Origin of the sequence: Anaerocolumna sp. AGMB13020, from assembly GCF_033100115.1 — a bacterium.
GTDB lineage: Bacteria > Bacillota > Clostridia > Lachnospirales > Lachnospiraceae > Anaerocolumna.
In genome coordinates, this window is record NZ_CP136910.1 from 4,823,088 (window position 1) to 4,938,430 (window position 115,343).

Annotated in this window: 101 protein-coding genes and 2 tRNA genes (1 of these 103 only partly in view); 87 read left to right on the forward strand and 16 right to left on the reverse strand. The window is 38.4% G+C overall.

Features of this window, described 5'->3' with window-relative positions; all coding sequences use genetic code 11:
- Positions 1 to 83: 83 nt before the first annotated feature.
- The 4 genes from R2R35_RS20290 to R2R35_RS20305 are packed head-to-tail and all read left to right on the forward strand — an operon-like array spanning position 84 to position 2,406.
- Entirely contained in the window at positions 84 to 533 is a 450-nt protein-coding gene (locus R2R35_RS20290; RefSeq protein WP_317731647.1) for a hypothetical protein, read from the forward strand.
- A 2-nt stretch (positions 534 to 535) separates the two neighbouring features.
- Positions 536 to 931, forward strand: coding sequence for a hypothetical protein (locus R2R35_RS20295; RefSeq protein ID WP_317731649.1), 396 nt, complete (start codon positions 536 to 538; stop codon positions 929 to 931).
- Positions 932 to 947: 16 nt separating this feature from the next.
- On the forward strand, positions 948 to 1,463 hold the full coding sequence (locus R2R35_RS20300) for a hypothetical protein (RefSeq protein ID WP_317731651.1): 516 nt from the start codon (positions 948 to 950) through the stop codon (positions 1,461 to 1,463).
- Positions 1,450 to 2,406 carry a hypothetical protein gene (locus tag R2R35_RS20305; protein ID WP_317731652.1) on the forward strand — a complete coding sequence of 319 codons (957 nt, stop codon included), beginning with the start codon at positions 1,450 to 1,452 and terminating at the stop codon, positions 2,404 to 2,406. Before R2R35_RS20300 ends, R2R35_RS20305 begins: the two co-directional genes overlap by 14 nt.
- A gap of 24 nt (positions 2,407 to 2,430) precedes the next feature.
- Here R2R35_RS20305 and R2R35_RS20310 read toward each other — a convergent pair whose 3' ends face one another.
- The gene (locus tag R2R35_RS20310) at positions 2,431 to 3,795 is read right to left on the reverse strand and encodes an HlyC/CorC family transporter (protein ID WP_317731654.1); all 1,365 of its coding nucleotides are present in this window, start codon (positions 3,793 to 3,795) and stop codon (positions 2,431 to 2,433) included.
- A gap of 404 nt (positions 3,796 to 4,199) precedes the next feature.
- Between R2R35_RS20310 and R2R35_RS20315 the strand changes: the two genes are divergently transcribed.
- Positions 4,200 to 4,790: a zinc dependent phospholipase C family protein gene (locus tag R2R35_RS20315; RefSeq protein WP_317731656.1), complete on the forward strand. Its 591-nt coding sequence runs from the start codon at positions 4,200 to 4,202 to the stop codon at positions 4,788 to 4,790.
- 137 nt (positions 4,791 to 4,927) lie between these two features.
- Here the strand turns inward: R2R35_RS20315 and R2R35_RS20320 are convergent, their stop codons facing one another.
- Positions 4,928 to 6,562: an ABC-F family ATP-binding cassette domain-containing protein gene (locus R2R35_RS20320; protein ID WP_317731658.1), complete on the reverse strand. Its 1,635-nt coding sequence runs from the start codon at positions 6,560 to 6,562 to the stop codon at positions 4,928 to 4,930.
- Positions 6,563 to 7,033: 471 nt separating this feature from the next.
- Between R2R35_RS20320 and R2R35_RS20325 the strand changes: the two genes are divergently transcribed.
- The 5 genes from R2R35_RS20325 to R2R35_RS20345 all read left to right on the forward strand — a co-directional run bounded on the left by R2R35_RS20325 (position 7,034) and on the right by R2R35_RS20345 (position 14,806).
- On the forward strand, positions 7,034 to 7,939 hold the full coding sequence (locus R2R35_RS20325) for an ABC transporter ATP-binding protein (RefSeq protein WP_317731659.1): 906 nt from the start codon (positions 7,034 to 7,036) through the stop codon (positions 7,937 to 7,939).
- A complete protein-coding gene (locus R2R35_RS20330) occupies positions 7,939 to 9,153 on the forward strand; it encodes an ABC transporter permease subunit (RefSeq protein WP_317731660.1) in 1,215 nt (404 codons plus the stop codon). Before R2R35_RS20325 ends, R2R35_RS20330 begins: the two co-directional genes overlap by 1 nt.
- Before the next feature lie 937 nt (positions 9,154 to 10,090).
- Positions 10,091 to 11,197: an ArsR/SmtB family transcription factor gene (locus R2R35_RS20335; RefSeq protein ID WP_317731661.1), complete on the forward strand. Its 1,107-nt coding sequence runs from the start codon at positions 10,091 to 10,093 to the stop codon at positions 11,195 to 11,197.
- Entirely contained in the window at positions 11,197 to 13,020 is a 1,824-nt protein-coding gene (locus R2R35_RS20340; protein ID WP_317731662.1) for an ABC transporter ATP-binding protein, read from the forward strand. The genes R2R35_RS20335 and R2R35_RS20340 overlap by 1 nt, the downstream gene beginning before the upstream one ends.
- Positions 13,013 to 14,806: an ABC transporter ATP-binding protein gene (locus R2R35_RS20345; protein WP_317731663.1), complete on the forward strand. Its 1,794-nt coding sequence runs from the start codon at positions 13,013 to 13,015 to the stop codon at positions 14,804 to 14,806. Before R2R35_RS20340 ends, R2R35_RS20345 begins: the two co-directional genes overlap by 8 nt.
- Before the next feature lie 89 nt (positions 14,807 to 14,895).
- Here the strand turns inward: R2R35_RS20345 and R2R35_RS20350 are convergent, their stop codons facing one another.
- Positions 14,896 to 15,189 (reverse strand): hypothetical protein, encoded by a 294-nt coding sequence (locus tag R2R35_RS20350; protein WP_317731664.1) that lies wholly within the window; start codon positions 15,187 to 15,189, stop codon positions 14,896 to 14,898.
- 378 nt (positions 15,190 to 15,567) lie between these two features.
- On the opposite strand from R2R35_RS20350, the gene R2R35_RS20355 reads away from it, so the two are divergent.
- Entirely contained in the window at positions 15,568 to 17,445 is a 1,878-nt protein-coding gene (locus tag R2R35_RS20355) for an alpha-amylase family glycosyl hydrolase (RefSeq protein WP_317731666.1), read from the forward strand.
- Positions 17,446 to 17,634: 189 nt separating this feature from the next.
- Here R2R35_RS20355 and R2R35_RS20360 read toward each other — a convergent pair whose 3' ends face one another.
- On the reverse strand, positions 17,635 to 17,820 hold the full coding sequence (locus R2R35_RS20360; protein ID WP_317731667.1) for a hypothetical protein: 186 nt from the start codon (positions 17,818 to 17,820) through the stop codon (positions 17,635 to 17,637).
- A gap of 132 nt (positions 17,821 to 17,952) precedes the next feature.
- Between R2R35_RS20360 and R2R35_RS20365 the strand changes: the two genes are divergently transcribed.
- The 9 genes from R2R35_RS20365 to R2R35_RS20405 all read left to right on the forward strand — a co-directional run bounded on the left by R2R35_RS20365 (position 17,953) and on the right by R2R35_RS20405 (position 28,156).
- A complete protein-coding gene (locus R2R35_RS20365) occupies positions 17,953 to 18,450 on the forward strand; it encodes a DUF5721 family protein (protein ID WP_317731668.1) in 498 nt (165 codons plus the stop codon).
- Positions 18,451 to 18,564: 114 nt separating this feature from the next.
- Positions 18,565 to 20,637: a molecular chaperone HtpG gene (gene htpG, locus R2R35_RS20370; RefSeq protein ID WP_317731670.1), complete on the forward strand. Its 2,073-nt coding sequence runs from the start codon at positions 18,565 to 18,567 to the stop codon at positions 20,635 to 20,637.
- Positions 20,638 to 21,177: 540 nt separating this feature from the next.
- Entirely contained in the window at positions 21,178 to 22,014 is an 837-nt protein-coding gene (locus R2R35_RS20375) for a DegV family protein (protein WP_317731671.1), read from the forward strand.
- A gap of 284 nt (positions 22,015 to 22,298) precedes the next feature.
- Complete coding sequence (locus tag R2R35_RS20380; RefSeq protein ID WP_317731673.1) at positions 22,299 to 23,990, forward strand: menaquinone biosynthesis decarboxylase; 1,692 nt, start codon at positions 22,299 to 22,301, stop codon at positions 23,988 to 23,990.
- Positions 23,977 to 24,858: a UbiA-like polyprenyltransferase gene (locus R2R35_RS20385; protein WP_317731675.1), complete on the forward strand. Its 882-nt coding sequence runs from the start codon at positions 23,977 to 23,979 to the stop codon at positions 24,856 to 24,858. Before R2R35_RS20380 ends, R2R35_RS20385 begins: the two co-directional genes overlap by 14 nt.
- Before the next feature lie 150 nt (positions 24,859 to 25,008).
- Positions 25,009 to 25,602, forward strand: a complete 594-nt coding sequence (locus tag R2R35_RS20390; RefSeq protein WP_317731676.1) for a UbiX family flavin prenyltransferase — start codon at positions 25,009 to 25,011, stop codon at positions 25,600 to 25,602.
- On the forward strand, positions 25,592 to 26,530 hold the full coding sequence (locus tag R2R35_RS20395; RefSeq protein ID WP_317731677.1) for an ABC transporter substrate-binding protein: 939 nt from the start codon (positions 25,592 to 25,594) through the stop codon (positions 26,528 to 26,530). Before R2R35_RS20390 ends, R2R35_RS20395 begins: the two co-directional genes overlap by 11 nt.
- A 91-nt stretch (positions 26,531 to 26,621) precedes the next feature.
- Positions 26,622 to 27,374 carry an ABC transporter ATP-binding protein gene (locus tag R2R35_RS20400; RefSeq protein ID WP_317731678.1) on the forward strand — a complete coding sequence of 251 codons (753 nt, stop codon included), beginning with the start codon at positions 26,622 to 26,624 and terminating at the stop codon, positions 27,372 to 27,374.
- A gap of 23 nt (positions 27,375 to 27,397) precedes the next feature.
- A complete protein-coding gene (locus R2R35_RS20405; protein WP_317731679.1) occupies positions 27,398 to 28,156 on the forward strand; it encodes an ABC transporter permease in 759 nt (252 codons plus the stop codon).
- On the opposite strand, the gene R2R35_RS20410 is transcribed toward R2R35_RS20405, so the two are convergent.
- The 3 genes from R2R35_RS20410 to R2R35_RS20420 are packed head-to-tail and all read right to left on the reverse strand — an operon-like array spanning position 28,153 to position 30,773.
- Positions 28,153 to 28,965 (reverse strand): ABC transporter permease, encoded by an 813-nt coding sequence (locus R2R35_RS20410; RefSeq protein WP_317731680.1) that lies wholly within the window; start codon positions 28,963 to 28,965, stop codon positions 28,153 to 28,155. The two genes, R2R35_RS20405 and R2R35_RS20410, sit on opposite strands and share 4 nt — an antisense overlap.
- Entirely contained in the window at positions 28,946 to 29,119 is a 174-nt protein-coding gene (locus tag R2R35_RS20415; protein ID WP_317731682.1) for a sulfonate/nitrate/taurine transporter ATP-binding protein, read from the reverse strand. The genes R2R35_RS20410 and R2R35_RS20415 overlap by 20 nt, the downstream gene beginning before the upstream one ends.
- Positions 29,120 to 29,156: 37 nt before the next feature.
- Entirely contained in the window at positions 29,157 to 30,773 is a 1,617-nt protein-coding gene (locus tag R2R35_RS20420; RefSeq protein WP_317731684.1) for a recombinase family protein, read from the reverse strand.
- 330 nt (positions 30,774 to 31,103) lie between these two features.
- Between R2R35_RS20420 and R2R35_RS20425 the strand changes: the two genes are divergently transcribed.
- Complete coding sequence (locus R2R35_RS20425) at positions 31,104 to 31,286, forward strand: hypothetical protein (RefSeq protein WP_317731685.1); 183 nt, start codon at positions 31,104 to 31,106, stop codon at positions 31,284 to 31,286.
- 121 nt (positions 31,287 to 31,407) lie between these two features.
- Here the strand turns inward: R2R35_RS20425 and R2R35_RS20430 are convergent, their stop codons facing one another.
- Both R2R35_RS20430 and R2R35_RS20435 read right to left on the reverse strand, forming a co-directional pair.
- Positions 31,408 to 31,656: a hypothetical protein gene (locus R2R35_RS20430; RefSeq protein ID WP_317731686.1), complete on the reverse strand. Its 249-nt coding sequence runs from the start codon at positions 31,654 to 31,656 to the stop codon at positions 31,408 to 31,410.
- Between the two features lie 3 nt (positions 31,657 to 31,659).
- Positions 31,660 to 32,346 (reverse strand): ABC transporter ATP-binding protein, encoded by a 687-nt coding sequence (locus tag R2R35_RS20435; RefSeq protein WP_317731688.1) that lies wholly within the window; start codon positions 32,344 to 32,346, stop codon positions 31,660 to 31,662.
- Between the two features lie 779 nt (positions 32,347 to 33,125).
- Here R2R35_RS20435 and R2R35_RS20440 point away from each other — a divergent pair.
- Positions 33,126 to 34,070, forward strand: a complete 945-nt coding sequence (locus R2R35_RS20440) for a DegV family protein (protein ID WP_317731689.1) — start codon at positions 33,126 to 33,128, stop codon at positions 34,068 to 34,070.
- Between the two features lie 8 nt (positions 34,071 to 34,078).
- Here the strand turns inward: R2R35_RS20440 and R2R35_RS20445 are convergent, their stop codons facing one another.
- Positions 34,079 to 35,377, reverse strand: coding sequence for a LysM peptidoglycan-binding domain-containing protein (locus R2R35_RS20445; protein ID WP_317731690.1), 1,299 nt, complete (start codon positions 35,375 to 35,377; stop codon positions 34,079 to 34,081).
- Positions 35,378 to 35,537: 160 nt separating this feature from the next.
- Here R2R35_RS20445 and R2R35_RS20450 point away from each other — a divergent pair.
- The 12 genes from R2R35_RS20450 to R2R35_RS20510 all read left to right on the forward strand — a co-directional run bounded on the left by R2R35_RS20450 (position 35,538) and on the right by R2R35_RS20510 (position 47,562).
- Positions 35,538 to 35,611 (forward strand) — tRNA-Pro (locus R2R35_RS20450).
- Between the two features lie 10 nt (positions 35,612 to 35,621).
- Positions 35,622 to 35,694: transfer RNA gene (locus R2R35_RS20455), tRNA-Thr, on the forward strand.
- A gap of 438 nt (positions 35,695 to 36,132) precedes the next feature.
- Complete coding sequence (locus tag R2R35_RS20460) at positions 36,133 to 37,416, forward strand: LysM peptidoglycan-binding domain-containing protein (protein ID WP_317731691.1); 1,284 nt, start codon at positions 36,133 to 36,135, stop codon at positions 37,414 to 37,416.
- A gap of 299 nt (positions 37,417 to 37,715) precedes the next feature.
- Positions 37,716 to 37,925, forward strand: coding sequence for a cold-shock protein (locus R2R35_RS20465; protein ID WP_317731692.1), 210 nt, complete (start codon positions 37,716 to 37,718; stop codon positions 37,923 to 37,925).
- Positions 37,926 to 38,175: 250 nt separating this feature from the next.
- Positions 38,176 to 38,391, forward strand: coding sequence for a group II intron maturase-specific domain-containing protein (locus tag R2R35_RS20470; RefSeq protein WP_317731693.1), 216 nt, complete (start codon positions 38,176 to 38,178; stop codon positions 38,389 to 38,391).
- 230 nt (positions 38,392 to 38,621) lie between these two features.
- Positions 38,622 to 38,819, forward strand: a complete 198-nt coding sequence (locus tag R2R35_RS20475; RefSeq protein ID WP_033167815.1) for a hypothetical protein — start codon at positions 38,622 to 38,624, stop codon at positions 38,817 to 38,819.
- An 830-nt stretch (positions 38,820 to 39,649) separates the two neighbouring features.
- Positions 39,650 to 41,572: an ABC transporter substrate-binding protein gene (locus R2R35_RS20480; RefSeq protein WP_317731696.1), complete on the forward strand. Its 1,923-nt coding sequence runs from the start codon at positions 39,650 to 39,652 to the stop codon at positions 41,570 to 41,572.
- 256 nt (positions 41,573 to 41,828) lie between these two features.
- Positions 41,829 to 42,815, forward strand: a complete 987-nt coding sequence (locus R2R35_RS20485) for an ABC transporter permease (RefSeq protein ID WP_317731697.1) — start codon at positions 41,829 to 41,831, stop codon at positions 42,813 to 42,815.
- Positions 42,816 to 42,829: 14 nt separating this feature from the next.
- On the forward strand, positions 42,830 to 44,656 hold the full coding sequence (locus tag R2R35_RS20490) for an ABC transporter permease subunit (RefSeq protein ID WP_317731698.1): 1,827 nt from the start codon (positions 42,830 to 42,832) through the stop codon (positions 44,654 to 44,656).
- Positions 44,657 to 44,667: 11 nt separating this feature from the next.
- Positions 44,668 to 45,663, forward strand: coding sequence for an ABC transporter ATP-binding protein (locus tag R2R35_RS20495; RefSeq protein ID WP_317731699.1), 996 nt, complete (start codon positions 44,668 to 44,670; stop codon positions 45,661 to 45,663).
- Entirely contained in the window at positions 45,653 to 47,203 is a 1,551-nt protein-coding gene (locus R2R35_RS24505) for an ABC transporter ATP-binding protein (RefSeq protein WP_331670164.1), read from the forward strand. The genes R2R35_RS20495 and R2R35_RS24505 overlap by 11 nt, the downstream gene beginning before the upstream one ends.
- A 17-nt stretch (positions 47,204 to 47,220) precedes the next feature.
- Positions 47,221 to 47,562, forward strand: a complete 342-nt coding sequence (locus tag R2R35_RS20510; protein WP_317731700.1) for a hypothetical protein — start codon at positions 47,221 to 47,223, stop codon at positions 47,560 to 47,562.
- Positions 47,563 to 47,934: 372 nt separating this feature from the next.
- Here the strand turns inward: R2R35_RS20510 and R2R35_RS20515 are convergent, their stop codons facing one another.
- Together R2R35_RS20515 and R2R35_RS20520 are read right to left on the reverse strand one after the other, a co-directional pair.
- Entirely contained in the window at positions 47,935 to 48,558 is a 624-nt protein-coding gene (locus R2R35_RS20515; RefSeq protein WP_317731701.1) for a response regulator transcription factor, read from the reverse strand.
- A gap of 59 nt (positions 48,559 to 48,617) precedes the next feature.
- Complete coding sequence (locus R2R35_RS20520) at positions 48,618 to 49,715, reverse strand: sensor histidine kinase (RefSeq protein ID WP_317731702.1); 1,098 nt, start codon at positions 49,713 to 49,715, stop codon at positions 48,618 to 48,620.
- Positions 49,716 to 49,861: 146 nt separating this feature from the next.
- On the opposite strand from R2R35_RS20520, the gene R2R35_RS20525 reads away from it, so the two are divergent.
- The 6 genes from R2R35_RS20525 (at position 49,862) to R2R35_RS20550 (ending at position 56,391) form a co-directional block, all read left to right on the forward strand.
- A complete protein-coding gene (locus R2R35_RS20525) occupies positions 49,862 to 50,794 on the forward strand; it encodes an ABC transporter ATP-binding protein (RefSeq protein ID WP_317731703.1) in 933 nt (310 codons plus the stop codon).
- A gap of 94 nt (positions 50,795 to 50,888) precedes the next feature.
- A complete protein-coding gene (locus R2R35_RS20530; RefSeq protein ID WP_317731704.1) occupies positions 50,889 to 52,004 on the forward strand; it encodes an ABC transporter permease in 1,116 nt (371 codons plus the stop codon).
- Between the two features lie 25 nt (positions 52,005 to 52,029).
- On the forward strand, positions 52,030 to 53,181 hold the full coding sequence (locus R2R35_RS20535) for a hypothetical protein (RefSeq protein ID WP_317731705.1): 1,152 nt from the start codon (positions 52,030 to 52,032) through the stop codon (positions 53,179 to 53,181).
- Between the two features lie 95 nt (positions 53,182 to 53,276).
- Positions 53,277 to 54,791 (forward strand): putative DNA modification/repair radical SAM protein, encoded by a 1,515-nt coding sequence (locus R2R35_RS20540; RefSeq protein ID WP_442872303.1) that lies wholly within the window; start codon positions 53,277 to 53,279, stop codon positions 54,789 to 54,791.
- Positions 54,792 to 55,071: 280 nt separating this feature from the next.
- Complete coding sequence (locus R2R35_RS20545; RefSeq protein ID WP_317731707.1) at positions 55,072 to 55,845, forward strand: TIGR03915 family putative DNA repair protein; 774 nt, start codon at positions 55,072 to 55,074, stop codon at positions 55,843 to 55,845.
- Between the two features lie 75 nt (positions 55,846 to 55,920).
- The gene (locus R2R35_RS20550) at positions 55,921 to 56,391 is read left to right on the forward strand and encodes a hypothetical protein (protein WP_317731708.1); all 471 of its coding nucleotides are present in this window, start codon (positions 55,921 to 55,923) and stop codon (positions 56,389 to 56,391) included.
- 202 nt (positions 56,392 to 56,593) lie between these two features.
- Here the strand turns inward: R2R35_RS20550 and R2R35_RS20555 are convergent, their stop codons facing one another.
- Positions 56,594 to 57,784 carry a GNAT family N-acetyltransferase gene (locus R2R35_RS20555; protein ID WP_317731710.1) on the reverse strand — a complete coding sequence of 397 codons (1,191 nt, stop codon included), beginning with the start codon at positions 57,782 to 57,784 and terminating at the stop codon, positions 56,594 to 56,596.
- 272 nt (positions 57,785 to 58,056) lie between these two features.
- Between R2R35_RS20555 and R2R35_RS20560 the strand changes: the two genes are divergently transcribed.
- The 9 genes from R2R35_RS20560 (at position 58,057) to mutY (ending at position 69,125) form a co-directional block, all read left to right on the forward strand.
- Entirely contained in the window at positions 58,057 to 59,259 is a 1,203-nt protein-coding gene (locus R2R35_RS20560; protein ID WP_317731711.1) for a class I SAM-dependent rRNA methyltransferase, read from the forward strand.
- Positions 59,260 to 60,771, forward strand: a complete 1,512-nt coding sequence (locus R2R35_RS20565) for a bifunctional folylpolyglutamate synthase/dihydrofolate synthase (RefSeq protein WP_317731712.1) — start codon at positions 59,260 to 59,262, stop codon at positions 60,769 to 60,771.
- 56 nt (positions 60,772 to 60,827) lie between these two features.
- On the forward strand, positions 60,828 to 61,955 hold the full coding sequence (gene pheA / locus R2R35_RS20570) for a prephenate dehydratase (protein ID WP_317731714.1): 1,128 nt from the start codon (positions 60,828 to 60,830) through the stop codon (positions 61,953 to 61,955).
- Positions 61,956 to 62,174: 219 nt separating this feature from the next.
- On the forward strand, positions 62,175 to 63,440 hold the full coding sequence (locus R2R35_RS20575) for a S1C family serine protease (RefSeq protein ID WP_317731716.1): 1,266 nt from the start codon (positions 62,175 to 62,177) through the stop codon (positions 63,438 to 63,440).
- Positions 63,441 to 63,945: 505 nt separating this feature from the next.
- Positions 63,946 to 64,950: a glycosyltransferase gene (locus R2R35_RS20580; RefSeq protein ID WP_317731717.1), complete on the forward strand. Its 1,005-nt coding sequence runs from the start codon at positions 63,946 to 63,948 to the stop codon at positions 64,948 to 64,950.
- A 117-nt stretch (positions 64,951 to 65,067) separates the two neighbouring features.
- Positions 65,068 to 66,030, forward strand: coding sequence for a glycosyltransferase family 2 protein (locus R2R35_RS20585; RefSeq protein WP_317731719.1), 963 nt, complete (start codon positions 65,068 to 65,070; stop codon positions 66,028 to 66,030).
- A gap of 208 nt (positions 66,031 to 66,238) precedes the next feature.
- Entirely contained in the window at positions 66,239 to 66,745 is a 507-nt protein-coding gene (gene ilvN / locus R2R35_RS20590) for an acetolactate synthase small subunit (RefSeq protein WP_033167799.1), read from the forward strand.
- Positions 66,746 to 66,826: 81 nt separating this feature from the next.
- Entirely contained in the window at positions 66,827 to 67,837 is a 1,011-nt protein-coding gene (ilvC, locus tag R2R35_RS20595) for a ketol-acid reductoisomerase (RefSeq protein WP_317731720.1), read from the forward strand.
- 193 nt (positions 67,838 to 68,030) lie between these two features.
- On the forward strand, positions 68,031 to 69,125 hold the full coding sequence (gene mutY / locus R2R35_RS20600) for an A/G-specific adenine glycosylase (protein WP_317734825.1): 1,095 nt from the start codon (positions 68,031 to 68,033) through the stop codon (positions 69,123 to 69,125).
- A gap of 268 nt (positions 69,126 to 69,393) precedes the next feature.
- On the opposite strand, the gene R2R35_RS20605 is transcribed toward mutY, so the two are convergent.
- A complete protein-coding gene (locus R2R35_RS20605; protein WP_317731721.1) occupies positions 69,394 to 69,885 on the reverse strand; it encodes a hypothetical protein in 492 nt (163 codons plus the stop codon).
- A gap of 74 nt (positions 69,886 to 69,959) precedes the next feature.
- The gene (locus R2R35_RS20610) at positions 69,960 to 70,868 is read right to left on the reverse strand and encodes a LysR family transcriptional regulator (protein ID WP_317731723.1); all 909 of its coding nucleotides are present in this window, start codon (positions 70,866 to 70,868) and stop codon (positions 69,960 to 69,962) included.
- Between the two features lie 231 nt (positions 70,869 to 71,099).
- On the opposite strand from R2R35_RS20610, the gene leuB reads away from it, so the two are divergent.
- The 6 genes from leuB to R2R35_RS20640 all read left to right on the forward strand — a co-directional run bounded on the left by leuB (position 71,100) and on the right by R2R35_RS20640 (position 79,412).
- Positions 71,100 to 72,185, forward strand: coding sequence for a 3-isopropylmalate dehydrogenase (leuB, locus tag R2R35_RS20615; RefSeq protein WP_317731724.1), 1,086 nt, complete (start codon positions 71,100 to 71,102; stop codon positions 72,183 to 72,185).
- Between the two features lie 166 nt (positions 72,186 to 72,351).
- Positions 72,352 to 73,617, forward strand: a complete 1,266-nt coding sequence (leuC, locus tag R2R35_RS20620) for a 3-isopropylmalate dehydratase large subunit (protein WP_317731726.1) — start codon at positions 72,352 to 72,354, stop codon at positions 73,615 to 73,617.
- A 56-nt stretch (positions 73,618 to 73,673) separates the two neighbouring features.
- On the forward strand, positions 73,674 to 74,156 hold the full coding sequence (gene leuD / locus R2R35_RS20625) for a 3-isopropylmalate dehydratase small subunit (protein WP_317731727.1): 483 nt from the start codon (positions 73,674 to 73,676) through the stop codon (positions 74,154 to 74,156).
- A gap of 402 nt (positions 74,157 to 74,558) precedes the next feature.
- Positions 74,559 to 76,517, forward strand: coding sequence for an alpha-L-arabinofuranosidase C-terminal domain-containing protein (locus R2R35_RS20630; protein ID WP_317731728.1), 1,959 nt, complete (start codon positions 74,559 to 74,561; stop codon positions 76,515 to 76,517).
- A gap of 286 nt (positions 76,518 to 76,803) precedes the next feature.
- Entirely contained in the window at positions 76,804 to 77,676 is an 873-nt protein-coding gene (locus tag R2R35_RS20635) for a DegV family protein (protein WP_317731729.1), read from the forward strand.
- 134 nt (positions 77,677 to 77,810) lie between these two features.
- Positions 77,811 to 79,412, forward strand: coding sequence for an MBL fold metallo-hydrolase (locus R2R35_RS20640; protein WP_317731731.1), 1,602 nt, complete (start codon positions 77,811 to 77,813; stop codon positions 79,410 to 79,412).
- A gap of 66 nt (positions 79,413 to 79,478) precedes the next feature.
- Here the strand turns inward: R2R35_RS20640 and R2R35_RS20645 are convergent, their stop codons facing one another.
- On the reverse strand, positions 79,479 to 80,258 hold the full coding sequence (locus tag R2R35_RS20645; protein WP_317731732.1) for a shikimate dehydrogenase family protein: 780 nt from the start codon (positions 80,256 to 80,258) through the stop codon (positions 79,479 to 79,481).
- A 237-nt stretch (positions 80,259 to 80,495) separates the two neighbouring features.
- Between R2R35_RS20645 and spoIIIAA the strand changes: the two genes are divergently transcribed.
- The 32 genes from spoIIIAA to rnr form a co-directional block, all read left to right on the forward strand.
- The gene (gene spoIIIAA / locus R2R35_RS20650; RefSeq protein ID WP_317731733.1) at positions 80,496 to 81,461 is read left to right on the forward strand and encodes a stage III sporulation protein AA; all 966 of its coding nucleotides are present in this window, start codon (positions 80,496 to 80,498) and stop codon (positions 81,459 to 81,461) included.
- A 212-nt stretch (positions 81,462 to 81,673) separates the two neighbouring features.
- Positions 81,674 to 82,204 carry a stage III sporulation protein AB gene (locus R2R35_RS20655; RefSeq protein ID WP_317731735.1) on the forward strand — a complete coding sequence of 177 codons (531 nt, stop codon included), beginning with the start codon at positions 81,674 to 81,676 and terminating at the stop codon, positions 82,202 to 82,204.
- Between the two features lie 118 nt (positions 82,205 to 82,322).
- Positions 82,323 to 82,517 (forward strand): stage III sporulation protein AC, encoded by a 195-nt coding sequence (spoIIIAC, locus tag R2R35_RS20660; protein WP_033167787.1) that lies wholly within the window; start codon positions 82,323 to 82,325, stop codon positions 82,515 to 82,517.
- A 15-nt stretch (positions 82,518 to 82,532) separates the two neighbouring features.
- On the forward strand, positions 82,533 to 82,916 hold the full coding sequence (locus tag R2R35_RS20665; protein ID WP_033167786.1) for a SpoIIIAC/SpoIIIAD family protein: 384 nt from the start codon (positions 82,533 to 82,535) through the stop codon (positions 82,914 to 82,916).
- A gap of 33 nt (positions 82,917 to 82,949) precedes the next feature.
- On the forward strand, positions 82,950 to 84,110 hold the full coding sequence (locus tag R2R35_RS20670) for a stage III sporulation protein AE (RefSeq protein ID WP_317731738.1): 1,161 nt from the start codon (positions 82,950 to 82,952) through the stop codon (positions 84,108 to 84,110).
- Positions 84,111 to 84,161: 51 nt separating this feature from the next.
- A complete protein-coding gene (locus R2R35_RS20675) occupies positions 84,162 to 84,800 on the forward strand; it encodes a stage III sporulation protein AF (RefSeq protein WP_317731740.1) in 639 nt (212 codons plus the stop codon).
- A 160-nt stretch (positions 84,801 to 84,960) separates the two neighbouring features.
- Entirely contained in the window at positions 84,961 to 85,560 is a 600-nt protein-coding gene (locus R2R35_RS20680) for a hypothetical protein (RefSeq protein WP_317731741.1), read from the forward strand.
- A gap of 21 nt (positions 85,561 to 85,581) precedes the next feature.
- The gene (locus R2R35_RS20685; RefSeq protein ID WP_317731743.1) at positions 85,582 to 86,409 is read left to right on the forward strand and encodes a SpoIIIAH-like family protein; all 828 of its coding nucleotides are present in this window, start codon (positions 85,582 to 85,584) and stop codon (positions 86,407 to 86,409) included.
- A gap of 228 nt (positions 86,410 to 86,637) precedes the next feature.
- Positions 86,638 to 87,024, forward strand: coding sequence for an Asp23/Gls24 family envelope stress response protein (locus R2R35_RS20690; protein ID WP_317731744.1), 387 nt, complete (start codon positions 86,638 to 86,640; stop codon positions 87,022 to 87,024).
- A 96-nt stretch (positions 87,025 to 87,120) separates the two neighbouring features.
- On the forward strand, positions 87,121 to 87,525 hold the full coding sequence (gene nusB / locus R2R35_RS20695) for a transcription antitermination factor NusB (RefSeq protein ID WP_317731746.1): 405 nt from the start codon (positions 87,121 to 87,123) through the stop codon (positions 87,523 to 87,525).
- Between the two features lie 99 nt (positions 87,526 to 87,624).
- Positions 87,625 to 88,839, forward strand: a complete 1,215-nt coding sequence (xseA, locus tag R2R35_RS20700) for an exodeoxyribonuclease VII large subunit (protein ID WP_317734826.1) — start codon at positions 87,625 to 87,627, stop codon at positions 88,837 to 88,839.
- 147 nt (positions 88,840 to 88,986) lie between these two features.
- Entirely contained in the window at positions 88,987 to 89,265 is a 279-nt protein-coding gene (xseB, locus tag R2R35_RS20705; RefSeq protein WP_317731748.1) for an exodeoxyribonuclease VII small subunit, read from the forward strand.
- Positions 89,266 to 89,308: 43 nt separating this feature from the next.
- Positions 89,309 to 90,223 (forward strand): polyprenyl synthetase family protein, encoded by a 915-nt coding sequence (locus R2R35_RS20710; RefSeq protein ID WP_317731749.1) that lies wholly within the window; start codon positions 89,309 to 89,311, stop codon positions 90,221 to 90,223.
- Positions 90,224 to 90,256: 33 nt separating this feature from the next.
- A complete protein-coding gene (gene dxs, locus R2R35_RS20715; protein WP_317731751.1) occupies positions 90,257 to 92,176 on the forward strand; it encodes a 1-deoxy-D-xylulose-5-phosphate synthase in 1,920 nt (639 codons plus the stop codon).
- A 142-nt stretch (positions 92,177 to 92,318) separates the two neighbouring features.
- On the forward strand, positions 92,319 to 93,134 hold the full coding sequence (locus R2R35_RS20720; protein WP_317731752.1) for a TlyA family RNA methyltransferase: 816 nt from the start codon (positions 92,319 to 92,321) through the stop codon (positions 93,132 to 93,134).
- 73 nt (positions 93,135 to 93,207) lie between these two features.
- Complete coding sequence (locus R2R35_RS20725; protein WP_317731754.1) at positions 93,208 to 94,101, forward strand: NAD(+)/NADH kinase; 894 nt, start codon at positions 93,208 to 93,210, stop codon at positions 94,099 to 94,101.
- Positions 94,098 to 94,559 carry an arginine repressor gene (gene argR, locus R2R35_RS20730; protein WP_317731755.1) on the forward strand — a complete coding sequence of 154 codons (462 nt, stop codon included), beginning with the start codon at positions 94,098 to 94,100 and terminating at the stop codon, positions 94,557 to 94,559. The genes R2R35_RS20725 and argR overlap by 4 nt, the downstream gene beginning before the upstream one ends.
- Before the next feature lie 114 nt (positions 94,560 to 94,673).
- Positions 94,674 to 95,402, forward strand: a complete 729-nt coding sequence (locus tag R2R35_RS20735; RefSeq protein ID WP_317731757.1) for a YebC/PmpR family DNA-binding transcriptional regulator — start codon at positions 94,674 to 94,676, stop codon at positions 95,400 to 95,402.
- A 437-nt stretch (positions 95,403 to 95,839) separates the two neighbouring features.
- A complete protein-coding gene (locus R2R35_RS20740) occupies positions 95,840 to 96,334 on the forward strand; it encodes a YcxB family protein (RefSeq protein ID WP_317731758.1) in 495 nt (164 codons plus the stop codon).
- A gap of 178 nt (positions 96,335 to 96,512) precedes the next feature.
- Positions 96,513 to 100,370: an Ig-like domain-containing protein gene (locus tag R2R35_RS20745; RefSeq protein WP_317731759.1), complete on the forward strand. Its 3,858-nt coding sequence runs from the start codon at positions 96,513 to 96,515 to the stop codon at positions 100,368 to 100,370.
- A gap of 873 nt (positions 100,371 to 101,243) precedes the next feature.
- Positions 101,244 to 102,926: a DNA repair protein RecN gene (gene recN, locus R2R35_RS20750; RefSeq protein ID WP_317731760.1), complete on the forward strand. Its 1,683-nt coding sequence runs from the start codon at positions 101,244 to 101,246 to the stop codon at positions 102,924 to 102,926.
- A 196-nt stretch (positions 102,927 to 103,122) separates the two neighbouring features.
- Positions 103,123 to 104,412: a SpoIVB peptidase gene (spoIVB, locus tag R2R35_RS20755; RefSeq protein WP_317731762.1), complete on the forward strand. Its 1,290-nt coding sequence runs from the start codon at positions 103,123 to 103,125 to the stop codon at positions 104,410 to 104,412.
- Positions 104,413 to 104,893: 481 nt separating this feature from the next.
- Positions 104,894 to 105,697 (forward strand): sporulation transcription factor Spo0A, encoded by an 804-nt coding sequence (spo0A, locus tag R2R35_RS20760; RefSeq protein ID WP_317731764.1) that lies wholly within the window; start codon positions 104,894 to 104,896, stop codon positions 105,695 to 105,697.
- Positions 105,698 to 105,910: 213 nt separating this feature from the next.
- Positions 105,911 to 107,353, forward strand: a complete 1,443-nt coding sequence (gene glgA, locus R2R35_RS20765) for a glycogen synthase GlgA (RefSeq protein ID WP_317731765.1) — start codon at positions 105,911 to 105,913, stop codon at positions 107,351 to 107,353.
- 166 nt (positions 107,354 to 107,519) lie between these two features.
- Positions 107,520 to 107,705, forward strand: a complete 186-nt coding sequence (locus tag R2R35_RS20770; RefSeq protein ID WP_317731767.1) for a hypothetical protein — start codon at positions 107,520 to 107,522, stop codon at positions 107,703 to 107,705.
- A gap of 11 nt (positions 107,706 to 107,716) precedes the next feature.
- Complete coding sequence (locus R2R35_RS20775) at positions 107,717 to 108,007, forward strand: spore coat protein (protein ID WP_317731769.1); 291 nt, start codon at positions 107,717 to 107,719, stop codon at positions 108,005 to 108,007.
- Positions 108,008 to 108,404: 397 nt separating this feature from the next.
- Positions 108,405 to 109,418 carry a type I glyceraldehyde-3-phosphate dehydrogenase gene (gene gap, locus R2R35_RS20780; RefSeq protein WP_317731770.1) on the forward strand — a complete coding sequence of 338 codons (1,014 nt, stop codon included), beginning with the start codon at positions 108,405 to 108,407 and terminating at the stop codon, positions 109,416 to 109,418.
- A gap of 220 nt (positions 109,419 to 109,638) precedes the next feature.
- On the forward strand, positions 109,639 to 110,835 hold the full coding sequence (locus R2R35_RS20785) for a phosphoglycerate kinase (RefSeq protein ID WP_317731772.1): 1,197 nt from the start codon (positions 109,639 to 109,641) through the stop codon (positions 110,833 to 110,835).
- 103 nt (positions 110,836 to 110,938) lie between these two features.
- Entirely contained in the window at positions 110,939 to 111,685 is a 747-nt protein-coding gene (gene tpiA / locus R2R35_RS20790; protein WP_317731774.1) for a triose-phosphate isomerase, read from the forward strand.
- A gap of 200 nt (positions 111,686 to 111,885) precedes the next feature.
- Positions 111,886 to 113,430, forward strand: a complete 1,545-nt coding sequence (gene gpmI, locus R2R35_RS20795; RefSeq protein ID WP_317731776.1) for a 2,3-bisphosphoglycerate-independent phosphoglycerate mutase — start codon at positions 111,886 to 111,888, stop codon at positions 113,428 to 113,430.
- An 88-nt stretch (positions 113,431 to 113,518) separates the two neighbouring features.
- Positions 113,519 to 113,755 (forward strand): preprotein translocase subunit SecG, encoded by a 237-nt coding sequence (gene secG, locus R2R35_RS20800; RefSeq protein ID WP_317731778.1) that lies wholly within the window; start codon positions 113,519 to 113,521, stop codon positions 113,753 to 113,755.
- Positions 113,756 to 114,097: 342 nt separating this feature from the next.
- Positions 114,098 to 115,343: the 5' portion of a ribonuclease R gene (gene rnr / locus R2R35_RS20805; protein ID WP_317731779.1), read on the forward strand. It continues 881 nt past the right edge of the window; the window shows 1,246 of its 2,127 coding nt (coding positions 1-1,246); it begins with the start codon at positions 114,098 to 114,100; its stop codon lies beyond the right edge, outside the window.

Below are 115,343 nucleotides of genomic sequence, written 5' to 3' on the forward strand. Positions count from 1 at the left end.
ATTTGCCTGACATCCTATGGAAATAAGACTTTTGAAAATAAAAAATAGAAGCAAAAATAAAAAATAAAAAAGGAGAAATTAAAATGGAAAATGCATTAAAAGGTTTAATACTGGCGGCAGGAGTGATAATTACATGTTTAGTGGTAGGCTTGGGATTTTACATAAGCAGGGAGGCTAATGCAGCTGCAACAAATGGAACGGGGCAGATCAGCCGTATGAACAAGGAGTTTGCCGAATCAGATAAGGTTATGTATGACGGATTGGATGTTACTGGCAGTGAGGTTATCAATGCAATTAATAAATTTAAAAATGAAGACATTGCTGTTAAGGTTACAACAAAGAAATCGGTTGTTTACTATAATCGTCTGCTGTCTGACACAGACAGTAAAATTGGAGAAGTGAGTTCTGCCTCTGTTAAAGACACACAGACAATTACCAGCAATTTTTACATCAATCAGAAAGCCCAGTTTACAGGTGCTATATTAAGGGATGCGAATTCCACTATTATAGGGATTTCCTTTATACAGAAGTAACCATGGAACAGGTAGATAAATTTCTTACCATGGGAGTAAATGTAATTTTATTCTGTATGGCCGTCAGTTTATTATTGTTAGGTTCTGAGAATTTTAACAGCAGCATTCGGCTGCTAAAAGCTTCTGTGTTTCGGCAGAATGTTATCAGGGAGCAGGAACTTTGGGATACATCGGCAAACAACCGTAAGTTAACAGCTACAAAAGGAGAAATTATCGGGTCTTTGCTTGACGGCATGGAGGTTACTCTGATAATAGACGGAACTGCCTGCACAAAGGATATTTTTCAGCCGGAGGATTTCGATTACACGATAATCAAAGAAGGAGTTTACCTTAAGGAATATAGACTGGATGATAATGGGTACATTACAGAGATAATCTATACCCACATGGAAGAATAGGACAGGAGGCAGTTGAATGGACGCTTTTGGAAAAGTAGCTGCTATATTTGCAGGAGTTATATTATTGTTCATAGCACCGCTGATCTATATGGCTCAGAAACAGGATTCTATCAGTCAGCTGTATGTAACCCAGGAAACCATACGCCTAACAGACAATATAAGAATGTCAGGAGTATTAACACAGAATATGTTTAATGACTACATTAAACGAATAGATAAAACCGGGAATCTGTATGCTGTAGAGATTTTACATGCACATAAAAGAGTTGCACCTGTTTATGATGAAATCACAGACACGGTACTGGAAAATGTTAATAGTTATTTTTATAATACCTATGAAGAAGAAATTTATCAGGCCTTTGATGAAGGAAAAGATTATTATTTCGCACAGGGCGATTACATATCCATTAAGGTTGAAAATCGTAATAAGACCATGGCAGGAAGAGTAACTTCTTATCTTTCCAGAGGAAATAGCAGTGACGTTTCTATAATGGTCACTTATGGGGGAATGATTCGAGATGAAACTGAGTGATCTTTGCCTGGTATTTTTTGTAGTTGAAATAATAGTGTTCACGGTGCTGGATATTCGTTTTGAACAGCTGGAGGCTATGGCTGAGATAACCAATGCTTATAATACGGCTCTGGATAATGCAGTGGATGACGGATGTTTCTATTTGGTAGAAGTAGACAGCAGCCGTAATCTTTATACTAATAAGGAAGCGGCAGTGGAGCAGTTCTTCTCCTCTTTATATGCTAACCTCGGAGTTATGGGGCAGTCTTTTCAGGAAGAAAAGCTTAGCAGGTACATACCTGTAATATTGGTTACAGACAGAGACGGATTTTATATATACTATACTGCAGCTATTTTATCAGGCGGTGAGAAAAGACTTGATAAAAGATGGAGTGAGAAGCTTCATTATGTATATGAGGATGACCGTTATGTTATAAAGTTTACGCTGGGAAATGAGATCATATTGTTTGAGAAAGAATCCATGGAAATATGGGAGGGAGAGTATAGGGATATCAGAGAATTGACTGAATGCAGTTTCTTAGAGGAAGAGGAAGTATTTGAAACAATACGAAGAAAAACTATTATACAGTCAATCAGTAAGAATATGAACCTTTATATCAATTATTACAACAGTATTGCTTCAGATTTTGGCATAACTTATGAATTCTGGCTGCCTGAGATCGATAGAACAGATTGGGACAGAACAATAGATGATGTAAGTCTTTTTGTACTATTTCAGGGTTATCCATATGATGCTGCCGCGCTTGATACCTATAACCGCTATGTTTTTGGCGGAGCAAGGATAGCAAAATCTAAGGTATATTATATTAATGTGAAACTGGAAAAAAAGTTTTATCACAGTGAGAATTGCGAGGAGGTATTAATCGATAAGGGAATACCCTATTATACAAAAGAGGAATGCGCTAAAGAGGGGGCTTTCCCCTGCAATAAGTGCATTCCATAATAGAGAACTATTTATTTATACGCTCTATTCCTGCGTGATATGTTCAAGATTACCCTCTGTTACCGAGACATTATCAGGATTCTCTTGGGGGGTATTATCAGATAGAGCATTTATGCTGTCTGTTGAATCAGAATTCTCCGGTATAAGTACAATATGTACTTTATCGATTCGGTTCTTCATGACGGCATCGACCGTGTAAATAACATTGTCTTCTGTAATAGTCTCTCCGACTTCCGGCAGATGGTCCAAAAGATATATTAAATGTCCTGCTATAGAATCATAGTCATCTGATTCAAGTTCAAGATCCAGAGCATCATTTATCTCATCCAGTTTCGTATTTCCATCTACAATATATTCAGTATCAGATATCTTACGAATACTGTCTTCTTCATCTGCATCATATTCGTCACGAATTTCGCCAACGATTTCTTCCAGAAGATCCTCCAATGTAATAAGGCCGGTTGTGGTGCCGTACTCATCGAGTACGATGGCCAGGGATACATAGTTTTTACGCATTTCCTTTAACAGTTCTGTGGTTTTCTTGTATTCATAAGTAAAGTAAGGCTCTCTCATGATATTTTTTATCTGAAAATCTTCTTTACTGCCCTGGTAAAAGAAAATATCTTTTAAATTCAGGATGCCTATAACATTATCCCGGGATTCACTGTAGACGGGCATTCGTGTGTACTTATCCTTGGAAAAAAGCTCCACTAATTCATCATAGGACAGGGAAACTTCTGCAAATACCATATCCACACGGGGAACCATAACATCCTTTGCCATAGAATCACCGAAATCCACTACATTGGTTATCATCTGTTTCTCGTCCATCTCGATAACACCTTCTTCATGACTTACCTCAACGATGGAACGAAGTTCATCCTCAGTGATAACAGAGGCCTTCTCACGTGTGTTGACATGGAAAATCATAAGGATGAGAGAAGATATTCTTGTGACCAGAAAGGTAAGTGGAGACATAATTCTGATAAAGAGCAAAAGCAACCGGCCAAAACGAAGGACAAACTTCTCGGAATCCATTTCGGCCAGAGTATTCGGAATCATTCTTGCAAATATCAACATAACAAAGATAAGTGCAGCTATTATTATCACAACGCCGACAGGTGTATAATGATCAAGGGCAAGAGAGGTAGCTAATGATGATATGGACAGATTAATAATTACATTGCCTATAAGTATTGTATTCTGCATTCTAGCCGGTTTCTCCAGTAAATCATTCACCAACCTGGCTTTGTTATTACCTTCTTCAGAAAGACTGCGGATACGCAGTTTGTTAACAGTAGTAAAAGCAGTTCTTGCTGACGAAAAAAATATGGATAGCAGTAATAAAACACCTAATATTATCATACGCGTGACTTCACTCGAGTCCAAATAATCATCTCCTATTCTGTAAGGCGGCATTATGCTCAAATCAATTCGTATAATTGAAATTATCTTATCATATATAGAAATTATATAAAATTATACAATAAAAAATGCCGAGTCAATAAAATAAATTGGTTATAAGTTACAATTGGAAAAATAAATAAACAAGGTAAATTTTACATGAAAAGAAGAGGAATGTCAATATAAACACCAGATATGGAAGAGATTACGTGGCAAATAGGACTATTTTCTTAATAAGTGTTAAGATTTTGTTATAATATCAAAATAACTATTGTGCAGAATGAAAATCCGGTGTAAAATCACTTATGGTGTTTAAAGTTCTGTCGAATTGGATCGAATGAAATTTACACCTGGAAGCTTATTAGTCAGTTTTATGACAGGAGACGTTAATGAGAAAAAAATCACATATCTCTTTGGCTGGATATTTATTAGACAGTATGAACATCGATGAGCTTTTTCAACATAGGAAAGCATTTTACTACGGCAGTATATTACCGGATATTAAGCCATCTTTTCTTACCAAAAGGCATACCATAGAAGAAACCTTTGATATACTGACAGAAGAAATTATTAAGATAACCGATGAATTTCAAGTACACAAAGGAATTAACAGGTATTTTACAAGACATTTAGGTGTTGTAACCCATTATATAGCGGATTATTTCACTTATCCCCATAACAGTATATTTACTGGAAGTATCAAAGCGCACTGTGGATATGAGAAAAAACTCATAACGGCATTAAAAGAATATGTTAAGAGCGAAGATGCTGTGAATGCCCGGGCAAAGAATTTTCTATTTGCCACGGTGGAAGAAATATTGAAGTTTATTAAGGAAATGCATGCTGAATATTTAAAGGTAGCTAAGAAAGTTGCTGTAGACTGTTTTTACATTGTAGAATTGTGTCATAAAGTAGTAGATGGAATCCTGCAGATTTTTGAAATGAATTTGAAAGCCCTAACTCAGATAGAAGCGGCATAATAGAAAGATATACAATAAAGTCCCGGAATAAATGTGTTAATACATTTACTCCGGGACTTTTTAAAGCACTTATTTTGTTATTGCCGCCCATACTTATCAAATACAGCCAGTTCAGAGACGTCAATATAAGAAATCTCTTAGTTATTATCGTCCTCGCGGTCAATCTGCATAACCTGTCTTTTTCTCGCAAATTCATCGTTATCCAGATACTCATCATAGGTTGTAACCTTATCGATTAGACCGTTAGGTGTAATTTCAAAGATACGATTAGCTATGGTCTGAACAAACTGATGATCCTGGGAAGTAAAAAGGATAACTCCGGAAAACTTCATAAGACCATTATTTAATGCAGTTATGGACTCCATATCCAAATGGTTGGTAGGTTCATCCATAATAAGCACGTTAGAACCAAGAATCATCATTTTAGAGAGCATTACTCTAACACGTTCTCCACCGGAGAGGACATTAACCTTTTTAACTCCCTCTTCACCTGCAAAGAGCATTCTTCCAAGGAAACCTCTTACGTAGGTAACATCTTTCTCAGGAGAAAAAGGCATAAGCCAGTCAACGATGATATCCTCTGAGGCAAACTCTTTTGTATTATCTTTCGGAAAATAGGACTGGCTGGTGGTAATACCCCACTTATATGTTCCTTCATCAGGCTCCAGTTCCCCAGCTAATATACGGAAAAGTGTTGTAGTTGCAAGAGTATTTGGACCAACAAAAGCAGCTTTATCATCATGGGTAATGGTAAAGGAAAGATTATCCAGAACCTTTACGCCATCAATAGTCTTTGATAGGTTTGTTACGGTCAGAACTTCATTTCCTATTTCACGGAAAGGTCTGAAATCAATATATGGATATTTACGGCTGGAAGGACGTATATCATCCAGTTCAATTTTTTCAAGAGCCTTCTTACGGGAAGTAGCCTGCTTGGACTTGGAGGCATTCGCGCTGAATCTCTGGATAAATTCCTGTAATTCCTTGATCTTATCTTCTTTCTTCTTATTTGCTTCTTTCATCTGCTTAACCATTAACTGGCTGGATTCATACCAAAAATCGTAGTTACCGGCATAAAGCTGAATCTTTGCATAGTCGATATCAGCAGTATGCGTGCAGACTTTATTTAAGAAGTAACGGTCATGGGATACCACAATTACGGTATTTTCAAACTGAATAAGGAATTCCTCCAGCCATCTGATAGCTTCCATGTCCAAATGGTTGGTAGGCTCATCTAACAGAAGGATATCAGGATTTCCGAATAAAGCCTGTGCAAGAAGAACTTTCACCTTCTGGTTACCGTTTAACTCGCTCATCATTTTATAATGAAGTTCTGTATCAATTCCTAAACCGTTTAACAGAGTAGCAGCATCGGATTCAGCTTCCCAACCGTTAAGGGTAGCGAATTCACCCTCCAGTTCACTTGCCTTAATACCATCTTCTTCTGTAAAATCTTCTTTTGCATAGATGGCATCTTTTGCTTTCATGATGTCATACAGAACCTGATTGCCCATAATTACAGTATTTAATACATCATACTGGTCATATTTAAAGTGATCCTGTTGTAAGAAGGAAAGACGCTGTCCGGGAGTGATAATTACATCACCTTTTGTAGGCTCTAACTGTCCCGAAAGAATTTTAAGGAAAGTAGATTTACCGGCTCCGTTGGCACCGATTAAACCATAACAGTTTCCTTCTGTGAATTTGATATTTACATCTTCAAATAAAGCTCTTTTTCCGAGCCTTAAAGTAATGTTACTTGCCTGAATCATTTTTAACCCTCGCATATCCCCAAAGGAACAGGGATATTGCCACAATTTATATTAGTTGAAAGAAGCAGTATGTGGCATCCTTTCTCTGTGAAATATTTCCTTTCAACTGAAGCTTCGGTCACTGTGTTTTGCACATTCATTTCTATTTTATCGTATAATCATTATTTTGCAAGCATTTTCTTACGAGCAGGCATTTTCCTATGTTACCAGCAGGCATTTTTATTCTGGTATTTAAGCTGTACTCGATATCGCTGCACTTCCTTCAGTGGCTTCTGAGATTATTGGTATATGGAGAATCCTTAAAACCTGTTTATCAAAATGTAAGGAAAGTGTAAGATAAAATAAATTGAATAAATCCCATATAATGGATAGAATTAAGAGGATAACCTAGAAGTACAGGTATATTAGAAGTTATCAGGTGTTAGAAATTAATCAGTTGTGTTCAAAACTGATTTTAGATTGGAGGATTATTTGGATACAGTATTAAAAGTAGAGAATCTATATAAACGACTGGGTAAAAGACCTATTATAAAAGGAATCTCTTTTTCGGTCCAGGAGGGAGAAATATTTGGATTTTTAGGTCCCAATGGTTCCGGAAAGACCACGACGATAAAAATGCTGGTAGATTTGATTTCTATGGATACTGGGAGCATTACTATCATGGGAAATAATTTAAAGACTGAAAGAGAAAAAGCCCTGGCATATGTAGGAGCCGTGGTGGAATCACCGGAACTGTACAGCTATCTGTCCGGATATGAGAATCTGGCACAGATAGCACGTATCCGAAAAATCTCAAAGGAACGCATTGCTGAAGTGGTTGAGCTGGTAGGGCTATCAGAACGTATAAAGGATAAGATGAAGAAATATTCTTTAGGAATGAAACAACGCCTTGGGTTGGCAGCGGCACTTTTATCTGAACCAAAGCTTCTTATTCTGGACGAGCCAACAAACGGCCTGGACCCCAACGGGATTATAGAACTCCGTAATATCCTTAAAAGGCTTGCCAGAGACAAAGGAATGGCGGTATTCGTCTCTTCCCATATATTAGGGGAAATTCAACAGCTATGTGATACGGTTGCCTTTATTGAGAGCGGTGTAATAACTTCCGTTGAAAGTATGACAGCCGTTCATCAGACATATGTGTATATCCTGGAAGCGGAGAAAACAGAAGAAACTCATAGCTTGCTTCTTGCCTTAAAAGGAATTAAAAATGTAAAAGAAGTTGAAGAAGGGTACACCATAGAACTGGAAGGAAGAAAACCCGGTGATGTCTTAAAAGAAATGATTAACTCCGGAATTGATGTCCAGACTTTCTCCAGGCATTTAAAAGAATTGGAAGAAAGATATCTGGAATTGATAAAAGGAGGTATCCGTTAATGTTTGGAGGACTTTTTGTTAATGAAGTAATAAAGCTGTTTACCAAGAAAAAGACCTATATTATATGGGGATTGTTCATCATATTGTGTGTCATTCTGGTAGTGGTAAATGAAACTGCTGAAAAGAATTATTTGCGATACAACAGCCCGGAAGCGCAGCTTGAGAATCTTACTGCTGAGCTTAAGAATCAGGAAAGCTATCTTGCAAGCCTGAAAAGTGATACAAGTTTATCAGAAGAGGAAAGGCAACTCTATGAAGTACAAGGCAACAGTTACCTGGAGAGCCTGAAAGAGCAGATTGCTACTGCCAAAGCTTCACTTGCAGCAGCAAAAGGCACCGACTGGCGAGACAATCTTAAGCAGCAGATTGAAGAGCAGAAGAAAAGCCTGAATGAGACAGAGGATACGGCGTCTAAGAAATATCAGGCCAGAGAAATTGAAAAGCTTCAGATGCATCTTGATAATAATATTCCGTTAGATGACTCCAGCTATAATACCGGAATTAATTACTATGTACTCAGTATAACGATGATTGCTGCAAGCTTTTTAGGATTTGGTTTAATTATGTTTAATGGAGATAATGTTTCAAGCGAATATAATCCTGGCACTCTTAAGTTTTTGCTTATACAACCTGTTACCCGTATAAAGGTACTGCTCAGTAAGTTCTTGGTCATGGTACTGAGTTCTGCCTTACTGATAATGATAACGCAGTTTCTGTTTTTTATAGGGGTTGGTCTTGTGAAAGGCTTTGGAGGTTTTAACAGGCCGGTATTAGTAGGTATTAAGTACGAATATATCTTTAGTAACGGTCAGAAGTATTTGACAGAAATAACCGGCAGTGGTTATTATATACCTTTATGGCAGTATTTACTTAAGGCTTTATTGCTGCAGTTTTTGTTTCTGGTCGTAATGGTATCTTTTATACTTTTGGTCTCAACAATATCAAAATCCAGTGTAATAGCCATGACAGTTCTAATCTGTACTATATTAGGCGCGAATATCGTATACGGCTTATCAGCAACCTATCGAAAAATATCACCGTTCGTTTTCTTGCACTATTCAAACATTGACGATGTTATTACAGGGCGAGCGGTGTATAGAACCTCCTCCTTCTTATTTACAGGACAGACGGTTATCATTATGTCCGTTCTATCTGTAATTCTTTTCTTGGGAGCATCACTATGGGTGTTCAAAAAGAGAGATATTCAGATATAGGGTGAGTTAATTCGTTATAGATGTTTTTAGTTTATATGAACAGCATTAGTTATTGAAGCTGAGTCTTACGAAAGACTTTAGCAGTTGAGTATTGATAAACCGGAAACAATAACCGGGGTGATAACCATAAATTTTTTATTTAAAATCTTATTATATTATGGATAGTCCTATATTATCACGGTTGTATAAGTTGAATTGATCTTGAGTGCTTGATTCCTTGCGGATGAATCATGAAGAAAACTTATATGCACACAGGGAGTTATAGGGCTATCGTTGCGTTTTCTGATCATTCAGCCGTAACGCAAGAAAAATGTAAAGGTGTCTTAGATTGCTAAAAGCTTTTTTATAATTAAAAGCAGAGGTAAGGGTATATGTTATTAAATGAGCGGCAAACATATTAGATGAATATCTAATATTCTTGCCGCTGTATTTAGTTATATTTAAAAGGAAGCATAGTGCGAAAGGAAGCATAGTGCGAAAGGAAGCATAGTGCGAAAGGAAGCATAGTACGAAAGAAAGCATAGTGCGAAAGAAAGCATAGTGCGAAAGAAAGTATAGTTCGAAAGAATGCGTAGTTCGAGAGGAAGCATAGTTCCAAAAGAAGCATAATTCAAAAGGAAGTGTAGCCAGGAAGTATAACACAATAGAAAATAAAATTCGAGAGAATGTCTAAGACGAAAGAAAAATAAATCAAAGAAAGTATATTTTAAAGGATTCGTCCTTATTTTCCGTTCTTGTAAATCACTAGCAAATCATAATAGAAGTAAATAAAACCTAATAAAAATTCCAAAATAAGATTTTGAAAATAGTATTAAATAATACTCAAACTTATGATATTAGATAAACATCTATTATTTATATTAGACAATCATCTAATATTATTGACGAATATCTTTTCGTGTGTTAAATTAGTAAAAACAAAGTGGGAGGAAAAACAATGGAAATAAAAGATTATAGATTGATTACTGAACCTAACTGGGACTATGAACTGGTAAATACAATTGTAGATACTCTTGGAAATAAGGAAAAAGAAACAAGTAATTCTCCAATCGCTAAAGAGTTTGCAGTAATTTTAAAAAATGTTTATGAGTACAAGGAAAAGGTGTTGGAAGGGGTTCTGCCTATTCTGGAGAAATATCCTGATATTAGACAGCTCTTTGAAATCACTGCTGTTGAAAAGGATAACAGAGCGAGACCCATTCTAGTTACCCTCACCAGCCAGAAGAAACTCCATGCAGGTATGACAAAAGAAGAGATGGATGTCATCATGTTAGAGGGAGTCCAGGACTGGGCAAAATCAGTTAGTGGTGAATACAGCGAAATCAGGATAACAAATTTATCTGAGTTTATCGAGTTTTTAAAGGACCTGGAAACCGAAGACAGTGTTAAGATGAAAATGATAACAATATACTCTGAACGCTACACATTATTGCCAAGAGCCCAGCAGTTTATAGCAGAGAGCATTAAAATACTGCAGGAGTATTATCCAATTGTGGAAAAAGAGTTTGAAGAAGCAATCGTATCGCTACAGGATAAGTCCTATTTAGAAAGCAATTTTAATGATCTGGGATACATTAAATTTGGTAAATGTAACCGAATTGTTGTGCAGCCCTGCATACTGCCCTATAACCAGATTGCTGTGGACTGGAGAGATGAGGAGGAAAAAGAAGTTGCTGCAGATGTAGGTATTTATGTATTTCAGCTTAGCAACACAAATAAGAAGGTTGCTTTAAGTGATTCCAAGATTCTAAGTGCACTAAAAGCCTTAGGCGATGCCACCAGACTCAAAATAATCCGTATGCTTTCAGGAAAAAAGATGTATATTCAGGAAATTGCAGATGTATTAGGTCTCACACCGGCGACGGTATCCCATCATATTAACCTGCTACTGCAAGAGGGATTTGTATGCGTAACAGTAGACGTGGAAAAAGCAAAAAAAATCTTTTATGAAATCAACCCTGCAAAGTTCCACGAATGGGGAGAGGCCGTGAAGCAGCTTGGGGTGGAAGCCTTGAGCACTGACAGGAAAGGGGAAGGGCAGTAATGGAAGAAAACTTAAAATATCCCATTGGCAGTACCCTCGGGAGAATGTTAGCCAATGTGACTGCAACAAATAAGAAACTCTATCTCTTTTTTTTAATCTATACGCTGGCGGGAGGTATTTATCCTTTTTTTGCAGTATTATTACCTAAATATCTTTTGACGGAAGTAACCGGAGGAGAGGGCACAATAGAAGGTATACTTAAAATTGTTTTATTATTCCTGGGATTAATGGCGGCCTTCGGGTTTATAAGAACTTTCACCAATTCCATTTCTTATCCTGCTATTACCTATTTAAGACTCGATTATTTAAGAGATACCTTCGATAAGCTGGTCAGTGTAGATTATCAGCATATGGAGGATTCCAATTTCTTTGAGAAGAATGAAAGAGCTTTACAGGCGAACAGCTCAAACGATAACGGAGTGGAAGGGGTATACCATAAATTATTTGAAGTAGGTCCGATACTTTTGACTTCTTTAGGATTACTGGTTATTATCGGCAGGCTGAATATATGGATTTTGCTTGGACTTTTGCTGAATATTGCAGTTGGTATCTGGGTTAGAAGGGGTGTTCATAAATATAACTACCGGAGGAAAGAAGAGGTTGCTCATGCCGCGCGTAAGATGCAATATTACTATAATACCACACATGACTTCAGCTATGGAAAAGATATCCGGTTATACCGTTTTCAGAACAGAGTCAATGAAAATTATAGTAAGGAAATCAAAGGCTATTTAAAGCTTCAAAAAAGCATTAAGAACAGAGAGTTTTCACTGGGGTTAATGGAAGTGCTTACTTTCCTGATCAGTAATGGGCTTACCTATGCCATTTTGATCTACAAAACCGCAAACGGTATGCCTATTGCAGATTTTTCCATGTACCTGACAGCAGTTACCTCCCTGACGGTAATGCTTAATCAGGTATCAGAGCAGTTTACATTTATTTTGAATGAAGGTCAGTATGTTCATGATTTTTATACGTTTCTTGATACCGATATGGGGGATAAGGAACTAAAAGAAAAATCGGTAAGCGCAGAAAGACTTAAAGCAGGAGAGACCCTTGAGGTTGTATTTGACGATGTTAGTTTCTGCTATCCGGGAACAGAGAAGTATATCTTCAAACATCTGAACTTTACAATAAATAAAGGTGAGAAATTAGCCATTGTTGGTATTAACGGAGCCGGAAAAACCACCCTTGTAAAGCTGATGACCGGCCTATTTCCGGTAACAGAGGGTGAAATCAGAATAAATGGTATTCCGATTTCCGAGTTTAATAAAAAGGATCTTTATGCTATGTTTTCTGCAGTATTTCAGGATGTTAATGTACTGGCATATACCATTAAGGAGAATATTGCCTGTTCTTCCCTGGATGGAAACGAAGACAGAGTACGTAAGGTGCTGGAAAAGGTAGGACTTAAAAAGAAAATTGACAGCCTGCCAAAAGGGATTGATCAGACAATGTTAAAAGTAATAGAAGAAGACGGTGTGGAATTTTCCGGTGGTGAGAGCCAGAAATTAGCCATTGCAAGAGCGCTGTATAAGGATGCAAGAATGGTTATTATGGATGAACCTACTGCAGCTCTGGATGCACTGGCAGAAGCAGAAATATATGAGAACTTCAGTGATCTGGTGAAAGGAAAAACAGCAGTATACATTTCTCATCGATTAGCCAGTACAAAATTCTGTGACAAAATTGCACTTTTCGATGGTGACGGGCTTAAGGAGTATGGTAACCATGATGAGCTCATGAATGCCAAAGGTGAGTATTATAATATGTTTATGATTCAGGGTAAATATTACAACGAGGAGGTGGCTGTAAGTGAATAATGTTAAGACCTTAAAGAAATTTATCAGCGTTTGCTTTAAGATATCACCTTCTTATATCTTTCTGTTACTGCTTCAGTCTTTAACGGAAACAGGACAGATATTAATAAATGTCATACTTCCTAAATTTCTGGTAGATGAGCTGGTTGGCGGAAGAGACAAAGATAATCTGATACGATATGGAATGTTAATTGTATTGTCAAATGTGCTCTTTTTCTTTTTGAATAAATTAATGAAACGAATCCTGGAAGTTCGCAATATCTACATGAAAGAGAAGCTCAACCAGGCCATGGCTGATAAAATCATGAAAGTTGAATTCGCCTGTCTGGAAGATCCTTATTATCTGGATCTAAAGGAAAGAGCTATGTTTGCCTGCCGTACTATGAGTGCATTGGAGAATCTCATACGAAGCATAACCGAAGTGCTTAAGAATACAGTGACCCTTCTTGGACTCCTTGCAGTTATGTTCACCCTAAGCCCTCTCTTTGTACTGCTATTAGTAATTACAATTGCAATCGCTGTCGTTATGCAGAACTTCTTCTCGAAATACCAGTTGAAATTCTATCAGGACCTTATACCGATCAACAGAAGATATGGCTATTATATGGAGCTGTGTTTTATTGATAAATTACAGAAAGATATACGTATTTATGATATGAATAAAATGCTGACAGACAGGGTGATGGAATTTAACGGAAAGATTTATGACTGGTCCAAGACCTATCAGAAGAAGCAGGGCATATTCCTTGGATTTACCGGAATCATCAATGACCTTCAGGCTGCTATTGCTTATGGTTATGTAGGAATTCGAGTTATCTCCGATACTCTTGGCGGCAAAATAGGCATCGGTTCCTTTACCATGTATGTTTCCGCAGCAATTAATTTTACTACAGCAGCCACAAACCTTGGCAAAAACATTATGACAGTAATCCAGATGCTTGGTTACCTGCAGCCCTTTATGGAATTTATGTCCCTGCCTGACGAAGAGAAGAAAGAAGGCAGCCTGCCGTTTGAGGAGAAGGTAGAAGCTCTGCGTTTTGAAAATGTCAGCTTTCATTATCCAAAGTCAGATAATATGGTATTAAGGAATATCTCCTTTGAGATTAAAAAAGGGGAGAAAATATCCATTGTTGGATTAAATGGTGCCGGTAAGTCAACCATTGTTAAACTCCTTTGTAGACTTTACAAGCCCACCAGCGGTACAATCTATGTTAATGGACACGATATTTACGAATATGAATTCTCCAGTTATATGAAAGGATTAGCAGCGGTATTTCAGGATTATAAACTATTTGCTTTCTCAATTTTTGAGAATGTAAAAGGCGGAGAAGAGAGTGAAGATGGGAAGAAATATCGTGATAAAGTAAGCGAGCTCTTAAAGCAGGTAGGATTAAAAGATAAAATAGCAGAACTTCCCAAAGGAATGGACACTTTATTTGGTAAAGTCTACGATCAGGAGGGCATAGAAATGTCCGGTGGACAGAGTCAAAAGGTTGCTATTGCAAGAGCGCTCTATAAAGATGCCTCAATGATTATATTAGATGAGCCTACCAGTGCATTGGATCCGTTGGCAGAAGCTGAAATCTATGAGAATTTTAACCAGCTGGTGGGTGATAAAACAGCAATTTATATATCACACCGTATGTCCAGCAGTGTATTCTGCGATAAGGTGCTGGTATTGGATGGTGGTCATGTAACAGACTTTGACAGCCATTCAAAATTAATGGAGAAGGAAGAAAGTATGTACTATAAGCTGTTCCGTTCTCAAGCTGTGAATTACCAGGTATAAATAGCATGTAATTATAAATTGAAAAGGGACTGCCGGATTCTAAGTGGTATTTATTGCTTCTAATTCCCGGCAGTCCTTTTATTAAAATATTAACGTTCGGACAGTTGTTCCATTTTGGCTTCCAGAGTCCTTAGCTGTTCTGTTATGTAGTGATTATCGGTAATCAGTTCTTTTACCATCTTCCTGACCATAACCGTCAGGCATATAAAAACAAGTGGTATAGCAGCAGAAAGGAAGCTGCATATATAAAAGAAAGGTTTGAAATCTGTCTGTCGCAGATGCCAGTAATCAAAAAGCATTATAAAGGAAAAGGCTGAACCTCCAAGGCTTAACAAAGAGAAAACCAGGAATAGATTCGATAACTTTCTTAAATCAGAATACAACAGGATTACCTCCTTCATAAAATAATATTTTATTCGTGGATGCAGTAAGCTTCCACACACGACTTATGGAGAGTCAGAACGTCTGGGAAATATAAATATACTTTAGTTTAGCAATATTTATAGATCTGTGCAAGGGGGGATTGGGCTGAAAAAGGAGAATTTGGTAAGCTTGATTTGAAGAAGGGAAAATGCTATAATTAGGCTTAATAGCGGGAAAAACGAAGGTTTTACGTGGCACAGAGGAAGCGTAAATCGTTTAAAAGTATGTACATGGGTTTCAGAAGGGAATACGTGCGCTTAAACAGGAGGAATTGCTTTGAGCTTTGATCAGGGTAATACAGTATAGTGAAGCGGGCAGATGGGGCAGGGAGGTTTTTGATGATAAAAGAGAAGGATGGGAGTACAGCAGCAGGAGTGACAGAAAGACTGGGCGTCACTTTATGGAAGGATGGTATCAATTTCGCACTTTATCTGCCTGATGAGAAGGAATGCAGATTGAATCTGTACAACAGAGTTACCGAAAAGCAGCTATTCTCCCTTCGGTTAACCAATGAGTATAGAAACGGTAATATTTTTTCAGTATTTATTAAACAAAAACAGTTTAAGAAGTTTTTCCCGGAGCAGGAAGACTGGCTTAAGAAGCTGGGCTATCTTTATGAAAGCAGAAGAGGTGAATTTCTGGATCCATGCGCAACGCTGCTTTATGGAAGAGAAGAATTCGGACAGAAGAAGTCTGAGAGAAAGAAACTGCTTGGTGGTATCAGCTGCTCTCTTTTTGACTGGGAAGGGGACAAACCCTTAGAACGGAATTTTAGGGAATCTATAATGTACAAGCTTCATGTTCGTGGCTTTACCATGGATTCAAGTTCAGCGGTTAGCTGCCCCGGTACCTTCTATGGTATCACAGAAAAGATTCCTTATCTAAAAGAACTGGGGATTAACTGCTGCCTGCTGCTGCCGATATATGAATTTGAAGAATCCCTGGAGAGTAAAGGGATTTATGATAAGATAAATTATTGGGGATATACAGAGGATAATATATACTTTGCGCCCAAGGCAGCCTATGCCTTTCAAAAAGAGTCACCGGAGAAAGAGCTAAAATATATGGTAAAGGCTCTCCATAAAAGCGGTATTGAGGTAATACTTGACATGAACTTCGCTCCCGGCACCAATACCATTGTTGTTTTGGAATGCCTGAGGTACTGGGTGAATGAATACCATATAGATGGCTTCAGACTATCCAACAGTTCTGTTCCAGTATCCATAATTTCTTCAGATCCTTTGCTGGGAAAAACAAAGATATTATCGGAAGGCTGGGATTATAGGATTCCGCCTGAGAAAAATAAAACCTTTATCAATTACGGTGAATGCAATCAAAATTTCAGCATTACGGCGAAAAGATTACTAAGAGGTGAGGAAGAGCAGGTAAAAGATTTTGCCACGCAATTTACCTCTCTGTCAGAGGAGGCCGGAACTGTCAAATACCTGACGAATCATGATGGTTTTACCCTGTGGGATGTATTTTCCTATGACAGGAAGCATAATGAAGCCAACGGAGAAAATAACAGGGACGGACAGGATTACAATTACAGCTGGAACTGTGGGAAAGAAGGAAAGGGCGGTAAAAATATACTTGCACTTCGCCGGAAACAAATGAGAAATGCATTTGTTCTGCTGCTTTTATGTCAGGGAACACCCCTTATATTAGCGGGAGATGAATTCTGTAACACCCAGGAGGGAAATAATAACCCTTACTGCCAGGATAACAGCATTTCATGGCTTAACTGGGCAAAGGTATCGGAGGAATATGATATTAACCAATGGGTGAAAATGCTGATAGATATTCGCAGAACACATCCGGTGTTTCAGAGAAAAGACCCCTTTCGGCAAATGGATTATATTGCTTGTGGAATGCCGGATCTTTCTTTTCATGGAACCAGTCCCTGGTATCCTGATTATGATCATTACAGCAGACAATTAGGTATTATGTTATGTGGTGCCTATGCTGCGGTTGACAGTAATCTATACGATGACTCTTTCTATCTTGCTCTTAATTTTCACCAGGATATGCAGGAATTTCATTTGCCAAAAGCCAGAGAGGGAGAAGTATGGATATTGTTACTGTCAACGGCGGAAGGATACTGCAGGGTTTTAGGAGAGCAGGAAGCTGAGATTGAAATCGGCAAAGCGGAGCGCTTTACTTTGGAAGGAAGAAGCATTAAGATATATGTTACACAAAAAGTATTAGAAACATAAGATATGGTCATAATAATGTCCACTGTTCTGACAGCCCTTCTTTGCGGTGGTTTCGTTTAACTATTTAATCGAATCGATTGATTTTAATAAATATATACCGCAAAGAGGACTTTCAGACCAGCATTCGGACATGTTCAAAGAATGGCGGCTGGTAAATGGTTTCAGCTTATGAAAAAATTCGGTATAGTATCAAGAGTACCTGTCCCGTGTGTCATTCTCGGTTGTATCCGATGGATTAAAGTAAAGGTCCGAAAATTGATCCAGAAGCTCAGAGTGTTTGTCCGGAAAGTACATCGGACTATGAGTTTCAAAATCGGTAACGCTGTTTCTGTTTGGAAAACGGTAATAGCTTCGTTTGGAATGGTCAAAATACATACAAATACCCTCCTTACTGAATTATATTTCCGGGTTTGTCAGAAAACTCTGACGGTATACGTTGGATAAAGTGAAAGAATTAATTGGTTGTTCTGTTTGAGACTAGTATCTGTAGGTTAGGAGGAAATATACTTGGTATCATTAAAAATACTGGATGTTAAAAGTTTTATGGGAAGTCTGCTCATCCAAAAGATATTTGACAATTTTATGGTTTCAGAAGCTGAGGTGATAACCTATGCACATTTTTCCATAGATGGTAAGATAAATCAATCTTTTTATACAGAGGAAGAAAAGGAGGAACTGCAGCTAAAAAAATATGCCAAATGGGCAGATATAAAGCCCTATGTTTTTTCGGTTGTGAAAGGAAATAAGCTTCCTTTGTTCATAAAAATAGTAATGCTCTTATCACCGGAGAACACCGAAAAGCTCCTGGCCCAATCCGGTGTTGCTTTAAGCAAAGAGGACATTAACGGATTATTTTTAAATATTCGTTATGAAAAAGAAAACCTGACCATTGTAACGGGAACCTCCATTGGGACCTTTACACTGGACAAGACACTTGATCATTTCTGGGATGAGAACGTGAAGAAGTTCCTAAAAAAAGAAGGTATTGCAGCGGAAGAGGAATAAAATAATTGTCTTGTTAGCACTCACTTTAAATGAGTGCTAATTTTGTCTTGACAAATACATACAAGCGTATTAATATTATGCTTATATGAGAGATAAAGAAAAGGAGCGATTATTATGATGAATGAACATGGAAGTCTGTCAATTAATTCGGAAAATATATTTCCTATTATTAAGAAATGGCTGTATTCTGACCATGATATCTTCTTTCGCGAACTGATATCTAACGGCAGTGATGCTATAACAAAATTAAAGAAGTTAGAACTTATGGGAGAGGCGAAGCTTCCTGAGGACAATAAATTCAAAATAGAAGTAATTGTTAATCCGGAAGAGAAGACCATCAAGTTTATTGATAACGGTGTTGGTATGACCTCTGATGAAGTGAAGGAATATATCAATCAGATAGCTTTTTCAGGAGCGACAGATTTCCTGAACAAATACAAAGACAAAACCAATGAAGAGCAGATCATCGGTCATTTTGGTCTTGGTTTTTATAGTGCATTCATGGTTGCAGATAAGGTTACAATTGATACACTTTCCTGGCAGGAAGGTGTTGAAAGTGTTCATTGGGAATCTGAAGGCGGTACCGAATTTGCCATGGAAGCAGGGGAGAAGGAGAGTAGAGGAACAGAGATTACCTTATACTTAAATGAAGAGAGCTATGAATTCTCCAATGAGTATCGTGCAAAAGAGGTTATCGAGAAATACTGTTCTTTCATGCCTGTTGAGATCTACTTCAAAAATGCCAATGCAAAAGAAGAGCCAGAGGAAGAAATTGAAGAAGAAAACGAAGCAGCAGAAGAGGATGTAATCGATGCTGCAGTGGATGAAGACGGTAATGTAACAGAAGATAAAGCGGAAACAGAAGACAAAGCAGAAACAGAAGAGAAAAAGCAAAAAGGTCCTAAACCTATCAATAATACAACCCCTCTCTGGACCAAGCATCCCAATGATGTGACAGAGGAAGAATACAAAGAGTTCTACCGTACGGTTTTCCATGATTACAAAGAGCCTTTGTTCTGGATTCATTTAAATATGGACTATCCTTTTAACTTAAAGGGAATTCTATATTTCCCTAAATTAAATACCGAATATGATACCTTGGAAGGAACCATCAAATTATTCAGCAATCAGGTATTTATCGCTGATAATATCAAAGAGGTAATACCGGAATTCCTGATGTTGCTAAAAGGTGCTATCGATTGCCCTGATCTTCCTCTTAACGTATCCAGAAGTGCACTTCAGAATGATGGCTTTGTAAAGAAAATTTCAGAGTATATCTCCAAAAAGGTTGCGGATAAATTATCCGGAATGTATAAGGTAGAGCGTGAAAGCTACGAAAAATTCTGGGATGATATCAGTCCTTTCATTAAGTTCGGATGCTTAAAGGATGACAAATTCAGAGATAAGATGAAGGATTTCATTATCTTTAAGAATCTTGAAGGCAAGTATGTTACTCTGCCTGAGTATGTAAAGGCAGCGAAAGGCGAAGCTTCTGATTCCGCTGAGGCTTCAGAGACCACAGAAGAAGTAAAAGCCTCCGAAAATACTGACGGCAGTGAGGGAGCAGATAAAGAAGAAAAGAAAGACATTGTCTACTATGTTACAAACGAACAACAGCAGAGTCAGTACATTAATATGTTCAAGCAGGAAGGCATTGATGCTCTTATCCTTACCCATAACATTGACCAGCCTTTTATCACTCAGTTAGAGCAGACGGAGAAGGATTACAAATTCCAGCGTATAGATGCTGATATCACAGACAGCTTTAAAGAAGAGGGCTCAACGGAAGAGGCTTTAAAAGATGAAAATGAGAAGCTTACAGAGCTGTTCCGAAAAGTATTAAACAAAGAAAAGCTCGAGGTTAAGGTCGTTAAGCTTAAGAATGAGAAGGTTTCTTCTATGATAACATTATCAGAAGAAAGCCGCAGAATGCAGGAAATGATGAAGATGTATAATATGTACGGAATGGATCCTAATATGTTTGGCAGCAGTGAAACCCTGGTGTTAAATGCTGGAAACAAACTGGTTCAATATATCTTCGAAAAGGAAGACAGTCAGTATGTGCCTCTGTTCTGTTCCCAGCTTTATGATCTTGCATTATTAAGCCATAAGCCACTTGATGGTGAAGCAATGACCAATTTTATTTCCAGAAGCAATGAGATAATGGAGATTCTGGCAAAGAATTAATAATATGAATCCAAAAAAGGAATAATTAGAATATATAGTAAATACAAAGGACAGTTTCTGAAATTCAGAAACTGTCTTTTATTTGCGTAATTAAAAGGACTCATATAATTAACAAGACTCAGTTTAGGGTGTGTATGTAAACTCATTGTATACCGTCCTTAAGGCTCTAATTTGAAGTACCCTGCCCTGTATTCTTGGGAGCATAACAACACTACGTCCCTGAATAGCACCATGATTCCCATAAACTGGAACCTCCAAACCGGTACAAGTAGTTTTCAGACATAGACCCAGGCAATCATGCCTTCCAATGTTTACTATAGGATAGCAATCAGAATTTTATAGAAAATTTATAGAAAACCTCTTTAAAATTATTATATTATGTGCTACAATTGGTAGTAATCAAAACTACATTAGGTGGTATTTGTAATAAAGGGATGTGGTTGACATAACCGATATTATGGAAACTAAATTGAAATATTTTTACAGTGAAAATACTGTTTTAATTTTAGAAAGCAACAGAAATTTATGGAGGATGACCATATGTCGTATAAGATAATTGTAGACAGTTGTACAGATTTAACCGAAGAAATGAGAAAAGACAGCCACTTTCATTTCGTACCCTTGGAGTTGCAGGTGGGTGAGACCAGAATCGTGGATGATGAGACCTTTGATCAGGCAAATTTTTTGAAAATGGTGAGAGAATCTCCTACTAGTCCGAAATCCTCCTGTCCTTCTCCAGAAGCCTATATGAAATTGTTTGGAGGAGAAGAGGATATATATGTAGTAACTCTTTCTGCTAATTTAAGCGGATCTTTTAATAGTGCGGAAGTAGGTAAAAATTTGTATTTGGAAGAGAATACATCTAAAAACATAGAAATCTTTAATTCCTGCTCCGCTTCCGTAGGGCAGGCTCTGATAGCTCATAAGATCAGAGAACTGGCTGGTGCAGGCAAGCCCTTTCATGAAGTTGTAGAGGCTGTTCATAAATTCAGGGATGGCTTAAGTACAAAATTTGTACTGGAGAATCTGGACACCTTAAGAAAGAGCGGTAGACTTACAGGTCTTAAAGCGGTTATAACCAGTGTTTTAAATATCAAACCCGTGATGATGGCTACACCGGAAGGTACAATCACCAAGCTGGATCAGGCCAGAGGTATTCAGAAAGCGCTGGGGGTAATGGTTGAAGCGGTGGAAAAAGATGTTAAAACCCCCCAAGACAGGATATTGGGAATTGCGCACTGTAATAATTACGGAAGAGCCCAGTATGTGAAAGAAGAGCTCTTAAAGAGAGTATCCTTTAAAGACTGTATCATCGTGGATACAGCAGGTGTAAGCACCATGTATGCAGGAGATGGCGGTGTAATTGTGTGTTATTAAGAGCTGCTGTTGCAAGACAGTCCATTTACTGACTGGGCATTGAGATTGGCTGACATAGTAGCTTTTAACAGAAAAAATAGTAACATATCATATAAAGACCTGTATAGGGCATAACAGCCGCCCTGTCAGGTCTTTATTTACAAAATACACCCAGACCATAATCTCTGCGTAGGATCCTTACTTAAAAATTCTTGTCATATCAGAAATCTTCTGGTATAGTAGGTGTGTTAGAGCTGTTTAACTGATGCAATGTGAAAAGATTAACGGAATGCAGGTAGAAAAAGATGTCACATAAGGATTTACAAGGATTTATAAAGGCCTTGGAGAAAAAAGGTGAGCTGAAACGTATCAAGGCAGAGGTTTCCTCTGAGCTGGAAATTACAGAAATAGCAGACAGAATTTCCAAAGAATACGGAAGCGCACTTTTATTCGAAAAGGTAAAAGATTCGCCCTATCCATTGCTGATAAATGCCATGGGAACCTTTGAAAGAATGAGTATGGCCTTGGAGGCTGAAACCTTGGATGAAATAGGGGATGAAATTAAAGAGTATCTGGAGCTTCGTAATTACCTTACCATAAAAGGATTGATAAGGAGTGTTCCCAGATTATTCAGGCTTCTCTATGCTCTGCCCCTTAAAAGGCCGGGAAGAGGAAAATGCCAACAGATTATAGAAAAAGAAGTGAATTTATATAATTTGCCGGTGTTAAAATGCTGGCCTTTGGATGCAGGGAGGTTTTTTACCCTGCCTTTAGTTTTTACCAAGGACAGGAATACGAAGCAGCAGAACGTGGGTATGTACCGAATGCAGGTATTAGATGAGAAAACCACGGGGATGCACTGGCATAAACATAAAGACGGTTCGGAAATCTATGGAGGATATAAGGCGAAAGGGGAGCGAATGCCCGTATCCGTAGCCCTTGGCTGTGATCCGGCTATTACCTATGCGGCAACAGCACCTTTGCCGAAAATGCTGGATGAAATGATGCTAGCCGGCTGGCTTCGGAAATCCAATGTAACCATGGTAAAATGTGTTACCAACGATATATATGTACCTGCTAATGCTGAAATTGTGCTGGAGGGTTATGTTGACACCACAGAGGACCTGGTACTTGAGGGACCTTTTGGTGATCATACAGGTTATTATTCCCTGGCAGATTACTATCCGAGATTTCATGTGACCTGTATCACCCACAGAAAGGCAGCAATCTATCCTGCTACTGTAGTGGGAAAGCCTCCCATGGAAGACTGTTATATGGCAAAAGCAACTGAAAGGATCTTTCTGCCTATCCTGAAAATGCAGATTCCAGAGCTTAAGGATATTAATCTTCCTTTAGAAGGTGTATTTCATAATTGCGCTATCCTCTCTGTCCGTTCTGCATACCCAGGTTGTGCCAGAAAGGTCATGAATGCAGTATGGGGAATGGGACAGATGATGTATACCAAGCTTGTGGTTATTGTAAATGAAAATGTGGATGTGCAGAATCTGAAAGAAGTAGGACAGGCAGTTCTTAGAAATGTAGGGAGTCTTCATGACCTCCTCTTATCCGAAGGACCGCTGGATGCACTTGACCACTCCTCTGACAAAGCCTTATATGGCACCAGACTGGGTGTGGATGCAACTACAGTAAGAGAAACAACAGGAAAAGAAAATTTTAAGGTTATTCAGATCAGCAAGAAATACCCCGGTGAAGCAAAGGATTTGTTAATGAAACATCTAAAAGAAAATGATGATAAATTTGTCATTGCGGTAGATGATAGTGTGGACATTTCAAATTTTTCCCTGGTAATGTGGAAATTCTTTAATAATATCGATGCGAAAAGAGATTTGATAGCTTTAGAAAATAAGTTTGGTATTGATGCAACAAAAAAATGGAAAGAGGAAGGACTTACCAGAGACTGGCCGGAAGACATAACCATGTCACAGGAAATTATTGATCTGGTTAGTGAAAGATGGAAAGAATATGGGCTTGATTAAGATTATTCAAAAGGTTGTTGATAAATTAAAGCAATACGGAAAACTGGTTATGTTCTCCCATACGATTTTCTCCCTAAGCTTTGCTGTGGTGGCAATGGTGCTGGCGTCAAAAGGAATACCAGACTTTAAAACCGTATTTTTTATACTGGTCTGCTTCATGGGCGCAAGAACCGGAGCAAATGCCATCAATCGTGTCATAGATGCTGAAATAGATGCCAGGAATCCAAGAACGAAGAGCCGTCAGCTGCCAAAAGGCGAAATTAACAAAAAAGAGGTCATATTACTTACCAGCTTCTGTTTTCTCGTAATGCTATATGGCGCATACCGCTTAAATTTTATATGCCTGCTGCTATCACCCATTGCGCTGATACTATTGATCGGATACTCCTATTGCAAAAGATTTACTTTCCTATGTCATTTTGTACTTGGAGTGACTTGTGCCTGCGCGCCGGTGGGAGCCTGGCTTGCCGTTACAGGCAGCCTTACCTGGGTGCCGTTGTTCTTGGGAGCAGCCAATACCCTATGGGTGGCAGGTTTTGATATTATCTATGGCTGTCAGGATTATGAATTTGATAAAGCAAACAACCTGCATTCGGTTCCGGTTAAGTTTGGTGTGAAATATGCTTTGTGGATATCGGCTTTTCTGCATACGGTAACTCTTTTCTGCTTGATTGCCATCGGTATTCTATCACCTGACCTTTCAGTAATTTATTATACGGGAATCGCAGTGATTGCAGCCTTGTTCCTGGCTGAATACAGGATGGTGTCACCTGATAACCTGGTCAATGTCAATATTGCTTCTTATAGTGTCAACCAGATTGTAAGTATTGTTTTTCTCCTATTTGGCCTGACAGATGCATTTCTGTAAGGGATTAGTCAGAGCAAAGAGCCGAAGTCTTCCACTATAATTGGAATGCGGCAAGGTGCGAATGAGTTATGGTAAGAAATAATCAAATATGTAAATAATAATGAGTTTATGTATACATATACGAAATATCTGACAGGACAGGAGGCTGTTATGAGAAGATTAATCATTGGTATAACCGGAGCCAGCGGCTCCATCTATTTTAAACGTCTGATAGAAGAATTGCTGTCAGGGGAGTATGAACTTCATCTGGTTGCCTCTGAGCACGGAAGTCAGGTCTATGAATATGAAATTGGTAAAAGTCTCCGGGAACAGGTACAGGAATGGCAAAAGGTGAATGAGAATATAATCCTTGAAAATAACGATAATCTATTCTCCCCTATTGCCAGCGGTTCTTATAAATGTGAATCCATGGTGGTAATACCCTGTTCCATGTCTACAGCCGCAGAAATCTCTAATGGTATAACGAAAACCCTGTTAACCAGAGCAGCAGATGTCATGCTAAAGGAAGACAGAAAACTTCTGCTGGTACCAAGAGAAACTCCTTTTTCAACAAATCATTTAAAGAATCTCTATGAATTATCCAAGCTTGGTGCTGCCATATTGCCGGCTATGCCTGGTTTTTATAATCATCCTCTGACCCTTGAGGAGGCAGTGGATTTTGTTGTGGGTAAGGTTCTTGATAATTTAAAGATAGAAAATAATTGTTATAAAAGATGGGAAGGAAGAAACAAAGATGAAAAATAAGCTGCTAATAAGCTTTCTTATAATTGCAATAGCATTAACCGGTTGCGGTAAACAAAAAAATCAGGGAAAGGAGGAAGCAGCGGTAGTACTTAAAGTAGGTATGATGTCTTCTCTGGATGTTATTCCCTTTGAACTGATCTCAGAAAGAGGCTTGGATAAAAAATATGGGTTTGAACTGGATCTGGAAATGTTTACAGCTGCCAAGGACAGGGATGCTGCTTTCACTGCCGGAGAACTGGATGGTGTATTAACGGATTTCATAGGAGTTTGCATGTACCAGAATGCCGGCTTTGATGTACGAATAACAGGTATCACCGATGGTGATTTCAAACTTCTGGCAGGTAAAAATACAGGTATTACCGATATTAATGGAATGAAGGGGAGGAGTATAGCGATTTCACAAAATACGCTTATTGAATATACCCTTGATACTATCCTTAACAACAATCAGTTGTCACCGGAAGACGTAGTGAAAGAAGCAATTCCCAGAATACCAGACAGGTTGGAAATGCTAAGAAACGATAAAATAGACCTGGTGCTGATACCGGAGCCCTTTGCAACCCTTGCTATAAAGGACGGAGCAGTTTATCTGGGAAGTGCTAATTCTTATGGACTCTATCCTGCGGTTTCTGCCTTTACCAAGACAGCCCTGGGAGAGAAGGAAGAAGCAATCAGCAATCTCTATAAAGCTTACAATGAAGCTGTGGATTATATGAACGAAACGGATATCAGGGAATATGAGGATGCGGTTATAAAAGCTGCCGGTTACCCGGAGGAAATGAAAGGTAATATTGAAATCGGCGAATACCGTACCAGTACACTTCCGGTAAAAGAAGATCTGGAAGCTGCCATAGCCTGGGCGTCAGAAAAGGGCTTATGCAGTAAGGACTTAAGCTACGAGCAGTTAGTATATGACGTGTATCAATAAATCATTTTGACTGAAATATTATTAATTAATATAGCGGTAATGGATGAAGGGATATTCAATACCGATTTGAATATCCGGAAAAGAGGAGAAAATGTTATTACTGGAGCATGCCTCTCTTGGTTATAAAACAAAAAAAGAGATGAAAACCGTTGTAAGGGATCTTACCCTGGGAATTGAAGCTGGAGAATGCCTGGCCTTATTGGGACCATCTGGCTGTGGAAAGTCAACGCTTATCAATGCGTTGGCGGGAATTCTACCCTTTATGTCCGGCGGTGCATTTATTGAAGAAGCGGGGAATAGAACGGTTCTGTCTCCGAAAACTCATAGAATCGGTATAATACCACAGGGCAGCGGTTTGCTGCCCTGGAAAACTGTCAGGGAAAATTGCCTTCTGCCGCTAAAGATTAAGAAAGAGACAGAAGTGGAGCAGTACAATAAGGCGTTGGAAGAAATCGGGGAAGCTCTTCATATTAATACTCTTTGGTCTTGTTTTCCGGGTGAAATCAGCGGAGGTCAGGCTCAGAGAACTGCCATTGCCAGAGCATTTTTATTAAAGCCGGAACTGTTATTAATGGACGAACCTTTTTCAAGTCTGGATGCCGTAACTGGAGATGAAGCCAAGGAACTGTTTCTTTCACTTTGGAAGAAATATCGACCTACGGTATTTCTGGTAACACATAATATAGAAGAAGCTCTGTACCTTGGAAATAAGATTGCTGTAATGGATACAGTCAACGGCAATATAAAGCATGTGGAAGACAATCCATATTTTGGGCAGCTTATCAGAGAGCAGACAGAGCTTTCACGAAAAAAAGAAAGTTTCAGACAGCTACTGCAGTTTTAAGCTGAGTATACGGAGGGAAATCCATGAAATCATTAGCAAAACAGTGCCTGACTTTTTTGAAAGGCTTTCTGCTATTAAATGTTATATGGCTGTTTTTTTCATTCTGGTTGAACATGGCAGTCATACCAAATCCCCTGAAGGTATATGCTAATTTTGGCTCTGTTTTTTCAGATGGCATATTTTATCACATATTTTATAGTCTGCGAAGAATATTTACCGGGTTGTTTCTGTCATTGGTGGTTGGGGTTCCAATCGGTATTTTGATGGCTTATTCCAAGAGAGCCAATGAATATCTGTACCCCTTGATCTATTTCAGTTACCCTATACCAAAAACCGCCCTTCTTCCCATTGCAATGCTGCTGTGGGGAATGAGGGACGGTTCAAAGGTAGTTATTATATTCTGTATCATTGTCTTTCAGGTTATAGTCTCTGTCAGGGATAGTGTCTTGCATATTGACAAAGCACTTTACCAGGCAGTTATTTGCTCCGGTGGAAGTCGTCTTCAAATAATAAGGCATATTACAGTGCCGGCAATACTGCCTCAGTTATTCACCAGTATTCGAGTATCTTTGGGAACGGCGGTGTCGATCCTTATTTTTATTGAAGGGTATGGAACAGAATACGGTATGGGATATTATATTCTGGACGCCTGGTCAAGGATTAATTATATTCAGATGTATTTAGGGATTTTGGTAATCTCCTTTGTGGGTTTTTTATTGTTCATTGCAATGGATTTGCTCATTCAAAAAGTGTGCCCCTGGATGAAAGAAGCCAGCCTTTAATTACGGTGGTATCTTTTCTCAAAATAAGAAAGCAACTGATATAGAAAGGTTGCCAGGATACAGAGGATTACGATGGACATAATTACATAATCCAGTTTAAAGACCTGGCTTCCATAAATTATAAGATAACCAAGACCTGCTTTCGCAGCTAAGAATTCACCGATAATAACTCCAACCAGGGATAAGCCGATATTAACTTTCATAATACTGATAATCTGAGGGATATTTCCGGGGATAACCACTTTAAGCAGGATATCCATTTTACTGCCGCCTAAGGTTAAGATAAGTTTTTTCTTATCTTCCTCCGTGTTGATAAAGTTGGTGTATAAAGTGATGATGGTACTAAAGACTGCGACAGAAACGGCTGCTACGATAATTGTTTTCACATTATTACCAAGCCATACAATGAAGACAGGAGCCAATGCGGATTTCGGAAGGCTGTTCAGTACCACCAGATAAGGTTCCAGAACTTTGGCAAGATTTTCATTCCACCATAAGAGAATGGCTATGAAAATACCCAGAATATTTACCAATGCAAAACTTACAAAAGTCTCCAGAAGGGTTATGCCGGTATGGTAGAACACACTTCCATCAGCTGACATAGCAAGAAAAGTCCCTGCCACCCTGGAGGGACTGCTAAATATGAAGGAATCCACCAGTCCGATACGGGTGGCTATCTCCCAGAAAGCCAGAAAAAATACAATAATCAGCAATTGCAGGAAGCGAATAATGCGCTTACGGCGGTGATACTGTCTGAGAAATGCCTGGTGGGAAGAAGAAAAAGCTGGTTTATCTGTTGATTTTGCCATAGCTTAGCTCCTTCCAGATCATATTGAAATATTCCTTGAATTCCGGTGCACTTCTGGCTTTAAAGGGAGTTCGCTCATCAAGTGTAAGCTCCACAGGAATTTCACGTTTTACCGTGCCGGGTCGGCTGCTTAAGATGATTATCCGGTCAGCCATGGAAACAGCTTCACCTGTTGTTACCAAAATGCTGAAATTACACTAAGGTGATAGAAGCCTGCTGGCCATCCCAAGTGATATTTTGAATAAGAGTGTTGATCAATACTTTTTTTTGTGAGAGCTCAGAGGACATAATTATTGTGCGTAAGAATTCCGGAAAGCTTTCTGAGAAGGTGAAATGGTCTGCTCCCTGACCGTTTGGAGCCATAGAGTCCATGGTTATCTGTATTTCTCTAATCCTTAAATCCAATTCTTCTAATTTTGGAAGGAAATATTTCTGTAGAATAGGAGAGGAATCGGTGGCTAGCCGTGTAATAATTGTCTCAATTTCTTTTTTTATATCTTTTTTCTCATTGTTTAATGAATCCAGCCTTTGTTTATATTCTAAGTCATCTTCCTGTAAAACTGTTCTCTTATCCTGTAAGAGCCGAAGTAGTTTGTTATAATTTACAGCTCCAAGAAGTATGGTGCTTATAAGCTCCAGTAGATAGTCATCAAAAAGCTTACCGTTTAAATTCGAAATATTGCAATTCATTTTTTTGGAAAAAATTTTTTGTTCACAGGCATAACTGTAGTAGATCTTATCACCGGCTTTTCGAATATTTTTCACTCTCATGGCAGAGCCGCAATTTGCACAATGTATTTTTCCTGACACAAGTGCATAAGAGGAGGTGTCTTTCCGGGGAGAAGCTTTTTCACTGTTTTCCTTTAATAATTTTTGCGTACGGATAAAGGTATTGCCTGAAACAAGTCCCTTATGTTTACCTAAAGCAACCACCCACTGATCAGGCGGTCGTTTGTTACGGGAAGCTTTATTCTGCTGACTGGTTCTGTTGTAACAGAGGATTCCGCTTCCTCCGTTGAACTTTTCCGGAGGAAAAGTAATACAGCAGCCAAGTGAGGAAAAATAGTCATATGAGGCGGCATCACCAATACAGTATGTAGGATTGGATAAAATATTGGCAATGCTGCTTTTGTAAAAACTGCCTCCTTTTTGTGTGGTAATACCATGTACAAGGCAATAGTTCTCAACTGCAGAAAGGCTTCCTAGTTCCAAATATTTCTCAAATAGTAATGCTACAGTTTTAAGGTCTTTTTCTACAGGAATCAACTGATATAATTTCTTTTCTCTGAATTCGGAATCAAGATAGATAATTTCCTTGGAGGTATAACCCATTGGGGTCAGGCCGCCAAGCCATCTTCCGGTTTTTGATAATGCAAGCATATTGTCACGTACGCGTTCTGCCGTAGTTTCCCGTTCAAGCTGGGCAAATACGGAGGCAATGTATATCATTGCTTTTCCCATGGGAGTTGAGGTATCAAAATTCTCCGTTGCTGAGATAAACCCGACCTTCCTCTGCTCCAGCAATTCCAGGGTTTTAGAGAAATCAGAGACCTTTCTGGTAATACGATCCAGGCGATAGCACAGAAGCATCTGAATCTTATTCGCATTGATATCCTGAAGCAGCTGCTGAAACTTGGGACGCATGGAAGTGGCAGCTGAGAAGCCTTCATCTTCGTAAATAATGTAATTCTTATCTGGAATATGAAGCAGATGAGTATCTCCATAGGTTCTGCAGTATTGCACCTGATTGTCTATGGATTCTCCTTTTTCAGTAAATTTGGATTTTCTGCTGTAAATGGCTATATTCATGATACCCTCCTGTCTATGTATTTGGTGTGTTTAGTAAGCAGAATTGCAAAGTAAATCTGTTTGCAATACTTTTTTATAACTGCAGTATTTATATATCAAAATTCTTATTGATTTAAGCTTGTTATTTCATCCTGTTCTTACTGTATGTATATCCGTTTGACCAAAAATACATGCCTGCTCTTTCGAGACATCATAAAAAAGTGAGGAGATGAATAGCCTGTGATAAGGAGAATAATCTGAGCAGTGTAAATTATTGAAATACATAATTCACATCCTGATTTGTGGCAGTGCCATATCTGCAGGCAGAGACGGCAGGCAATGGGAGCCAGTATGAAAATAAGAGTGAACCATCAGAATGAGGTCTGTAAATTATCAGAGGACACCGTCAATGAACTTATTGCAGAGTTACTTATACGTTGGATTGGGAACAGAGAGAAAATGGAACAGCAGGAGTTGTTTTTTCAGCTTATAAAGTATCTGGAGGAACAGTTAAAGGAAGAGGAAAAAAGTTAGATTATAGATCAAAAGGTAGCTTTCTTGTTCATTTAAATATCCGGTACGAAAGACTGCTTCAAGTAATACATGAACAGCTCTTTGTACCGGATAATTTTTGTAAAGCATTATACAGAAAATACTACCAAGGTCTTCTTCTCGGACCAGGACCCCAAGGACCGGGACCCCAGGGACCTTTTCCAGGACCAGGACCCCAAGGACCGTTGCCCCAAGGACCAGGGCCCCAGGAACCAGCGCCCCAGGGAGGTTTTCCGGGACCAGGACCCCAAGGGCCAGAACGCCAGGGATCTCTGCCCCAGGGATTGTTTGACCAACCGCCGCAGCAGTCTGATTGTTGCACGTCGTTATTCTTATCTCTGTCTGAATTCATTTGCTATTCTCCTTTACTTTTTTTATTAGTATATGCAACATGCAAAATATGGTGAATTATGTAGAAAATAATTGGTAGAATTTCCGTAATCATTGCATCTGATATGTCGTGGGTAATAAGAATGGCAGTTTTATGCTCCTTTCTGATAATTCCCCAGATATCATCTGACACTTCGATGCGGGTTTGATAGTCCAGAGCTGAAAAGGGTTCATCCAAAAGAAGTATATCGGGTTCCAGCAGAAGAGTGCGAATCAAAGCGGCGCGTTGTCTCATTCCGCCGGATAAAGAAGAGGGTTTAGAATTTTTGAAGGTTATTAATCCGTAAGTTGAAAGCATCTCGTTTATCATGACATAACTGTTTTCTGTTAGCTTATTTTGTATTTCGAGTCCAAGAGTAAGATTTTTCTGAGTGGATCTCCATTCCAGTAAATGATCTTTTTGCAGCATATATCCAATATTTTTCCCAGATGCTTTTAAATCTTTTCCATCTATTAAAATTTCACCAGTGTCTGGTGATATAAGTCCTGCAATCAATGAGAGTAAAGTTGATTTACCGCATCCGCTAGGTCCTACAATAGCTAGGAACTCGCCGTCATCAACGTGGAAGGAAATGTCTTTTAAGGCCAGAGTTTCTCCTTCTAAACTATGGTAAGTGTATACGACGTTATTTATTCTTAAGATTTCTCCCATAGGCTCCTCCGGTTTATTTATAATGTATTATATGAAAATATGACGAATGGTGTGAAAATAAAAGGCATTTTCCCACATTTTATTTGCAGGAGGGTGGTGATATTACAAAGGGGACGGTGAAGTGATAGGGTATTTTATTGGAAAAGGGTGGGATATCACAAAGGGGACGGCGAATTACGCAAAACAGAAAGAACTCATGCTTCAATTCCAAGGTACAAGAAGTCCTAATTCTCTGAAGATTTTTTGCTTGACATCAGGTAAAACAGATAACTCGCTACGCTCAAACAATCTGTTTTACCTGATAGCATAAAATTTTCAGAGAAAAGGACTTCTAGTACCTTTCCATAGGCGCATTCGTTCTTTCTGTTTTGCGTAATTCACCTGTTTTTGTAAGATTGCGGAGTTTTTGAAGTGTTTTGAACAGATAAGGCTTGGAATAAGCAGGCCTTGCCTCAGTTCGTAAGCGGATTTTTTAGAAAAAGGCTTTAAGAGTTAAGGATATAGAACTTTATTATTTGTTAATATTACTTTTGCTGGGGGATTAGTTTGTTGATAATTTGCCATATTACTGTACTCTATTAGTTTGTAAGGATATGCTTGGCGTTATATATCCTGTCGTTAAAAGATGGTGCCTTAATTTAAGCTGTTATGTCAAGCAGCAAATAGTTGATGAATAAAGTAGAGGTATTACAGATTCACAATTAAAAGCTGTACAACAGCGTAAGCTATCAGTTATAATGTAGCTATAAGTTTACATAAAAACATAAGGGAGATGAAGGATGAAGGATTTTGTTATAACGACTGACTCAAACAGTGATTTACTACCTGATTACATAAGTGAAAAGGGGATAGTTATCATCCCCCATTATTACGAGTTGAATAATACAGTATACGGTGATGAAGTTAACCTGACGCCAAAAGAATTTTATGATAGTATGCGTGGTGGATTAATGCCTACGACTATGGCAAGTAATCCTGCAGTCATACATTCTACTTTTCTTAAGCTTATAACAGAAGGCAAAGAAGTATTACATATTAGCTTTTCGTCTGCCTTAAGCGGTGGCTGCAGTAATGTGGCAGCAGGTGCCAGAGAATTGTGCGAAGAATATACAGATGCTAAAATTATCGTTGTGGATTCCTTAAATGCTTCCCTGGGACAGGGCTTAATGGTTATGAAAGCGGTGGAGCTAAAGGAAGCCGGAAAAGGAATTGATGAGATAGCAGACTGGCTTTTACAGCATTTAAGTAATTTCTGCGTTCAATTTACAGTAAATGATCTGTTTCATCTCCAGCGTGGAGGCCGAATTTCTAAAGTATCTGCTTTTGTTGGAAGTATGATAAATATCAAGCCGATACTTGTAGTAAATGACGAGGGAAAATTAGTGCCTTCGGGAACTGTAAGAGGTCGTAAAAAGTCCTTATCCACCATAGTTGCAAATATGGTTAAACGAATGGGTGAGGTGGAAAACACCACCACAGCAGTGAACACCGTCGCAGCATTAAATACTGGCATCACAGAAGGTTCTTCCAAAGCAAGTGGCAGCTTGCCCATTTGTGTGGTTCATGGCGATGCAGCGGAAGAAGCTGAGTATGTTGCCCGGTTAATAAAGGATACAGTGAAAGAAGCAAATGTTGTTATTAATGTGATAAGCCCCAGTATTGGGGCACATTCTGGTCCTGGAGCCATTGGAATATGCTTCTGGGGAGAGAATAGAAACAATTAACAGAACAGTTAAAATTCATCATAAGGACCGATGATTTGATATTGGGAATTTATGATAAACCACATCTGTTCGAAAAAGTGCATGATATTCCAAATGGCTGCTCCGGCGAGCATATATTCCTGCGTAAAACCATAGAGGGTTTGTATGCTTCTGGCATCCTTAAACCAGACAATATGATTTACATCCGTGTTATTGTCTCTGCTGGTATAGGTAAAGAACGGAGCCATAGAGGCTGTATCAAATTCTATAATTGCTCCAACATCAGCAGCTAGCATTATAGCAGCATCCGAATTAAGTGCATTTGCTACGGTATAGTTACCATCACTGGATAATTTCCAGTCATATCCGATTATTGGTACACCGATAAAGATTTCTCTGGAGGGAATTACAGAGGTTGCGTAATCAAGATTCTGTGTTACTGTCTCTATGGGTGTGACAGCCGCAGGGGGACCAAAAGTAAAGCCCCAATTATAAGATGCCAGGATAATGTAATCAACTGCCTGCGAAAGGTCTGAATAATCGATGTCTAGATAAGTGGTACCTTGTGGCAGCTGAAAGATTTCCGGAGTAAGTGTAAACATTGTAATAAGTCCTTTTTCCTTCATACGGGATGAAAGGGCTTTTACATTGTCAACAATTAACGGATAGTTCTCCAGTGTTATGTTCTCAAGAAACAGATTTACGCCGGAATATCCGGTTTCTTCTATCTTATCTATTATTGTTGTTATCAGGTAATCTAATACTTCATAGGAAATGCTTCTGGAAAAAAAGGAAGTTGGTTCAGCAGCAATTGTCCTGTCCGTTGTATTTAGAAACATTATTGGTGCCACACCATAAATTTTAGCATTATTAATAAGTTCAGCATCATCATAGCCGGAGAGGAGACCAGTTGAAGACAACTGGTATGTAAATATGGTTAAGAAGCTTAAATAAGGAAGGGTTTCTATAAGCACAGTAAAGTCAATGAAAGGATAGGCGTATCCATTGGTTTTCAGTCGGCCATTGGTATTATTGTATCGAATTACCAATTCTTCTCCCGGATATAAAAGGCGGCGACCTGCCAGTGTAGGATTGTTCCTTAAAAGCGCAAGGGGAGTAACGTTATGAGCTGCGGCTATATCGAATAAAGTGTCGCCTTCCATTACTATATATGTTTCCTCTGGATATACAATTACAATAGTCTGTCCGATTACCAGATTATCGTAGTTGAGTATACCGTTATTTCTTATTAGACTTTCAGGGGATAACTTATATGCTTCTGCTATTGAATAAATGGTATCACCTTGCTTTACCAGATAAATTTCCATAGGCAACCTCATGAAATCACTCTATTAATATATATTCTGTTCGTAAAAACTCATTCATAAAATAATACCAAATATTATATAGAAAAGAATTTTTTTACTTGACTTTTTCCTTTAAAAGTAGCATAATAATTTGGCGAGATTAATTCGTAAATGTTAAAAACGAGGTGTGGCTCAGATTGGTAGAGCGCTGCGTTCGGGACGCAGAGGCCGTGGGTTCGAATCCCGTCACCTCGATTTTTTATGTGCTGGAATAACTCAGTTGGTAGAGTACCTCACTCGTAATGAGGAAGTCGTGGGTTCGAGTCCCATTTCCAGCTTATAAGAAATACTGTAAAATCAATAGTTGTAGAGAATGAATAATGAATTTAAGGCATCCGAAAGGATGCTTTTTTCATGCTATCGTAACTATTTGGTAACTTGATATAAAATGAATGCATTATCAAACTATTATAATAATACTAAAATTGAAAAAAAGTACTGATATACTATAGTGCATTTGTTTTCCTGTTGCTTACATAAAATATATAATTATTACCCAATCATAGTTAAAGATACAAAAGCTGCGTATGTAACAGTTCTGACCTGGAGTGGTTACTGAAAAGAAAAAAGAGCTACTTGATTAACAGAGTGGCTGACCATAACAAGTTAAAAAGTTAGATGTCTTTCGAATATTTATTATTAAACTTTGCAATGAGTAATATGGATTTTATAAAAAGAATAATCATATATTTAAATAAACGATTATTGAGGCTTTTATGGAGATACATGTTGTACAGCAAGGTGAGACGTTACAGTCGATAGCTGGTTATTATGGTATTACAGAAGAAATGTTGATTTTAGATAATGGCTTGGAAAATACGTATAGTTTAGTAGAAGGGCAAGCGCTTGTTATAGCGATTCCAGAGGTTGTTTATACAGTTGAAGAAGGAGACAGCCTGACAGGTATAGCAGAAGCGTTTAATATCTCAACCATGCAACTACTTATGAATAATCCGTTTCTTTCAGATAGAAAATATATTTATCCTGGGGAAACAATTATTATAAGTTATAATAAAAAAGGTAATATTACTTTGCATGGAAATACCACTCCCAGTATTGATAAAAGTGTTCTAACAAAAACTTTACCATACCTTACTTACCTTTCAATCGTAAATTATACAGCAACAAGAGAAGGAGATATAATTTCTTATTCAGATGACTCTCAGATTATTGAAATAATCAAATCATATGGTGTTGTCCCACTTTTGTTACTAACTACTTTAACAATAACAGGTAAGGCGAATATTGTTAATGAAATTGACTTATTATTAAATCCAGATTTTCAAAATAGTTATATACAGAATCTTTTAAGTATCCTAAGGATAAAGGGCTATAGAGGAGTCAATATTTCTTTTCAATATATTAATGTAAGTAATATACAATATTATAATTCGTTTTTTACTCTTATTACCGAACGTTTAAATAGTGAGGGATATTTAGTATTTGTAACCGTTGACCCTAATCTTAGTAATATTGGAGCTGATGCTAGCTTTGAAAGAGTGGATTATTCTATATTAGATCAATTATCACAAAATATTATATTTATGAATTATCAATGGGCAACAAATGTAAACCCACCTACTCCAATAATTTCGATTAATGATTTGGAGGTATTTTTAAATTACATAAATACTATTATTACTCCAGAAAAAATAATTATAGGAATCCCAACGATTGGTTATGACTGGGAGTTGCCTTTTTTACCAGGTTTATCAAATATTAATGTTCTTTCCTACGATGGCGCTATTAATTTGGCTAGTACATATGGTGCAAAGATTGAATTCGACGCATTATCTCAAACACCATTTTTTAGATATACTAGTGGAGATGCGCAGCATATTGTCTGGTTTATAGATGCAAGAAGTATAAATGCAGCTCTAAGTTTAGTAGTTAATTTCAATCTGCATGGCTCGGGAATCTGGAATATAAATATTTATAACCCACAACTGTGGTTGGTTATTAATTCACAGTTTAATATTGTTAAATTACAAGTGGATTAGTAAATTAAGAGTGGTTATTTATAAATGATTACATATGTTTGCCTGTAATAATTAGTGTGATAATTTGGACAAGTCAAAGACAGCCCTGGTAACCGGTAGTTAGAAATCAATCGCAGAATAAATCTATTTAAATAATAATGGTTGACTTTGGGTATTAACTGTGATATTATGTAAAACATAATCAATGAATTTAACAGAGTTGGCCTAATATACATACAAGTCGTTCTTTTAACTGGTTTGTGTATAGGGTCAATTTTTTTATTTACTTTGATACAAATAATATAATGGAGGTATCGTAAATGAATAACGGTATTGTAAAATGGTTTAACGCACAAAAAGGGTTTGGATTTATTACTGATGAAAATGGTGGAGAGGACGTATTCGTACATTTTTCTGCAATCACTTCAAATGGGTTTAAGAGTCTTGAAGAAGGTCAAAGAGTTACTTTTGACATTGAAAAAGATCCTAGTAGTCGAAAGATTAAAGCTGCAAATGTTTGCGTAGCGTAAATCTGAAAAAAAAACAGATTATTAGATGTACTGTTGTTTTATCCATATATAATTTGTATCTATAATAGTAAGTTTTACAGGGCCGAGTAAATCGGCCCTGTTTTTGTTGTGCGCCATGGGTGGGTTCTAACGGGTGAAAGTCGCCTAGGCAACAAGGAAGCACATAGCTGAACAGCAAGGGTGTATTGTGAGGTGAAATCTGAAGGACTCTGCAAGCAAACTCTTGGTCAGTAAGAAGTCATGTAAAAGTTTGAGAGCTAAGATAAAGTACATGGAAATCCTTAAGAAAACAGGATGTAAGATAAAAATGATTGTGGAGAAACTAAATCCGTCTATCAGAGGACAGATTAACTACTTTGGTAAAGTCAACGCCGCTGCTATGAAGTACACCTTGGACTGTGTGGATAGAAGAATTGTAGAATTGGCGATGTGCAAATATATAGATTTTGTGGTAGAAGACGTTTAGCAGAAAACTGGCTCTCTCAAGTTAAGAAAAGAGACCAGCCTTATTTGCCCATTGGAAATATAGGTATGGTCGAAATTTCTCATAATAGAGAAAATTCTCCTACTCGATCGCTATCCTGGAAGTTTTTGTGTTTAATATCCTAAATATTTCGTATAAATGTAATAGCTCCCTTGAAAAATTCATGCTATGATGGTAAGATTTGAATTAGTAAAATTTATGGGGGAAATAAAATGACTGATGCAGAAAAACTTGATCTGATACTTGACAAGATAATGGATTTTGAGAAGACGTTAAAGGAGTTAAAGAGACAGCAGATGAAAGACACGGCGGAACTTAAAGCAATGGATGGTATGATTTTAGATGAAGTTGAACATGTGCATGAAATACTAAATAGAAAGACGGATGCTTTGGAAAAGAGGATAGGATAAAAAGGAGGAGGAGGACTTGCCACCGCTCCTTTGCTTTTGGTGGAGTGGAGAGTATATTCTTGTAAAGAGCTTGTGCCTTATTATATAAATCAGTCTGAGTAGACTGTAAATTCTCATTTTTGCTACCTGTTAGGACCGATTATATCCTTAATCCATTTCCAGCCAGACGATAGCCCATAGAAGCAAAAGTATAAGAAACAAATAGGAGATTAAGCACTGAAATAAGGAGTGCTTTTTTTCATGATAGAAAATAATTTAATTATTACCTATCCGATATATCTAGGAAATATAACATTTTTTACAAAATATCAAACCATAATATAATAAAATTTACAATTGCAAATAACTATAAGACATTATACCTATAAAAAGTTTCGTTATTTTGCCGATTATAAGCTGGGAATTTGTACATAATAACAGGATAGTGTAACTTGTACTTAAAAAGGCTGCATATATAATATTGTAGAAAATAAATAAGTTATCAAATAAATTGTATTTTTTTGCATTTGACAAAGGCGAAAAAGCACTAAATACAATATAAACCCTGCATAATTATAGATAAATTCACTGTTTGTAAAGATTTATTGACAAGAGATTAATTGTATTATATAATACAACTTGTGATGACGGCTTAAAGTCGTTAAGATATTGTCTAATATGAATATTTGCAAGGTTGCTTTTCTAAATCATTGAATGTCAATGAAGAAAGGCTTTTTTTGTATAATAGTTTAATGATTTAATGGTTCACCGCATTAAAGCGGAGAAATACATAGCAAAATTCGAGTGTTTATATCAGACTAATATCAACAATATATTAAGGAGGAAATTTTATGCAAAAAAGAGTGTTAGCATTATTGCTGACCGTTGTCATGGTATTTACGCTTGCAGGATGCAAGGGCAAAAATGACACCGGAATCTCAACAGAGCCTACAGCAACCCCTACTGAATCCACAGAAGAGCCAGCAGCAACAGAGGCTCCTGCAACCCCCACAGAACCTACAGGACAGCTTATCATCGGTAGTACAACTGACTTAAGCGGTGAATTCATTCCTTTCTTCCAGAATGGTGCAGCTGATAATGATATTTATCAGATGACAAATGGATATTCAACTGTTGCAGTAACAAGCGCAGGTGAGTTCATTGTTGATACGACTGTTGTAAAAGACAAAAAAGTTACTGATAATGAAGATGGTTCCAAGACATATACATGGACAATTAACAGCGGACTTGTTTGGAACGATGGAACTCCTATTACAGCAAAAGACTATGTAGCTAACCTGCTTTTATGGTCTTCCAAATTAGTTTCTGATATGGGAGCAAACAATACTATCGTTGGTATGTACTTTAAAGGTTTTGCTGATTATTCAACCGGTAAGACAAAAGAATTTTCCGGTGTTAATTTAATAAGTGATGATACATTTGCTGTAACCATTGATGCAGCTAACCTTCCTTACTACTATGAGTTGGGTCTGGTATCTGTTCAGCCTACAAAGCTTTCTTTCTATACAGATGATCAGGTTACAATCACTGATGACGGAAAAGGTGCATATCTTTCCGATAACTTTACATTAGAAAACTATGAAGCAAAAATCAACGCAGCAAGAACTACAATACCTGCAATTACATGTGGACCTTACAATGCAGTTAGCTTTAATGAGTCTTCTAAAGAAGCTGTTATTGAAGTTAACCCTAGCTATGCAGGTGATGAAGAAGGTTTAAAACCTCTTATCAAAACAATCATCTACAAAAAAGTTACAACTGAAACAGCTCTTGATGAGTTAAAGACTGGTTCTGTTGACCTGTTAAACGGTATGGCAAGTGGTGATGAAATCAATGCTGGTCTTGACTTAGTTGACAAGGGCGGATTTGCTTATACAGCTTATGACCGTAACGGATATGGTAAATTACAGTTTGTTTGTGATTTCGGACCTACACAGTTCGTAGAAGTTCGTCAGGCTGTTGCTCAGCTGTTAGATCGTAATGATTTCGCAAAAGCTTTCACTGGCGGTTTCGGTTCTGTTGTAAACGGACCTTACGGACCTGCTATGTGGATGTACCAGGATACAAAGGATGTAATTGATGAGAAGTTAAATGCTTATGCATACAGTCTTGATAATGCCGTTAAGGTATTAGAAGAAGGCGGCTGGGTATATGACAAAGACGGTAAAGATTATACTTCAGGTGTTCGTTACAAGAAACTTGATGACGGAACCTATATGCCTCTTATCCTTGAGTGGGCTTCTTCCGAGCAGAATGCAGTTTCTGACCTTTTAGTAGTAAAATTACAGAACAACCCTGATGTAGCGGCTGCTGGTATCCAGATTAATCAGACAGTAATGACCTTTACTGAGTTATTAAGCTACTTATACAGAGATGGTTCAACTGATAAGAAATACTCCGTTCCTACTTACAACATGTTCAACTTAGGAACAGGATTTACACCTATCTATGATATGGCAGCAACTTATACAAGTGATCCTGAGCGTATCAAAGCTGGTGATAACACCAACTTCATAACGGATGAAGAATTATCCAAGCTTGCTAAAGATATGGTATTAGTTGATCCTTCTGACAAAACAACTTTCGAAAGCAAATTTGTTTCCTTCATCGAAAGATGGAACTATTTATTACCTGATCTTCCTCTGTATTCCAATACTTACCATGATTTCTATAACGCTAAGTTAAAGAACTATAATCCTAATGGTATCTGGGATATGTCATATGCTCTTATGAAAGCTTATGTTGAAGAATAAGAAAGTTCAAGTGTAATTTATATTGCTGATGAAATAGGGTATGTTTCATACCCTATTTCTCATGAAAAAAGATGATTGCATGGCTCATCAAGGAAGTCTTTCTTTATAAATAGGGTTCTTCACTGGGCTTAGGACTCGCACTGTTATCTAAACTTAGTGAAGAAGCCTATTTAGTCATGATAGGCAAATAATAAGAATTCATAGAAGCGATTTTCGTGTCTTTTTTAGACAAGTTATTAAGTAGGAGGAAATAAGGATGTTAAAGTATATTGGTAAAAGAGTGCTTTACATGGTATTTGTATTTTTTATCATGTCTCTTGTTATGTTCTTTTTATATAATCTGATACCCGGAGATCCGGCAAGAGCAGAGTTGGAGCCCATGAAGAGTAAGTTGAAACCGGAACAGTATCAAATGAGATACGAGCAGCTAAGAGAGCAGATGGGCCTGGATGACCCCATAATCGTGAAATACGGTAAATGGATAGGAGGGGTAGTACAAGGTGATTTCGGTAATTCTGTAAGATATAAGAAACCGGTTATTGAAATAGTGAAAGCTCCTATGGGAAACACCATTTTTATCAATATTTTTGCAGTAGTACTAGCTCTGGGAATATCAATTCCTTTAGGAATTATTTGTGCAGTAAAACGTAATTCTGTTTTTGATAATACAGTACAGGTACTTACCATAGTCGGATACAGTTTGCCTGTATTTATTATAACACTGGTTGGTATCTTTTTATTCTCTGTAACACTGGGGTGGTTCCCTGTCAGTGGTATGAACACACCGAATTTTAAAGGCACAGGTCTGGCATTTCTTTTAGACAGAATGCATTACCTGACATTGCCTCTGATTGTAATGACCATTGGATCATTAGGCGGTATGACAAGATATGTCCGTGCAGCCATGATTGAATCTCTTCGTATGGACTATATCAGAACAGCGAGAGCAAAAGGTCTTAAAGAGAAGGTTGTTATATATTCTCATGCCTGGAGAAATGCCTTGCTGCCGGTTATTACATTAATTATCGGCTGGTTCATCAGCATCTTCTCAGGTTCTTTGGTTATTGAGGAAATGTTTAATCTTAACGGTATGGGTAAGTTTTATATGGATGCTTTGCGTAATCAGGATTATAATGTTGCCCTTGCGGTGCAAATGTTTTATATGGTTGTCGCATTAGTTGGTAACTTAATTATAGATTTAAGTTATGGTTTTGTAGATCCCCGTGTCAGGGTTAATCGATAGAAGGAGGCGCACATATGGAAAATAATAAAACGCCGAAAAAGAGAAGAAGTTTCTTAAAGCTTCTATTCATTAAGGCCTTTGGCACAGGTGAGAAGAAATTATCAATATTAGAAGAAGAACAGATGCAGGGTCCTATTAAGACTATTGTTAAGAATTTTACCAGTAATAAGCTTTCAATGACAGGCTTAATCGTATTCTTTTTAATATTTGCAACTGTTATTATCGGACCTTTTTTTGTAAAACTTGATTTATCCTATACAGAAACCAGTCAGCAGAATGTTGCTCCAGGCAGAGACCTGATGGATATCCCTTCATCATTGCAAGGCAAGGTAGCTGAGATTTCCGTAGGACCCACTTATACAGTAGCTGTATCCACTGAAGGCCAGTTATATATGTGGGGTAAGACCAAGATTACAAATACCCTTAATTTAAAATATGTTCCTACAGGTATGGGAAAGATTAAACGTATATCTGCAGGTTTTGACCATATACTGGCATTGAATGAAGAAGGTCAGGTTTTTGCCTGGGGCAGTGACAGGCAGAAGCAATGTGAGGTGCCTGAAGAAATACAGGGACTGGGTAATGTGGTCGATATTGTAGCCGGATATCAGTGTTCCCTGGTTTTAACAGATGACGGCAAGACTTATTTCTTTGGAAATGATGCGAACAATGATTATAAGAACAGCCATGCCTATCAGGGACAGATCACGAAAATTGCGGCTACCTCTGACGCACTGTTAGGACTTACCAAAGACGGTCAGGCAGTATACCTTGGAAGACAGACAAACAGCTATACAAATCTTCCTGAGAATATGGGTACAGTGGTAGATATTGCAGCAACCGCATCTACAATGGCAGCAGTAAACAGTGACGGTAAAGTATTCGTCTGGGGTAACCTTTCTGAAAGAGGAGAGGGAAAAATACCGGAAGTATCTGAGAAGCTTGTGTCAATAGAAGGCGGAAGATACCACTACACAGCTGTTACTGAAAGTGGCAAGGTGGTAGCTTGGGGCTTTAATAACTTTAAGCAGTCAGAGGTTCCGGCAGCCGTTAACAAGAGCAATATTGTTAAAGTCTATACCGGCTCTTATCAGAATTATGCAATTACAGACAATGGTAAGGTATTAACCTGGGGCTTAAAGGGATATTTCCTGGGCTCTGATGAGTTGGGCAGAGATATCTTAAACAGATTAATCAATGGTGGAAAGATGTCCATGACAATCGGAGCATTATCCGTTGTTATCTCTACAATTATTGGTGTTGCTATCGGTGGAATATCTGGTTTCTTCGGTGGCAGAATTGATATTGTTTTACAGCGTATCGTAGAAATTGTTTCCGGTCTTCCCTTTTTACCATTTGCCATGATACTTTCTGCTTTATTGGGTAATTCCCTTACCTCGACACAGCGAATTTATCTTATGATGGTAATTTTAGGTCTTTTAAATTGGCCAAGCCTTTCACGTCTGGTTCGTGCCCAGGTGCTTTCAGAACGTGAGAAAGAATTCGTTACAGCGGCAAAGGCTGTAGGTGTTAAGCAGTTATCCATCGTATTTAAACATATACTACCCAACGTGGTTTCTGTAATTATTGTTACTGCAACCCTGGATTTTGCTACTTGTATGTTAACAGAAGCAACATTGTCCTATTTAGGATTCGGCGTACCGGCACCTCAACCTACCTGGGGAAATATGCTCTATGGTAGTAACAATAGTATTGTTATACAGAGCTTCTGGTGGAGATGGGTATTTACTTCCATCATACTTGGTATCTGTGTAATTTGTATTAACTTAACCGGTGATGGACTGCGTGATGCAATCGATCCGAAATCTCAGGAACGTTAGGAGGAACTACAATGGCATTACTGGAATTAAGAGATCTACACACATTTTTTAAGACCAAAAAAGGTACAATTAAGGCAGTTAACGGCGTTTCTTATAAGGTTGAAGCTGGAAAGACACTTGGTGTCGTTGGTGAAAGCGGCAGCGGTAAGAGCGTATCAGCCATGAGTATAATAAAGCTGTTGGATGGTAATGGTTACATCGACAGCGGTGAAGTAATTTTCAATGATAAAGACTTAGCAGATGTATCTGTAAAAGATATGGCAAAGATTAGAGGTAATGATATTTCGGTAATTTTTCAGGAGCCTATGACTTCCCTGAATCCGGTATTTACGGTGGAAAAACAGGTTTCTGAACCTTTCATCATCCATCAGGGTATGAATAAAAAGGAAGCTGCTGAAAAAGTGGTAGAAATGCTGAAACAAGTTAATATACCGAATCCCGAGGCGGTAGCAAAGCAATATCCTCATCAGCTATCCGGCGGTATGAGACAGCGTGTTATGATAGCCATGGCACTTGCCTGTAAACCTAAACTTCTTATTGCTGACGAACCTACAACTGCTCTGGATGTTACCATTCAGGCACAGATCTTAAAGCTTATGAATGCTTTAAAGAAAGAAAACGGAACATCCATTCTCTTTATTACCCATGACCTTGGTGTAATTAATGAGATGGCAGATGATGTTGCTGTAATGTATTGCGGTCAGGTTGTTGAGATGGCCCCTGCAAAAGTTATCTTTGGAAAAGATAACAAATATTCACATCCATATACGGAAGGGTTAATGTATTCCATTCCCAGACTGGATACACCTACCGGTGTCCGCTTAGAAGCTATTCCAGGAGCGGTACCTCATCCCTTAGATCTTCCAAAGGGCTGTAAATTTGCCCCCAGATGTAAGTATGCAACGGATAAATGCCGTAATGAAGAACCTGCATTGGTCGATGTGGAAAAAGGGCATCCCGTTCGTTGTTTCTATCCGGAGAAAGGAGTAAGGGCAAATGGAAAATAAGGACAGAAAAGTATTAATCAGAGTACAGAATTTGAAACAGTACTTTCCAATAAAAAAGGGCATGATGCAAAAGGAAAAGCTTTTCGTAAGAGCCAATGATGACATAACCGTTGACATTTATGAAGGTGAAACCTTAGGACTGGTAGGAGAGAGTGGTTGCGGTAAATCTACCCTTGGCCGTACTCTTTTGCAGCTGTATAACCAGACCGATGGCCGTACTATGTACTATGGAAGAGATGTAGATGAAATAGCCCCTCAGTATGTATTGGATATTCTTAAGAGTTTGGTTGACAGAAAAAAAGAGTATTTTGTACTGAATGAAAAGGCTGCTACTGTTAAAAAACAGTATGATGCACTGCCTGACGGTGATGCGAAATATGCTATGAGAACACAGCTTTTAGAAGCAGAGAAAAATGCAAGAGACAGTTTTCTTGACATTGTACAGCTAGTAGGCGGATTCTTTGTAGCAGATGACATGGCTCCTATTTCTGAGGTTCTTGTAAGAGAATACAAAGCCGGTGTTGAATACCGTAAGCTGAATGAAAAGTTAAACGATACCAGAATAGCTTATGAAGGATTACGTTCCACCTTAAAGGAAAAGGGAAAAACGCAAGAGCAGATTGCAGCTGGTACAGAGAATGTATTACTCCAGATAAAGAAACAGGAAGAAATTATAAAGATTAAAGAGAGAGAGCTGGAAGAAATCCGTAATGAGATTTATAAGCTCATGAAAAAATATGAGAGCAATCCCGACTTTGCAAAATATGAAGTTTACAGAGATAAAGGAATTAATTTAGCCAGATTAAGCGAAGAGGAGAGCCGTAAGCTTCGAAAGGATCTTCAGCTTATCTTCCAGGATCCTTATTCCTCCCTTAATCCTCGTATGACAGTAGGACAGATTATTTCTGAGGGTTTACTGGCTCATAAATACTTTGACAGAAACGATGAAAAACTTCAGAATTATGTTATGGAAGTTATGGAGAAATGCGGTCTTGCACCATATTTCATCCATCGTTATCCCCATCAGTTTTCAGGAGGTCAGCGTCAGCGTATTGGTATAGCACGTTCACTAGCCCTAAAGCCAAAATTTGTTGTTTGTGATGAGGCGGTATCAGCCCTTGACGTTTCCATTCAGTCACAGATCATCAACTTGTTACTGGACTTAAAGGAGCAGGAAAACCTGACATACCTTTTCATATCACATGATTTAAGTGTTATCAAATATATCAGTGACCGTGTAGGTGTTATGTATCTTGGAAATATTGTGGAACTTGCTTCTACGGAAGAGTTGTTTGCACATCCCACACACCCCTATACAGAAGCCTTATTATCCGCTATTCCTACAACAGATGTAGATAACAAGAAAGAGGCTATTATTCTTGAGGGTGATATTCCAAGTCCTATTAAACCGCCTACAGGATGTAAGTTCCATACACGTTGCCGTTACGCCACAGATATCTGTAAGAAAGTTGTTCCTGATTTTGAAGAGGTAAGACCTGGTCATTTCGTGGCTTGCCATCATAAAATAGTAAATTCATAAGAAAAGAGGGTGATCTGGTGTTATTTCAGAAAAAAACAGAGAGAGCAATGAACTGGCTGAAAGAGAAGAATGAAAAAACAGCAGGTGATAATTCTTCTGATACACCGGATACACCGGACATTTCTATAGGCAGTGATTCCGGTGAAAAAATAGAAAATACTGCAAATGAGTCTGAATATGAAAACTGGGAAGAAGAAGTATCGGACAAAAAAAATAAAAAGAATGCAGAAAAGAACAAAGGTATGGAGCTGGAGAAATATGATTTTACAGCCATGCTATTGTCCGCATTTCTGATTTTTCTACCGGTAACACTGTTGATTTTAGGGCTGTTCGCATTAATATCCTGGGTTTTCTTTTAAGGTTATTGAAATGGTGTAGGTCATTAATCTTCTGGTTCATGACAATGATATCAACATAGAGAGAAAATTACAGGTTTTACTCAGCAGTCAAAAGAGTGTATTAAATATGCAAAGAAAAGTACAAATAAAAGGGTATACCTGGATCTAATCACCCCGTAAGTTCGTCTTAAAACAAACTTATTGGGGCAAAATCAGAATCCAGGTATACCCTTTTTATTGGTATGTCTTGAAAATTCAATTTCCTTTCCGAATGTCCATGTAGCGGTATTCTACATTGCAATTTTGGGAACAATACACCACTGCGTACCCAAAAATGGCGCCTTGGGCTCCCACAAAGTAAAACTCCCAGCACAAGGAGCTTTCAGGCATATCCTAGTTGTTTTTGTAATAAAATATAGCTATTTGAGTACGGTCCCTTAAGGAAAGCTTTTCGAGAATCAAACTGATATAATTTCTAACAGTACCTTCACTTAAAAATAGTAATTCAGCAATTTCTTTGTTCGATAACCCGTCAGCTATTTTGCAGATGATTTCGAATTCTTTATCTGTTATTCCGTAATTTATATAATTAGCCTTATTATTAGACTGCTGTAATAATTCAGGCAGTTTCGTTATGATTTCATTTCCATATACATTCTGACCTTTATACACTGCATGGAGCGAAGGGAGTATACTTTCAAAATCCTGTTTTAGCATATAGCCTTTTGCTCCTATATTCAGGGCTTTAATGATATAATCATCATCAAGAAAGGTAGTGAGGTATAATATTTTAGCATCTGGGTAGTCTGCCAGTATTCTTTCACCAGCTTCAAGACCTGACATGGGTTCCATACGAATGTCCATAAGCAGAATGTCTGGAATTGTCTCCTGATACAGCAGGATAGCCTCCTCCCCATTGAATCCATTTCCACAGACGGTAATATTGCTGTCAGAGGATAATATGATTTTTAAGGAGGAGCACACAAGTTTGTCATCGTCAATTATTAAGACTTTCATTTAAATAAATACCTCATTTCTTTTTATATCATTGACACAACATTAAAATGTATCAAAAATTATTGCTTTGGAATACTGATAAAAATCTTAAAACCATTCTCAACGGTTACATTCATATTACCCTGGAAGCCTTTCACTCTGTCAGTAATATTTTGCAGTCCCATACCATCATAGTAATTGGGTGATTTTTCATATGCCTTGAACCGATGACGTTTATCCTCCTCAATCTGTCCGTTATCAGATATGATCAGCTGATAAATAGCAGGATGTTCTCTTAAGCTGAGCTGCACTTTCGTAGCACTGGAATGCTTTATAATATTAGACAAGGATTCTTTGATAATTGCTATAAAAGCATATTTTAACTTAATATCAGGATTATTTCGTATATCATAATCGAAATCAACAGCACAGAAAGTAAAATCCTTTAACAGAGTTTCTATAGATGCATATAAATCGATTGACTCGTCATACATATTATGAATACTCAGGCGAATACTGTCCATTCCCTGGGAAAGAGAGGTCTTTAAAGCAGACAGACCTTCTTTCTGTGTGTCATCCTTTGTGATAAGCAGAAGAGCGCCAATCTGAAGAAGAGCGCGGGATAGTATATGACCAACATTATCATGAATTTCTTTTGAAATACGGTTTCTTTCATTTAAGGTAGCCATGGTCACCTCGTAATCCTGATTTTCTAAAAGACTCTGGTTTCTTTCTTCCTGCAGAAGGGCCAATTCCTTTGAAGTATCCCGTTGCTCATTGTAATCTGCCTTCATCAGGCAATATTTCTGAGTCTTGTGTTTCAAAAAGGTGGCCAAGGTAAACAAAAGCAGCAGAAAAGCCAGTCCTTTCATAGTATAATCCTGAAAATTAGTAATCAGTGGAATCAGCAGGAATACGATGAGACCGCTGTATAAGCCATATATAATTTCATAATAAATCACAGGTATTAATAACAGGCTTGGCGGCCAGTACTGACAAAGTCCAAGAGCCAGTAAAAATAAGGCCAGCTTAATGCGTTGGTTATCTGAATAGGTACTTATAGAGGCCAGTATGACAAAGATTATCACATGAGCCGGTGAGTAGGCAGAAGGAAAACATGCCAGATACAAAAACAGGCAGGTTATGGCCAATATTACTTTGTCATAAAGGTATGGCATATCAGTCTTCTCCTTCAGCTGGTTCCTCATAGATAACTAGTTTTCTATATAATAACAAAAGGAGAAATAAAAAGCAATTCATATTGCACCGTCCAATTGATTAACGTATAATGGGGAAAAGAAAAAGAATGGATGCAGGTATTTTTATGGTGATCGAAGTAAAGAATCTGGTGAAAAGATATGATAGAGTTATAGCCTTGGATTATCTTAATTTGTTTGTTGAAGAAGGACAGATTCATGGCATTCTTGGTCCGGCTGGCTGCGGTAAGACAACCCTGGTTGATTGCCTGCTGGGTTTTAAGAAATATGATAAAGGCTCCATTCTCTTATGGGGAAAAGGTCTTGAAAAGGATGCGTATGATATCAAAAGCAACATCGGGGTTGTACTGGAAGAAGCAGCAATATTTGCAGAGCTTACACTTGCTGAGAATATAGAATATTTTTGTGGATTATATTCAGGGGACAGGCAAAAGGTAAAAGAACTGACCAGAGAAACAATTGAATTTCTCGGACTGGAGGATTTTGTAAAGCTTTATCCGAAGAAGTTAAGTCCTGGTCTGCTCAAACGTCTGAATTTTGCCTGTGGTATCGTTCATAAGCCTAAGCTTCTTATTTTGGACGAACCTTTAGAAGGCAGTGACCCCCACAGTAGGAAGAAAATAATGGATTCTATCATAGAACTGAACCGTAAGGGTACGACTATCCTTTATATCTCACAGGATATGGAAGAGGTTGAACAGATCTGTACAGACATTACCATGCTTGACAAAGGCAGGGCAATAGCACATGGAACAAAAGAAGAATTAAAAGATATGATTTCTTTGGGTGAAAAAATAACAGTTGAAGCTTATTCCCTGGAAGAGGAACAGCTTAGGAGTATTCAAAAGCTGCCAAATGTATCAGATGCTGGTTATGATAAGCAATTTTTAACTGTGAAGGCTAAGAAAGGCAGGAATAATCTGATAGCTTTATTGGATTTTCTGCAGGAAGAAAAGATTCCCTTTGGCAGGATATATACTGAAATTCCTACCCTAAATGATGTGTATCTGGAAATAACCGGTAAGGAATTAAAAGATTAAGTATAAGACAGTCCAATGCACCGCAGATGGAGAAACGGCAAAATGCAATAACTATGCTTTACTCCTCGGATAAGTGCAGGAATAAGAGGTAAGAATGAATGTTTTCAGGTATCTGGAGCTATTCAGGTCCAGAATCATATTATTGTGCAGACGGAGGAGAATACCAATCTTCTCGTTTTTATTGCCGCTGCTTTTAATGGGGATTGTTAATCTGACTTTCTCCTCCATACCGGAGGAAAGTAACAAAGAGATAATAAAAATTGGGATAGCAATTCCATATAAAGAACCGATACCGGATTTTTTAAAAAATAATATCACCTTTCATATCACATACGCAGAGAAGGAGAAGCTTGCTATACTGTTACAACAAAAGCAAATAGACAGTTATCTGGTTTTTGATAAAGTCTTAGAGCTGCATGTTAATGAAAAAGGGAGAAAGCAGGCAGCTATAAAAGGATATCTTGATAGTGCCCTGCAATCAGAAGACCTTCAAAACGGCTATGGGTATAAAGAAAATCAACAGACGTTTAGGAGGGAAACAAATGAAAATAATGTAAAGGTTGACTATGTAAATGACTTAACTGGTACTGTTATGGTACAGGATTATAAGTACCTTTCATTCCTTTATATCACTGCAATTGTTTGCCTTATTGGAGCAAGATGGGGATTCGCTGAAATAAGGGAGCTTATGGCTGATGTTTCCCATATCGGTAAGAGGCTGAGACTAAGTCCATTTTCCAGCGGAAGATTGCTTTTAATACATCTGGCAGCTGCATTTATATTGCATACTGTCTGTATAATGGGGTATTCTTTTTTCATTATTCAGACCTGGAGCAATCCATTTAATATAAAGCTAGAGTTATTTATGACTGTAGTTGCAATGGGGTCACTGGCTGGTATTCTTACCGGGGCTTTGATTGGAACGATAAGAATTGTTAACCTAAAAGTGAAAGATGTCTTGCTTAATATCATGCTCTTATTCATGTTCATAGGAACCTTTTGCATTCCGGGTGCCCTTCGTTTTCTTATCAGTCAGAGACTTCCTTACTTAAAACTTATCAATCCGCCTGCATTAGTGACAGAAATGCTCTATGCGCTGGTATCAGGAAAAGGCGTTTTCTTATTCATACAGGATGCTGTCTTACTTGCAATATATATACTCCTAGTTGGATTCTGGCTCTTTATCAGATTCAAAAGATATAAACATTAATGAAATCAGAAAGGAAACAACTGCTGTGTCAAAGGTATATGTAAAGCTTTTGAGAAAATCCATATTGATACCTGTTCTTTTGCTGATTCTATTTATAGCATTTATATTGTATAGAGAGTATAGCAATACGGAAGGCAGAAATACTGCCGGTATAAGGGCTGATATTTTGATTATCAACAGAGATATGGGGAGTGTCATAACTTCAGGATTAATCAAATATTTAAGCAGATATTCGGAGCTGGTTATTTCTAATTCGGATATCTCTTATTTGGATTATCTTTCATCGATACAATATGACTATGTAGTAGATATTCCGGAGGATTATCAAAAGCATTTTATGGAGGGCAGAAATCCGGCTGTTAATATTGCAGGAACCAGTAACGTGGAGTATCTGCCTATAAAGAATTTATTAAATGGTTATCTGACTGCTGCCGGAAAGATATTAAAAGTAAATAAGGATATTTCACCGGTAGAGCTGGTAAAGGAGCTGGATAGCGCTTTGGGAAGGGAAACGGCAGTAATACTAGAAAAAGAGGATCTTCGGTATCAGAACAATCTTTTTCTTAACAGCTATATAAAAGGTGCTGCCTATTTGCTGGTTTTTATAATGTTTTTTGTGATTGGCAGAATCAGTAGTTATTACAGTGAACCGGGCGTCAGGAAAAGACACGATTTAGCACCATTTTCAGCACTTAATAATAATTTTAAACTGTTAAAAGACAATACTTTATTTGTGGTGTTATGCAATCTTATTCTATTTTTAATAATGTTCCTGCTTAAACCGGATATAATAATGGAATGGAGCCTGGCAGTATACTTTATAAATTTTCTGATTTATTCTCTATGTATATTGGGGATATGTTACCTTATAACGGCATTGGCTTTTCGATATGAAATAAATGTAATACTAATTATTTTACTTACGGCCTTCATAGCATTATTAAATGGAGATTTTGGAGCGGATATAACGGATATGAAGGAAATGGCTGTTTTTTCAGCAGAATTCACACCTGTTTATTGGTTAAATAAAGTCAATTATGCAGTTAACAATTCTATTGTCTCTGATTGGGATGGCATAAAAAATATTGCAGCCATGCTTGGTATGAATGCATTGCTTGCAGCAGCATATTTTTCGGTAGCGCTGGTTATTAATAAGAATAGAAATGAGAGTATATAACGGAGTGAACATTTGTTCGAAAAACTCTTGAAAAATGATTTGATCTATGTTAAACTGATACAAACAAATGTTTGTTTGTGGAGGTAGCCATGAGTATCGTAATACAGGAAAATATGACAGTGCAGAAGAAGCTTGAAATACTTTCAGATGCAGCAAAATATGATGTGGCGTGTACTTCCAGCGGAGTAGACAGAAAGGGCAGCGGTTCAGGTATTGGAAATTCAGTAGCCTGCGGTATTTGTCATACCTTTTCAGCCGATGGCCGATGTATTTCACTTTTAAAAATACTGCTTACGAATGAGTGTATCTTCGATTGTAAATATTGTATGAACAGAGCTTCCAATGATGTACTGCGTGCGACTTTTTCACCGGAGGAGATATGCAATCTGACCATAGAATTTTATAGAAGAAATTATATTGAAGGACTTTTCCTAAGTGCGGGAGTTTTGAAGAGTCCTGATTATACCATGGAACAGATGCTCAAAACATTAAGAATGCTTCGGGAAGAATATCACTTTAATGGTTATATCCATTGTAAGGCAGTACCGGGTGCAGATCCGGTTATCGTTGAGATGACCGGCTGGTATGCAGATAGAATGAGCGTCAATCTGGAGCTTCCTACAGCGGACAGTCTTAAGATGCTGGCGCCTAATAAGACACGTAAGAATATATTAAAGCCAATGAAGCAGATACAAATCGGCAGACTTGAGAATAAGGGAATGCCGGTATTTAATCGAATCCCCTTTTCAGAGGAGGATGGTTATGATACCGGGCGATATCTTACAACTGCTGCAAAAGCCCAAACCACCTCAGATATTGTCTTACCTGATATAAGTGATATTGTAACAGCAGATCCTTCTGGTTCCTCATTTGGTCTTATAAAGCCTCCGTCTGTCAACAGAGGGTTTGTTCCTGCTGGTCAAAGTACACAGATGATAATTGGAGCAACACCGGAGAGTGATTATCAGATTATTTCTGTAGCAGAAGCCCTATATCAGAAGTTCGACTTAAAAAGAGTATTTTACTCTGCCTATATTAGTATAAATGATGACAGTAATTTGCCCGCCCTGACCCAGGGACCGCCTCTGTTAAGAGAACATCGCTTGTATCAGGCAGACTGGCTTCTTCGGTTTTATGGTTTTCAGGCATCGGAGCTGCTATCGGAGAACAGGCCTAATTTCAATACGCTTATGGATCCGAAATGTAACTGGGCTCTGGGCCATTTGGAGCAGTTTCCGGTGGAAGTGAATAAAGCAGATTATTATACTCTTTTAAGAATACCAGGAGTTGGAGTCAAGTCTGCCCAGAGAATTGTAAGGGCTAGAAAATCAGCTAATCTGACCTTTGAAGACCTTAAAAAGATAGGTGTAGTCTTAAAACGGGCCTTATATTTTATAACCTGTAACGGCAGGATGATGTATCCAGTAAAAATAGAAGAGAATTATATAACCAGTATGCTCTTACAGGTGAAAGAAAAACTTCCTTTAGGAATTGAAGCGGCATCTGCCTATAAGCAATTGTCACTATTTGACAATGCAGATTTCACTTCTGCTAATGCAGATTTTCGAAGTTTGTCGCAAGATAATTTTCTTTCCGGCTTAGGAGGATAAACTGCGACAGTTTTTTCCTTTCTGAAGAGAGCAATTGAGAAGGAAAAGAAAGTACGTTCACACTCTTTGTTTCCTATGTGCGTGCGGAAACGGGCAGACGGAAGCATAGTTAAATAACATAAATATTACATTATCAATAATTGGGAAAGTTGGATTGTAATACCAGAAATTTGAGCGTGAAAGAAAATTATTTTGAAAGGCTGCCACACAAAGCATCTTTCACCATTTTTTAATTGTGGCGGTATCGCCGGTAAAGTAGCGATATACAATGTGTGTAAATATGAGTGAAAAGAAAGTATACCAGTGTGAGGATAGTTTAGAGGGCATATTAACAGCGGTATATGATGCCTGGAGCAGCAGAAACGGACATGGCAATAATGAAATCCGTATACTCTCTGGTGACTACCAGGGGAATATGGAATTGTTTACAGAATATATAATTGTCAAAAATTCAGAAGAGAAAATTTCAAAGGTCATTAAAGCTGTTTACGAAAAAATATCATCAGAAGCTTATGAATTAATCTGCAGTGCAGCCTGTTCCTGTGAACAGTCCAGAGGAGATGATATCTATCGGTTCTTAATTGTTGGCTTTTCTGTTGGAAGAGAGATAGTAGATCAGCTTCATAATAAATATGTTATGAGGATTTTTGAGCTGACACGTAATGTATCCAATGAAGCTCACCATCTAAAAGGGTTTCTGCGCTTTCAAGAAATAGAAGAAGGAATTCTGGTTGCAAAAATAGCTCCTAAAAATGATGTAATACGCATATTAGCACCTCATTTTAGTGACAGATTATGTCAGGAAAATTTTATAATATATGATGAAAATAGGAATACAGCAATAGTGCACGGAGAAAGCAAAGCATGGTTTTATACCGATAGTTCCATGCTGGATGTGGACAGGATAAAAAATATTTCTGAAAGAGAAGAAAGTATAGATATTATGTGGAAAGCTTTCTTTCAAACAATATCGATCAAAGAACGTGAAAATAAAAATTTACAAAGAAATAACTTGCCAATTCGGTTCAGGAGTAATATGACTGAATTTGAATAATCTGTAAAGGAATAATTTCGAGCGTATGAGAGATACTAAATGCGTAAAATTAAATCATTTTATAGGAGGACTATCATGAAGAAAAGTTTATGCCTGTTATTTTCAATATGCTGTCTCACATTATTAACCTTTACAGGTTGTGCTACTACGGATGACAATAATAATTCTGCAACCAACGGTAAAAAAAATGGTACTACAGATTACAATGATACCGGTAAAGGCACCAATGACACAACTACTGATTATAATAACGGAACAACCAATGGTACAAACGGAACAACCAATGGTACAACTGGAACAACCAATGGTACAACTGGAACAACAAACGGAACAACCAATGGTACAACTGGAATGACAAACGGTACAGGTAATACCATAGGAAATGATGTAAATAATGCAGCTGATAATATTAAAAACGGTGCGAAAGATGCAGTGGATGATGTCGGAGATGCATTAAATGGAACCACAAATGGAACTACAAATGGTACCACAAACGGAACTAAAAATGGAACCACAAACGGAACAACAAACGGTACAACGAGATAACAGTTGAGATGCATTAAACTTTAGGATTTAATTTTTATTTTTAATGGAACTGTTTTATGACAGTTCCATTAAATTTTTACTTTTATTTCAAAGAATTACAGCCTGTAAATTATATATGAATTAAGCAGGCCAAACATAATTACCAGTAAAACTACATTTATGATAAACATAATTCTTGATTGTTTATTTTCTTAATACATATTTATTGGGTCAAGGTATATAAGCTATATTCTTCTTTATCTTTCATAATTGTTTTTATATACCGAAATCCTGCTTTTAACAAGAGAGAAACGGAAGCCTGATTAAGTGGATTAGTCAAGGCACTTATTAACTTAATATCCAGACTGAGATTAGCATAATTAATTACTGCTGTAACAGCTTCAAGTCCATAACCAAAGCCTTGATATTTACTATCCAGTAAAAATCCAAGTTCAATTACATCCTCTCCATCAAGTAAATGCTGTTCGAAACCACATTGACCTATGAAACAACCGGAATCTTTTAAGTAAACACCCCATAAACCAAAACCGTAGAAATGATACATAGAATCAATATAAGCTTTATGCTTTTCTGTAAAATCTTCAAGGCTGTTATGAGCAACCGCCTGTATTTGAGGTAAAAATTTATTAACGATTGGATCGCGGTACATATTAAATAAAAGAGGAATATCTTCAAGAGGTATTTCTTTAATCAAAAGTCTCTTGCTATCGGCTATAGTAAGGGGGATATTATGAAAGCGCTGATAAATTCTATTAAGAAATGACGAATCGATTTCCTCAAAACCCTCAATTAATATTTCAGACTTACTCAAATCTTGATTACCAGAATTCGGATTAACATAACCTACAACCGGAATTCCAGCAGCACAAGCGGCTTTAACGCCATTAAAGGAATCTTCGATAATAATACACTCATCTATACGTAATCCCAGCTCATTTACGGCTTTCAGAAACACATCCGGCGCAGGTTTCGGATTAGCCACAGTAGTGCCGCTCACAAGCTTATCAAAGTAAGTGGAGATATCAAGTGCATTTGCGACGGATTTGATTTCCTCTGGTGTAGACGAGGAAGCAATAGCCAGTAAAAAACCTTGCGAATGCAAGTGCTTAATAAGCTGCTGTACATAAGGAACAGGAATATAACCCTCTGTATTTATACGAGAAGCTAAACAGTCCTTGTAACGCATATGCAGATCATCTACAGAAATATCCAAATGAAAATCCTTAATCATAGTTTTTAGCATATGTTCAGTAGTAGAACCTATAAAACCATAAGGATAATCAAGCGCTGCAAAAACATTAAGAGTCTTCAAGGCATCTAATGCCGCCAGAGCATGAGAAGGCTCGCTGTCAATAATAACACCATCCATATCAAAAATTATACCTTTGAGCATAATGTAGACCTCCAAGTTATTCATAAAGTCAGGCGGAACGTCAGTTTTCATAAAAGATTATTATTATTATATCATACAATAACATCTATTGATAGAAATAGAGATCAATCATATAATTTGTATTTTTTCATAATAAATCTAAAAAAAAATAAGCTATGGAAATAAAAAATATACCGTCTCCAACTTACCCATCTTAGCAACCCATTAGATACTTTGACTTTCTCAATTACTATGTTATAATTGTTGACAAAAGCAAAAGACAGGAGAAATACATGGAAAAGGCAATTGTAACCTTGAAAAAAGGCGAAGGAAGAACATTAAAAGCCGGTGGAATGTGGGTTTTTGACAATGAGATAAATACTATAGATGGAGAGTTTAACGACGGTGATCTGATACATGTACATGACTTTGACGGATATTACATGGGGTGTGGGTTTATAAACAGGAAATCCAAGATAACAGTTCGTATTTTATCAAGAGTAAAAGGTGAGGAAATAAACAGGGATTTTATTAAAATGCGTGTCAAAGCAGCCTGGGAATACCGAAAAAAAGTTGTGGACACAAGCAGCTGTCGTCTGATATTCGGAGAAGCGGACTTTCTGCCGGGAATAGTAATTGATAAATTCTCTGATATACTGGTGGTACAATCTCTGGCATTAGGAATTGACAGGTTAAAATCAGATATCTTGGAGGAACTAACTGCGGTATTAAGAGCAGATGGAGTTGAAATAAGAGGAATTTACGAAAGAAGTGACGCAAAAGTTCGTGACAACGAAGGGATGGAAAGGGTAAAAGGCTTTATTGGAGCAGCCTTTGATACAAAAGTTGAAATTGTTGAGAATGGTGTCAAATATTTGGTGGATGTAGCTGAAGGACAAAAGACCGGGTTCTTTCTGGACCAGAAATACAACAGAGAAGCAATCAAGAAGTTATGCGTTGAGGCGGAGGTGTTAGACTGCTTTACACATACAGGATCATTTGCTCTGAATGCGGGAATTGCTGGAGCAGCCAGTGTTACCGGAGTTGATGCTTCTGCTTTGGGTGTCAGCCAGGCAGAAGAAAATGCAGCCCTAAACGGATTGAGTGACAGAGTACACTTTATCTGTGAAGATGTCTTTGAACTGCTTCCAAGACTTGAACAGGAAGGGAAAAAGTTTGATGTAGTAATCCTTGATCCTCCTGCATTTACAAAGTCCAGAAACTCTGTAAAAAATGCGGTGAAAGGATATCGGGAAATCAATCTTCGTGCTTTAAAGCTTATAAAGGACGGAGGATATCTGGCCACCTGTTCCTGTTCTCATTTCATGACACCTGAACTCTTTGCTGAGACCATCGGACAAGCGGCTAAGAGTGCCAGAAAGAGGCTTCGTCAGGTTGAATACCGCACGCAGGCTCCCGATCACCCTATACTCTGGGCTGCTGATGAATCCTATTACTTGAAATTTTATATTTTCCAGGTATGTGAGGAGAAATAAATGAACTATGATGGTGCGTTGGAGTTTTTGGAAAAGTCAAAGAAAATAGGAAGTAAACCTGGTCTTACGGTAATCGGTCAGCTTCTTGAAGAACTTGGTTCACCTGAAAAAGACTTGGCCTTTGTTCATGTTGCCGGCACCAATGGCAAAGGTTCAGTAAGCACCTATATTGCTACGATACTGGCGCAGGCAGGATATTTAACCGGACGTTTTTCTTCGCCGGCAGTATTTGCCTACGAGGAAATTATACAATTGCTTACAGTTCATAAGGATGCTAAGAATAAATCTGAACCCTTGTCACTCCAGCCGGTGCAGAATCAAACAGAGGCAGTAACAAAATTTAAGGCAACCGCTTCTGAACCGAAGACAGTCACGAAAGCTCAGGGAACCGTTTCTAAACACGAGACAGTCTCAAAAGCTCAGGGCACCGTTTCTGAACCGGAAACAGACACAAAAGTTCAGGTAACCTCTATTGCAAAAAAAGACTATACTTTCTGTATGGAACAGATTCAGGAGGCTTGCAGCCGGATGGTATTGGCTGGAATGGCACATCCTACCTCTTTTGAAATTGAGACTGCACTTGCATTTTTATATTTTCGCAGGATGAAATGTGATATTGCAGTACTGGAAACAGGTATGGGAGGAAGCCTTGATGCAACCAACATTATACCTACTGCAAAATGTGCCGTTCTAACCTCCATTAGTATGGATCACCTGGAGTATCTGGGGAATAGCTTGGGAGAGATTGCCGGTCATAAAGCTGGTATTATCAAACAGGGAATACCCGTTGTATCCTACCAGCAGGAACCAGAAGCAGAAAAAGTAATTAAACAGGTCAGTCAGTCCAAAAAAGCGAACCTGTCCATAGCTGACTTTTCTGCAATTCATATCCGCAGAATGGATATGGAAGGAACTGAATTTGATTATAAAGAGAAAAAAGAACTTACCATAAAACTGCTTGGAAGAAATCAGGTGTATAATGCAGTAACAGCCATTCTGGCAATTGAAGCACTAAATGGTAACGGATATTCCATAAATTTGAACCAGATACGTGAAGGTTTTCGGGAAGCTTCCTGGCCAGGCAGATTTGAGTGTATAAAAGACGAACCTGTTATTATACTGGATGGAGCTCACAACGCTGATGCAGCACTTGCTCTTGGCAAAAATATAAGAACCTATTTACAGGGAAAGGTACTTTATTATATTATGGGAGTGTTTAAAGATAAGGATTATCAAACAGTTCTGCGCCATACAGCTGACTGCAGCAGTAAGATATTTTGTATAACCCCTCCCGGCCCAAGAGGTCTGCCCTCCAAACAGCTTCAGGAGGAAGCATTAAAACTTGGTTATCTGGCTGAGGATGCAGGTGATATCCATCGTGCATTCAGGCTTATAAGTGCAGAGGCAGCAGCAGAGAGACTGAATTTGAAGGATTATGCTGTATTAGCCTTTGGGTCCCTGTCATTTTTGAATGAAGTGAGAGAAGAGGCGATTAAAACATTTGCTTTATAAGCTCATCTATGGTTTTAAACACAGAAGAATTGAAATATAAATAAACGGAGGTTCCTATGATCGATTTGCAGGATAGCAGAAATGAAATTGACAGAGTGGATAAGGAAATGGTACGTTTGTTTGAATACCGCATGCAACTGACACGAGATGTGGCGGAGTATAAGATTCAGACAGGTAAAAAGGTTTATGACAAGGAGCGGGAAGCAGGAAAGCTTACAGCACTGAAAGCCCTTGCCGGCAATGAATTTAACAGGCATGGAGTAGAGGAGCTTTTTACACAGATAATGTCCATGAGCAGAAAAATGCAATATAGTCTGATCGGTAAGAAGGACAGTGATATTCCTTTTACGGAAATTGAGGATATAGACGTAACCCCTAACACAAAAGTCATATGCTTCGGAGCAAAAGGTTCTTATACGGAACAGGCCTTTAGAGAGTATTTCGGGCCGGAGGCGGCAGAGGAAAATGCAGGCACATTCAAAGAGGTTATGGAGAAAGTAAGCAACGGCATCTGCGATTATGGAGTTCTGCCCATAGAAAATACTTCAACAGGAGGAATTACGGATATTTATGATCTCCTCGTAGAGTATGATATCTCTATAATGGGTGAATATATATTAAAGGTTGACCATGCGCTTCTGGGCTTAAGAGAGGCAGAGCTTAAGGACATTACAAAAGTGTACTCCCATCCCCAGGGACTTATGCAGTGCCAGAAATTTCTTGCAGCAAATCCGCAGATAAAACCTATGGAATGTACCAGTACCTCTGACGGAGCGAAAAAGGTATTGACAGACGGGGATATTACACAGGCAGCCCTTGCAGGGAAACAGACGGCAGAGGTTTACGGTTTAAAAATATTAAAAGAACAGGTAAACCATGAAAGTACTAATTCAACCCGTTTCATCATAATAGGTAAAGAGAAGAAATATAAGAAAAATGCGAAAAAGCTCAGCATCTGTTTTGAATTACCACATGAAAGCGGAACTTTGTATAACATGCTTTCTCATTTTATTTATAATAATCTGAATATGACGAAGATTGAATCAAGACCTTTAGAGGGGAAGAACTTTGAGTACCGCTTCTTTGTGGACTTTGAAGGAAACCTTAAGGATCCTGGTGTCAGAAATGCTCTTTTTGGAATCAATGAAGAGGCCATCAGTCTTAAGATACTGGGTAATTATTAATTGGAAATTACATAAGTGAAGTGACTTTCAGTTTTCCAGTATGCAAAAACGAAGGACTTATCAGCTTTTTTGTGTAAAGAGAAGCTTAAAATAACTTATGTAATTCATAATTTTTTCAATTTCTCTACACAAATAAAACATATTTTAATGTTAAACTTTACTCATAACAAAGAAAACAACATATAAAATAGATTGCAGAATTTGAAAGGAGAATGTAATATGAGTGAATTTAACTATGAGAATAAAATCCTTGAAGGACAGGAAGTCATCACAGAGGATACTCCTAAAAAGGTGAAGAAGAAAAAAGGCAGAGGAAAAGGTTTTGTGAAGCTGGTAGCTTCTGCTTTGGTATTCGGGCTGGTTGCAGGAGCGGCTTTCCAGGGATACTATACATTAACAGCAGGCAGCAGTAACGTAGTGAAAGAAGGTTCTGCAGCAACCGATAACAGTACCGGTGCTGATGGGGTTACAACCATAGAAACCAGTACGTCCGGTTCTAATACCTCCAGTGACGTGTCAACTGTAGTGGAGAATGTAATGCCCTCTATCGTGGCTATTAATTCCACCATCAACCAGGTTACTTCTGATTTCTTTGGCAGACAGTACAATCAGCAGGAAGAAGGCAGCGGTTCCGGGATTATTATAGGACAGAATAAGAACGAGATATTAATAGCCACTAATAATCACGTAGTAGATGGAGCTTCTTCCGTTGAAATCGTATTCAATGACGGTAAGACAGTTGCAGCTACCATAAAAGGAACTGCACCAGGATCTGATCTTGCGGTGGTTTCTGTAAAAGTCAGTGATCTTCCTGAAGGTACGATTGATAATATTAAGGTAGCATCCTTAGGCGATTCTTCTTCCTTAAAACTTGGTGAAATGGCTATAGCGATTGGAAATGCCTTAGGCTATGGGCAATCGGTAACTGTTGGATATATCAGTGGTTTGGATCGGGAAGTAACAGTAGATAATATTACTTTTAAATTAATCCAGACAGATGCGGCTATCAATCCCGGAAACAGCGGAGGTGCACTGTTAAATTCCAAAGGCGAAGTAATTGGAATAAATTCTGTTAAATATGTAGATGAAAGCGTAGAAAGCGTTGGTTATTCCATTCCGATCAGTGATGCTATCCCAGTAATCAATGAATTGGTGAACGGTACCATTACTGACAGTACCCAGAGTGCTTATCTTGGAATTCTTGGCAAGAATACAGGAGATTATGCTGAAAGCTTTAATATGCCGACAGGTGTTTATGTAAATGAGATAGAGGATAACTCTGCAGCTGCACAAGCAGGCTTACAGGTAGGAGATATTATCGTTGGCCTTAACAATGTTACTGTAAGCTCCATGGAAGATCTGCAGAAAGCTTTAAGTTATGTAAAGGCAGGTTCTACTGGTACGATAAAAGTGCAATCCCTTGTAAACGGTAAATACGAAGAAAAAACCCTTGATATTACTTTAGGTACCAAGCCAGAGAATTAATAATTACTTGAGATAAGAATTAGAAGCTGTTAAATTCATCTGAATTCTGCAGCTTCTTTTTTTATGCTTCATAATTTTAATAAGTAAACAGGTAATTCCTTGACAAATGAAACAATAGATGAGTATGATATATATCAATTACATAAGCGTAGAAACGCAATACGAAGCAGTCATGCGAGAGCGCGGAAAAGTAATAATAAGAAAGCAAGCAAAAATGTAGGAAAGTAATCAGAAGAAAGCAAGCAAAAACGTAGGAAAGTAATCAGAAGAAAGCAAGCAAAAGCGTAATAAATTAATTAGAAGAAAGCAAGCAAAAGCGTAGGAAATAGTCTGAATTAATCAGACTACGGTTAGGAAAAGTAATATAAGCAGTCAGACGAAAGTATATGAAAGTAATCTGAGTCCATCAGATAAAGTACAAAGAAGATTTTTAAGCAGTCAGACGAAAGCAGAACAAAAATAAATAAAGTGATTTTAAGTACGGGAAAGAAAGGATATATCTGATATGGAAAACACAGATATTAAGATAGAGGAAGATGCTGGAGCTTTGAAACTGGACCTTATAATTCCAGTATATAAACCGGATGTAAAGTTTAAACATCTCATTGAACGTCTAAAGAAACAAAAGGACAAGCCTGACAGAATTATTCTGTTGCAGACGGTGGAAGAGGAAAATGACAGAGACAGCAGAAGCACTCAGCCGGGGCAGGAATATATCACCTATGCTATGGAACTGGAGGATAATAATTTTCACATTGAATTCATAGAAGTCGGCAAAAAGGATTTCGATCACGGAGCCACCAGAGCCTATGGAGCCTCTTTATCAAAAGCTGATTTGCTGATGTTCATGACACAGGATGCTGTTCCATGTGATACCCACCTAATCAGCAATATGAAAGCAGCCTTTTCAGACTCTAAGATAGCAGCGGCTTATGCCAGACAACTTCCGAGAGAAGATGCAGGGATAATAGAAAGTTATACGAGAAAGTTTAATTATCCGGAAGAAAGTTCTACCAAAAGCCTTTTAGATCTGCCCGAGCTTGGTATTAAGACCTATTTCTGTTCTAATGTCTGTGCTGCATACCGAAGAGAAGTCTATGAAGGACTTGGAGGTTTTGTGAAGAAAACTATTTTTAATGAAGATATGATAATGGCGGCTGGAATTATTAAAGCCGGATACTCCATAGCTTATACATCGGAGGCTAAGGTATATCATTCACATGGCTATACCTGTAAGGAACAGTTCAAAAGAAACTTTGATCTTGCAGTTTCACAAGCTGATTTTCCAGAAGTGTTTTCCGGAATTAAATCTGAGAGTGAAGGAAAGAAAATGGTATTTAAGACCTCTGCTCATTTAATAAAGAGCGGCAGGTTTTATCTGCTGCCCAGTCTGATTGCAGAGAGCGGCTATAAATATATGGGATATCTGGCGGGGAAGAACTATAAAAAGCTCCCCCTTTCCCTGATTAAGAAAATCAGTATGAACCCCAGTTATTTTAACTGTAAATAAAGGGTTTTAATGTTAGGTAAGAAATATTTATAACATTCTGTCTTAAGCTTCTGCTACGACACAAATGGATGTTAAATGATTTTGTACGCGTGGAGAACACGCAGATGGGAGCTGGGCATGGACAGAGTTCATATCATTATGGCGGCATATAACGGAGAGGAATATATCAAGGAACAGATTATGTCGATTAGAGAGAGTACGCACAAAGACTGGGTACTTTGGATTTTCGATGACGGTTCCAGGGATAATACTCCGGAAATAGTAAAAAGTCAGATGGAAGAAGAGCCTGAGCGTATTCATTATATTGTAAATACCTCCAATAAAGGAGTAACTCTTAATTTTTTAGAAGGTGTAAGGTATGCAGCAGAGTGCAAAGAGCAGTCCATAGAGGGGGCAGAATCTATCAATCAATATTTTATGTTCAGTGATCAGGATGATGTTTGGATGCCGGATAAGATTGAAAAATCACTAAAGGCAATGAAAAGGTTTGAGAAGAAATATTCCTGCAAGCTTCCTCTGGTGATATTTACAGATGCCATTATTGCTGATGAACACCTGGGTGCAATTTCTCCCTCTTTTCATAAGAGCAATCATTTAAATACCGCAAAGCTTGGTTTTGGAAATATCTTAATGGAAAATAAGCTGATTGGCTGTACTATGATGTTTAATACTGCACTTGTAAAAAAACTTACAGTGTTACCTGTTCATGCCAGATATCATGATTGGTGGATTGGAATTCTTGGTGCTGCTTTCGGGCATATCGTCTATCTGCCTCATCCGACAATCTATTATAGACAGCATGGAAGAAATGTAGTGGGAAATCAAGATTTTAAAGGATATGTGAAGAAAAGGATGACAACGCTTAAAGAGCAAAAAAAAGCAATTGCTTCCAATGTGGCACAGGCGCAGGAGTTCTATGAACTATACAAAGAATCCTTGTGTGAAGATAAAAAAATGAAAGTTTATGCAATGGCAGAGTTGTTGAAAAGAAATTGGGCAGTAAGAAGGCTCCTTTGTTTCCGGTATGGTTTTTTAAAAACCGGTTTCATCAGGAATGCTGCATTAATGCTGATATTATAGATTCTGTAAAACGTAAGGTCTTGGTTTAACAGTTTTTGTCAAGCTTGTTTTTGCGTAGAATTCCGTTTTTCAGGTTTTCTTTATTGACATTTGATTTTCATATTGTTACAATGTAGACAATTTATATACAGTATGCTGCTGTATCAAGTTACTGCTGTAAAGCGGTTTGGATATTATGCCGTCTATGACGGCGGATTGCGAGGCAAATATGAAGAAGATGGTATTGTCAATACTGGTGGATAATACAGCAGGAGTACTAAGTCGTGTCTCCGGTTTATTCAGCAGAAGAGGTTATAATATAGACAGCCTGACAGTAGGCGTGACCCAGGATCCTTTGTATTCCCGAATGACAGTTGTAGTAAATGGAGATGACCAGATTCTGGAGCAGATAGGAAAGCAGCTCTTAAAGCTTGAGGATGTAAGAGAAGTAAGAGAACTTTTGCCGGAGGAATCCGTATGCAGAGAATTAATCCTTGTAAAGGTTCTTGCATCTATCGAAGAGAGACAGGCTGTAATAGCAGTAGCTGATATCTTTCGTGCCAAAATAGTAGATGTCGCTATGGAATCCCTTATGATCGAGCTTACGGGAAATCAAGCCAAGATAGATGCCTTTATTAAATTATTGGAAGGCTTTACAATTAAAGAAATGGTTCGCACCGGTATCACGGGATTAGCCAGAGGTTCGGGAGATATAGCTGACTATCTGGATGACTAGTATTATTCCAAAGTGTTGTTGCACTTATGTGTGTTACACTTTTTCAATAATAATATATTTTCATTAGGAGGATAAAAAGATATGGCAAAGATTTTTTACCAGGAAGATTGCAACTTATCGTTACTTGAAGGCAAGACAGTAGCTATTATCGGTTACGGAAGTCAGGGACATGCTCATGCACTAAATGCAAAGGAATCCGGTGTTCATGTCATTGTGGGTCTCTATGAGGGTAGTAAATCCTGGAAGAAAGCGGAAGCAGCGGGATTTGAAGTATATACAGCAGCAGAAGCAGCGAAAAAAGCCGACATAATCATGATTCTTATCAATGATGAGAAACAGGCAAAGCTTTACAAGGAATCTGTTGAACCTAACCTGGAGGCTGGAAATGTACTTATGTTTGCTCATGGTTTTTCAATACATTTCGGACAGATAGTACCTCCTTCTGATGTTGATGTTATTATGATAGCACCAAAAGGACCGGGACATACAGTAAGAAGCCAGTATCAGGAAGGCCAGGGAGTTCCTTGTCTTATAGCGGTAGCTCAGGATGCAACAGGTAAGGCTCATGATATGGGACTTGCATATGCCCTTGCAATCGGCGGAGCCAGAGCAGGTGTTCTTCAGACCACTTTCAGAGAAGAGACGGAAACAGACCTTTTCGGTGAGCAGGCAGTGCTTTGTGGTGGTGTTACTCAGCTTATGAAGACTGGTTTTGAAGTGTTAGTAGAAGCAGGTTATGAACCGGAAAGTGCCTACTTTGAATGTATACATGAAATGAAGCTGATTGTTGATTTGATTAATGAAAGCGGTTTTGCCGGAATGAGATACTCTATTTCCAATACTGCAGAGTACGGCGATTATATCACTGGGCCAAAGATCATTACAGAAGACACCAAAAACGCCATGAGACAGGTATTAAAAGATATTCAGGAAGGTGTTTTTGCAAGAAACTGGCTCCTTGAAAACCAGATCGGATGTACGAATTTCCTTGCTATGAGAAGAAGAGAATCAGAGCATCAGTTAGAGAAGGTAGGGTCAGAACTTCGTAAGATGATGAGCTGGACCAATAAGGATAAGTTAATCAACAACTAATTACCAGTAAGACAAACGTGCCGGAGTTATTTTCCGGCGCGTTTTTTATGTGATAGAAAAAAGGAAGCTGTTAGAGAGTTGAAGTCTTAAAAAAATGAATCGGCTAGAGTAGTTGAAGCCTGTCAAACGGCAGGCATATGAAGCACTTTTGAGTAAGATTGTATAGAACCGCATTTAGAAAGGTTACTGAGTGATGAAATATGATTATTCCCAGACCATAGATTTTTTATTGGACTGGTATCAATTAAATGCCAGGATACTTCCCTGGAGAGAGAACCCGAAACCTTATTATGTATGGATATCGGAAATTATGCTTCAGCAGACCAGAGTTGAAGCAGTTAAAGCATATTTTGAAAGATTTATTCATGCGCTTCCTGATATTACTGCTCTTGCAGAGATTTCAGAGGAGAAGCTGCTTAAGCTTTGGGAGGGGCTCGGTTATTACAATCGCGCCAGAAATCTGCAAAAGACCGCTAAGATATTAACCTCTGATTATGGAGGTGAATTACCAGGAGATTATCATGAATTATTGAGATTACCGGGAATCGGGAGTTATACTGCCGGTGCAATCTCCTCTATTGCCTTTCAGTTACCGGAGCCTGCTGTTGACGGTAATGTACTCAGAGTAATGATGAGGGTAGCAGGAAGCTTTGATGATATTACTGAGACTAAGGTGAAGAATCGGCTGGAAAATGATTTACGTGAAATAATGCCAAAGAACAGACCGGGAGATTTTAATCAGGCTATTATGGAGCTGGGAGCTACAGTATGTATACCCATTGGAAAACCTTTGTGCGATAAATGTCCATTGATGCATCTGTGTAATGCCTTTAAGAATCATACAGAAGACAGAATTCCGGTGAAAAAAGATAAAAAACCGAGACAGATCACAGAAAGAACTATTTTTCTTATTGAGCAGGGCAATAAATATGCACTGTTTAAAAGGCCTGGAAAAGGCTTACTGGCTGGTTTGTATGAACTGCCAGGAACAGAAGGCAAATTATCACCTGATGGAGTGTGTGAGTATCTGGAGGGGGAAGGCTATCTGGTGGAAGAACTTGTCCCATTGGGAGACAGTAAACATATTTTCTCCCATGTGGAATGGCATATGACCGGCTATAGAATAAGACTGAAGGAATTCGCAGCAGAAAAAAGTATTTATGAAGCTGCCAGTGAAAATGACAAACCTCAGGCCGTTTGGGCATCACCTTTGGAAATAAAAGAAATATATTCTTTGCCTTCGGCTTTTGATTACTATAAAAAGTTTATACCTGGAATTGAAACATGAATTACTGTAAACCCATAAAGAAAAGACAGGTGAATAAATAGAAGAGATTCGCATACCTTCATGAATTTTTTCTCGGATGGGTTCATAATCACATATAAGTGGCGGCAACTTGTGCCTGGTTGAATGGAAACCTTATCTAAACGCTTTACGCGAGTTCGGTATCATTCAGCTTCAGGTAGAGCTGCCGCCACTTTAGCAGATTTAAAACCCAGAAGGTAAGCTAATCCCATCGAACTCAAAACTATTCTTTAGGTACTGACTGCCTTTGTTACCTGCATAGGACAATAATTCTGTAGGGGGTTGTCATAGCAGGTATACTTCTTGTAGAGGGACCATAGAGAACAATAAGATAATGATTTGACGGACGCTGATAAAAAAGCTGCCCGTTTTCCAGAACCACAGTTGTATCTGAGCTAATATTAAGCTTAAGCATTCCGTCACTGCTTAATAGATTCCTGTCGAAATAATCCACCTTAATGTTGGTATCCTCAAGGTTGACAGCTACGAAAAGAGCACGAAATCTTGGAGGGTAAATTAAGGGAACCGGTGCTTTTGCATCATAAAAACCAGTAATAAAGTCACCTTCAACCGCAGTTGTATTATCAATGAAATAGGTTGTGGGTGTTATTAGGAAGGTAATAATGTTTTTATCCAAATCCTCGATGGTAAACAGTTTATTGCAGCCTAAGCTATCCCTTGAATCCAGAAGAATGTCCTCAATTGCAATAATTGTTCCGGAGTAAAAATTATACTGAGTCATAGGGGGTTCTTTCTTTCGATATTTGTATTAGTATATGCAGCCTGGGTACTGTCTGACTCTATTGTACTCCAATTCTAATTTTCTGATGTCTTATAAAAGTCAATAAAATGCTTCAAAGAATCAGGCAGGTAGGAATCCTTCCGGTAGGCAAAACCTACGGACCTTTTTTTGAGGGGAGGATTTAGAGGCAGATTGATCAATTCTCCTTTTACTAATTCCTCCTGAATGAATTCTCTGATGACACAGGAAATGCCCAGCCCAATCTTTGCAAATTCGATCAACAGATCCATATTGCTTACTTCTAAAAGCTGATTTGTTTTTATATTATTACGGGAGAAGTAATCTTCAACATAGAGGCGGGTTATATTTTTCTCGTCCAAAAGCATAACATTGGCATTTTTAAGTATGTCCAATGTAGAAACGGAGGGTTCCTGAAGTTGCAGGCTTAAGTTATTTAAATAAATTTTTGTACCTACAAAAATGTCCTCTATCTGTTTTATTTCATAAAAATCCATGTCTTTTAGACTGTCAGGTTTGCCGATTAATCCAATATCTATTTTACCTGAGCGAAGAAGATCGATGGTTTTATAGGTGGACTGGCATTCTATGGTTATTTTAATATGAGGATACTCAATTACAAACTGTTTCAGATAAGGGAGCAGGATATATTTGCAAAGAGTGGTGCTTACCCCAATCCTTATGTGCCCCATGCCAAGACCCTGAATACGGGAGAGGGTTAACTCTGCCTGTTTTAGAGTGTCAAAAGCGGATTTTGTATATTCATAGAGTACACTGCCTTCACCGGTAAGTTTTACCCCTCTTGAAGAACGGATAAAAAGAGTCATATTCAGACTTTCCTCCAAGGTCTGTATGGCTTTGCTGACAGCGGGCTGGCTGATATAGAGTTCTTTTGCGGAGCGGGATATATTTCCGGTACCTGCCACAGAATTAAATATTCGATATAAGGTTAGATTGGTGTCCATTTTGCTGCCTCCTTACGTATTATTATATTTGGTGGTGCGTAATGGTACTTCTATAACGGTCTGATTGTTTTGGTGTATTGTGGATTTTCCATATCAATTATTTATATAACTAAAAGTTATAGTAAGTATTCGTATTATGTATTTCAATTATAACAAAACTTATGTTAAAATACCATTAATTCATTTGAGTGTGTATAAAATTAATATTGAATTTTCAGGAAAGAGGTAGTTATGGATTGCAACATAGCGGTTATTCCGGGAGACGGCATAGGGCCGGAAATAGTCAGAGAAGCCAGAAAGGTTCTTATTAAGATTGGAAAGACCTATGGTCATAAATTTAATTTCACAGAACTCTTAATGGGAGGAGCCTCTATCGATGTACACGGTGTACCCTTAACAGATGAGGCATTGGAAACTGCCCGGAACAGTGACGCAGTATTGCTTGGGGCTGTAGGCGGTAATGTAGGAGTATCCAACTGGTACAGCCTGCCGCCGGAACTAAGGCCGGAGGCTGGATTGTTAAAGATACGAAAGGGTTTGAAACTGTATGCCAATTTAAGGCCGGCTTTGTTGTTTGACGATTTGAAAGAGGCCTGTCCGCTAAAGGAAAGTATCATTGGAGATGGGTTTGACCTGATTGTGGTAAGGGAATTAACCGGCGGACTTTATTTCGGTGAGAGGAAGACCGTGGTGGAAGAGGGATTAAGAAAGGCCTATGATACCCTGACCTATGATGAAGAGGAAATAAGGCGTATAGCTCTATGGGGATTTGAAACAGCCAGAAAGCGAAGAAAAAAGCTTTGCAGTGTAGATAAGGCAAATGTCATTGATTCCTCCAGACTCTGGAGACAGGTCGTAAAAGAAGTCAGCAAAGCTTATCCGGACGTAGAACTAAGTGATATGCTGGTTGATAATTGCGCCATGCAGTTAGTGAAGGATCCGGGACAATTTGACGTTATTCTTACAGAGAACATGTTTGGGGATATCTTGTCAGACGAAGCCAGCATGGTGACCGGCTCCATCGGAATGCTTCCCTCTGCAAGCCTTGGCAGGACCAAGCTTGGATTGTATGAGCCCAGTCATGGCTCTGCGCCGGATATTGCAGGACAGAACAAAGCCAATCCCGTTGCAACCATTCTGTCTGCCGCAATGCTCCTAAGATATTCCTTTGATTTGGAAGAAGAAGCGAAGAAAATAGAAGAAGCGGTACAAAAAGTCTTAAAAGACGGTTATCGAACTGTTGACATTATGTCTGACGGAAACATCCTGGTGGGAACGGATAAAATGGGTGACTTGATTGCAGAAGAAATCAGATAGTTAGTATGAAAAACATCAGGTAATGAGAGACTTGTATACCAGGCATAAAATAGACTAATTTTAAGTGGAAAGAATGAGGTTCAACTCTTATAGTACAGAAACAAAACCGGGTTGGATTACTCAGCAGGATTTGATACCTGTATAACAGATGAAAGGAGTAATAAAAATGGGAATGACTATGACCCAGAAGATTCTGGCTGCCCATGCAGGATTAGAGAAAGTGGAGGCAGGGCAATTAATAGAGGCGAATCTTGACATGGTATTGGGAAATGACATTACAGCCCCGGTAGCTATTCAGGAAATGGAAAGAATAAATAAAAAGCAAGTATTTCATAAGGACAAGATAGCATTGGTTCCGGATCATTTCACACCCAATAAGGATATTAAGTCCGCTCAGAATTGTAAATGTCTGAGAGAATTTGCATTAGAACATGATATTACCAATTATTTTGAAATCGGTGAAATGGGAATAGAACATGCACTCCTGCCAGAAAAGGGATTGGTCGTTGCAGGGGAAGCTGTAATCGGAGCGGACTCTCATACCTGTACCTACGGTGCTCTCGGAGCTTTTTCCACCGGCGTGGGAAGCACTGATATGGCCGCTGGTATGGCAACGGGTAAAGCTTGGTTTAAAGTACCGGCAGCCATAAAGTTTCAACTGACAGGATGTCCCCCAAAATGGGTAAGCGGAAAAGATATAATACTTCATATCATAGGATTAATCGGAGTAGACGGTGCCCTTTATAAATCAATGGAATTTACAGGAGAGGGTATTCAGAATCTTACCATGGATGATCGATTTACCATGGCAAATATGGCTATCGAAGCAGGAGCCAAAAACGGCATATTTCCTGTGGATGAACAGACCATCAGCTATATAAAGGAGCATTCGGTAAAAGAATTCAAAGTATATGAGGCTGATGCCGATGCGGAGTATGAGAAGACCTATCACATAAATTTGTCTGATATACGTCCTACGGTTGCGTTTCCTCATTTGCCTGAGAATACCAGAACCATTGATGAAGTAGGAGAAATTGAGATTCACCAGGTTATTATCGGTTCCTGTACCAATGGAAGAATTGATGATCTAAGGGCTGCCGCCAAAGTACTTAAAGACAGGAAAGTAAAAAAAGGTATGAGGCTGATCGTATTCCCGGCAACCCAGGCTATTTATCTTCAGGCAATGGAAGAAGGGTTATTGTCTATCTTTATCAAGGCGGGAGCAGCAGTCAGCACTCCTACCTGCGGACCTTGTCTTGGCGGACATATGGGAATTCTTGCCCAGGGAGAACGTGCGGTAGCAACTACGAATCGTAATTTTGTCGGCAGAATGGGGCATGTGGAATCAGAAATTTATCTTGCCAGTCCGGCAGTTGCAGCTGCCAGTGCCGTTACCGGTAAAATTTCAGGGCCGGAAGAATTGGGGTTATAGTTATTCAGATAGTAAACAGACAGGTAAATTAAGGTTACCCGGAAAAGGAGTAGGAAATGAAAGCACATGGTACTGTTCATAAATACGGTGATAATGTTGATACAGACGTAATCATACCTGCCAGATATTTAAATTCTACCAGCCCGGCAGAACTGGCGCAAAAATGTATGGAAGATATCGACCCGGATTTCGTAAAAAGGGTAGAAAAAGGAGATATAATAATAGCTAATAAGAATTTCGGCTGCGGTTCCTCCAGAGAACATGCATCCATTGCCATAAAAGCTTCAGGTATCAGCTGCGTAATCGCTGAAAGCTTTGCCAGAATTTTTTATCGTAACGCTATAAACATAGGGCTTCCTATTATAGAATGTAAAGAAGCGGCAGATGAAATCGAAGCTGGTGATGAAGTGGAAATTGATTTCGACAGCGGTATGATCTACGATCGTACCAAGAAGACAGAGTATAAAGGCCAGCCCTTTCCTGAATTTATGCAGAAAATCATTAAGGCTGAAGGGTTGATAAATTATATCAATATGTAGTTTTGCTTAATATCTTAAGAAGTGAAGCTTGATCAAGAAGCATCTTGTTCCCCCTCTTGGATTGGGGTTCTGAAAACTTGCTTTCCTGCTCTGGTTGTTCTATTTTTGGGTATTCTGCGTTGGGATTAAATGAAGGAAGTATTTTTGTGTAACCCAAAGCGCATACTATCTCTCAAAAAGGAGTATCCAGATTAGGAAAAGAGTATTCAGACACACCGCATAAGGGAAATGAAACAGGAGGCTTCTTGTTTTTTGTTTGAGGTCATGCAAAATTACTGCTGAGCATATCGTATCCGGCTGTTTATGTTATTTAATAATTAAATACTTCATTATATATTGACATAAAGCTCTATAAAGGTTATGTTAGAGTAGAAAGAAATAATATCATTCAGGAGGTCGTACATGAGTAAGCTTAAAAGCTCATTAGCCATAACCGGTGAAAAAGGCGTGGATATTAATAAAGGAATGATTGGTCTCTTTTTTGAGGATATCAATTATGGAGCAGATGGGGGATTATATGCAGAGCTGCTGGAAAACCCCAATTTTGAATTTCTGGACAGCCGAGGCGATAAGGATGCCTACTATCAGAAATTTGATGGATTATATGGCTGGAAAGCATATCCTGAAGGTACAGCTGTCCTTTCGATCACGGAAGAAAGTCCCATCAGCAAAACAAATCCCCACTATCTTACCGTAACCACTAACGGTGAGAAGCAGGGCTTTACCAATAGAGCATTTGATGGTGTTACCTTAAAAAAAGGTGTAGAGTATATCCTGACTTTTTATGCCAGAGGAAAGGCGTACCAAGGAAATATTGAGGCACAGATCAAGGGACAGGGAAAAGTTTATGCCTCAGCCTTAACAACTGGAGGGGTACAGGGAGAATGGACGCAGTATTCCCTTACTTTAATGTCTGAGGAGGATGTAAGGAATGGTGAGTTTATTGTGTGCCTGACAGAAGCTGGTAAGGCAGAGTTCGATTTCTTTTCTCTTATGCCCTCAGATGCCGTTCTTGGTTTATTCAGAGCAGATCTGGTGCAATTTTTAAAGGATATTACCCCTGGTTTCCTTCGCTTTCCCGGAGGGTGTATTGTGGAAGGAAACGAACTGTCTAACCGTTATCAGTGGAAAGAAAGTGTTGGTCCGCGTATCCACAGAAGAAATAACTGGAATCGTTGGGCGGTTCATGAGAATAACCAAGAAAATGATTTTACAAGTATTTATTCCCACTATAACCAGACGCTTGGACTTGGATATTATGAATATTTTCTTCTCAGTGAATACTTAGGTGCAAAAGCGATTCCCATACAGAATGTAGGACTTGCCTGCCAATATCAGTCAACTCAGAAAGTAGCTTCTGATTCGGATGAATTTAATGAGTTCATACAGGATGCCCTTGATTTAATTGAATTTGCCAATGGTGATGCAGACACGAAATGGGGAAACTTAAGAGCTGAAATGGGACATAAAGAGCCGTTTAACCTGGAATATCTGGGAATTGGAAATGAACAGTGGGAAACCAGTGAAGTAGATTATTTCCACCGTTATGAGTGTTTTGAGAAAGAAATTCACAAATATTATCCGGACATTAAATTAGTAAGCTCCGCAGGCCCTAATGTAAATACGGACACATATAATGCAGCCTGGAAATGGGTTAGAGAGAAAGCAGAAGAGAACAGCAATTTCACAGCAGTGATAGACGAGCATTATTATATGCCTCCGAAATGGTTCTTAGAAAATGATGATTTCTACGATGAATATCCAAGAACTGTCAAGGTATTTGCCGGTGAATACGCAGCTCACCTTGGGAATGGAATGAACAGACCGGAAGTCAGTACAATGGAAGCAGCACTGGCTGAGGCTGCTTTTATGACAGGTCTTGAACGCAACGGAGATGTAGTTTCCCTGGCTGCCTATGCTCCTCTTTTTGCAAGAATCAACTACACTCAATGGTCTCCGGATCTAATCTGGTTCGATGATCAGAAAGCTTACGGTACACCAAGCTATTATGTGCAGAAGCTCTATGGAAATCATATGGGAAACAGGACTCTTAAATTTGAAAAAGGCGGTGACTGGGAGGCTTTATATGCAACGGTCTGCTATGATGATGAAACCGGTGAACATATTATTAAGCTTGTTAATACCGGTTCGGAAGCCAGAGAGACGGAAGTTGCTCTCCAGGCCGTAAATTCGGCAAAGCAGGAGGCGTCAGCGGTTATATTATCCGCTGCTGCTCTCAGTGACAGAAATACAATCGAAGAGCCGGATAAAGTGGTACCTGTTTCAGTTGTCTTGCCAGTAGATAATGGTACAGTCAGACTGGACTTAAAACCTTATTCTTTAACCGTAATACGCTTATAAAGTTAATGTGAAAGCTTGTGTGCTTCTTTTCATTCAAGAAAAGAAGCAACAGGCTTTTTTTACGAGGAAAAAGCCTTCTGATAAAGGGGACTGCGATAGGTCTGTATTTTGCATAATAGGAATCAAACTTGTCATACAATAATAAAGGTGGTAAAATAATACTATAAAGTTAGGTTATTTTAACATACCTGATAATATTGCAAACCGGTAGTTTACTTCTGGCTGGAAGAAAATAGAGTGGGAAAGGATGCCATACGCATTATACAGTGGTAAGAGGCAGATCATAATGAGAGACTATATTATAGTAACAGACGGAACGTCAGATTTAGCACAGGGGATGATTGATGAGCTTGGGATTGTATCTATTCCTATGAGCTTTGAGATTGATGGAAAAGCATTTGTTCATTATCCGGATGGAAGGGAATTAGCACCGAAGGAATTTTATGATAAATTAAAGCAGGGGAGCAAATCGGTTACCTCATTAATTAATACGGAGACTTTTTTATCTGTGTTTGAACCGATTATCAGAGAAGGGAAGGATATATTATATGTGGCATTTTCCTCTGCCTTAAGCGGAACTTATAATTCCTCCCTGATAGCAAAAGAAGAATTGGAAGAGAAATATCCAAAAGCTGTCATTAAATGCTTTGATTCCAGATGTGCATCCGCCGGAGAAGGTCTCTGTGTCTATACAGCAGCAAAACGGAAAGAGGCTGGAATGGAGCTGGAGGAACTCTATACCTGGCTTGATAAAAATATTCTTTCCTTATGCCATTGGTTTACGGTGGATGATCTGTTTCATCTGAAAAGAGGGGGAAGAGTAAGTGCTCTGAGTGCCGGTATAGGTACAGCCTTAAATATCAAACCGGTTCTTCACGTAGATGATGAGGGACGTTTGATTCCCATGGAGAAAATAAGAGGCAGAAAAAAATCAATCAATTCCCTGTTCGAACATCTGGAGAATACTATTACCAATCCCCAAGAGCAGGTTATTTTTATCGGACATGGAGATGCTATCGATGAAGCGGAATATTTAAGCGGTCTTATCAGGGAGAAATATCAGGTAAAGGATATCGTTATCAACAATATCGGCCCGGTTGTCGGAAGTCATTCAGGTCCAGGCACTATTGCATTATTCTTTTTTGGAACAAAAAGATAAAAAGGAACAACACATAGGATGAAGGCATAATTTTCACCCTTGTCATGTATGATGTATTTCCCATTGGGAATGCTACTGTATTGTCTGGAACATTTAATTGAACCGGCATCACACAAGAAGACAGGAGGTTACTTATGAAACTAACATTTATCGGAGCAGCTCATGAGGTTACCGGCAGCTGTTATTTACTAGAAGCTTGCGGAAAGAATATATTAATTGATTTTGGTCTGGAACAGGGCAGAGATTTTTTTGTAAACCAACCAATACCTGTTTCCTCCAGAGAAATCCATGAGGTACTTCTGACTCATGCACATATGGACCATGCCGGCCGGCTTCCCTTATTATATAAGGACGGTTTTCAGGGACATATCCATTCTACAGGAGCCACAAAAGAATTATGTGAGATTATGCTCTTAGACAGTGCACATATACAGATGTTTGAAGCGGAATGGAAGAATAGAAAGGGTGTCAGAAAAGGCGAAAAACCCATTGAGCCTATTTATACAACTGAGGATGCAAGAAAGACCATAGATTCTTTTGTAGCGCATCCTTATGAGGAAAAAACCAGACTCTTTGAAGGAATCGAATTTCGGTTTGTTGACAGCGGTCATCTTTTAGGCTCTGCGAGTATAGAAATATGGATTACGGAAAAAGGGATAACAAAGAAACTCGTATTTTCCGGAGACATTGGAAATATTAATCAGCCTCTTATTAACGATCCTGTTTATATCAAAGAGGCTGATTATGTGGTAATGGAATCTACTTATGGTACAAGAGACCATGGAGCGGCACCTGATTATGTAAAAGAACTCACAGATATCCTGCAGACTACCTTTGACAGAGGGGGGAATGTGGTAATACCGGCTTTTGCAGTGGGACGTACACAGGTATTGCTGTATTTTATCAGGCAGATAAAAATGGAGAACCTTCTAAAAGGACACAGGGATTTTAAGGTTTACGTGGATAGCCCGTTGGCAAATGAAGCAACGGAGATTTTTACGGAGAATGTTCTGGGCTACTATGATCCTCAGGCTATGGAGTTGGTTGAGAAAGGGATAAATCCCATTACGTTTCCCGGACTAATAACAGCTGTTACGGCAGACGATTCCAAAGCAATCAATTTTGATAAGGACGTAAAAGTAATTATCTCTGCCAGCGGTATGTGTGATGCAGGCAGGATCAGACACCATCTAAAGCACAATCTTTGGCGGCCTGAGAGTACGGTGTTATTTGTAGGACACCAGTCCGAGGGAAGCCTTGGCAGGATTATCATAGATGGAGCCAGTGAAGTGAAGCTTTTTGGTGAACATATTAAAGTAAATGCAGAAATAAGGCGGCTTAACGGCACCAGTGGACATGCGGATAAGACAGGTCTCTTAAAATGGATCAATTCCTTTGAAAGAAAACCGGACAGAGTCTTTATTACCCACGGTGAAGCTGAAAGCTGCGAGGCATTTGCCTCAATTCTGCAGAAAGAATATGGAATGGAAAGTACAGCACCTTACAGCGGAGACTCCTTTGATCTGTTAAGCGGTACATGGCTTGAGAAGAAGGAAGGAATCAGAATTACACCCAGAACTGAGAAAGGTAGTACGGAAACCTCCAAAGCATATGCTCGTCTTTTGGATACAGCCAACAGGTTAATGGCTGTTGTGCGACAAAGCGAGAAACGTTCTTCCAAGGAGCTTTCTAAATTGACGGATACACTGAATTCACTGCTTGATAAATGGAGATAAAATAAGAAAGAGCGGTTCAATTTGAACCGCTCTTTTTGTGTCCTTAGTAGCTTTTGTTTAGTGCTGTTACAGTTCCAAAATAAGCTCTTCATATATCTGTTGTATGGCTTCTTCCGAAATGGTGGTATCCAGGAAGATTTCCACAGCGCGTTTTGCCTGTGCTATCAGCATTTCAAGGCCGTTGACTGCCGGAATGGAAAGCTTGCTGGCCTGTGCCAATAATTTGGTTTCCAAAGGATTGTAGATAATATCGATTACACCCTCCAAGCTTTTGTAGGGTGTTAGATCCAAGGGTGCGACATCTGTAACAGGATACATTCCTACAGGGCTGGTGTTGATGATAAAAGAGGCATCCCCATGCTTAAGAGCGGCCTCCTCATAAGAGATGCAGTTGACCCCTTCCCGGTGTTTCACAAGCATTATTTCTGAGGCTTTCAGAGAATGAAGTACGGCCAGGATTGCTTTGGCAGCACCGCCATTACCAAGCACCAGAACCTTTTTATCCTTCACTGAAAAATTATGAAAAAGAAGCGTATAAAGAAAGCCGTAAAAATCAGTGTTATAACCGTAGAGTTTTCCCTCTCTGTTTACGATAGTATTAACGGCGCCGATTTTTTCTGCATGTGCATCTATTTCATGTAAATAGGGAATTACATCCGTCTTATAAGGAATGGTGACATTAATACCTGTAAAATCCTTAGCTGTCATAAAATCATGAAACTCTTCTTTTGCAACAGGTCTTATTTCGTAGCAGTACTCTTTTCTGTCATGAAAGGTTACCAGCTTCTCATGTATGGGTTTGGAATAGCTATGGCCCAGTTTTTCTCCGATTAATCCGTATTTCATATGAACTCCCGTCTGTGTGTCTTCATACACCTATAGAATAGTCGCTACTTGCGCATTAACGCTGTATTTTATGTAAATCAGGACAGCTATCAAGTTAATCATAAGAATAATATATAAAAATCTATTTTGCAAGATAAAATATACGGTCATAAATTTTCCAAGGATACATATATTGTTTTAAGGAGGAGGACGAGTACCTGAAAGTCTATAGTATTTTCTTACAGGGAAATAGAATGTATGAATAAAAAAGAAGAGCTGTTAAAAATCTTTTCCATAAAGCTTCGGAACATTTTGGCAAAAGCTGATTTAGAATATGAGCTGCTTCAGGAAATCAGGCTTCGTGTAAATGCTCCGCTTTTGGTGGTGTATGGTAATACGGAATATTTCCTGAATGAGCAGTCGGAATTGTCACTATCAGGGGAGAACAGTTACATACTTACCAGAAATGAACTGAAGGAGACCATGGAATATATCAGTAACTACTCACTCTATGCTTTTGAAGAGGAATTAAAGCAGGGTTTCATAACCATAACCGGAGGGCATAGAGTCGGAATTGCAGGGAAAGCAGTCCTGGAGGAAAATCGAATTAAAAGCATCAAGCATATATCATTTATTAATATCCGCCTTTCCCACCAGATAAAGGGCTGTGGCGAGAAGGTAATTCCCCTACTTATGGAAGAGGGCAACTGCTGCCATACCCTGATAATATCACCTCCTTGCTGTGGTAAGACTACCTTGCTAAGAGATATCATACGATTAATTTCAGATGGTTTCGAGGGAAGAGAGGGACTGACAGTAGGAGTGGTAGACGAAAGGTCTGAAATAGGAGCCTGTTATATGGGAGTGCCTCAGAACGACCTTGGAATCCGCACCGATGTACTTGATTGCTGTCCCAAAGCAAAGGGGATGCTTATGCTCATAAGAGCCATGTCGCCCAGAGTAATAGCAGTGGATGAAGTCGGTTCCGCTGAAGATATTGAAGCGATTGAATATGTTATAAACTGCGGCTGTAAACTGATTGCAACGGTTCATGGTAATTCTATGGAGGATATTAAGAATAAACCTTTACTGAAAAAACTTATTGAGAACAAATTATTTGAACGGTACATACTTCTCAGCAATAAAGGCAGTGTGGGACATCTGGAAGAGATCTATGACAAAAATGGCAGACCGATTTATACCTGCGATTTACTGACAAAGTAAGAAGGGAGAATATGAGTGAGAAACATTCACTCCCCTTGATTATACGCGTGCAGAAAGCACGCAGCTGGGAGCCATGAGTGAAAGAAAAGCATTTTCACTCCCCTTGATTATACGCGTGCAGAAAGCACGCAGCTGGGAGCCATGAGTGAAAGAAAAGCATTTTCACTCCCCTTGATTTTACGCATGCTAAAGCATGCAGATGGGAGCCAACAATGATTATAACCTTTATTAAGATTCTTGGCTGTGTTCTGATTCTTTCTTCTTCAACAGGAATGGGATTGTATTTCAGCAGTGAGTTAAAGGGAAGAATCCAGGATTTGAAGGAATTAAGAAGAATCGTAACCCTGCTCCGCGGTGACATAAGGTATGCTAATTCACCGCTGCCGGAAGCAGTACAAGCTCTGTCGGTCCGGCATGACGGCAGATACAAGAAATTTCTTACCATGGCGGCGGAAAGACTGAGTGAATATGGCGGTGTTTCCTTTTGTGAAATATGGAAAGAGGCGGTAGCTAAGGGGCTTGAGAATACCTCTCTTAGTAAAAAGGATCTGCAGAATTTATCCGGCTTCGGCGAAAACCTGGGATATCTTGATAAAGAAATGCAGCTGAATACCATTGATCTTTATCTGTCTCAGATTGAAGAGGAGATTAAAGAACTCTCAAAAGGTGTTAAGGAAAAAACCTATATGTATAACACGCTTGGTATTCTGGGAGGGATTTTTATTACGATCATTATGCTTTAATTCTTGAATAATCAACTACGTATTTATGGATAGAGGAGATGAAAAACAAAAAGTTTCCGAGGATGTTTTTCAAATTTCTGAAATATACGTGTGCCACGACACACAGATGGGAGTTAACATGGACATCAACCTGATATTTAAAATCGCTGCGGTAGGTATTCTGGTTTCAGTCTTAAATCAGATACTAAAGCAATCGGGAAGGGATGAACAGGCTTTTCTAACCACACTGGCAGGACTTATCCTGGTTTTGTTCTGGATTGTGCCTTATATCTCTGACTTATTTAAGACCATTCAGAATCTGTTCACATTATAAGAAAGGGAGAATGGGATGTTACAGATAGCCTTAGTTGGGATCAGTGTAGTATTGCTGGCAATTATCTTTAAGAATTATAAGTCCGAGTATTCGGTTTATATTAGTCTGGCTGGTTGTATACTGATATTCTATCTGGGAGTAAGCAGGCTGGAGCTTATTATAAGCACGATAAAGAAGATTCAAAGTTACATTAATCTGAATGATTCTTATTTGGGGATACTAATTAAAATTATTGGTATTACATACATATGTGAGTTTACTTCTGACCTTTGCAAAGATTTTGGACATACTGCCGTGGCAAATCAGATAGAGCTTGTGGGTAAACTAACCATACTGGCAACGGGAATGCCAATTTTACTGGCATTGCTTGATACCATCAATAAATTTCTTACCTCCTGAAGTTACTATGAGGTGCCCCGGTGAGGAGGGCTTATGATGAAACGTAAGAGAGAGGGATTTGTAATAAAAGTACTTGTATCGATAGCTTTTATAATGATGTTACTGCAATTTCCAGCGGTGGTAACTGCGGCAGAAAAAGATGAGACCTCAGGACTGAATCAGAAGGATATTGATTATACACAAATACAGTCAGTAATCGACCAGGCATTATCGGAAGATAATAACTTTGATTTTATGGAGTATGTTACGGATTTGATTTCCGGGAAAAGGACCTTTTCCATTACAGGGATACTGGATGACCTGAAAGAGGTAGTATCAGGGGAGGTCAAATCAAATCTGAGTACCTTTACGGGATTAATATCCATAGCGGTCTTAGCAGCGGTGTTTACGAATTTTTCATATGCCTTTCAGAATATGCAGGTTGCAGAAACCGGATTTTATGTGGCATATCTGTTGTTGTTTTCTGTGTTGACCGGTTCCTTTATTACAGCGTCTACCATGGCTGCACAAACCATTTCTTCCCTGCTGGACTTTATGAAAGCGATGGTTCCGGCGTATTTTATGGCAGTTGCCTTCAGTACCGGAGCAGGTACTTCCATGGTATATTATCAGACAACTTTAGTATTGATAACTTTTGTTAATGTTTTATTGGTAAAGATAATTATTCCCCTGATTAACATATATCTGGTAGTCACAATGGCTAACAACCTATCCAAGGAAGACATGCTGTCAAAATTTACAGAACTACTGGAAACCATAATAAACTGGGGGTTAAAAACACTCTTAGGAGTCGTAATAGGATTTAATACGGTACAAGGGCTCATAACGCCCGTGTCGGATAAAATGAAGAAATCCATGGTATTAAAAGCGGCGGAATCCATACCCGGAGTAGGTGATATATTCAGTGGTGCGGCAGAAAGTGTTATCGGAGCCGGTATCCTTTTAAAGAATGCCATCGGAGTGGCGGGAGTTGTGGTCATCGTATCTCTTTGTGCAGTTCCGGTTATAAAACTGGCTGTTATGACTTTGATATATAAGGTTAGCAGTGCTGCGGTCCAGCCAATCTCGGACAAGCGTATGCTTAAATGTATCTCTGCTTCGGCGGATGCTTGTCTGCTGCTGTTACAGACAGTGTTAGTAGGAGCAATCCTTTTTGTAATAACAATTACCATCGTTGCAGCTACCACTACATAGTTTCATAGAAACTTATCAAAATACGGCCGGAAAGGTGGAAAGGAGGTAAGTGTGGATTATATATATTCCTGGATTAAGGATATTGTCATATTTATGGTTCTGATCAGTGTGATTACCAATCTTATGGGGAAGAGTTCCTACAAAAAATATATTAACCTCATCTCCGGTATTATCCTGGTAATCCTCGTGATAACACCTTTACTTAAGATTTTTCAGTTGGATAATACCCTTGACTATTATTTTACGACCAACTCTTTAACTGCTCAAGCCGGAGAGGTACAGGATATCAATGAGAAATTCGGAGAAATTGAGAGCAGCAGACAGGAGGAAATTCTTACGCAGGTTAAGGCAAAGATAACAGATAAAATAAATGAACTGTTAGACAAAGAAGATGTGGAAACAGAAAGTATTGAGATCATACTGGAGGAGGATGCGGCTTCGAGCAGTTACGGCAGCCTGAAAGGCCTTAATGTAAAGGGGGTGTATAAGTCAGCAGTTAATAAAGCCAAGGATAAGGAGACAATTAAGATTGACCGTGTGGAGATAAACGAGATTGATTTAAAAAAAGACAATTCATCAACAGAGGCTGTTATGGATTTTATAAGTCCTGTTGAAATCAAAGCAAAAAAAGTTCTGTCAGACTTCTATAATTTAGATGCTGATAATATAAATATTAGTATACGGGAGTAGTGACTCACAGCTTATCTCCCTTTATACTAAGGCTGCTTTTAACACAGTAACAGAGCAGTGAGATTATGATAAGGTACCAGTAAACATGCACCCAGATGGGAGCCACCCCTAATAAAGCACTTCCGCAAAAAACAGCTTGCGGTATGCCGGGAGCCGGAGTATGGAAAAAGAAAAGAAAAAAATCACATTGAAGGAAATAGGACCTGCAAGGCTTGTAATGTTACTGATGGCAGGAATATTTCTGGTGTTATTATCAATCCCTAACCTACCTTCTTTTGATAAAAGTACAAAAAAGACTACAGAAAACAGCGGGACTGCCGTTGTTAATACGGTAACGGCTGGCACCAAAGATGAAACGAAACTTTATGTGACGGATCTGGAAGAGCGCCTAAAGAATGTGTTGATGAAGGTTGAAGGAATCGGCGCAGTGGAAGTGATGATTACGCTAAAGGGCTCCAAAGAAGAAATTATCTTAAAGGACGAAGCAAATACCAATGAAAGCGTGAATGAAGCAGACGGGGAGGGCGGAAGCAGGAATAGTACTAAAACAGAACAAAATGATACCACCATTATGGTGGAAGGCAGTGATGGAGTAGCAAGACCTTATATACTAAAGGAAATTGAGCCTGAACTGGAGGGGATACTTATCATTGCCCAGGGAGGCGGCAGCGCAGTAATTCAAAGTGAAATAATCGAAGCTGTACAGGTATTATTTGGCGTTCCGTCACATAAAGTTAAAGTAATGAAAATGAATTCATAAAGATTCTTCAAGGAGGTTAGCATGAAAAATTTATTCAGGAAAAATAATATCATAATTGCAGCACTGGCAATCATGATAATAATTGCAGGGTATCTGAATTTCAGCAGTAACAATGATGATTCCTTTAATCTAAGTGATACCAATGATTATGACTCAACAGAAGCAACTATGGGAGACGACATATCCGACAGCGATTTCCTTTCGCTGGATGATCAGGGAAACCTATTATCCGATTCAGCACTTGATTTATCAGATGAAGACACTCAGACAGCCGATGATGCAACAGTGGATGAAGCAAAAGCAGAGGATACTGCTAAAGCTGATGATGCGACTGCCGAAGATTCAAAAGAGACAGCTGACAGTAAAGAGAACGCCAAAGCTTCTGACACTGCTAAAGCAGACAGTAATACAGAAGAGACCGCTGATGCAAAAGGTGACAAGGAAGAAACAAGCACTCCCGGAGAAGCAGTTCTTGTAAGTACGATTACTTCCTCTGACTTCTTCTCTGCCACTAAAATAAAGAGAGAGAACACCAGATCCGAGAATTATGAAACCTGTATGGATATTATCAAAGCTGAAAATTTATCAGAGGAAAATAAGCAGGTTGCTGTAAATGAATTAATGGAAATCGAAAGAATCAGAGACATTGAAACAGCTTCAGAGATTATGCTGGAAGCAAAAGGTTTCAGTGATACCTTGGTATACATGCAGGATAAGAGAGTTGATGTTGTTGTAAATGCCGAGAAAATAACAGAGCAGGATCTGGCACAGATTATGGACGTTGTAAAATCCCAGACTAAGATGAAAGCAAGCCAGATTTTTGTTAATCCGGCAATTGCAAATGAATAATAGAAAGGGCATTGTGACTACATAATAGAAAGGGCTGTTTATCTGAAAAGATGAGCAGCTTTTTTCATTTCATTTAACTTGCTGAATGAAGTTTTTGGTAAGGGCAATAATAATGGAAAGGTAAAAAGATGCATAAAAGGATTTGCAAATAGGCATATTTTTGGTATAATAGCTTATAAGGATAGTTTGTATAAGAGGCTTATGCCTTAGACTTAGGAGGTAATAAAGTTGGTAAAAGAAGAAAATAGAAACACTTATCAAATAAATGCTGATAGTAATGTCGGTGAAGTTCAGATAGCAGATGAAGTAGTTGCCACGATAGCTGCACTTGCTGCAACCGAAGTTGAAGGAGTTGCTTTTATGAGTGGGAATACCACAAGGGAACTGGTAAGTAAACTGGGCATGAAAGGTTATTCCAAGGGAGTAAAGATCGATGTCAGTGCAGATTCTGTAGCAGTTGATCTGTCCCTGGCATTAAATTACGGATATAGCATACCTCAGACATCCAGACAGGTACAGGAGAAAGTAAAGTCCGCCATTGAGAACATGACAGGCTTATCCGTATCAGAAGTGAATGTAAGAATATCCGACGTTAATATCGATAAGAATAAATAAGACAAAATAATAGTATGAATCCTATGCAGCCCTTAGATATATCCTATTTAAGGGTTGTTTATGCGTTAATGTGCAGTGAAGAAAGGTTGGTTACAGATGAATAGAAGAGAAATAAGGGAGCATTTGTTCCGAATGCTGTTCCGTAAGGATTTCCACCAGGAAAATGAAATGATGGAACAGATAGAATTGTATTTTGAATCCTTAGAAGAGCCTAAGGAGGAAGATCTGATATATTTAAAAGAGCGTTTCGGAAAAATACTTCTCAAACTGCCTGAAATAGATATATTACTGAGTGAAATCTCCAGCGGATGGAAGATAAGCCGTATGGGTAAGGTGGATCTTACGATATTAAGACTTGCAGTGTTTGAAATAAAGTTTGATGATGATGTACCAACCAAGGTTGCCATTAATGAAGCAGTAGAGATTGCCAAACTCTTTGGCGGAGACTCCTCAGGAGCCTTTGTAAACGGAGTGCTGGCTAAGTTGGCCAAAGAACTCTAAAGCAGATCCCTGGATAGCTAAAGGTGTATCTGTTTTCTGAAAACAAATAGCATAGCTATTTGGTATTCAGGAAGTACTATGGCACAGATAGGAGTTATTATGAGTAATATCTATACCATAACCCAGGTAAATACCTATATAAAGAACCTCTTTATCAAAGACTATAACTTGAGCAATATTTATGTAAAAGGTGAAGTCTCCAATTGTAAATACCACAGCTCGGGACATATCTATTTTACTTTAAAGGATACGGGTGGACAAATGGCCTGTGTAATGTTTGCAGGACAGAGAGGCGGACTTGCCTTTACCTTAAAAGAAGGCCAGAGTGTTATAGTCTTAGGACAGGTAAGCGTCTATGAAAGAGACGGAAAATATCAGCTTTATGCGAAGGAAATAATCGAAGAAGGCCTGGGGCTCCTCTATCAAAAGTATGAACAATTAAAAGGAATGCTTGAGAAGGAAGGAATGTTTCTGGCAGAACATAAGAAACAGATTCCTGCTTATCCGAAAGCCATAGGAATCGTTACAGCCAAAACCGGAGCCGCCATACAGGATATCATAAACATAGCCGGGAGGCGTAATCCATATGTTCAGCTGTATCTCTATCCTGCGCAGGTTCAGGGAGAAGGAGCGGCAAGAACAATTGCAGCAGGTATTAAAGCACTGGAAAAGAAAGGTGTGGATACCATTATTGTCGGGCGCGGTGGTGGTTCCATTGAAGATTTATGGGCCTTTAATGAAGAAATTGTGGCAAGAGCCATCTATCAATGCAGTGTTCCTGTCATATCTGCTGTTGGTCATGAAACAGATGTAACGATTGCGGATTTTGTTTCGGATTTAAGAGCACCCACGCCTTCTGCGGCAGCTGAACTTGCTGTACCGGATTTGCGGGCTTTATTGTATGAAATGGATAAAATTAAGAGTGTTCTTAACAGGAGTATGGGGATGAAACTGTCTCTTTGCCGTAAAGAACTGGAAAGTCTTACTATCAGACTGGAACATTTAAGTCCCATATACCAGATCAGGCAGAAGCGGCAGCAGCTTATAGATAGTGAACAAACGCTTTTGCAGTTAATCAATCATAAAGTAACAGCCAGAAGACATATGATGGAGATTTATATAGAGAAATTAGAAGGATTATCACCCCTTAAGAAACTGAATAAAGGGTATTCCCTTGTTGTGAATAAGGATAACCGGATTGTAAACAGTATAAAGAAAACAACAGCAGGAGATGTATTGCGAATCAGCGTTACAGATGGAGACATTATCGCAGAAGTTTCTGAGTTAAATGAAGTGATGAGACCGGGTAATTGATAATCCTGTTACCTGTAAACTTATCATAGAAATTCAATCAGTTATTATACCTGCAATTATAAAATTTCAGGTGATGACTGTTTTCGTAACGAAAGTCTTACATACATTAGGGAGCAGGTGGCATTGCTTCCTTGGGAAGAGGAATGTGTGAATTTAGTATACCGCACGCAAAATTCTACCTGCAGCTTTCTGCCTGCAGGTTGTGAGAAAGGCATGGTTATTCATATGAAAGAAAAAGAAAACAATCTTGAACAGTCTTTTCTGGAACTGAATGATATTATTAAGAAACTGGAATCAGAGGATATCTCTCTTGAAGATTCCTTTTCTTTATATCAGGAAGGAATGAAATTACTTAAAAGCTGTAACGAATCCATAGACAGAGTAGAAAAGCAGCTTATCGTATTAAGCGACACCAAAGAAGAATAAAAGAAATGCATAAAAGGGCAGAAGTGGGAGGAAAGTATAGAGAATGGAAGTATTTAGCGGAATACGTCAGGAACATAAGGCATATATTGACCGGGTAATAAACTTATTTCTGCCCGAAGGCAATGAACCACAGAGAAAGATTTATGAGGCAATGAGTTATAGTGTGCTTGCCGGAGGGAAACGCTTAAGACCAATGTTAATGCTGGCAGCTTATAATATGTTTGAGGGCGAAGACAGAGAGATTGTAGAGCCTTTTATGACAGCCATTGAGCTGATACACACCTACTCCCTGGTACATGACGATCTGCCGGCAATGGACAATGACGAATACCGCAGGGGAAGGAAAACTACCCATGCTGTTTACGGGGAGGCCTTAGGAATACTTGCAGGAGATGCATTGCTCAATTATGCTTTTGAAACAGCCTGTAAAGCGTTTCAAAAAGGGAAACATTTAGAGAGAATAGCAAGAGCGGTGTCTGTACTTGGTAAGAAATCCGGAATATATGGCATGTTAGGCGGTCAGGTAGTTGATATGGAAGGTTTCTCAGAAAGACTGACCGGTGTAGAGAAAGAGGAGTTAAAGAGACGTCTTGACTATATGTACCAACTGAAAACCGGGGCATTACTGGAGGCTTCTCTGACGATAGGTGCTATATTAGCCGGAGCGACAGATGAGGAAATTGATAAGATGGAACACCTTGGAGGTATTATTGGCCTTGCGTTCCAAATTCAGGATGACATCCTGGATGTTACATCTACGACAGAAGTTCTTGGAAAACCGGTTCTCAGTGATGAGAAGAATAACAAATTAACCTATGTCAGTCTTCTGGGCATTGATAAAAGCCGTGAAGAAGTAGAAGCACTTACGAAAGAGGGGCTCCTGATTCTTAAAAACTTAAACTGGGACTCTGGATTTTTGGAGGAGTTGTTAGTAAGCCTCGTAAACAGGAAGTTTTAAATATAATGTTAAATATGAAAAGAAGGTGAAACAGTGGCAGGTGCGCTGGAGCTTATAAATGAAGCCAACGATATAAAGAAAATAAAGCCGTCGGATCACAATATACTGGCGGAGGAAATACGTGACTATTTAATTGAGAACATAAGTAAGACCGGGGGTCATCTGGCCTCCAATCTAGGAACCGTGGAATTAACCATGGCCCTTCACCTTTATCTGGATTTTCCGAAAGATAAGCTTATATGGGATGTAGGACATCAGGCATATACCCATAAGCTTTTAACCGGCAGAAAGAATGAATTTAAAAGCCTTCGGACCTTTGAAGGTTTAAGTGGTTTTCCGAAAAGAAAAGAAAGCTGTTGTGACAGTTTTGATACCGGACACAGCTCAACCTCCATTTCCGCTGCTATGGGATTAGTTCAGGCAAGGGATATTAAAGGCACCGACGAAAGAGTAGTGGCAGTAATTGGCGACGGAGCCTTATCCGGAGGTATGGCCTTTGAGGCCTTGAATAATGCTGCCGCTTTAAAATCGAATCTTACAATAATACTAAATGATAATAAGATGTCCATCTCTGAAAATGTAGGCGGGATGGCTAATTACCTTGGCAAATTACGTACAGGGGATAAATATATCAATTTAAAGCATAAAGTAGAAAAAGCGCTTAACAATGTTCCGGGTGTGGGACATATAATAGCGGATAAAGTGAGAAAATCCAAGGACTCCATCAAACGCCTGGTAATTCCGGGAATGCTGTTTGAAGATATGGGCCTTACTTATATAGGACCGATAGACGGACATAACCTGAGTGAGTTACAGATGGCCCTTTCCAGTGCCTCAAAAGCCAGGAAGGCGGTTATTGTTCATGTGGTTACACAAAAAGGAAGAGGATACAAGCCGGCTGAGAAGAATCCCAGCCAGTTCCACGGTGTGGAAGCTTTCGATGTCAAAACCGGTAAAAATCTAAAAGCTAAAAAAGGAGCTGCCTATACAGAAGTTTTTTCAGAGGCAGTTCTGGAACTTGGGGAGAAACATCAGGATCTGGTTGCAATTACAGCAGCTATGCCAAGCGGTACAGGTCTTAATCAGTTTAAAAAGAAATATCCTGACCGCTTCTTTGATGTCGGGATTGCAGAAGAGCATGCGGTTACCTTTGCAGCAGGCCTTGCTTCCGGTGGTATGAAGCCGGTAGTTGCCATCTATTCCACCTTTTTGCAAAGGGCTTACGACCAGATTGTGCATGATGTCTGTATAGGTTCTCTTCCAGTGATATTTGCTATAGACCGTGCCGGACTGGTGGGGAATGACGGAGAGACACATCAGGGAATATTTGACATTTCGTATTTAACGCATATTCCAAATCTAACCGTAATGGCTCCAAAAAACGGTAAAGAATTAAAGGATATGCTTGAATTTGCATATGACTTTAACGGCCCGATTGCCATACGTTATCCAAGAGGAAAAGCATATGAAGGCTTAATGGAATACAATGCACCGATTGTATTTGGTAAAAGTGAGATATTGTATAACAGTATTCAGGAAGATGAAAGCAGAGAAGCAAAAAATAAGCGTATATTAATTCTTGCGGCCGGAAGTATGGTGGAGACCGGAGATGAAGTATCAAAAACTCTGATGGAAGAAGGTTTGGAAATAACATTTGTAAATATACGTTTTCTTAAACCCTTTGATATGGATATGCTGCAGGGAATGTCTGTGAACCACGGCGCATGGGTAACCATGGAAGAAAATGTCCGAAGAGGCGGTTTGGGTGAAATGGTGGCTGGTTATTTGGTAGATCAGGAGTTAAGGGATATAAGACTATTGAATATATCTTTGCCGAACCAGTTTATTGAACAGGGAGATGTAGGTGTGCTGAAAGAGAAGCTTGAATTTGATGCAGCAGCTCTTGTAAAGCGTATCAGGAATTTTATTGATGAAATAAAGGATTTTGAGTAAAATACAAAACTGTATTGATTGTTATCCTAATTATCAGTTGAGACATTTAACACAGGTAGAACAGGTTGAAAAACGATTGTTTTATTAACTACGAATTCAGGAATATCAAATCCGAAATTTGATATTCACGAAAGGGGATAAAGTGAAAGAACGTTTAGACGTTTTATTAGTAAACAGGAATCTGGCGGAATCCAGGGAAAAGGCCAAAGCAATTATCATGGCGGGAAATGTATTTGTGGATGGGATAAGAGAAGATAAGGCAGGGTCTTCCTTTCCTGATACCGTAAATATCGAAGTAAGAGGAATGACACTTAAATATGTCAGCCGTGGCGGTCTAAAGCTTGAAAAAGCCATAGCTTCCTTCGGGCTACAGATGGAAGGAAAGGTATGTATGGATGTGGGCTCTTCTACCGGAGGGTTTACTGACTGTATGCTGCAGAATGGAGCAGTAAAGGTTTTTGCCGTAGACGTAGGTACCAATCAGCTGGCCTGGAAATTAAGGCAGGACGAAAGGGTTGTGTCTATGGAGAAGACGAACATCCGCCACGTCACTGCAGAAGATATTAAAGAGGAAATGGATTTTATCTCAATCGATGTAGCCTTTATATCTCTGACGCTGGTATTGGAACCTGTTAGAAATCTGCTGAAGTATAATGGAGAAGTAATGTGCCTTATTAAACCTCAGTTTGAAGCAGGACGTGAAAAGGTGGGGAAAAAAGGTGTTGTCAGAGAGCGGGAGGTTCACCGGGAAGTAATCATAAAAGTGATTGAATATGCAAAATCCATAGGATTTACAGTCCTTAATCTGGACTATTCTCCCATTAAGGGACCTGAGGGTAATATCGAGTATCTGCTCCATCTAAAAAAGGCTGAAAATGTAGTGACTTCCGAGGAAAATGAAGAACTCGGCCGGATAGATGAAATAGTAGAAAAGTCTCATAATACTTTAAACTTGTAAATAGACCGGCTTTATGTTACAATGTCGGTATCATTGTATAAATAACCACAGCAATGTAAGTACAGGAGCTTTCATGAATAAATTTTGTCTGATAACCAATCGAAACAAAGATGCGGATTTAGAGCTGACCAATGAGATTGTGAAATATATGACACTGCATCAGAAGGATTGTGTGTGTGTTGACAGGAAAGAGAACTGCGGTTATACAAGTAACAGCAGTAGCGGTAATAAGGGACAAACCTTTTCGGAAGAAATAGAGGAAGATGTTGATTGTATCATTGTATTAGGCGGAGATGGTACAATAATTCAGGCGGCAGATTCTGTATGCGGTTTAGGGATACCAATCCTGGGAATCAATCTTGGGACATTGGGATTTCTGGCTGAAATCGAAAAGCAGCAAATATGGACTGCCTTAGACAGCCTTTTTGAAGATAATTATTCAATTGAAGAAAGAATTATGCTTCATGGAAGCCTGATAGAAGGTGAAAATGTTGAAAGTCTTGGTATCGTACTTAATGATATTGTAATATCCAGAAGCAATTTTTCAAGAATTATTAACATAAGCATTTATGTAAATGGTGAATTGGCGGATAGTTACCGGGGGGATGGGGTTATAGTATCAACTCCCACCGGATCAACTGGTTATAGTCTCTCCTCCGGAGGGCCTGTGGTAAAACCTGATGCTGACATACTGGTAATAACCCCGATTTGTCCACATACCTTGGGAGCGAGGAGTATTATTGTCTCATCTGGTGATTCTGTCAGAATTCAGATTAATGAGAATAAGCAGCCCAATGAAGAAGGTGCAGTTGCTGTACTGGATGGCAGACCAGCGGGAGAGTTGAAGGCAGGAAGTAGCATTCATATAACAAAAGCCCATGAGAAAACAAGAATGGTAAAGATTAATCACGTAGAATTTTTTGAAGTTCTGAGAAAAAAAATCGGACAAGGCGGAGAAAAGGGATGAAAGTTGGCAGACAGAGCAAAATTATTGAGCTCATTAGTAAAAATGATATAGAAACACAAGAAGATTTAGCGGATCTGTTAACTCAGGCTGGCTATAACGTGACCCAGGCAACCATTTCACGTGACATCAGGGAGTTAAAGCTGACAAAAGTTGCTGTAGATGACGGAAGACAGAAATATATTGTATTGAATAACACAGAAACCGGAATGAGCGAAAAATATGTAAGAGTTTTAAGAGAAGGTTTTCTTTCCATGGATATGGCTCAGAATATAATCGTGATCAAGACGGTATCAGGAATGGCTATGGCGGTAGCAGCAGCTCTGGACGCGCTTCATATTCAGGGAATAATGGGATGTATCGCAGGTGATGATACTTTAATGTGTATTATTAAGACTACGGAAGAAACAATCGGGGTTATGGAGAAGCTAAATAAACTAATTAATTCGAAATCCTTGTAAATGAAAAACATCCATGGTAAAATAAATACAATTCAGTAACCTTGTCAGTCCGTAAAAGGGATTCATTTTTTACGGTCTTTTTTGGACTGACGGTATAAAAAAGGAGAAATACGTATGTCAGGACATTCCAAGTTTGCGAATATCAAGCATAAAAAAGAAAAAAATGATGCTGTTAAAGGTAAGATTTTTACGAAGTTAGGAAGAGAAATAGCAGTAGCAGTAAAAGAAGGCGGAGCAGATCCCAACTCAAACAACAAATTAAAAGATATTATTGCTAAAGCAAAATCCAATAATATGCCCAATGATACCATTGACAGAAGTATAAAGAAAGCAGCAGGAGATGCTAATTCCGTTAATTATGAATTCGTTACTTATGAAGGCTACGGTCCTAACGGAACGGCTATCATCGTTGAAGCTCTTACGGATAATAAGAACCGTACCGCTTCTAACGTAAGAAATGCATTTACAAAAGGAAATGGTAATGTTGGAACTCCTGGCTGTGTATCTTTTATGTTTGATAGAAGAGGACAGATTATTATTGATAAAGAAGAGTATGACAAAGAAGCAGATGATTTGATGATGCTGGCTCTTGATGCTGGTGCTTCAGATTTTAATGAAGAAGAAGACAGCTATGAGATTCTTTCAGACGAAGACAGCTTCAGTGCAGTAAGAGAAGCTCTTGAAAATGCCGGCATTCCTATGGCACAGGCAGAAGTAACTATGATTCCTCAGACCTGGGTTGAGCTTACCGATGATCAGGATATTAAAATGATGAATCGTACCCTTGATTTATTAGATGAAGATGACGATGTTCAGGAAGTTTATCATAACTGGGATGAGTAAATCTGGATAGTAAAACAAGATTAATAATAACCTCCGTATATCATCAATGATGATATTACAGGAGGTTTTTTTGCTTGGAGATTTAATAGTTCAGACTAATATTCTTTTCTCAATGAGCAGACCTGAATCGATTGAAGGATATTAGGATGGGAATACGGTTTGTAACTTTATAATCATAAATACTTAAAATTATCTCCTGTCTCCCCTGCTGCTGTGTTATGGTTTAAGCTTGTCGGATGCAAAAGACTGTTGAATTAATTTGAATTAATTTGTCGCATAAGATATAATTAATAATAAATGAAAAGATGAACCTTATATAAGGTGAAATTTTATCCCCTTTCCGGGTATAAATAACAGGGGTATTTTTTATAGTAGGAAGAGGCTATAAAATTCAGCTTATATATAACCCAAAAATATTATTATCACAGAGAGGACTTATGGAAAAATTATTTGAAAATCGTTACACAATGTCTAAGGACCGTTATATCAGCTGGGCTAAAAATCCAGTAAAGAAAAATAAGCTTAACTTGATATGGTATGTTCTGACTATTTTTATTGCCATAACGATGATTCAAGCAATCATCAGCGGAGATTATTTGATAATCCCCTTCTACCTGGTATTGATTGTCTATTGTATTTATCGTAGTGTATTCCAGACCAGAATGTTATTTATAAAGCAATATAAAGCCAATGCTGCCACACAAGGGAAAAGTGAATGGGAACGTATTATCAGAATGTCTGAGAGCATTAAGGTAGAAGATGGGAATATAAAAGCTCAGTACCAGTGGGAACAGGTGAAGGAATATTATGAGAGTAAGAATGATTTCATTATAGTTTTTAAGAACGGTTCTGGAATCAGGCTGGATGTGGAGGGATTCACACAGGGAACCTACAATGAGTTCCTGGTTTTTATTGATAGTAAATGCAAGTAAAATCTGTTTGAGTTATTTCGGATATAGGAATATATAACCATGCTCGTGAGCATGAATGACACAGGAATGACAAAAGATACCATTAAATTTAAATCAAATACAACTAAATGGAAGGTTGCATTTAACCGATATATTGTAAAAGAAAGTAGAATGGAGCAGCAAAACAGGGAGGACTTTAATGAATCAACAAAGTATGAAAAAAAAACGTAGGTGTATAGCCATAATATGCTGTTTGTTAATTGCTTTTACAGCAATTTTTCAACCAAATAGTACCACTAGTATCGAAGCTGCAACCGGCTATTATTTTACAGTAAATGGTACGGTGTTTGAATCCTACTCGAAATTACCGCTGACAACAGATACCAGTAATATACAGATAAGCGGTGCATCGGGAGTGGATATGTCGGATGCCAGTAATATACACTGGTTCGTAAATAATACGGATGTAACATCTGGAAATTCAGCGAATAATTCAAGTATAATTCATATAAAGGATATTAGTACAAACAAACTGCAGGCAAAACTTGAACGTGTGGGTCCAGGATATGCACAGGTAATGGTAACCTTTGAGAAGAACAACATAAACTACTCACTGTATCTTAACGTTGAAGTTGGTTTTGATATTGACCGCACGGATTTTATAAATGCTTTAAATTCCGGTAGTGCGGTACAAATTGATCGAAGTGTAATGTTATTTAAAGACTTAACTACTACGCAACAGATTAAATTAGTCTATTCACCGGTGGATAACGGTGTCAGCGGCTTGCAGTCTGATAATGCCAGCTTAAAATACAGTAGTTCAGACAAGAATGTTGCAGAAGTTGATTCTAAAGGAATCGTTAAGCCTGTGGGTGCAGGAGTTGCGATAATAACTGTCAGTACGAATAATGTTGCAGCGGATGTTTCCCAGTCGCCCATGAAAAAAACATTTAAAATAATTATAACTCCCAAAGCCGGAAAATTAACGGATTCAACACTGAGTACAAAGGTAGAGCAAATTACCGACCAATCCGTTACTTTTAAAACAAATGCAAAAGATCCTGCAAATTTGACGTGGAGAGTATATAAGAAATCAAGTACAGGTCTTAGCATTATTACACAAACAACAGGAGTTATTAATTATTATACAACTCCGGCAGCAGGTTCTACAGATTTTGGTACCCTCACTGTTGCAAATGCACAGGTAGGTGAGTACGTTTTTATGGGTTTTACGGATTCGATGTATATACCAAGTGATATCAGTCTTGACAATCAAGATTCTGTAGCGGTGCCTTATGTTAAAATCTATGTGGATTTCAGGCCGAAGGTACCTGCTTATTTAGTAATGAATGTAAATGATACCTATGACATGGCGAATGCTGCCGGTATTAAAGGAAATTCTGATTATACAATCACCAGCAGTAAGAATGACATTGCAGGTATAAGTAACGGAACCATATATGCAAAGAAAAGCGGTACCAGTGTAATAACTGTAAAAAACAACACTTCAGGATCATCTGAGATATATACTACAAATCTAACGGTAGTGGATGGAATATCTCTTAATATGACAGAAGCATATATCTATACTGCCGGTGAACTTCAGTTGCTGGCGACCACAACAACAGATCAGGCAAGTGTTGTGTGGACAAGCGTTCTAAATCCTGACCTTCCATTTTCCTCAAGCAACGACGGATCCAAGTATGCTACCGTTGAAAATGGGCTGGTAAAAGGTGTATCCAAAGGAAATGCTTATATTGTAGCGACTATTACCATAGGTGGCGTTGTTAAACAGGCATATTGTCTTGTTCATGTTGAAAATACAGTAACAAAATTAACGATAAATCCTGAAACTGTTATATTAGACAAAACCGGATTTAAGACCCTGAAAGCAGAATTTGATAACAATAGTACGAGAAGCATTCCCATAAAATGGACCAGTTCAAATCCTGAAATTGTTGAAATTGTTGAAAGCAGCTCTACATATGCAAACATTGCTGCAAAAGGTGTGGCTGGAACCGTTATTATAACTGCAATAAATACGGAAAATTATATAATCGGATATAGTAAAGTTACAGTAAAGGAAAGTGTGTCAAGTATAACCTTGTCCGCAACTTCCTTAAATCTCATGCAGTCGGCAAAAACATATCAGTTAAATGCAACGGTTAATCCTTCCACTGCCACAGAACAGGGAGTAACCTGGAAGTCTACCAATCCAAGTGTTGCAACAGTCAATGACAAGGGCTTAATTACATTAGTTGCTCCGGGAACAACTTCTATTATTGTAACATCTGTAGATAACCCTTCAGTAACGGCAGTCTGCAATCTGACAGTAGGTGTTTCTGCATCCGCTATTAAATTGGATGAGTCCAGCAAGGTAATGTATACGGGAGAGAAAACGAAGCTATCGTATATTATTACACCTACCAATGCAACCAACACAGCTGTTACCTGGAGTACTTCGGATTCAAGTGTCGTAAATGTGGACTCTAATGGAAATATTACAGCTGTAAAAGCAGGAACGGCAGTTATTATATTAAAAACCGCAGATGGTCTTTATATGTCCACCTGTACAATTACTGTAAAAGAAAAAGCGACAGGGCTGGCATTTGACGTAACAAGCCTGGAACTATATGTTGGCAAGACATATACCATAACAGTTACACCTACGCCGGCAACAGCAACAGACTATACCTTAACCTGGGCTTCTCTGGATGCTACAATCGCTTCCGTTAATGAGAAAGGTACCATAACAGCAAAAGCAGCCGGTAAGACAATGATTACGGCTACAACATCAACCGGTACGATTCTATATTGTAATGTTACGGTAAAAGCTGAGGCAACGGGGCTGCAATTGAACTATACGGAAAAAACCGTTGTAATCGGTGATTCCTTTGATTTGAAAGCAACCATTAAACCTAGTGCAGCGGCCAGCGAAGTTTCAGTAATCTGGGCGAGTTCCAAGACAAGTGTAGCTACTGTATCAAGCAGTGGTAGAATCAAAGGTATCAAAGGTGGTACTGCAGTTATAACGGCAAAGACCACTGATGGTAAATTTACAGCATTTTGTACCGTTACTGTAATTGAAAAGGTTACCAGTATTAAACTAAATAAAACCAGCTATAAACTTGGACTGAAAAAGAGTTATAACCTGGTAGCTACTGTAAAGACCAATGCGGCAACGAATCCAAAAGTTAGTTGGAAATCCAGTAATCCGAAAATTGTTACAGTTGATCAAAAGGGTAAGATTACCGGAAAAGCCATCGGTACTGCTACTATTACCGTAAAAGCACTTGATGGTAGCGGTGTTACCGCCACATCTTCAATACGGGTAGTAAGATCTGTTACTTCGGTAACCCTTAACAAAACCGCAGTAACAACTGTTGTAGGTAAAAGCTTTACTTTAAAAGCAACTGTTAAGCCTAGCAACTCAACATATAGGACAGTTACCTGGAAATCCAGTGATGAATCAGTAGCAATTGTGGATTCAGCCGGTAAGGTAACAGCATTAAAGGCAGGTAACGTAACAATTAAGGCATCCGCTAAAGATAGCAGCGGCAAATATGCAATCAGTTATGTTATTGTTCAACCGCGGGTACCGTCAAATAGCGTTACGATTATGAATCAAAATCTGACCATGGTAGTTGGTGAAACGGCTGTCTTGGAAAAAGCATTAAATCCTGCAACTTCAACGGATACTGTTAAATGGGCCAGTGATAATAAATCAGTAGCAGATGTTACAACTTCCGGTAAATTAACAGCTAAACGGCCTGGTATTGCCAATTTAACGGTTATGACAGAGTCAGGAAAAACTGCTACTACGAAAGTTACTGTTGTAGGATTAAATACAACAAATCTGGTATTGGAACAATATTCAGATTATACATTGTATGTACTTGGTATCAGTAGTAATGTCTCCTGGGATATTGTAAATTCTGATATTGCTGTTGTGACAAACGGAAAAGTAAGCACCAGAAGAACGGGTACCACAACAATTATAGCCAATGTTAACGGTAGAAGGTTGACGTGTAAGCTGACAGTAACAAAGATAAAGTAAGGAAGAATAAGTAATTTGTTTTGACCATCAGGTGCGGATTGAATATCCGTATCTGATGGCAATAATTGCTCCTAATGCATCTGCTATAGATTTTCTGATTTTTCTTCATATAAACCCATAACGATTTGCCCTGGTAGGATACAGTTATTCGAAAGTTAGTTAACATCATATATAAACACTAATATATATATAAACACTAACATATATATAATTGCAGATAGAAAATTGCAGATATTAATTGTAGATAATAAATTGTAGATATCAGATTCTGTATCTGTAGTTTGGATAAGCTTATCATTGCTGAGTAGATTATTCCTATTTGTTTCCTACCTGTTTTTTACTAGAATCTTATTGCAATTCTTTCTAAAAGCTTATTGCGATTCTTATAAAAATCCCATCAATTCTTACTAAAAGCTTATTGCAATTCTTATAAAAATTCCATCAATTCTTACTAAAATCCTATTCCAATTCTTATTAAAATCCTATTCCAATTCTTATAAAAATCCTATTGTGATTCTTACTAAAATTTTATTGTGATTCTTACTAAAATCTAATTGCAATTCTTACTAAAAAGTTCTTGCTAAAGATCTAATTGCAATATTTATCAAAGAACTTAATCCAGTACTTCCTGCACCTCATTCCGATTCATATTTTGCTGAATTAATTTCAGTTCATAAAATTAAGCGGATCTGAAACAAATTCCAGAGATCAAAATTAAAGCCCCAATTATTATTACAATTATTTAACCAACAACCAGGATAAATTGCTTGCGCAAAATTTTATGTTATGTTATTATGAGAAAAAGAACATATGTTTTGTATGGCGCAATCAAATAAATTACTATAAATATACTTACCTTTAGGAGGAGAAAGCTTGCTGCTCAATTTACATGTAAAGAATTTTGCAATTATTGATGAAGTGGATATAACCTTGAAGGATGGGCTAAATATACTTACAGGAGAAACTGGAGCTGGAAAGTCCATTATCATTGGCTCTATTAATGTATGTCTGGGAGGAAAGATCAGCAAAGACATTATCAGACGCGGTGCGGACTATGCTATGGTTGAACTTCTTTTCGAAACTGGCAGTAAGGCGGTGGAGAGCAGAATGAAAGAGCTTGATCTGCCTTTTGAAGACAGACAGATACTGATAACCCGTAAGATAACCAATGGGAAAAGTATCAGTAAAATTAACGGAGAGACAGTGACAAGCCAGAGCCTTAAAGAAATAGCTGCTTTACTGATAGATATCCATGGTCAGCATGAACATCAATCCTTACTCTACAAAGAGAATTATCTTGATATTATAGACCGCTATGCTAAAGAGGAAGTGTTCCGGCTGAAACAAAAGCTATCGAAGGAATATTTACAGTTGACTGAGTTGAAAAACAAGCTTTCAGAATTAATGATTGATGAGGATAAGCGACTTCGTGAAATATCTTATCTTGAATATGAGATAAAGGAAATAACGGAAGCCAGATTAAAGCAAGGAGAAGATGAACTATTAACAAGTGAATATAAGAAGCTTTCAAATGCCAGAATAATAGCAGAAGGAATTGGGCAGGTTTATGATTGTATGGGGTATCAATCAGCTGGGTCTGCAGGGGAAATGTTAGGACGAAGCGTCAAACAACTGTCGAAGCTGATTGAATATGATAAGGACCTGGAAGGAATTTATAATCAGATACTTGATGTGGAAGCACTTGTCAATGATTTTAATCGTAATCTATCGGAATATCAATCGGATTTAAATAACCAGGAAGAAGATTTTGCGGCAGTGGAAGAACGTTTAAATCTGATAAATCATTTGAAGGCAAAATATGGGAATTCGATTGCTGATATATTAAAGGTATTGGAAGAAGGCGAAATTAAGCTGGAACAGTATTATAATTATGAGGTAACACTGGAGGAGCTTAACCGGCAAATAGCCGAGCAGGAAAGAGAAGTACATAGCCTGTGCGTTAGATTATCAGAAATACGAAAGAAAAACGCAAAAGTCTTAGCAGCTGAGATTAAAAATGCTTTACTTGATCTGAATTTTCTTGATGTACAGTTTGCCATCGAACTGACCCGGAAAGATAATTACACAAAAGATGGCTTTGATGACGCAGAATACCTCATTTCTGTTAATCCGGGTGAAGAAATGAAGACTCTGTCAAAAGTTGCATCAGGAGGAGAATTATCGAGAATAATGCTTGCCATAAAATCAGTATTTGCTGATAAGGATGAGATAGATACCTTGATTTTTGATGAGATTGATACTGGTATTAGCGGAAGAACGGCACAAAAGGTATCTGAGAAATTATCAGAGATATCCTCCAGTCATCAGATAATATGTATCACCCATCTGGCGCAGATTGCATCCATGGCTGATAGTCATTTTATTATTGAAAAACAGACCGACGGACAGACCACAAGAACCGGCATACGACAATTAGAAGAGCAGCAATCCGTTGAGGAAATTGCCAGAATACTTGGTGGCGCTGAAATAACCAAAACAGTTCTAGACAGTGCAAAGGAAATGATTACACTTGCGAAAAAAAACAAAAAAAGATAGTTTGAAAATTTATTTACTACACATACTAACATAAGGCAGTTGTTTTAAGGATATACACTTTTTAGTGTATATCCTTTTTTATGTTAGGAATTTTGTCCTTTAATAGGACAACTAAACGTGCATATTCGTTTGATAGATATCTGTTTATATAAAATTTGAATAATTTACGCGAAAAAGCGTAGAGGGAGCTGAAATCATGCATAGAAGATCTGTTTATCGTAAAATCCTTATTCTGGTTTTGTGTATTAATATAATGGTGTTAGGTTATTTTACTTATCAGTATATTGACAACAGCATACCGGATTCTATCAAAATCCTGGTAGGTGAAGATGAAGAATTTAATTTTAAGTTACCGATGGAAGGCAGTGTAACGAACGGAGACGTAGATGTTCTGAGTGTAAATAATAAAACTGTGCCAAAAAGTCAGATTAAATTGAACTTTAGCCAGCCTTTTACTATCAAGTCCAGTGCTGCAGGCAGCTATAAAGTCAATCTGAAATTATTTGGATTTCTTAATTTCAAGGAAGTTACCATAGGTGTAATAGATCAAAAAGAAGTAATTCCCTGTGGGAACCCGATAGGTATTTATATTGAGACCGATGGTGTTATGGTACTTGGTACCGGTGTAATAAACGGTGCGGACGGTTTAAATTATGAACCTTCCCTGAATAAGCTAAAGACTGGCGATTATATAACGAAAATAAACAGCACAGTAATCCATAACAAAGAAGAATTAATTGAGGAAATACAGCATAGTGACGGAAAGGATGTAAAGATTACTTTACGTCGTGATGATAAACTTACAGAATACAAAGTTACGCCTGTTAAGACCCCGGATGGCGAGTATAAGATAGGAGCCTGGATAAGAGATAACACACAAGGCATCGGAACTCTTACCTTTATCACTCCGGATGGACAGTTTGGTGCTTTAGGGCATGGAATTACAGATATCGATACCAGTCTTCTGATGGAAATCGAGCGAGGTTATTTATATAATGCGGACATTATGACGATCATCAAAGGAAAGCAAGGTGTTCCGGGAGAACTGATCGGGCTGATCAAGCAAAATTCGGAAGATAAAATAGGCGATATCCTGAAAAATTCAAATCAAGGTATCTTTGGCAGAATAGGCACAGGATTCGTCAAAGCAAATTCCTATGATGCAATACCAGTGGGGTTAAAACAGGAGATAAAGCTTGGACCTGCAACCATATATTCCTGTGTGGAAAATGAAGTAAAAGAATATAAAATAAATATTGACAAAATAGATCTAAATAGTCAAAGCCCAAATAAAGGAATGGTAATAAGTATAACTGATAAAGCCCTGATAGACAAAACAGGTGGAATTGTCCAAGGCATGAGCGGCAGTCCAATCATACAGAATGGCAAGATAATAGGAGCAGTAACTCACGTCTTCATACAGGATTCAACCAAAGGTTACGGGACATTTATCGAAAATATGCTTAATAATTTGGAGGATAAATAAAATAAAGCTGCAATCGACCTATTGCAACTATAGCAATAAAATGCTACAGTATTTAACAATAGAAATTCTTAAAAAGAATTTTTATTATGTAAAAAGAAATATAATATTTCTTATATACACAAAACAAAAGCACCTATGTCGTAAATTGCGATAAGAAAGAATTGATAATATGGAAATATATGTATATAATATGGATATGTCAATAATTTACATTTCATTCTTCGCGTATTCTACGAATTGACTTGCTTCATCCGTAACGTAATATGTAAAAGGCTGTATATTTAAAGTTGAATACTTAAATCTATAGAAAAAGTCGAGATTTTGTTAAAAAATATGGAAAATATTGACTTGAAAGCCAATTAGAGTTATAATATGGTACGGATGAACTATTTTTTAGCAGGTGATTATACAAAGGAGGTAAATAAGTATTCAAGTCAGACAATTTTTTTAAGCAAAAGGAATATTTTGGGAGGAAAACAAAGTGGGTAAAATCAATGTAGCAATTGTGGATGACAATGAAAGAATCGTAAAGCTGTTAGAAGAAATCTTAAAGGGAGACTCAGATATTGAAGTAGTAGGAACAGCTGACAATGGTATCGACGCACTGGATGTTATACGGGATAAGAAGCCGGATGTAGTTCTTTTGGATTTGATAATGCCTAAATTGGATGGTTTGGGTGTTATGGAAAAGGTCAGGTTGGATGAAAGTTTTAAAAGTATACCGGCATTTATTGTGATTACTGCAATCGGGCAGGAAGGTGTAACTGAGAATGCATTTGAATTAGGTGCAAGTTACTATATTATGAAACCCTTTGATAACAATATGGTTCTTACGAGAATCAAACAGATCAGAGGAGATTTACATAATACAAAAGTATTTGAAAATCACCGTGTAAGCACTTATGAGAGTAAGGATGATTACAAGGAAAGAAATCTGGAATCCGATGTAACAAATATAATTCATGAAATAGGGGTGCCTGCCCACATTAAAGGATATCAGTATCTTAGAGATGCTATTATGATGTCTGTAAATGACAGTGAAATGTTAAATTCTATTACAAAGCTGTTATATCCGTCCATTGCAAAACGTCATAAGACAACGCCCAGCAGAGTTGAAAGAGCTATCAGACATGCTATAGAAGTTGCATGGAGCAGAGGAAAAATGGACACCATAGATGAATTATTTGGTTATACTGTTAGTAACGGCAAAGGAAAGCCGACCAATTCTGAATTTGTAGCTCTAATTGCTGACAAAATCAGACTGGAATATAAATTAAGAGCATAACAGCTATCAGACATTGCTGTTAGAATTACACTGCTTCAGTAAAAGGGGTACGAGCGCCAGGCGTTCGTTTTACTGAAGCAGTTTTTTAATGAAAAAACTTCACTAACAAAGGAAAATCATGTATAATTAATACATTAAAACATAGAATGGATTTATTGATGTAGCTTATATTTCAAATTTTGTGCTGTCCTTACGGCAGAATGCGAGGTAAAAATGAAAAAAATATTATTTGCAGCTTCTGAATGTGTTCCATTTTTAAAGACAGGTGGTCTTGCAGATGTTGTAGGTGCCTTACCCAAATACATTAATAAAGATAAGTACGATATACGCGTCGTAATGCCAAATTACAAAGCGATACCAGAGGTATTGAAAGAAAAAATGGAGTTTAAATGCAGTTTCTATATGGATTTATCCTGGAGAAACAAGTATGTAGGCTTGTTTGAGATACAGGAAGGTGGAATACATTACTATTTTATCGATAATGAGTTTTATTTTTGCGGAAATACACCTTATGGGAACATTTACGAAGATATAGAGAAGTTTGCATTTTTTTCAAAAGCTGTTTTATCAATTCTTCCTTTAATTGAATTCAAACCGGATATTATACACTGTCATGACTGGCAGACAGGTCTGATACCCGTTTATCTAAAGGATTTATTTTCAGGAGATGCATTTTTTAGCGGAATAAGATCAATAATGACAATACATAATTTGAAATTCCAGGGAGTCTGGGATGTAAAAACAGTGAAAGATGTGACCGGACTATCCGACTATTATTTTACGCCGGATAAACTGGAGGCATACGGAGATGCAAACTATTTAAAAGGTGGTATCACCTATGCTGACAAGGTGACTACGGTAAGTAAGACTTATGCTGAAGAAATAAAAACCCCCTATTACGGAGAAGGTTTGGATGGTCTGATGCGGGCAAGGAGCAATTCTCTGGAGGGAATCATAAATGGTATAGATTATGAAGAATATGATCCTGCTACTGATAAGCTCATTCCAATACAATATAACAGTAAAAATTTCAGAAAAGAAAAGTGTAAGAATAAGAAGGCATTACAGGAAGAGTTGGGCTTAGAAGTAAATCCGAAAAAATTCATGATAGGAATTGTATCCCGACTAACTGATCAAAAGGGCTTGGATCTGATTGACTGCGTAATTGAAAGCATCTGTTCGGAAGATACTCAATTAGTGGTGGTTGGAACCGGAGAAGCTAAATATGAAAACCTTTTTCGGCATTATGCCTGGAAATATGGTGACCGGGTATCTGCCAGTATATTTTTCTCAGAGGAAAGAGCCCACAGGGTTTATGCGGCTTGTGATGCTTTTTTGATGCCGTCTTTGTTTGAACCCTGCGGTCTGAGCCAATTAATAAGCTTGCGCTACGGAACGGTACCCATTGTCAGGGAAACCGGAGGACTAATGGATACTGTCATAGCTTATAACGAATTTGATAATTCAGGTACAGGTTTTTGCTTTCACAATTATAACGCCCACGAAATGCTGTCTGTTATTAATTATGCCAAAAATGTCTTTTATAATAAAAAAAGAGAGTGGAATAAAATAGTAGACCGTGGAATGGCTATGGATTATTCCTGGAAGAATTCGGCTGCACTCTATGAAGCGCTGTATGACAATATGATACAATAATATTTTTAAAATTACTAAAAATAATAACAAAGAATGTTTTAGAATAAAAATATATACTCTTTTTTTCCTGCATAAGAAAGAGACCTCTAAGCAATAATAAGTCTAGATAATAAAGCAAAATTTTATGGCTGTTATCTGAGAATATACGTATAAGGAGGAAATATGAATGAGTAATTTATCTAAACTTGATGTTCAGAATTTAAGACACCTTTTAGTCTTCGGAGAATCTGATAAACAGAAATACCAGACCTATGCGGAGCAGTGCACAGATCCCAATGTGAAACAGTTTTTCCAGAAAGAAGTGCAGTCATCTGAGCAAACAAGACAGAAACTAATTCAATTTCTTAAATAGGAGGTTTCAATATGCAGGAACAAGCAATGGTAACAGACGCTCTTAGTTCAATTAATGCAGGTTTAAAAAGTCTAGGAGATATGATTTCCCAGGCAGAAGATCAGGAACTCAGACAGACATTACAGCAGATGAGAAATGATGCAGAAACCTGCCAGCATGAGCTGTATACAATAGCAAAAAATAAAAATTATTATCCTCCCTCACAAAAAGCGACAGAGGAAGAGATAACAAACCTGAGAAATATCGCTAACCAGACAGTACAGTCCTCTCAAAGCGGACAAGCAGCACAAGGCATGAGATAACAATAGAAGGTCCTATCAAATGTCATAGAAATGAATTCGGCAGGGAGTCCATGGAACATACTGCACCTGCAGTATACTCCCGTGTCCGGATTCCTCCTTATGCCATATTGCATTTGATTTCTTATGATTTCTTCCGTGAATAAATGTAAATGGAAAAATATTACTGATAAAATGCACAAAGATTTATGTCTCTGTAATCTTTTTATGAATTATCTATTAATCTTATTTGAATTTATATTTTGTACTTGATATTTTCCTATAAAAAAGGTAAAATAATATAGTGTTTGAGAAAATTTTGTCAATCATGCTGGTTAATAGCTGTCGCTCCTACATAAGACTATTGTTATGGAACATATGGCAGCATATTATAAAATTAACAATTAGGAGGAATATAATCATGGCAGTAAAAGTAGCAATTAATGGTTTCGGACGTATTGGACGTCTTGCATTCAGACAGATGTTTGGAGCAGAGGGATATGAAATCGTAGCTATCAACGACTTAACAAATCCTAAAATGCTTGCACACTTATTAAAATATGATACAGCACAGGGAAGATACGCTTTAGCAGATAAAGTTGAAGCAAAAGAGTCTTCTATCGTAGTAGATGGTAAAGAAATCAAAATCTATGCTGAGAAAAACGCAGCAGACCTTCCTTGGGGAGAAATCGGTGTAGACGTAGTTCTTGAGTGTACTGGATTCTATGTATCTAAAGCAAAATCTCAGGCTCATATCGATGCAGGTGCTAAGAAGGTTGTAATCTCTGCTCCCGCAGGTGATGATCTTCCTACAATCGTATTCGGTGTTAACGAGAATACATTAACAGCAGCAGATACTATCATTTCTGCAGCTTCTTGTACAACAAACTGCTTAGCTCCTATGGCTAAAACATTAAATGACTTATCCGAAATTGAAAAAGGCTTCATGACAACAATTCACTCCTATACTGGTGACCAGATGACATTAGATGGTCCTCATCCTAAGGGAGATTTAAGAAGAGCTCGTGCAGCTGCTGAAAATATCGTTCCTAACTCTACTGGTGCTGCTAAAGCTATCGGTCTTGTTATTCCTGAGTTAGCTGGTAAATTAGACGGTGCTGCTCAGCGTGTACCTACCCCTACTGGTTCTATCACAGAATTAGTTGCTGTTACCAAGAGCAAAGTAACAAAAGATGATGTTAACAAAGCTATGAAAGCAGCAGCTAGCGCATCTTTCGGTTACACAGAAGAAGAATTAGTATCTTCCGATATCATTGGTATCAGTGAAGGTTCTTTATTCGATGCAACTCAGACAAAGGTTACTCCTCTTGATGGGGACAAGACTTTAGTAAAAGTTGTTTCCTGGTATGACAATGAGAATTCCTACACTAGCCAGATGGTTAGAACAATCAAATTCTTTGCTGAGTTAGCATAATAGTTATTGCATAGTAATATTTGCATAATTCATTAACAGTATTTATTTTTGCTTGTTACGGAATAGGAATTTGCTATAATTTATAATTATATTGATCCTTAATGGGTCCGGTCTTTGTAAGCAAAGTCGAGGAACGTTAACCGAACCCTCTGCTTTGCTATAAAGATCGGGCTCATTTTTTATAAGAATATTTATTAGAACATATTGAAAGGAGTCTATTATGTTAAATAAAAAGTCAGTAGATGATATTAACGTTAAAGGCAAAAGAGTATTAGTACGTTGTGATTTCAATGTACCTTTACAGGAAGGTAGAATTACAGATGAGAACCGTCTGGTAGCAGCACTTCCCACTATTCAGAAATTAATCAAAGATGGCGGCAAGGTTATTCTTTGCTCTCACCTTGGTAAACCGAAGGGTGAGCCTAAGCCTGAATTATCCTTAGCTCCTGTAGCTGTAAGACTTGCAGAGCTATTAGGACAGCCTGTTAAATTTGCAGCTGATGCTACAGTAATAGGCGAGAATGCAAAAAAAGCTGTTGCTGAAATGCAGGATGGTGAAGTGGTTCTTCTTGAGAATACACGTTATAGAGCAGAAGAGACAAAGAATGTAGATGCATTCAGTGAAGATCTTGCTTCTATCACAGATATATTCGTAAACGATGCTTTCGGTACTGCTCACAGAGCACACTGCTCCAACGTTGGTATCACAAAATATGTTGATACTGCAGTAGTTGGATACTTAATGCAGAAAGAAATCGATTTCCTTGGCAATGCTGTTAATAATCCGGAGAGACCTTTCGTGGCAATTCTTGGAGGCTCTAAAGTTTCCAGTAAGATTTCTGTTATCAACAACCTTCTTGACAAAGTGGATACGCTTATCATTGGTGGAGGTATGGCCTTTACCTTCATGAAGGCAAAGGGAGAAGAAATCGGAAGTTCTATGTTGGAAGCAGATTATCTTGATTATGCAAAAGAAATGATTGAGAAAGCAGCTCAGAAAGGTGTTAAGTTATTAATACCTGTTGATACCATCGCTGCGAAATCTTTTTCTAATGACGCAGAATTCAAAACAGTAACCAGTGAAGAAGGAATTGAAGAAGGCTGGTTAGGTCTTGATATCGGTGAGAAAACTAGCAAGCTTTACGCAGATGCTGTAAAAGAAGCTAAGACTGTAGTATGGAACGGACCTATGGGTGTTTTCGAAATGTCTAATTTTGCCAACGGAACTATCGCAGTTGCGAAAGCACTTGCAGAAATTGATGCAACAACCATTATCGGTGGTGGTGATTCAGCAGCGGCTGTTAATATCTTAGGCTTTGGTGATAAGATGACTCATATATCAACAGGCGGCGGCGCTTCTCTTGAATTCCTGGAAGGAAAAGAACTTCCTGGTGTAGCAGCAGCTAACGATAAATAATAAGTACTTGATTCATAGCATAAAGTCACAGTAGTATATAATATCAGGGACTGACAGCTTCGATGCCTGACAGTCCCTTTTCTTAAGGAAAAGGAGAAATAAAATGCGTAGAAAAATTATAGCCGGTAACTGGAAAATGAATAAAACTACCAGTGAGACCGTAACTCTTATCAATCAGTTAAAACCCCTTGTAGCAACAGAAGATGCGGACGTTGTATTTTGCGTTCCCGCTATATCCTTAACAACAGCAGTAGAAGCAGCAAAGGGTTCCAATATACAGATTGGTGCTGAGAATATGCATTTTGAAGAAAATGGTGCCTATACAGGAGAAATCGCTCCTGGAATGCTCGATGATATCGGTGTTCGCTATGTAATTATCGGACATTCTGAGAGAAGAGAGTATTTTGCGGAATCCGATGTAACCGTAAATAAGAAAGTACTGAAAGCTTTCGAGCATGGAATTACACCCATTGTCTGCTGTGGTGAATCTCTTACCCAGAGAGAGCAGGGCGTAACGATTGACTTTATCCGTCAGCAGATTAAAATTGCTTTCTTAAACGTAACTCCTGACCAGGCAAAAACAGCTGTCATTGCCTATGAGCCTATCTGGGCTATTGGAACCGGCAAAGTAGCAACCTCTGCTCAGGCACAGGAAGTGTGTAAAGCAATTCGTGAGTGCATCGCTGAAATCTATGATACAGATACAGCAGCAGCCATCCGTATCCAATACGGCGGAAGTGTTACAGCTGATTCTGCAGCAGAGTTATTTGCACAGCCTGATATCGACGGCGGATTAGTTGGCGGCGCAAGCTTAAAGCCTGATTTCGGGAAAATTGTTAATTATAAATAATATAAATGAAAATGCTTTTCATAATCTAAAGTTTCATTTATAATGATATTGTAAAACCGTCTTACATAAGGTGAATAATCTTATGTAAGATTTCGCAGTTAAAACTGCCAGACATAATGAAGTGATATGAGGCTCACAATTTATTCTAACCAAACAGATGTGAAACATCTTTCGTGAGCTCCAGGAAAAGGAGTGTTCATATGAGTAAAAAACCTACAGTATTAATGATATTAGACGGCTATGGATTAAATGACAAGACCGAAGGTAATGCAGTAAAATTAGCAAAAACTCCTGTAATGGATAAACTGCTTTCTGAGTATCCATGGGAAAAGGGCTATGCTAGTGGTATGGCGGTAGGACTTCCGGAAGGACAGATGGGAAATTCAGAAGTTGGACATTTAAACATGGGTGCCGGCAGAATTATATACCAGGAATTAACCAGAATAACAAAAGAAATCGCTGACGGAGATTTCTTTCAGAATGAAGCTTTAAAGAAAGCAATGGAAAACTGCAGAGAGAACAATTCAGATCTGCATTTATACGGACTGCTTTCAGATGGTGGTGTTCACAGTCATATTACACATGTATACGGATTGCTTGAAATGGCAAAAAGAGAAGGTGTTAAGAATGTTTATGTACACGCTTTCTTAGATGGAAGAGATACCCCTCCCACCTCAGGAAAAGGTTTTGTAATCGCACTGGAAGAGAAGATGAAAGAACTCGAAATCGGTAAAGTGGCTTCTGTAATGGGTCGTTACTATGTAATGGACCGCGATAACCGTTGGGACCGTGTGGAAAAAGCGTACCGTGCTCTTGCCTGCGGAGAAGGTGACGAAGCGGCAAGTGCTTCAGAGGCAGTACAGGCTTCTTATGACAAAGAAATCAATGATGAATTTGTAATCCCTACTGTTGTGAAAGAAAAGGGTAAACCAGTAGCTGTTATTAAGGAAAATGATTCCGTTATCTTCTTTAACTTCAGACCTGACCGTGCAAGAGAGATAACAAGAGCTTTCTGCGACGATGATTTTAAAGGCTTTGAGAGACCAGCAGGAAGAATACCTTTAACTTACCTTTGCTTTACCGAATATGATGTTACCATTGAGCACAAGCTTGTTGCATTCCATAAAATGGCTATTGATCACACCTTTGGTGAGTTTTTGGCTGAAAATAACTTAAAGCAGCTTCGAATGGCTGAGACAGAGAAATATGCCCATGTTACGTTTTTCTTTAATGGTGGTGTCGAAGTTCCGAACGAAGGGGAAGAGAGGATTCTTGTTAACTCTCCGAAAGTTGCAACCTATGACTTACAGCCTGAGATGAGTGCTTTCTCAGTAGCCAAGAACCTTGTGGAAGCAATTGAGTCTCTGAAATATGATATGATAATCGTAAATTTTGCAAATCCGGATATGGTTGGACATACAGGAATCGTAGAAGCTGCTGTCAAAGCGGTGGAAGCTATTGATGTCTGCGTAGGCCAGGTGTATGATGCTCTTATAAAAGTAGATGGACAGATGTTCGTATGCGCAGATCACGGTAATGTAGAACAGCTTATCGATTATGAGACAGGTGAGCCTTTCACTGCACATACCACCAACCCGGTTCCTTTTGTACTTGTGAATTATGATAAAGAATATGGTTTAAGAGAAGGCGGCTGTTTAGCGGATATCGCGCCTACTTTGATTGAAATGCTGGGATTAACGAAACCTGTTGAAATGACTGGTAAATCCTTACTGATAAAGAAATAACACGGCATCCCCAGAAGAAATAAAGCTTACGCTTGTCTTTTGTGGCAGCCTGTGTTATAATCAAAACAGTGCGTTAGGAGGTGTCTTAATGGAAGTATTAAAAATAATAATCACTGTAATATTTGTAATTGTATGCCTTTCCTTATCTGTATGCGTATTAGCACAGGAAGGTAAGTCTGCCGGACTTTCCGGTTCCATCAGCGGCTTAGCAGATACTTATTGGGGTAAGAACAGAAGCAGATCGAAAGAAGGCGGTTTATTAAAGGCTACCATCATACTTGCTGCAGCATTTATCGTTCTTTCTATCGTTTTGAATGTTCTTTAATAAGTCTTAGAATCAGATATGAGAAGCATCCCTGGATCCAGAAGCATAGGATTCAGGGGTGTTTTTTTCTGTAAGTAATGCCTATGAAGCCTTTTAAAATGTCGGGAGGATGTAACAAAAACGATTTTTCTGAAATCAAAAAACACTCTTGTCTACCATGTAAAAGATGCCATAAAAAAATAAGTATATAATGGCTTATAAGATAAGAAACTACTAAGATATAAATAAAATAACAGGCAAACATAAGTCTGCAAGACGAATATAAGTGTATTAAACACAGGAGAATTATGGTATACTATTTGTAACGAAACGGTGAAGGTCCGGCAGGCAGAAAGAGGATATATGGATAAAATAATTTTAGAAGAAAGAAAAAAAATACTGCTTGAGTTTATAAGCAGCAAAGAATACCAGCCAATGAAAATAAAAGATATGGCTGCAATTCTTCAAGTTCCAAGAAATGAGAAGAGTGATTTTCGTGAAGTCGTTGAAGCTCTTATTGCAGATGGTAAAATAGAAGCAGACAATGCAGGTAAATACCGAATTTCGGATAATAATACAAAAACTGGTGTTTTTACTGGTACACAAAGAGGTTTTGGTTTTGTAATTGTAGAGGGTGAAGCAGAAGATATTTTTATACCAGAGAATGCCACCAGAGGTGCTCTTCATAATGATAAGGTACTTGTTACAGTACGGGAGAGCCGAACCGGAAAGCGTATGGAGGGAGAGGTCATCCGAATACTGGAGCGAAGTAATACAACAGTAGTTGGAACCTTTGAGAAAAGTAAAAATTATGGTTTTGTTATTCCTGATAACACCAAGTTTGGAAAAGACATCTTTATTCAGAAAGAGCATACCAAAGGTGCTGTTAACGGGCATAAAGTTATCGTCAAATTAACGAATTTCGGAGATAAGGATAAGAATCCGGAAGGCAGAGTTGTTGAAATCCTGGGACATATTAATGATCCTGGTGTAGATATAAAATCCGTTATTGCTGCCTACAATCTGCCTTTGGAATTTCCGGAAGAGGTTATGAAACAGGTGGAAACAACAGAGGAAGAAATCTCGGAGGAGGAAATAAGAGGCAGGAAGGATCTTCGCAAGCTGCAGACAGTAACTATAGATGGAGAGGATGCAAAGGATCTGGATGATGCTATAACCATATCAAAAGAGGGTGAGATTTATCGTTTAGGTGTTCATATAGCAGATGTAACACATTATGTCAGAGAGAATACGCCACTGGATAAAGAAGCATTAAGCAGAGGAACCAGTGTATATCTGGTGGACAGAGTCATCCCCATGCTGCCTCACAAACTGTCAAATGGTATTTGCTCCTTAAATGCCGGTACTGACAGATTGGCCTTAAGCTGTATAATGGATATTGATGATAAGGGGACTGTTATCGGACATGAAATAACAGAGTCGGTAATATGTGTAGACCGGCGAATGACCTATACCAGTGTAAAAAAGATACTGGAAGAAAAAGAGGAAGCTGAAATCAAGGAATATGAAGAACTGGTCCCTATGTTTCTGCTTATGGAGGAACTTGCTGAAATATTAAGAGAAAAAAGAAGTAAAAGAGGTTCCATAG

Excerpts from the sequence above, each read along its gene's own strand:
- R2R35_RS20290 (WP_317731647.1), top strand. The coding sequence starts at position 84 with ATGGAAAATGCATTAAAAGGTTTAATACTGGCGGCAGGAGTGATAATT.
- R2R35_RS20295 (WP_317731649.1), top strand. The coding sequence starts at position 536 with ATGGAACAGGTAGATAAATTTCTTACCATGGGAGTAAATGTAATTTTA.
- R2R35_RS20300 (WP_317731651.1), top strand. The coding sequence starts at position 948 with ATGGACGCTTTTGGAAAAGTAGCTGCTATATTTGCAGGAGTTATATTA.
- R2R35_RS20305 (WP_317731652.1), top strand. The coding sequence starts at position 1,450 with ATGAAACTGAGTGATCTTTGCCTGGTATTTTTTGTAGTTGAAATAATA.
- R2R35_RS20315 (WP_317731656.1), top strand. The coding sequence starts at position 4,200 with ATGAGAAAAAAATCACATATCTCTTTGGCTGGATATTTATTAGACAGT.
- R2R35_RS20320 (WP_317731658.1), bottom strand. The coding sequence starts at position 6,562 with ATGATTCAGGCAAGTAACATTACTTTAAGGCTCGGAAAAAGAGCTTTA.
- R2R35_RS20330 (WP_317731660.1), top strand. The coding sequence starts at position 7,939 with ATGTTTGGAGGACTTTTTGTTAATGAAGTAATAAAGCTGTTTACCAAG.
- R2R35_RS20335 (WP_317731661.1), top strand. The coding sequence starts at position 10,091 with ATGGAAATAAAAGATTATAGATTGATTACTGAACCTAACTGGGACTAT.
- R2R35_RS20340 (WP_317731662.1), top strand. The coding sequence starts at position 11,197 with ATGGAAGAAAACTTAAAATATCCCATTGGCAGTACCCTCGGGAGAATG.
- R2R35_RS20355 (WP_317731666.1), top strand. The coding sequence starts at position 15,568 with ATGATAAAAGAGAAGGATGGGAGTACAGCAGCAGGAGTGACAGAAAGA.
- R2R35_RS20360 (WP_317731667.1), bottom strand. The coding sequence starts at position 17,820 with ATGTATTTTGACCATTCCAAACGAAGCTATTACCGTTTTCCAAACAGA.
- htpG (WP_317731670.1), top strand. The coding sequence starts at position 18,565 with ATGATGAATGAACATGGAAGTCTGTCAATTAATTCGGAAAATATATTT.
- R2R35_RS20375 (WP_317731671.1), top strand. The coding sequence starts at position 21,178 with ATGTCGTATAAGATAATTGTAGACAGTTGTACAGATTTAACCGAAGAA.
- R2R35_RS20380 (WP_317731673.1), top strand. The coding sequence starts at position 22,299 with ATGTCACATAAGGATTTACAAGGATTTATAAAGGCCTTGGAGAAAAAA.
- R2R35_RS20385 (WP_317731675.1), top strand. The coding sequence starts at position 23,977 with ATGGGCTTGATTAAGATTATTCAAAAGGTTGTTGATAAATTAAAGCAA.
- R2R35_RS20390 (WP_317731676.1), top strand. The coding sequence starts at position 25,009 with ATGAGAAGATTAATCATTGGTATAACCGGAGCCAGCGGCTCCATCTAT.
- R2R35_RS20395 (WP_317731677.1), top strand. The coding sequence starts at position 25,592 with ATGAAAAATAAGCTGCTAATAAGCTTTCTTATAATTGCAATAGCATTA.
- R2R35_RS20400 (WP_317731678.1), top strand. The coding sequence starts at position 26,622 with ATGTTATTACTGGAGCATGCCTCTCTTGGTTATAAAACAAAAAAAGAG.
- R2R35_RS20405 (WP_317731679.1), top strand. The coding sequence starts at position 27,398 with ATGAAATCATTAGCAAAACAGTGCCTGACTTTTTTGAAAGGCTTTCTG.
- R2R35_RS20410 (WP_317731680.1), bottom strand. The coding sequence starts at position 28,965 with ATGGCAAAATCAACAGATAAACCAGCTTTTTCTTCTTCCCACCAGGCA.
- R2R35_RS20415 (WP_317731682.1), bottom strand. The coding sequence starts at position 29,119 with ATGGCTGACCGGATAATCATCTTAAGCAGCCGACCCGGCACGGTAAAA.
- R2R35_RS20420 (WP_317731684.1), bottom strand. The coding sequence starts at position 30,773 with ATGAATATAGCCATTTACAGCAGAAAATCCAAATTTACTGAAAAAGGA.
- R2R35_RS20425 (WP_317731685.1), top strand. The coding sequence starts at position 31,104 with ATGAAAATAAGAGTGAACCATCAGAATGAGGTCTGTAAATTATCAGAG.
- R2R35_RS20430 (WP_317731686.1), bottom strand. The coding sequence starts at position 31,656 with ATGAATTCAGACAGAGATAAGAATAACGACGTGCAACAATCAGACTGC.
- R2R35_RS20435 (WP_317731688.1), bottom strand. The coding sequence starts at position 32,346 with ATGGGAGAAATCTTAAGAATAAATAACGTCGTATACACTTACCATAGT.
- R2R35_RS20440 (WP_317731689.1), top strand. The coding sequence starts at position 33,126 with ATGAAGGATTTTGTTATAACGACTGACTCAAACAGTGATTTACTACCT.
- R2R35_RS20445 (WP_317731690.1), bottom strand. The coding sequence starts at position 35,377 with ATGGAAATTTATCTGGTAAAGCAAGGTGATACCATTTATTCAATAGCA.
- R2R35_RS20460 (WP_317731691.1), top strand. The coding sequence starts at position 36,133 with ATGGAGATACATGTTGTACAGCAAGGTGAGACGTTACAGTCGATAGCT.
- R2R35_RS20465 (WP_317731692.1), top strand. The coding sequence starts at position 37,716 with ATGAATAACGGTATTGTAAAATGGTTTAACGCACAAAAAGGGTTTGGA.
- R2R35_RS20475 (WP_033167815.1), top strand. The coding sequence starts at position 38,622 with ATGACTGATGCAGAAAAACTTGATCTGATACTTGACAAGATAATGGAT.
- R2R35_RS20480 (WP_317731696.1), top strand. The coding sequence starts at position 39,650 with ATGCAAAAAAGAGTGTTAGCATTATTGCTGACCGTTGTCATGGTATTT.
- R2R35_RS20485 (WP_317731697.1), top strand. The coding sequence starts at position 41,829 with ATGTTAAAGTATATTGGTAAAAGAGTGCTTTACATGGTATTTGTATTT.
- R2R35_RS20490 (WP_317731698.1), top strand. The coding sequence starts at position 42,830 with ATGGAAAATAATAAAACGCCGAAAAAGAGAAGAAGTTTCTTAAAGCTT.
- R2R35_RS20495 (WP_317731699.1), top strand. The coding sequence starts at position 44,668 with ATGGCATTACTGGAATTAAGAGATCTACACACATTTTTTAAGACCAAA.
- R2R35_RS24505 (WP_331670164.1), top strand. The coding sequence starts at position 45,653 with ATGGAAAATAAGGACAGAAAAGTATTAATCAGAGTACAGAATTTGAAA.
- R2R35_RS20515 (WP_317731701.1), bottom strand. The coding sequence starts at position 48,558 with ATGAAAGTCTTAATAATTGACGATGACAAACTTGTGTGCTCCTCCTTA.
- R2R35_RS20520 (WP_317731702.1), bottom strand. The coding sequence starts at position 49,715 with ATGCCATACCTTTATGACAAAGTAATATTGGCCATAACCTGCCTGTTT.
- R2R35_RS20525 (WP_317731703.1), top strand. The coding sequence starts at position 49,862 with ATGGTGATCGAAGTAAAGAATCTGGTGAAAAGATATGATAGAGTTATA.
- R2R35_RS20530 (WP_317731704.1), top strand. The coding sequence starts at position 50,889 with ATGAATGTTTTCAGGTATCTGGAGCTATTCAGGTCCAGAATCATATTA.
- R2R35_RS20545 (WP_317731707.1), top strand. The coding sequence starts at position 55,072 with ATGAGTGAAAAGAAAGTATACCAGTGTGAGGATAGTTTAGAGGGCATA.
- R2R35_RS20550 (WP_317731708.1), top strand. The coding sequence starts at position 55,921 with ATGAAGAAAAGTTTATGCCTGTTATTTTCAATATGCTGTCTCACATTA.
- R2R35_RS20555 (WP_317731710.1), bottom strand. The coding sequence starts at position 57,784 with ATGCTCAAAGGTATAATTTTTGATATGGATGGTGTTATTATTGACAGC.
- R2R35_RS20560 (WP_317731711.1), top strand. The coding sequence starts at position 58,057 with ATGGAAAAGGCAATTGTAACCTTGAAAAAAGGCGAAGGAAGAACATTA.
- R2R35_RS20565 (WP_317731712.1), top strand. The coding sequence starts at position 59,260 with ATGAACTATGATGGTGCGTTGGAGTTTTTGGAAAAGTCAAAGAAAATA.
- pheA (WP_317731714.1), top strand. The coding sequence starts at position 60,828 with ATGATCGATTTGCAGGATAGCAGAAATGAAATTGACAGAGTGGATAAG.
- R2R35_RS20575 (WP_317731716.1), top strand. The coding sequence starts at position 62,175 with ATGAGTGAATTTAACTATGAGAATAAAATCCTTGAAGGACAGGAAGTC.
- R2R35_RS20580 (WP_317731717.1), top strand. The coding sequence starts at position 63,946 with ATGGAAAACACAGATATTAAGATAGAGGAAGATGCTGGAGCTTTGAAA.
- R2R35_RS20585 (WP_317731719.1), top strand. The coding sequence starts at position 65,068 with ATGGACAGAGTTCATATCATTATGGCGGCATATAACGGAGAGGAATAT.
- ilvN (WP_033167799.1), top strand. The coding sequence starts at position 66,239 with ATGAAGAAGATGGTATTGTCAATACTGGTGGATAATACAGCAGGAGTA.
- ilvC (WP_317731720.1), top strand. The coding sequence starts at position 66,827 with ATGGCAAAGATTTTTTACCAGGAAGATTGCAACTTATCGTTACTTGAA.
- mutY (WP_317734825.1), top strand. The coding sequence starts at position 68,031 with ATGAAATATGATTATTCCCAGACCATAGATTTTTTATTGGACTGGTAT.
- R2R35_RS20605 (WP_317731721.1), bottom strand. The coding sequence starts at position 69,885 with ATGACTCAGTATAATTTTTACTCCGGAACAATTATTGCAATTGAGGAC.
- R2R35_RS20610 (WP_317731723.1), bottom strand. The coding sequence starts at position 70,868 with ATGGACACCAATCTAACCTTATATCGAATATTTAATTCTGTGGCAGGT.
- leuB (WP_317731724.1), top strand. The coding sequence starts at position 71,100 with ATGGATTGCAACATAGCGGTTATTCCGGGAGACGGCATAGGGCCGGAA.
- leuC (WP_317731726.1), top strand. The coding sequence starts at position 72,352 with ATGGGAATGACTATGACCCAGAAGATTCTGGCTGCCCATGCAGGATTA.
- leuD (WP_317731727.1), top strand. The coding sequence starts at position 73,674 with ATGAAAGCACATGGTACTGTTCATAAATACGGTGATAATGTTGATACA.
- R2R35_RS20630 (WP_317731728.1), top strand. The coding sequence starts at position 74,559 with ATGAGTAAGCTTAAAAGCTCATTAGCCATAACCGGTGAAAAAGGCGTG.
- R2R35_RS20635 (WP_317731729.1), top strand. The coding sequence starts at position 76,804 with ATGAGAGACTATATTATAGTAACAGACGGAACGTCAGATTTAGCACAG.
- R2R35_RS20640 (WP_317731731.1), top strand. The coding sequence starts at position 77,811 with ATGAAACTAACATTTATCGGAGCAGCTCATGAGGTTACCGGCAGCTGT.
- R2R35_RS20645 (WP_317731732.1), bottom strand. The coding sequence starts at position 80,258 with ATGAAATACGGATTAATCGGAGAAAAACTGGGCCATAGCTATTCCAAA.
- spoIIIAA (WP_317731733.1), top strand. The coding sequence starts at position 80,496 with ATGAATAAAAAAGAAGAGCTGTTAAAAATCTTTTCCATAAAGCTTCGG.
- R2R35_RS20655 (WP_317731735.1), top strand. The coding sequence starts at position 81,674 with ATGATTATAACCTTTATTAAGATTCTTGGCTGTGTTCTGATTCTTTCT.
- spoIIIAC (WP_033167787.1), top strand. The coding sequence starts at position 82,323 with ATGGACATCAACCTGATATTTAAAATCGCTGCGGTAGGTATTCTGGTT.
- R2R35_RS20665 (WP_033167786.1), top strand. The coding sequence starts at position 82,533 with ATGTTACAGATAGCCTTAGTTGGGATCAGTGTAGTATTGCTGGCAATT.
- R2R35_RS20670 (WP_317731738.1), top strand. The coding sequence starts at position 82,950 with ATGATGAAACGTAAGAGAGAGGGATTTGTAATAAAAGTACTTGTATCG.
- R2R35_RS20680 (WP_317731741.1), top strand. The coding sequence starts at position 84,961 with ATGGAAAAAGAAAAGAAAAAAATCACATTGAAGGAAATAGGACCTGCA.
- R2R35_RS20685 (WP_317731743.1), top strand. The coding sequence starts at position 85,582 with ATGAAAAATTTATTCAGGAAAAATAATATCATAATTGCAGCACTGGCA.
- nusB (WP_317731746.1), top strand. The coding sequence starts at position 87,121 with ATGAATAGAAGAGAAATAAGGGAGCATTTGTTCCGAATGCTGTTCCGT.
- xseA (WP_317734826.1), top strand. The coding sequence starts at position 87,625 with ATGAGTAATATCTATACCATAACCCAGGTAAATACCTATATAAAGAAC.
- R2R35_RS20710 (WP_317731749.1), top strand. The coding sequence starts at position 89,309 with ATGGAAGTATTTAGCGGAATACGTCAGGAACATAAGGCATATATTGAC.
- R2R35_RS20725 (WP_317731754.1), top strand. The coding sequence starts at position 93,208 with ATGAATAAATTTTGTCTGATAACCAATCGAAACAAAGATGCGGATTTA.
- argR (WP_317731755.1), top strand. The coding sequence starts at position 94,098 with ATGAAAGTTGGCAGACAGAGCAAAATTATTGAGCTCATTAGTAAAAAT.
- R2R35_RS20735 (WP_317731757.1), top strand. The coding sequence starts at position 94,674 with ATGTCAGGACATTCCAAGTTTGCGAATATCAAGCATAAAAAAGAAAAA.
- R2R35_RS20740 (WP_317731758.1), top strand. The coding sequence starts at position 95,840 with ATGGAAAAATTATTTGAAAATCGTTACACAATGTCTAAGGACCGTTAT.
- R2R35_RS20745 (WP_317731759.1), top strand. The coding sequence starts at position 96,513 with ATGAATCAACAAAGTATGAAAAAAAAACGTAGGTGTATAGCCATAATA.
- spoIVB (WP_317731762.1), top strand. The coding sequence starts at position 103,123 with ATGCATAGAAGATCTGTTTATCGTAAAATCCTTATTCTGGTTTTGTGT.
- glgA (WP_317731765.1), top strand. The coding sequence starts at position 105,911 with ATGAAAAAAATATTATTTGCAGCTTCTGAATGTGTTCCATTTTTAAAG.
- R2R35_RS20770 (WP_317731767.1), top strand. The coding sequence starts at position 107,520 with ATGAGTAATTTATCTAAACTTGATGTTCAGAATTTAAGACACCTTTTA.
- R2R35_RS20775 (WP_317731769.1), top strand. The coding sequence starts at position 107,717 with ATGCAGGAACAAGCAATGGTAACAGACGCTCTTAGTTCAATTAATGCA.
- gap (WP_317731770.1), top strand. The coding sequence starts at position 108,405 with ATGGCAGTAAAAGTAGCAATTAATGGTTTCGGACGTATTGGACGTCTT.
- R2R35_RS20785 (WP_317731772.1), top strand. The coding sequence starts at position 109,639 with ATGTTAAATAAAAAGTCAGTAGATGATATTAACGTTAAAGGCAAAAGA.
- tpiA (WP_317731774.1), top strand. The coding sequence starts at position 110,939 with ATGCGTAGAAAAATTATAGCCGGTAACTGGAAAATGAATAAAACTACC.
- gpmI (WP_317731776.1), top strand. The coding sequence starts at position 111,886 with ATGAGTAAAAAACCTACAGTATTAATGATATTAGACGGCTATGGATTA.
- secG (WP_317731778.1), top strand. The coding sequence starts at position 113,519 with ATGGAAGTATTAAAAATAATAATCACTGTAATATTTGTAATTGTATGC.